Raw genomic sequence first — 85803 nt, 5'->3', positions numbered from 1 at the left:
AGTACATCCACTCCATTGAAGTTTTCAACAATGCTGCTGATACTAGGTTAGTATACCACAAAAATCTCCCTGCGTCTATATTATATAAGGTAATTTATAATACATAAAAAAGACATACCTGCGTCTTGGAAATAGACTTGTGTCCAAGGCGCAAAAAAGACACAAGATATTGTGGCTGAAAAGTTTTCCACGGGGAACGGGTGAAAAAGTTGAAAGTTTCTCCACAAAGATTTTTCAAAAAAGTTTGCAGGAAAGCGAAAAAAATGCTTGACAGAATGCCATAGTGTGCGATATACTGTTGAATTGCAAGCCTGTCCCCATTTTGGGACCAGAATAGACCCCATATGGGGACGAGTTTTTACGGAGGATACGAACCATGAAGAGAACTTTTCAGCCCAAGAAGCGTCAGCGCAAGGAAGTTCATGGCTTCCTGACCCGCATGAGCACCAAGAATGGCCGCAAGGTCATCAACGCACGCCGTGCTAAGGGCCGCAAGAGCCTGACCGTCTGATCCTGAGCCTTATGCATCAGGTCCGGCGCAGAATGGAATATGCGCAAAAAGGCCGCTGATATTGGATTGGCGGTCTTATTTTTTTTACCCGGCTTTCGGAAAAAAGGCCGGAAAAAAGCGGCAGATAGTCGCATTGCCTAAAAAAACGGTCAAAGATTTGGCAGAGAAAACGCCCGGATGAGCTTTTCATGTCGGCGTTTTTTTGCTATACTGAACACTGAGCATTGCCTTTTTCCGGGTGATGCTCCCACATCACCTGAAGGGAGGCGCACAGGATGCGCTATCGTCCCATCCGCCGCAACGGCGAGTTTGGCCGCGTGTATGCCCGCGGCAAGTCCTATGTCAATCAGGCGCTGGTGCTCTATGTCCTCAAGACGCGGAGCAAGCGCACCCGGGTGGGCCTGACGGCCACCAAGAAGATCGGCCATGCCGTCCAGCGCAACCGCGCCCGCCGCGTCATGAAAGCCGCCATCGACGAGCATCTCGACTACAACATCGGCGGCTACGACCTCGTTTTCGTGGCCCGGGGCATGACCCCCCGGCTCAAGAGCTGGCAGCTCAGTGCCATCGTGGCCAAGCTTTTCGCGCAGGCCGGACTGCCGGATAAGGCGAAGCAGCCGGGCGCAAAGCCTCCTGCCACCCTGCCTCCGGCCCGCAGACCCGAGGCGTGAGCATCTTTCAGAAGGCCCTGTGCGGGCTGATCCGGCTCTACCAGCGGTTTATCAGCCCGGGTCTGGGCCGGAACTGCCGCTTTTCCCCCTCGTGCAGCCAGTATGGCATCGAGGCCATCCGCACCCACGGCTGCCTCAAGGGGCTGCTGCTGACCGGATGGCGGATCGCCCGGTGCAATCCGCTGGGCCGCTGGGGCTACGATCCCGTGCCGGAGAAGGGCCGCTGGAAAAATCCGGCCCGGCACTTGTCGGCGTCGGCCCTGTTTTCCACAAGACACGAAAAATAAGTGGAAAACGAACCTCTCCGTCACGCCTGCGGCGTGCCACCTCCCCTAATGAGGGGAGGCTAAGAGGAAAAGCTATTATAATGCTTCTTGTGACGTGCTGAGCTGTGGGCGGTGCGTCCTACGATAAAAATAACCGTCCCGCACCACAGGCGGGGCAGAATGGACAGAGACATGAATATTTTGTACATCCTCGGTGTACCTCTCGGCTATGTGATGGAGTGGATCTACAACCTCATCCCGAACTATGGCTGGGACATCATCATCTTCACCATCGTCATCCGCCTGCTCAGCATCCCGCTGCAGCTCAACCAGCAGAAGAGCATGGCCAAGATGTCGGCATTCCAGCCGATGATCGCGGACATCCAGAAAAAGTACAAGGACAAGCCCGACAAGCAGCAGGAAGAGCTGATGAAGCTCCAGCAGGATTATGGCTATAAGCCCACGGCCGGCTGTATGCCGATGCTGGTCAACTTCCTTGTCATGTTCGGCGTCATCGAGGTCGTGTACCGTCCGCTGCAGCGCATCTTCCACATCGGTGCGGACGCCATCAATGCCGCAGGCAGTGCCATGGAAGCCCTGGGCATCAGCTTCACGCAGGTGACGCGGGACACCAACATCATCGAGCAGGTGCTGGCAGGGGAGAGCAGCGTCACCTCTGTGTTCACCGCCGACCAGCTGAGCACCATCACCGAGTTCGGCAACCACATGGATTTCTTCGGCATCGACCTGACCCGTGTGCCCCAGTATAGTCTGGCAGCGGACAACCTGCCCCTGCTGATCTTCCCCATCCTCGCAGTCGTTACCATGTTCATCTCCACCCACATCAGCATGAAGGCCTCCGGTCAGGAGATGCAGGGCAGCATGAAGCTGACCATGTATATGATGCCTCTGATGTACGTCTTCTTCTGCTTCACCGTGCCCTGCGCATTCTCTCTGTACTACGTCATTTCCAACATCGTCATGACCGTCCAGACCCAGATCATGCGCAAGATCTATGACCCTGAGAAGATGAAGGAGCAGGTCAAGGCCGAGATCGCGTCCCGCAGGAAGGAAGAGAAGCGCGGCGTGAAGAGCACCACCATCAAGGTCAAGGACGAGAAGACCGGTGAGGTCGTGGAAAAGAATATCTCCGCCAGCGAGATGAACAAGCGCCGCCTCGAGTACGCCCGCCAGCAGGATGCGGAGCGCTACAAGGACGAGCGCACCGTCCCGCTGAGTGAGCTGGAACACAAAAAGGAGGATTGACGGTTATGATCCGTACTCAGGAAGCGACCGGCAAGACGGTCGATGAAGCACGCATCAACGCCTGCGCTCTGCTGGGCGTGGAGAAGGACGACATCAACGTCAGCTACGAAGTGCTGGAAATGCCCCAGAAGACTGGTTTTCTGGGCCTGAAGCTCACCCCCGCCAAAGTCCGCGTCAGCGTTGAGCTGCCGGACGAGCCGGTGGCTGCGCCTGCTGCTCCGGTCGCTGCGCCTGCCCCCGTCGTGGAGGAAAAGGCTGCACCGGCTGAGCCTGTCGTGGAGGAGACTGCCCCCGAAGCCCCCGCTGCTGAGGCCCCTGCCGCACCGGCAGAGGAAGCTGCCCCTGCCGAAGAGCAGGCCGCTCCCGCCTCTGAGGGCGAAGAGGTGGAAGTTCCTATCTGCATCGAGGAGAATGCCAAGGTCCAGGCCGCGGTGGACTACCTGAAGGACGTCATCGAGAAGATGGGCGTGCAGGATGTCAGCTTCAGCGCCGTGCAGAAGGGCGAGGCCACCATCATCCGTCTGAACGGTGAGAAGATGGGCGCCCTCATCGGCCGCCGCGGCGAGACGATGGAGAGCCTGTCCTATCTGGCAAGCCTCGTGGCCAACCGCCTCGAGGGCGATTACATCAAGCTGGGCCTCGATGTGGCCGGCTACCGCGACAAGCGCGAGAGCGACCTGACCGCACTGGCACAGCGCATCGGCACCAAGGTGCGCCGCACCGGCCGCAGCTTTGCGATGGAACCGATGAACCCCTACGAGCGCCGCATCATCCACTCTGCCATCGGCAAGATGGAGGGCGTCCGCAGCGAGAGCAAGGGCGAGGGCCGTGACCGCCGTGTAGTCATCTATTCCACCGACCCCAACGCTGTGGCCGAGAGCGCAAATGCACGTCCCCGCGGCCCCCGCGGCGGTCGTGACCGCAACAGCAATGGCCGTGGCGGCAGCTACCATCGCGGCGGCAACGGCGGCCGGAATGGCCGCGGTCCCCGCAGCGGCGGTCCTCGCAGCAGCTACCGCTCCAATGTGCCCGAGCGCACCTATACCCCGCGTGACGCCGAGAGCGCTGCCCCCGTGGCACCCAAGCGCACCGAGCGTGTGGACGATTTCGCCGATCTGAGCTTCGGCAAGATCGAGCTGTAAACGCAAATCGATAAGACCCTCTCCCGCAGCACGGACGCTGTGGGGGGAGGGTCTTTTTGCATAAAAGGAAATACTATAAATTTACCTGTTCTTTTCGTGAAGATGGTTTACGATAAAAAGCATTTGTGAGAGAATTGTTTCGGAAGAAAAGTCGTTCTTATCGGAAAATTGGAGAATATGTCCAATTCTGAGAGAAATTTTTCTCCTACTTGTACATTGTAAAACAGGGCAGGCAAGTTTTATACTAAAGCTACAAGTGCTTCGGAATCTATACCAAGCCGAAAAGAGAGGAATTACTATGGAACAGAATAAGATCTCCCGCCGCAATTTCCTGCGTGTGGCCGGTGCATCGGCTACTGCCGCCGCAATGGGCGGTCTGGCCCCTGCCGCTTCGGCAGCCGGCATCAAGGACCTGTGGAGCATGGACCTGCAGATCCTCGCCACCAGCGACACCCACGGCAAGTTTGACCCGTGGGATTACGCTGCCAACAAGGCAGACGCCTCCGGCAGCGTAGCCCAGCAGGCCACCGCCATCAAGGAGAACCGCACCAAGACCACGCTGGTCGTGGATGCAGGCGACACCATTCAGGCAAACTCTGCCGAGCTGTTCCTGAACGACGATGTCCACCCCATGATCGCCGCCCAGAATGCCATCGGCTATGACATCTACGTCACCGGCAACCATGAGTACAACTATGGCATGGCCACGCTGGAAAAGGTGCTCTCCCAGCAGAAGGCAAAAGTCCTGACCGGCAACGTCTACAGCCCCGAGGGCAAGCCTCTGGCGGATGGCTACACCATCATCAACAAGGGCGGCGTCAAGATCGGCGTCATCGGCATGGTCACGCCCAACATCACCCGCTGGGATGCCAAGAACCTCGAGGGCTGGACCGTCACCAACCCCGTGGACGAGAGCCGCAAGATCATCGACAAGATCAAGGATGAGGTGGACGTCATCCTCGGCGTCATGCACATGGACACCGACAACGAGTACGGCGTCTACGGCTCCGGCGTCACCGATCTGGCCAACGCCTGCCCGGAGTTCGACGTCATCGTCGCCGCCCACGGCCATAGGAGCATCCCCAACATGATGATCAACGGCGTGCTGGTGGTGGAGAACAAGAACGCCGGTGCCACCGTCTCTGACATCCACATCTACCTCCAGCGCGACTGGACCGGCAAGTGGAAGGTGAAGGACCGCACCTCTGAGAACCTGACCATCAAGGACTACGCTCCCGACCCCGAGCTGACCGCTCTGCTGGCTGAGTACGACCAGCGCGCCAAGGACGACGCTGTCACCCCCATCGGCCAGCTGGTCGGCGGCGATCTGGCCCCCGAGAACGAGATCGACTGCCTGCCGCAGGCCATGGTGCAGGATACCGCTCTGCTGGACTTCGTCAACGAGGTACAGATGTACTACACCGGTGCTCAGGTGGCAGCAACGTCCCTGACCTCCATGACCTCCCAGATGCGGGAGGGCACCATCCGCAAGTGCGACATGGCAAGCATCTACACCTACCAGAACACCCTGTACAAGCTGCAGATGAACGGCCTGCAGCTGCGCAAGTTCATGGAGTGGTCGGCTGCCTTCTTCAAGACCTGGGAGCCGGGCGACGTGACCATCGCTTTCGACTCCTCCGTCCGCTACTACCTGTACGATGCCTTTGAGGGTGTCAAGTACGACCTCGACGTTTCTCAGCAGCCGGGCAACCGCATCCACAACCTGACTTGGATGGATGGCCGTCCGGTGGAGGACAGCGACGTCTTCGTGGTGGCCGTCAACAACTACCGTGCCACCACCCAGCTGCTGACCTATGCTGACATCTTCGCACCCGGCGACGAGCTGCCCAAGCTGCTGGAGATCGACGTGCGCGGCGATGTGGGCGGCGTCCGCGAGCTGCTGGGCGAGTACATCCGCACCGTCAAGGGCGGCACCATCGAGCCGCATGTGAACAACAACTGGAAGATCGTGGGCAACAACTGGAACGCTGCCGACCACCAGAAGGCCGTCAAGCTGCTGCGCGAGGGCAAGCTGGCTCTGTCGGAGAACGCCGACAGCCGCACCCTGCCCAGCAAGGCTATCACCACGGCGGATATTGCCGCATTCTGATTTTTTCTTACACGCAGCGGGGCGTGCAGTCTTTCGGGGCTGCACGCCCTTTTTGCGCAGCATATTTCTTTTTTTGGCGGTTCGTGGTAGAATATACTGTATTCATCTGCGAACAAGGAGGGGAGAAGATGCAGCATTCGACCATTGCGGCCATCGCAACGGCCCCGGGCGCAGGCGGCATCGCCGTCGTGCGGCTGTCCGGCCCGGAAAGCTATGAGGTGGCGGAGAGGGTGTTCCGCCCGGCCAACCCGTCGAAGAAGGTGGCGGAGGCCAAGGGCTATACGGCCATGTTCGGCGCATTCGTGGAAGGAGAGGACGCTTTTGATGAGGGGGTGGCGCTGTTTTTCCGCGCGCCCCACAGCTACACCGGCGAGGATGTGGTGGAGCTTTCCTGCCACGGCGGAAGTGCGGTGGCCCGGCGGCTGGTGGAAGCCTGCATCGCGGCGGGCGCGTCGCCTGCCGCCCCCGGCGAGTACACCCGCCGCGCCTTCCTGAACGGCAAGCTCAGCCTGACGCAGGCAGAGGCGGTCATGGACCTCATCTCTGCCGATGGCCGACAGGGGGCAGCACTGGCGAATGCCTCCCTGAACGGTGCGCTGTCCCGGAAGATCACGGCACAAAAGGACGCGCTGACGGCCTTGCAGGCCCATCTGGCGGCTTGGGTGGACTTCCCGGAGGAGGATGTCCCCGAGCTGAGTCAGAGCCATCTCTGCGCCGTTTTGGGCGGGGTAGAGCGGGAACTGGATGCCCTCATCCAGAGCTATGACGCGAGCGCTGTCCTCCGCGAGGGCGTGGACTGCGCCATCGTGGGCCGGCCGAACGCGGGCAAATCCACCCTTCTGAATCTGCTGGCCGGGTTCGACCGGGCCATCGTCACGCCGGTGGCGGGCACGACCCGGGATGTGGTGGAGCAGGCCGTCCAGCTGGGCGATGTCCGGCTGAACCTCTTCGACACCGCCGGTCTGCGCCAGACGGAGGACGCCATCGAGGCCGAGGGTATCCGCCGCAGCTGGAAGAAGCTGGAGGAGGCGGGCTTGATCCTCGCCGTCTTTGACGGCTCAGAGCGCCCGACTCGAGAGGATCTGGAGCTGGCAAAGCGCTGCGCGGGCCGTCCGGCCATCGCGCTGGTCAACAAGGAGGACAAGCCCTCCCAGTTCGATGCCGAGTGGATCGCACCCTATTTTGCGATGGTGCTGCCGGTCTGCTGTCAGGAGGAGGGGGCGCGGAAGGTCATCGCAGCGGCTGTGGCCCGTCTGCTGGGCACGAGCCAGATCGACCCCCATGCCGCCAGCCTCTCGGGGCAGCGGCAGCTCTCCGCTGCCACCCGCGCCCGGGATGCGGTGTCCGGTGCGCTGGACGCCGCACAGGGGCTGGGGCTGGATGCTGTGTCGGTCTGTGTGGACGATGCGCTGGACGCCCTCTGTGAGCTGACCGGGGAGAATGCCTCGGAGGCGGTCATCAATGAGGTGTTTGAAAGATTCTGTGTGGGGAAGTAAAAGGGATGGTCAGAGGGGAGAGCGCGCGGTTGAGTTCTCTTTAAGCAGGTTCGCGCGCTGGTAGCGCGGGGCAGTTTTTTCTTTCGGTCAAGTGGCTTGCGCTCCGCGCGGGCCAGAGGCAGGGAGGGGTGTTTCGACTCCCCCCTCCCTACCTCTGGACTCCACTCTCCCCGCAACGAGTTAAGGGCTGCTCGCCCTTAACAATTCCAATGTGGAAGTCGAAACGGAAAAAAGCTAGCCGCTGCGCTTAACGCTTTTTTCTCGTTTCTCCCATTTGCTGCTTCGCAGCAGACTTTACGCCCTTGCAGGACGTGAAGTCCTGCTGAAACGTAACACCATCGGCGGAGCCGTAAACCGGAGAAGTACAAAAAATGCGTTTAGCGAAGCGGCTAGCATTTTTGTGCTTCGACAACTCCTTTGGGGTCTGAAAGGGGCGAGCAGCCCCTTTCTCGTGCCTCCCGCGCCTCGAAAGTAGCGGGTGCTTTTCTGGTTCTCTTTTGGCACGCAAAAGAGAACTTAACCCCGCGTAACCGCGCTCTACTCCCGCGCCACCAGCGCGAAATCCCACTTAAAGAAAACCTAGCCCTACTGCAACAGCAATCTGCCCCAGCGCGAGAACCATTTCTGGTTCTATTCTGGTATACAAAAAGAACTTCGCTTTACGAAAAATCGATCGAGGAAAAATAGACAGCAATGAACCATTTAGGAGACTACGACGTTATCGTCATCGGTGCCGGTCATGCGGGCATCGAAGCGGCCCACGCCGCCGCGATGCTGGGCGCAAAAACGGCAGTGTTCACCCTGAGTCTGGACGCCATCGGCAATATGCCCTGCAACCCCAGCATCGGCGGAACGGCAAAAGGTACGCTGGTACGCGAATTAGATGCACTGGGCGGCGTGATGGGTCTGGCGGCAGACGCCACCTATTTACAGAGCCGGATGCTCAACAAGGGCAAAGGCCCTGCCGTTCACGCCCTGCGCGTCCAGACCGACCGCAAGCGCTACCACGAATATATGAAGCACGCCCTTGAGCTGACGCCGGGCCTTGCCATCCATCAGGCAGAGGTGGTCTCTGTCGAGGTGGAGGATGGTCGCGTGAAGGGCGTTGTCACCCAGCTGAACGGGGAATATGGTGCAAAATGTGTGGTCATCGCCACCGGCACCAACCTCGGCGGCAAAATTTTTGTGGGCGATGCGTGGTATGCCTCCGGCCCCGACGGGATGCACGCCGCCAACGCCCTGACTGAGAGCCTGAAAGCCGCCGGTCTGCCGCTGCGCCGGTTCAAGACCGGTACGCCTGCCCGGGTGCATCGGCGGAGCATTGACTTCTCCCAGCTGGAATGCCAGCCCGGAGACCCGGACAACGAGCTACAGCCTTTCAGCTTTATGACCGATGCGCCCATGCACAATAAGGTGGAGTGCTGGATCGCCTACACCAACCCCGAGACCCATCGGATCATTCTGGACAACATCCAGCGCAGCCCCCTCTACGGCGGCATGATCGAGGGCGTCGGCCCGCGCTACTGCCCGTCCATCGAGGACAAGGTGGTGCGGTTCGCAGGGAAGGAGCGTCACCCCATCTTTGTGGAACCCTGCGGCGAGAACACCGAGGAGATGTACTTGCAGGGCGCGTCCAGCAGCCTGCCGGAGGACGTGCAGAATGCATTCTACCGGAGCATCAAGGGCTTTGAGCAGATCGAGATCATGCGCCCGGCTTATGCCATCGAATACGACTGCGTAGACCCCACGAGCCTTGAGGCTACGCTGGAAAGCAAGGTGGTGCGAGGCCTCTACGGCGCGGGACAGTTCAATGGCACCTCTGGCTATGAGGAGGCAGCCGCGCAGGGACTTCTGGCCGGTCTGAACGCCGCCCGGAAGGCGCTGGGCGAGAGCCAGCTGATCCTGCCCCGGCAGTCCAGCTATCTCGGCACACTGGTGGACGACCTCGTGACCAAGGGCGTCATGGACCCCTACCGGATGATGACCAGCCGCAGCGAGTACCGGCTGACCCTCCGGCAGGACAATGCCGACACCCGTCTGACGCCCATCGGCAGGGAGTACGGCCTCGTGCAGGACGACCGCTGGACAAAGTACCAGCAGACGCAGGCGGTGCTGGACACCGAGCGCCGCCGCCTGCATGACGCCCATCTGCGGACGGCAGACCTGCAGGAAGCCATGAAGGCGGCGGGCCTTGCCCCGGCCGCAGAGGGCGGCATTGCCGAAGAGCTGCTGCGCCGCCCGGAGATCGATTACCCGCTCGTTGCGGGCATCATCGGCTGGGGCGAGGGCGTGACCCCCATGCTGGCGGAGCGGCTGGAAACGGAGATCAAGTATGCGGGCTACATCGCCCGGCAGGACCGGATGATCTACGAGGTGGCCCGCCACGAAAAGACCCTCATCCCGGAGGATTTTTCCTACGAGGGTCTCACCGGCCTGACGCTGGAAGCCCGCGAGAAGCTGGCCCGCATCCGCCCGAAGAATCTGGGGCAGGCGGGACGCATCCCGGGAGTGTCGCCCTCGGATGTGGCGCAGCTGAGTATTGCGCTGGCGGCAAATAATGCGAAAGCGTAAAGCCTGAGGCAAAACGGAGTGTGCGAAAAAGGGAAACGATATTGCGCGCTGGTGGCGCGGGGTTAGAGCGCGGTTACGCGGGGCTAAGTTCTCTTTTGCGTGCCAAAAGAGAACCAGAAAAGCACCAGCGATTTCGACGCGCTGGATCCACGAGAAAGGGGCTGCTCGCCCCTTTCAGACCCCGAAGGAGTAGTCGAAGCACAAAAATGCTAGCCGCTTCGCTAAACGCATTTTTTGTACTTCTCCGGTTTACGGCTCCGCCGATGGTGTTACGTTTTCGCAGAACTTTACGTTCTGCAAGGGCATAAAGTCTGCTGCGAAGCAGCAAATGGGAGAAACGAGAAAAAAGTGCAACAGCGACGACCGCTGCCTGCGGCGGATGCAGGGAGGAGCTGTTGGGGCCGCGGTCAGCAGGACACGAGTGCCGCTCAAGGCACGAAGTGGACGCTGGGCACCGCAACCTGTCTTAGCGCAGCGGCTAGCTTTTTTCCGTTTCGACTTCTTCTTTGGAATTGTTAAGGGCGAGCAGCCCTTAACTCGTTGCGGGGAGAGTGAAGTCCAGAGGTAGGGAGGGGGGAGTCGAAACACCCTTCCCTGCCTCTGGCCCGCGCGGAGCGCAAGCCGCTTGACCAAAAGAAAAACTCCCTCGCGCTACCAGCGCGCAATCCCACTTAAAGAAAACCAAGCCTTACTGCAACAGCACTCTACCCCTCGCGCCACCAGCGCGAGAGACAGCAATATACCCTTTTGATAGATGCTATTTTTAAAAATTGCGATAAGCTTTTGTGAAATGAGGATAAGTTTATGATCGATAAAAGCCGACTGGAACAGAAATGTTCCACATGGAACATCACGCTCACCGGCACCCAGCTCGACCAGCTGGATGCCTTTGCTCAGATTCTGGTAGAGTACAACCAGAAAGTCAACCTGACCGCCATCACCGACCCGGAGGGCATTGAGGACAAGCATTTCCTCGACAGCCTGCTCTTTGCGTCCCAGCCCGAGGTGGCGGGGAAGATGGTGGACGTCGGCGCGGGCGCAGGCTTCCCGGGCATCGTGACGAAAATTTACAAGCCTGAGCTGGAGCTGACCCTGATGGAGCCGACCGGCAAGCGGGTGGAGTTCCTGAAATATGCCTGCGGCCAGCTGGGCCTTACCGGCGTGGAGTTCGCTAAGGAGCGCGCCGAGGAGGCTGCCCGGAAAGCGTGGCGTGAGCAGTTCGATTTGGCTTCGGCCCGCGCAGTGGCGGCTCTGCCCATGCTGGCAGAATACTGCCTGCCGCTGGTGAAGGTGGGCGGAAATTTCCTCGCCATGAAGGGCGCATCCGGCGAGGAGGAGCTTGCTGCGGCACGGGGAGCCATCAAAAAACTGGGCGGCGAGTACAGAGAGACCCGCACCTTGCATCTGCCGGGGGGCGACACCCGCACCCTCATCCTCTGCAAAAAGATTTCGCAAACTCCGACTGCCTACCCCAGAAACGGCGGAAAAATTGCGAAAAGTCCGCTGAAATAACGAAGCATCGAACAGAAAATGCAAGACCCTGCCGAACGAAACTTCTGGCAGGGCCTTTTGTTTTCTGGTAAACTGGGAACGTAAGCAACCGAGCTTTCCACGTTTTCCCGGGAAAGTGTGGAAAACCAAGACGATTCCAGACGAAAAGGGGCGGTATCATGTTTGAGAGAAAGAAATCTGCCGGAAAAATCTACGCTCTCCCCATCGAGAGCATCCAGCCGTCGCCGTTTCAGGCGCGGACCCATTTTGATGAGCAGGAGCTTGCGGGGCTTGCGGCCAGCATCCGGGAAAATGGCCTGCTGCAGCCCATTGCGGTGCGAAAGCGGGAGGATGGCTACGAGCTGGTAGCGGGGGAGCGGCGGCTCCGGGCCTGCAAGATGGCGAAGATGCAGACCATCCCGGCCATCCTCTGCGACTACGCCGACGAAAAGACAGCGGCGATGGGGCTTCTGGAAAATTTGCAGCGGGAGGACCTGAATCCCTTTGAACAGGCGCAGGGCCTGCGGGATGTGATGGTCCTCTGGGACTGCACGCAGGCCGAGGCGGCCAAGCGGCTGGGAATGGCCCAGCCGACGCTGGCCAACAAGCTGCGCCTCTTACAGCTGACGCAGGACCAGCGGCAGTTCGTGCTGGACAACGGCCTCACGGAGCGTCACGCCCGGGCGGTGCTGCGCCTGCCCGAGAATCGCCGCAGCGAGGCCCTCATCACCATCGCCAAGCGGAAGATGAACGCCCGAGCCACCGACCTGTACATCGAGCAGCTGCTCAACGAAGCGGCCCCGGGGAGGCATCGCATCTCGATGGTGAAGGATGTCCGCATCTTTGTGAATACCATCGACCATGCTATCCGCCTCATGACCGATAATGGTGTTCCGGCCACGGCCCACCGGGAGGAAAGAGATGGGTATATCGAGTATACGGTGCGCATCCCGACGGCAGCGGCACAAAGGTAAGGGGGAGAGAGCCGGTGTTCCATGTGGAACATTGGCTCTTTTTCTTTTGAGTGGGCTGAGTAGGCGTGCGCGCTGGTGCGCGGGTTAAATCGTTGTTGAGGTAGGGCTTGATTTTCTTATGAACGGTTTCGTGCGCTTGTGGCGCGGGGTTAGAGCGCTGTTGCGGTAAGGCTAAGTTCTCTTTTGCGTGCCAAAAGAGAACCAGAAAAGCACCAGCGATTTCGACGCGCTGGATCCACGAGAAAGGGGCTGCTCGCCCCTTTCAGACCCCAAAGGAGTAGTCGAAACGGAAAAAAGCTAGCCGCTGCGCTTAACGCTTTTTTCTCGTTTCTCCCATTTGCTGCTTCGCAGCAGACTTTACGCCCTTGCAGAACGCAAAGTCCTGCTGAAGCGTAACACCATCGGCGGAGCCGTAAACCGGAGAAGTACAAAAAATGCGTTTAGCGAAGCGGCTAGCATTTTTGTGCTTCGACTTCCTCTTCGGAATTGTTAAGGGCGAGCAGCCCTTAACTCGTTGCGGGGAGAGTGGAGTCCAGAGGTAGGGAGGGGGGAATCGAAACACCCCTCCCTGCCTCTGGCCCGCGCGGAGCGCAAGCCGCTTGACCGAAAGAAAAAACTTAATCCGCGCCACCAGCGCGAGAACCTGCTTAAAGAAAAACAAGCTCTACTGCAACAACGCTCTGCCCATACGCCGCAGCTTTATTGCTAAAAATCAATTTTCAACCTCAAAGAATGCAAAAAATAAATGCTGAATCTGCATTTCCTACGGTAAAATTATAAAGAAGCAGTTCAAAAAGCCGCGCTGATGTGCTATACTAGGCTGTATGAGAGGCCCACGGAGGGGAAAACGGCGGGCTTCGTCCTCGAAATGTTCCATGTGGAACAAATCTTTTTCCCGGAAGGAAGCAAGTAGCGTGGCAAAAATCGTTGCTGTTGCAAACCAGAAGGGCGGCGTGGGCAAGACCACCACGGCCGTCAACCTCTCGTCCTGCGTGGCGGCGCTGGGCAAAAAAGTGCTCATCGTGGACCTCGACCCGCAGGGCAACACCACCACCGGCTATGGCATCTCCAAGCGCAGCGTGGACATTGGTACTTATGAGATCCTCATCGGCGAGGCCGACGCGCGGCAGGCTGTCCGCAAGACGGAGTTCCGCACCGATGTCATCGGCTCCAACACCCGCCTCGCGGGCGCAAGCCTTGAGATGATCGACCTGCCGGGCCGCGAAAGCCGCCTGCGGAAGGCGCTGGCCTCCATCCAGCAGGACTACGACTTCATCTTTATCGACTGCCCGCCGAGCCTCGACCTGCTGACGCTGAACGGCCTGTGCGCCTGCGACAGCATCCTCATCCCGGTGCAGTGCGAGTATTACGCGCTGGAGGGCCTGTCGGAGCTGGTCAGCACCCTCAAGACGGTCCGCAAAAAGTACAACGCCTATCTGGACATCGAGGGCGTGGTGTTCACCATGTTCGCAGTCCGCTACAACCTGACCCTTCAGGTGGTGGAGCAGGTCAAGAAGTATTTTGGAAACAAGGTCTATCAGACCACCATTCCCCGCAGCATCCGCGTCTCGGAGGCCCCCAGCTACGGCCAGCCCATCAACTTCTATGAGCCGAAGGGCAAGGGCAGTGAGGCCTATATGGATCTCGCCATCGAGTTCGTGAAGCGAAACCGTCCCGCCGAGGCCGCGCCCAAGCGCCGCCGGAAAGCCGCTGCCCCCGTCGAGACGATGGGGCTGACCGACGGAAAGACGGAAGGCTAAGGGGGAGAGAGGAGACCAATGGCAAAAGGAAGAGGAGGACTGGGCCGGGGGCTGGAAAGTCTGTTTGAAGACGCGGCCCCCAGCTTTGAGTCCGATACCAGGATCGAGACGTTACCCCTGCGGGAGATCGAGCCGGACCCCTGCCAGCCCCGCAAGACCTTCGACGACGAGACGCTGGCAGAGCTTTCGGCCAGCATCGCGGAGCATGGTTTGTTGCAGCCCATCGCGGTGCGGCCCCGGGCCTCCGGCGGCTACCTCATCGTAGCCGGTGAGCGCCGCTGGCGTGCCAGCCGGATGGCGGGACTCACTGAGGTGCCGGTCATCGTCAAGGATGTGACCGACGAGCAGGCAATGGAACTGGCGCTGGTGGAGAACCTCCAGCGCGAAGACCTCGACCCGGTGGAAGAGGCGGCGGGCATCCGCGAGCTGATGGACCGCTGCGGCCTGACGCAGGAGCAGGCCGCCCGCAAGCTGGGCAAGAGCCGCAGTGCGTTGGCCAACATCCTGCGTCTGCTGACTCTGCCGGACTCGGTGCTCGAACTGCTGAAAAGCGGCTTCATCACCATCGGCCACGCAAAGGTGGTCTTGGGCCTGCCGACGCCGGAGCTTCAGGCGGAAGCGGCCCAGATGATCGCAGACAACCAGCTGAATGTCCGTCAGGCTGAGGCCCTCTGCAAAAAGCTGGCCAAGCCCGCGAAAGAGCCTGCGGCCCCGCCGCTGCCCAGCGCCCTGCCGGTGGAAGTGGAAGAAAGCCTCAAGCAGGCACTTGGCAGCGAAGTCCGTGTAGCCTACCACGACGGCAAGGGCAAGCTCACCGTCCATTTCTATTCAGACGACCAGCTGAAGGCCTTCGCCAATCTGCTGGGGCAGTACAGCGTGGAGTAAGCCTCTCAGAGCCTTCGGCGAAGAGAACGAATTTTACGAAATGCCAAGGCCTCTCCTCGGTAGGAGAGGTTGAGCGCAGCAGCCGCTCAAGATAGTGAATTTAGCGTACCAAGGCGGGGAACACCGCCTTTGAACGGCACAGCGGAGAACGCTCCCTGTGCAAGCAATAGAGTATAAGGAGAGTTATCATGCTTGACATCAAATTTGTCCGCGACAACCCGGATGCGGTCAAGGAAAACATCAAGAAGAAATTTCAGGATGCAAAGCTCCCCCTCGTTGACGAGGTCATCGAGAAGGACGCCAAGTACCGTGAGTGCCTGAAGGAAGTGGAAGCCCTCAAGGCCGCCCGCAACAAGCTGAGCAAGGCCAACGGCCCCCTGTTCGGTCAGCTGAAGAAGTGCGACGACGAGGCCAAGAAGGCGGAGCTGCAGGCCCAGATCGACGCCAACAACGCCGCCGTCAAGGCAGACGCCGACAAGATGGCAGAGCTGGAAGCCGAGGAGGCCAAGCTCTCCGCACGCATTCAGGAGATCATGTACACCATCCCCCAGATGATCGACCCCAGCGTGCCCATCGGCCCGGACGACACCTACAACGTCGAGGCACAGCGCTTCGGTGAGCCTGTCGTGCCCGATTTCCCCATCCCGTACCACACCGAGATCATGGAGAGCTTCGACGGCATCGATATGGACGCCGCAGGCCGCGTGGCCGGTAATGGCTTCTACTACCTGCTGGGCAACATCGCCCGCCTGCACGAGGCTGTTCTGGCCTATGCCCGCGACTTCATGATCGACAAGGGCTTCACCTATGTCATCCCTCCCTTCATGATGCACGGCAACGTGGTGCAGGGCGTCATGTCTTTCCCGGAAATGGACGCTATGATGTATAAAATCGAGGGCGAAGACCTCTACCTCATCGGCACCAGCGAGCACACCATGATCGGCCGCTTCATCGATGAGACTCTGGACGAGGCCACTCTGCCCCTGACCCTGACCTCCTACAGCCCCTGCTTCCGCAAGGAGAAGGGCGCACACGGCATTGAGGAGCGCGGCATCTACCGCATCCACCAGTTCGAGAAGCAGGAGATGATCGTCGTCTGCCGCCCCGAGGAGAGCGCCGACTGGTATGAGAAGCTCTGGAAGAACTCCGTCGAGCTGTTCCGCAATATGGAGATCCCCGTCCGTCAGCTGAACTGCTGCTCCGGCGACCTCGCCGACCTGAAGGTCAAGAGCTGCGACATCGAGGCTTGGAGCCCCCGTCAGCAGAAGTATTTCGAGGTCTGCTCCTGCTCCAATCTGGGCGATGCACAGGCACGCCGCCTGCACATCCGCGTCAAGGGCAAGGACGGCAAGACCTATCTGGCCCACACCCTGAACAACACCTGCGTGGCTCCTCCGCGTATGCTCATCGCATTCCTCGAGAATCATCTGCAGGCCGACGGCAGCGTCACCATCCCCAAGGTGCTGCAGCCCTACATGGGCGGCCTCGAGGTCATGGTTCCCGTCCATAAGAAGTAAGCCTGTTTTCCACAGGACTTGCATAAAGCGTTGAAAACTCCCGCCATCCCCGCCGGATGGCGGGAGTTTTTGCGTGCAGGCGGGGAAGAAGAAAAATTTTCGGATTTTTTCGAAAAAGCTGTTGACAAAACGGGGGATGTTGGATATAATAATAAAGCACTGTTCAAGTGCAACAAATAAATATGGCGGTATAGCTCAGTTGGCTAGAGCATTCGGTTCATACCCGAAGTGTCACCGGTTCAAATCCAGTTACCGCTACCACATTACAGAGTTTCGCTAAGATAAGGGGGACGGTCGTCCGCAATAGTGGATGATGGAAGTCGGAGGTTTTAGCGAAGCTCTGTATTTATAAGGCCCGTTGGTCAAGCGGTTAAGACACGGCCCTTTCACGGCTGTAACATGGGTTCGATTCCCGTACGGGTCATAAAAAAGCTCCTCAATCTTAGGATTGAGGAGCTTTTTTATGCAAGCCGAACGAGGAATCGAAGGAACACGGGCCGCCCGCAGGCGGCAAAAAAGAGTCCGGTGGACTCTTTTTTAGTGTTCGGGTCCCACGAGTCAGGAATGTCTACCGTGGTTGCTGCGGTCTGGGCGCAAGGGCGTTTTTTGTTAGACCCGTACGGGAATCGCAACAATGACGACCGCTGCCAGCGGCAGAAACAGGGAGTCATTGTTGGGGCCGTGGCCAGCAAGACGCGAGTGCTGTCCAAGGCACGAAGCGGATGCTGGGAGCCACAACCCGGGACAGGGCGGCGGCGCGTAGCGCCGTAAGCAATCAGCTTTTTCAGTGTTTTTCGCAGCGCAGATAGGCCAGAATATCCTCCGGCTTCGCGGCCAGCGCGTCCGCACCGGCCGCGGTAAGCTCCGCCTCGCCTCGGAAGCCCCAGAGAACGCCCAGAGCGGGCAGACCGGCATTGTGCCCGGTGAGGATGTCCACATCGCTGTCGCCCACAAAGAGGGTGCTCTCCGGCGCTGCGCCGAGGTCTGCCATCAGGGAGTAGACACCGGCCGGGTCGGGCTTGGTGGGCACACCGGGACGGCTGCCCCGCACCAGCGAAAAGCTGCCCGGGCCGAAGTAGTGCTCGATGATCTTTCCACAAAAAGCGTCCGCTTTGTTGGAAAAGACGGCGGTCTGGATGCCCTCGGCCTTCAGCGCGGCTAGAAGCTCGGGGATGCCGGGGTAAGGGGCGGTCTTATCCTCCTTGTGGGCGTCGTACCGGGCCGAGAACTCGGCCAGCGTCGCGGCCAGCCGCTCCGGCGTCCGGGCCTCAGCGGGGGAAAAGCGCTCCACCAGCTTGGGGATGCCGTTGCCGACAAAATGCTTGTAGGTCTCCACCGGAAAGGTGGGCCAGCCGTGCTGGGTGCAAACCCAGTTGGCGGCGTCGGCGAGGTCGTCGATGGTGTTTAAAAGGGTGCCATCGAGGTCGAAAAGAATGGTTTTTATCATGAGAATCAGACTTCCTTTGCTTTATGTTTTCTGCTCCACCGCGGCAAGACAAGGTTCGGCGTCCTGCACGGGGATGCTGCGCACCTTGAGCCGTACCTGCCCGGGCAGAGCCAGCGTCAGGGTAAGCCGCTGGTAACGGGCCGCCCACGGTGATTGGAGGGTGCGCAGGCAGACATCCGGGTGGAGCACACAGATGCAGTGGAGATAAACGCCCTTCTGCCGCCGCAGAGTGAAGCGGCCCTCCCGCAGCCAGATGCCCTCCCGCAGCCAGCCCATCAGCCCGCCGGTCAGAAAGATTGCAGACACTGCCGTCGGGATGAGCAGTGTCACCGTGAGGGCGGGCAGGACGGTGCGGGAGACCAGCACCAGCAGCAGACACAGCCCGAAGGGGATGCCGGCAGGCGCGAAGAAGACGGCGCTGCGGTGAGCGAGACTGGGCCGGATGTCCGGCGGCATCCGGAACTCGGGCAGAAGCTCCCGGAACAGTGCTTCCTGCCCGGAGCGGTAGACGAAAAGAGGCAGCTCCGGGCGGCAGCTGCCCGCCACCACGAACACCGGCCACCGCTTCATCAGCCGGGCGGTGGGGGAGAATCGGACGTCCGCATAGCTCACCTCGCGGCTCCGCACCCGGAACTCGAACCGGGACAGCCAGCCGCCCCGGCTCCCCAGCTGGTCGGCGGTGTGCCAGACCGTGTAATGGATGGTCTGGGCGAAGCTGCGCCCGAGGCTGGCCCCGAAGAGCGTCCCGGCCAGCACCAGCATCCACGCCGCACCGGCGGGCAGCCAGTGAGCCGCGAACCGGACAAGGACGTTCAGCCGGGAGAGGGCCAAAGCTTCCGCCGTGAGGGGAAAGGGGCGGCTCTGCCGGATAGCCAGATAGAGGAGGGCCAGCGTAGACAGGACGTTGGCCCCCAGAAGCACCATCGCCGCCCGCTCGCCGCCTGCGGGCCGGTGACAGACCGGGTCACAGATGGGCATGAGGCGGTCAGCCAGCTCTTGTGCGTCCTCCTTGTACAGGTAAAGGGTGACGGCTCGCTTGGCAGGCTGGCCCACCGGGTAGAGAACCACCCGGCTGGCCCCCATCAGCCGGAACAGCAGGGGCCGCTCGATGGTCAGCGCGGCCAGCGCCTCGCCCCGCAGGATGCGCTCCTGCTTGGCGGCGAAGGCCCACTGCAGCCGAAGCACCCCCGCGTCGTCCAGCGCCCAGCTGCTTGCCTCCAGCAGCACCCAGCTTGCCCCGCAGAGGAAGAGCAGCAGCGCGGCGTCCTGCCGCAGAGCGGTCAGCAGAGCGCTCAGGCTGAATTCCAGCAGGGCGTTTGCCAGTGGCAGCAGACAGAGGAGGAACGTCTTGCGCAGGAAGCGGAGGGCTGCGAGGGGGTGATAATGCCGCTTTTGGGTCATGGTGCCTCCTCCGCCAGAATGTGGGCCAGAAGTCCGGCCTGCTGGGCCGGGATGGCGGGCAGGATGAGCTTTGCGCCCGGGGCCGCCACGATGAGCAGCGACACGCCGCCCAGCCGCATCAGAGGTGTGCGGAGGAGCCGGACGCTGGTAACGGCTCGGCGGGGCAGGACCTGCCGCAGGGGGACCGCTGCGCCGGAATAGACCGTCACCGTCCGCGCCCCCAGCACGGCGGCAAAGCTGCAGGCCCGCGCCCAGAGGCAGTAGAGGAGGGCGGCCCAGAGCAGGCAGAAGCCCGCCCCGGCGGCGAGGCTCTGCCAGAACACGAAGGGCGCAGCAAACAGCCCCGGCACCGCCGCCCAGACGCAGAGGACGGCCCGGCCGGAGGGCGGGATGATGACGGCGGTGCGCCGCAGCTCCTGCTCGGTCACTTGCCGCTGAGGCCCCACGCCTCGGTGAGCTGATGGAGGCTGTCGTCCCGGGTCAGGCAGAGGATGTGGTCCCACGGCAGCAGGACGGTGCTGCCGTGGGGGATGATGAACTCGGTGTCGCGGGTGATGCTGACCAGAATGGTGTCGCCCGGGATGGGGATGTCCATGATGGCCTTGCCCGCGTAGATAAAGCTCTCCGGCAGCAAGATCTCGTTCAGGCTGGCGGTGCCGCCGCCCAGCGAGAGGAGCTGGCGGATGGTGTCCGTCTCGATCTCCCGCTCGAGGATGTGGCTCAGGTTGTCGGTGCCGCAGACCACGGTGTCCACGCCAAGGGTGTGGAGCAGCTCGCGGTTCTTGGGGTTGGAGGCACGGGCCACGGTGCGGTTCACGCCGAACTCCCGCTTGGCGATCTGGCAGGCCACGAGATTGTCCTCGTCGGAGCCGGTCACGGCCACAAAGGCGTCGCAGCTGGCCGTGTCGGCGGTGCGCAGAGTGTCCACGCTGATGGAGTCGCCGCAGATGACCGGGATGTCCAGCATATCGGCCAGCATCCGACACTGGCTCTCCACTGGCTCAATGATGACGACGCTGTGGCGGTTGGACAGCAGGCTTTGGGCCAGATAACGGCCCACACGCCCGCCGCCCGCAATACAAACTTTCATAATATTACCTCGTTGTACGGAAAGTATCGGTTATTTGGACAGAGAACGGAACACAGCCTGCTCGGTGAGGACGGTGGGGCAGATGGTGTCCAGCTCATAGGCCTTGTGGTAGAGCACCTGAAGATGGGGGTCAGAGACGCGGCAGATGACCTTCTCTCGCTGGAAGAGGCTCTTGGCGATCTGCGCGGCCATGAGGTTGAGGGAATCGTCCTCGCTGACAGCGGCCACCGCGTCGCAGTTCTCGATGCCGCCCTGACGCAGCACATCGGGGTCGGTGGGGTCGCCCACAAGGGCGTTGCCGCTGAACGTATAGTCATCGAAGCCGTCCAGCCGCTTGAGCTGCTCGGAGTCCCTTTCGATGATGGAGATGTCATGGCCGATGCGCTCCAAGTCCCGCACCAGTGCTGCGCCCACCTGGTCGCAGCCGATCACTAGAATGTTCATAGGATTACCTCACTCTATAGAATTGCATACGGTAAAAGAGAAAAATGGGGGAAGGCTTCACGCGCCTGTGCGCGGGGCAGAGCGCTCTTACGCTAGGTTAATGTTCTCTTTTGCGTGCCAAAAGAGAACCAGAAAAGCACCAGCGATTTCGACGCGCTGGATCCACGAGAAAGGGGCTACTCGCCCCTTTCAGACCCCGAAGGAGAGGTCGAAACGGAAAAAAGCTAGCCGCTGCGCTAAACGCTTTTTTCTCGTTTCTCCGACTTGCTGCTTCGCAGCTGGTGTTACGTTCTTGCAAGGCGTGAAGTTCAGCGGCGACGTGAAATCTTCGGCGGAGCCGTAAATAGGAGAAGCACAAAAAAATGCGTTTAGCGAAGCGGCTAGCATTTTTGGGCTTCGACTTCCGTCTTGGGTTTGTTAAGGGCGAGCAGCCCTTAACTCGTTGCGGGGAGAGTGGAGTCCAGAGGTAGGGAGGGGGGAGTCGAAACACCCCTCCCTGCCTCTGGCCCGCGCGGAGCGCAAGCCGCTTGACCAAAAGAAAAAACTTAATCCGCGCCATCAGCGCGAGAACCATTTCTGGTTCTCTTTTGGCACGCAAAAGAGAACATTAGCCTTAATGAAAAAGCGATTTGCCCCGCGCCACAAGCGCGAGAACCAACTTAAAAAAAGCCAGCCCTACTGCAAGAGCGCTCTGTCCCGCGCCACCGGCGCGAAAACCATCCCCCTGAAATCTATATCTCAGTATAGCATATTTTCCCCCGCAGATAAATAGAAAAGCGGTAGGGGAACCGAAGGCAAAATTTCAGCTTTCTAATGCAGAGCGGGCCGGAATATGGTATACTGAAGCCGTATGACGAAAAGAATCACAAAAGCCCGTGCGCCCGGCGTGCGGCAGGAGGAGTGCGTATATGTTTCTTGAGATCATCAAAGCGATTTTGATGGGCATCGTGGAGGGCATCACCGAGTGGCTGCCCATCTCGTCCACGGGCCATATGATCCTGCTGGAGCAGGTGGTGAAGTTCAACGCCAGCGAGGAGTTCATGTCCATGTTCCGGGTGGTCATCCAGCTGGGTGCCATCCTTGCGGTGGTGGTGCTGTTCTGGGGCAAGCTGTGGCCCTTCGGCCTGCGGCATGGCCGCGTCATCTCGAAGCCCAGCGTCTGGCAGCTCTGGTTCAAGGTGGTCGTCGCCACCCTGCCGGTGCTGGTCATCAGCCCGCTGGACGACTGGATGGAGACCCGCTTCTACAACTACATTACTGTGGCCGCGATGCTGATCCTCTATGGTGTCCTCTTCCTTCTGGTGGAGAGCCGCTGCATCCAGCCCCGTGTGACCCGTCTGGAGCAGATCACATACCGCGACGCCCTCATCGTCGGCATCTGGCAGATGCTGGCCATCATCCCCGGCACCTCCCGCTCGGGTGCGACCATCGTGGGCGGCCTGCTGCTGGGCCTCTCCCGCGCCTGTGTGGCAGAGTTCACCTTCTACCTCGCCATCCCGGTCATGGCGGGAGCCTCCCTGCTCAAGGTGCTCAAGTTCGCTCTCTCCGGTGTCGCCATCACCGGCACCGAGATCGCCGTTCTGGCGGTGGGCTGCGTGGTGGCCTTCGTGGTCAGCCTTGCGGCCATCCGCTTCCTGATGGGCTATGTCAAGCGCCACAACTTCACCTTCTTCGGCATCTATCGCATCGTTCTCGGCCTCGTGGTGCTGGCCGTGGCTGCGGTGTCTGCTATGATGTAACAGCTTATGATCCTCTCAAAGCCCCTCGCCCCGGCGAGGGGCTTTTCTTGCGCCCACCATCCCGGCGTGCTATAATATTTTCAGAGAGTATAAGCGCGGCGAAGGTGCGCCGTGCACCTGAGAATGTCAAAAGAGAATGGGAGGAAAAACCGATGGAAGCATCGACCGTCTACTATACTGATTTCCGCTGCCCTGTGGGAACCAGCCTCACCGAAAAGCTGCGTCGGCTGTGCATCGCGGCAGGCATCAAGAACATCGACATGGAGGGCAAGTTCGTTGCCATCAAGATGCATTTCGGCGAGCTGGGCAATCTGGCCTATCTGCGCCCCAACTATGCTAAGGTAGTCGCCGACCTGTGCAAGGAGCAGGGCGGTATGCCCTTTTTGACCGACTGCAACACCCTGTATCCGGGCAGCCGCAAGAACGCCCTCGAGCACCTCACCTGCGCCCAGCTCAACGGCTTCTGGCCCATGACCACCGGCTGTCAGGTCCTCATCGCCGATGGCCTGCGGGGCACCGATGAGGTCGAAGTGCCTGTGCCCAACGGCGAATACTGCAAGACCGCAAAGATCGGCCGCGCCATCATGGATGCCGACATCTTCATCAGCCTGAGCCACTTCAAGGGCCACGAGTCCACCGGCTTCGGCGGTGCCATCAAGAACATCGGCATGGGCTGCGGCTCCCGCGCGGGCAAGATGGAGCAGCACGCCTCCGGCCACCCGGCCGTACAGGAAGACCTCTGCCGCGGCTGCCACCGCTGCGCCAAGGAGTGCGGCTCGGACGCCATCCGCTACAACGAGAAGAACAAGGCCGTCATCGATCAGGACAAGTGCAAGGGCTGTGGCCGCTGCATCGGTGCCTGCAACTTCGACGCCATCTACGCTCTGTGCGACAACGCCAACGAGATGCTCGACCGCAAGATGGCCGAGTATGCCGCTGCCGTCTGCGATGGCCGCCCCACCTTCCACATCAGCCTCGTGCAGGACATCAGCCCCAACTGTGACTGCCACGTCGAGAACGACGCTCCCATCCTGCCGGACATCGGGATGTTCGCGTCCTTCGACCCGGTGGCCCTCGATCAGGCCTGTGCCGATGCCTGCCTGAATGCCGCTCCGCTGCCCAACAGCCAGCTGGGCCAGAACCTCGCCACCCCGGGCTGGAACTGCCACCACGACAACTTCAAGGATTCCAACCCCAACATCGAGTGGAAAGCCACCCTCGAGCAGGCTGAGAAAGTCGGCATGGGCACCCGTGCCTACACCCTCAAGAAGGTCTGAGCCTTAAACCAAAGGCCGGACGCCTCCCGCACAAAAGCGGAAAGGCGTCCGGCCTTTTTGTTCGTCTTAATACTCGCCCTTTGCCTCCGGCACGAGGGGGTCTACGACCTCTTCGAGGGCGTTCCAGTCCTTCTCAGAGAAGGTCAGCTTGTCGGCCTCGAGGCCCACATCGTCAAGACGGCCTGCCATGGCGTCCTTATCTTCCAGCAGGGCGGCGGCATCCTCTTTTATCATGGGCCATGCCTCGGCAAAGCCCTCCTGCTCGAGGTCGGAGAGGTTGTCGTACCACTGGGTGTAGGCGTCCTCAATGGCCGCGTCGGTGCGGGCGGAGAGGTTGGCCTCGTCGGCCCAGACCAGCAGGGTGGCTGCGGCCTGCACGCTCTTGAGGGAGCAGCCGGACACGCCCGGCCCCCAGCCGAGGCTCGGCGCAAAGGCGGCTGCGGTGCCGTCCACGCTGAACAGGGAGTTCTCGTCGAAGTCCTTGTTGAACAGCCCGGAGGTGTCGGCCTGCACGGTGCTGCTGGGTGCGCTCTCGCTGCTGGCGCTGGACGACGACGGGCTGGACGCCGAGGAGCTTGCGTGGGAGGCGTCATCGCTGGTGTCGGAGCAGCCGACCAGCAGGCCGCAGAGCAAAGCCGCGCTCACAAGGAGCGAAAGGATACGCTTTTGAGTCATAAGGGAGGACCTCCTTCTATCTGCGCCCGGCGCCGGGCCGGGAAAAATATCTCTCTGAGACTAGTATACTGTTCTGCCGCGCGGTTGTCAATCGGCCTTGGGACGAACAAATTTATTGCCCCGGCGCGGCGGGGCCGGATTGACCTTTCCTGCCCGGAGGGCTATAATAAAGGATACATGAATCGTCAAAATATCAAGGAGAAATAACTATGAAGAATGCAGCTTTTTCGATGGAAGAGCTTTTCCGTTTTCTGGACGCAGGCGTCAGCGCCTTCCACTCCACGGCGGCCGCTGCGGCCATTCTGGAGGCTGAGGGCTATGTGAACTGCCCTGAGAGCGCCGCATGGGAGCTGGCCCCCGGCGGCAAGTATTACACCACCCGCAACGGCTCTGCCGTGCTGGCGTGGCGGATGCCGAAGGGGGAGCTGACCGGCTGGCACGCCGCTGCCAGCCACAGTGACTCGCCTACTTGGCGCATCAAGCAGTTCCATACCGAGGACGGAGTCTTTGCCAAGGCGGAGGTCGAGGGCTACGGCGGCATGATCATGCCTTCCTGGTTTGACCGTCCCCTGACGGTGGCGGGCCGCCTGCTGGTGCGCACCGGGAGCGGCATCGAGAGCCGTCTGGTCTGCCCTGACCGTGCGCTGGCCTGCATCCCCAACCTCTGCATCCACTTCAACCGCGACCTCAACAACGGCATGAAGTACAACCCGCAGGTGGATCTGCAGCCCATCTTCGGCGGCAAGGGCGGCAGCCTGAAGGACGTTCTGGCGGAGGAAGCCGGCGTGAAGGCCGAGGACATCCTCGATGCCGACCTCGTCCTCGCCACCCGCGAAAAAGCCGTCCGCATGGGCCTGGACGGCGAGTATTTCATGTCCGGCCGCATCGATGACCTCGAGTGCGCTTACACCACCCTGTGGGGCTTTTTGCAGGGCCGGGGCGAGGAAGAGGGCCGCGGCGACATCTGGGTGATGTTCGACAACGAGGAGGTCGGCTCGTCCAGCCGTCAGGGCGCTCAGGGCACCCTCATGGCCGATGTGCTGGCCCGCATCGAGGAGAGCATGGGCGTCAGCCGGGAGCAGAGCATCCGTGCCCGCACCAACGCTCTGGTGCTCAGCGCCGACAACGGCCACGCCACCCATCCCAACCACCCTGAAAAGAGCGACCCCGCCAACCCCGTCGTCATGGGCGGCGGCGTCCTGCTGAAGTATAACGCCCGCCAGACCTACACCACCAGCGGCTTCACCGGTGCAGCCTTCACGGCCATCTGCAAGAAGGCTGGGGTTCCGGTGCAGGTGTTCGCCAACCGCGCCGACGTGCCGGGCGGTTCCACGCTGGGCAATCTGCTGGGCCACCAGATCCTGATGCCCATGGTGGACATCGGTCTGGGCCAGCTGGCCATGCACTCCGCCATGGAGACGGCCAGCTGCGCCGACGCCGAGTACATGGCAAAGGCCGTGGCAGAGTATTATAACACCCCCATCTTCCAGCCGAAGGACGGGGAGTGGAAGCTGGGCCTGTGAGCGCAGCAGTAGGGCGGTTCGCTCCCAGCCCCAGCGGGCGGCTGCATCTGGGGAATCTGGCGTGCAGCCTCCTTGCATGGCTGAGCGTGAAGCGTCAGGGCGGGCGCATCGTCCTCCGCATCGAGGACTTGGACGCAGAGCGCTGCCCCCGCAGGTACGCCGACCAGCTGGAAGAGGACCTCGCATGGCTGGGCCTTGTCTGGGACGAGGGCGGCAGCCGGGGCGGGCCGCACCCGCCCTACTACCAGAGCGAGTGCAGCGGCATCTACGCCGAGAGCTACCGGAAGCTCGAGGCCATGGGCCTCGTCTACCCCTGCTTCTGCTCCCGCAGCCAGCTCCACGCAGCCAGCGCGCCCCACACCTCGGACGGCAATGTCATCTACCCCGGCACCTGCCGGGGTCTGACGGCGGCGGAGATCGCTGAGAAGCGGAAAAAGAAAGCTCCTGCTTACCGCCTCATGGTTCCGGACGAGGATGTCACCTTCACCGACGGCTGTATGGGCGTCCACACCGAGAATCTCCTGCACGACTGCGGCGACTTCTACCTCCGCCGTGCCGACGGCGTGTTTGCTTACCAGCTGGCCGTCGTGGTGGACGACGCCCGGATGGGTGTCACCGAGGTGGTGCGGGGAGCCGACCTGCTCTCCTCCACGGCGCGGCAGCTCTATCTTTACCGGCTGCTGGGCCTGCCTGCGCCGCATTTTGCCCATTGTCCGCTGCTGTTGGCTTCGGACGGGCGGCGGCTGTCGAAGCGGGACGGCGACCAGAGCCTTGAGAACCTCCGCGCCCGCTATACAGCCGAGGACATCGTGGGCCGTCTGGCCTATGCCTACGGCTTGCAGGAAGAGCCTGCACCCCGGACGCCGGAAAGCCTCATCAAGGACTTCTCGTGGGAGAAAGTGCCGAAGGCGGACATCTGCCTGCCGGAGGGGCTGTTTGAATAATTGATAGGTACCCCTGATACTGGGACACCCAGCATCAGGGGTATTTTTGTATACGCTAATTCTTTTCAAGTGCGCAGAAAACTTGAGGATACAAAAAAGACCCTCAGGTCTCTCCCAAAGAAACCTGAGGGTCAACAACGGCTCAGAGCCGCTGCGGCACTCTCCGCACATCTCCCGAGCGCTCGAGGGTCGTGGCGGCGGCGTCCAGCGCAAAGGCCAGCGCTGCGCCCAGCGCCACGTCGATGCAGCTGTGCTGCTTGAGCAGCATGGTGGACAGGATGATGGCGACGCCCAGCACATTGGCGGCAGGCCGCATCCAGCGGCGGCGCGGCTCGTCGAAGCAGCGGCTGCGGCGGTAGCCGATCATCAGAGTCACCGAGTTGAAGACGTGGATGGAAGGACAGACATTCTTGGAGCTGTCAACGGCGTAGAGCATCCGCACCAGACGAGCGAAGATGTCGCTGCCATACACCCGGTAGGGCCGCAGGGCAAGCCCCGTGGGCAGCAGGACGTAGCAGCTCAGAGCGATGGTCATGCCGGTGAACAGGCACAGGCAGACCCGCCAGAAGTCGCTGCGGTCGCCCCGCAGCAGCAGATAGAACAGGGTGAAGGGAATCCACGCAAACCAAGCAAAATAAGGGACGATGGCGTATTTGCAGAAGGGGATGACATCGTCCAGCTGACAGTGCACCCAGATGGCGGGGACGGTGACGTTCACCTCGAGCCAGTGGAATGCGGTCAGATAAAATACCGTATAAAGAGCCATGAAAGAGACAGGATGGCGTGCAAACCAGCTGCGCATCGATAACACTTCCTTTTTGGGGCACACGTTTCGGACTTACCCCGGCAGCATAGCATTATACGCCCTGAGCAGGAAGAAAACAAGACAAAAATCTGACAATCTTACTAAAACACGCCGCGAAAAATTGTGCATATGGTCGGCTGTTTCTGGCCCACAAACAAAAACAAGCCGCTGCCAGCTGGCAGCGGCTTGCCGCTTGAAATTCAAGCAGTGCCGTCCGGAATGGGTACACTCAGACGGCGGCGAAACTCAGACGAGTACGCCGGGCTGTTATGCAGCCTTCTTCTGGGTATTCTTCTTGGTCGCGTGCAGGAAGATGGCCAGCATTGCGACGGCGAAGATGACGCCGAAGGGATACGCAACAGCGGTGTTGTAGATGGTAGCGCCCTCAGCGGTCTTGCTGTTGAGGATGCTGCCGAGGCACTCAGGAGCCAGAACGAAGTAAGTAGAGGAGACTGCGCTCATGAAGGTAGCGGGAACAGCGGTGATCCAGTAGTTCTTCTTCTCCTGGAAGAGGTACATGGAAGCAGCCCACAGGACGATCATGGCCAGAGTCTGGTTGGTCCAGCTGAAGTAGCGCCAGATAACGGTGTAGTTGATGAAGCCCAGTGCATTGCCGATGCCGAGGAAAGCGCCGACGCCCAGAACGGGCACGCAGAGCTTCAGGCGGTTTGCGTAGCTGTCCTGATCGATCTTGAACCAGTCGGCCAGAGTCAGACGAGCGGAACGGAATGCAGTATCGCCAGAGGTGACGGGGCAGATGACGACGCCGATCATAGCCAGCGCGATGCCCACGCCGCCCATGGTCTTGGAGCAGACGTCGTAGATGGCGGCGGACTGGCCCTCAGCCAGAGCAGCTGCCAGACCGGTGTTCAGGCCGCCGGTGATCTCGTACAGAGAGCAGCCAGCTGCGGCCCAGATCAGAGCGATGATGCCCTCGCAGACCATTGCGCCGTAGAAGACGAAGTGGCCCTGCTTCTCACTCTTCATGCAGCGAGCCATCAGAGGCGACTGGGTGGAGTGGAAACCGGAGATAGCACCGCAGGCAACGGTAATGAACATGAAGCTCCAGATCGGAGTTCCGGAGGGATGCATGCTGCCGAAGTGCTCCCAGATCTCGGGGATGGTGTAAGCGGGGTTGGTGAAGATGCCGAAGATAACGCCGACAGCCATGATGATCAGGCAGATGCCGAAGACGGGGTAGATCTTACCGATGATGGCGTCGATGGAGATGAAGGTTGCGATGAAGTAGTAGACCAGAATGATGATCAGCCAGAACAGGGTGGTGGTCAGAACGCCGGACATACCACTGTTCTTGCACAGGGTCACGATCAGGCCGGCAGGGCCGACTGCGAACACGGTACCGACCATGATCAGCAGCACGACGGAGAACACACGCATGACGTTCTGCATCACAGGGCCGAGGTACTTGCCGGTGATCTCTGCGATAGAGCCGCCGTCATTACGCTCGCTCATCATGCCGGAGAAGTAGTCGTGCACACCACCGGCAAAGATGGTACCGAAGGTGATCCACAGGAACACCACAGGGCCCCACAGAGCACCCTGCAGTGCGCCAAAGATGGGGCCGAGGCCCGCAATGTTCAGCAGCTGGACCAGAAACAGCTTCCACTGAGGCATCACGACGTAGTCAACGCCGTCGTTGATGCGGACAGCAGGAGTTTCACGGTCATCGGGTCCGAACGTGTTGTCAACGATCTTGCCGTAGACGAAGTAGCCGCCGATCAGGATCGCTAAACAGAGTAAGAAACTAATCATACCAGAAACCTCCTTTTTGATTTTCTGCAAGCTGGCCCCATTCTGCCAGCTGCCAAAATCATCCTTGGCCTTATGTTAACACATTCTTCATAAAATGGATAATATGCTTCTGGTATGGGCTGTATATCAAAAAATATATGGCACATCACCTTGTTTGTGAGGCAATATGCCATATTTTAACGCAGATAAGAGAAAAAATGAAGGGCGTTTCCCTTTGAAACGCTCCCGGGAAGATGAGGGAGACATATCGCCGAAAATTTCGGCTCTTTTTTGTGCAGAGTGCCAGGAAAAACCGCTTTTTTGCCTCTTTTCGTGGCTTTTCTGCCGAAAGCGGCGGGCTTATTTTACCGTGAGGGCGGCTTCCCGGTGGAGCAGGTCGATAAAGGTCTGCTCTTCGGGGCGGAGTGCGCCGTGGTCGGGGCAGACCAGCACGTCCCGCATGACCTGACGCTGGGCGGGGCACTTCCGCAGCACCAGATGGAACTGGTCCAGCGCCCGCTGGGGCATGGGAGAGGCCCACATATAGGCCGAGGGCAGCTGCTGCAGGATGGAGAACTGGCTGCACCGCTCGTAGACATGGATGCGGCGGCTGTCGTTGACGTGCCAGCGCACGCCGTCGCCGCCGTCCTCGCCGGGCAGCTGGAAGTCGTCGTGCATGATCTCCATATAATGGTTCAGCTCGGCGAGGTCTTTCACCTCGTGTCTGGCCAGCGGGCCGTCCCGGTTGGTGAGCAGGCGGTACTCGAACTCCATCACCGGCTCCATCTTGAGGCCTCGGCGGGCACAGTAGTGAGTGTAGTGGTAGTCGTCCTCGGCGGCATACCGCAGCAGCGCCAGATGATAGCCCCGGCGCAGCACGAAGTCCAGCGCCTCCATCGAGCCGCCTTCCCGGATGTGGATGCGGAGCTGGTCGGCCCCGGCAGCCTCCTTCAGGAAATCCACCGCCGCATAGGAGGCGTAGGTGGCGTGGGGGATCATCACCCGCAGCTCGGCGCAGCGCTCCCGGGCGTGGTGGGCGTCCTCGGTAAGGCGGTCTACCTCTTCCAGCACCCGCGCGGCCTGCTCGATGAACCGACGTCCCTGCTCAGTGGGGATCATGCCGGTGGAGGAGCGCTCGAAGATGCGCAGGCCGTACTCCTCTTCCAGATTCTTCAGCGCCTTGCTGACGTTGGGCTGGGCGGCGTAGAGCTGCTTTGCCGCAGCGCTCACCGACCCCCATTTCTTGATCGCAACGAGATAACGCAGTTCCGTGATGTTCAAAGCCCTTCCTCCCCCTGTCAACGCAGATTCCCCTCTATTTTATCAGCCCGGCGGCAGACGTGTCAAGCTGTGGTTGACGGGCCGGACCGCCCGGCTTATAATAAAGGAAAACGCCCCGCGCAGGAGCGGGGCAGGAGGTGGAGCAGATGGAGCGCTGCCGCGTTCTGCGCATCGAAGAACAGATGTATGGCTGCGAAGAGCTGCCCGAAGGGGCCGAGGTCTGCTGTGATGTGACGGTGGAGGCGGCGGACGGCACCCGGAAGACCCTGTCCTGCCCCGACGCCGCGCTGATACGGCAGGGCATCGGCGAGGGAGACCGGGTGCTCTGGGACGGCATGGAACTGAAAAAGGAGAGGAACAGCATGAAAAAGATCGAGACTTCGGCCCTCATCGGTCTGGGTGCACTGGGCATTCTTTTTGGCCGGAAGATGCCCGGCGTGAAGGTCATTGCGGACGCCGGGCGCATCGCCCGCTACTCGGCCCAGCCGGTGGTCTGCAACGGCGAGGAGTGCCATTTTGACTACGTCACCCCCGAGCAGGGCCAGCCGGTGGACCTCCTTCTGGTGGCCGTCAAGGCCACTGTGCTGGAACAGGCCATCCGGGACATGAAAAAGTTCATCGGCCCGGATACCATCATCCTCAGCGTCCTCAACGGCATCACCAGCGAAGAGGACATTGAGGACGTCTACCCGGGACACTGTCTGTGGAGCGTCGCCATCGGTATGGACGCCACCCGTGTGGGCCGCAGCCTGACCTTTGGCGCGCCGGGCCGCATCCAGTTCGGCGAGAAGAACGGCGAGATGACCGACCGCGTCAGGGCCGTGGATGAGTACCTCACCGCCTGCGGCATCGCCAGCGAGCCGTGCAGCGACATCCTTTTCAAACAGTGGAGCAAGCTGATGGTCAACGACGGCCTGAATCAGGCCGCCGCAGCCTTCGACCTGCCCTACGGCGGCCTGACCAAGCCCGGCCCGGCCTACGACAAGATGCTCGAGGCCATGCAGGAGGTCATCGACCTGTCGGTGCTGGAGGGAGTCAACCTGCCCGCCGACAACCACAAGGCCTTCCTCGAGTCTATGGCCCCCACCTTCAAGCCCGACGGGATGCCCAGTATGCGGCAGGATGTCCTCGCTCAGCGTCCCACCGAGGTGGAGGAGTTTGCGGGCGTCGTCCGCCGTCTGGCGAAAAAGCACGGGATGCCCACCCCGGCCAATGATTTCTTCTACGAGAAGATCCGGGAGATCGAGGCCGGATACCACAAGGAATAAGGAGATGCCATGCACAACATTTATTTCGCCCGTCACGGCGAGACGGTCTGGAACGTCGAGAATAAGATCTGCGGCATGACCGACAGTCCCCTCACCGAGAAGGGCCGTCAGCAGGCCCGGGAGCTGGGCCGGAAGGTCCGGGAGAGCGGCGTCCGTATCGACGAGATCCTCTACTCGCCCCTGAGCCGCGCCGCCGACACCGCAAAGGCCGTGGCCGAGGCCACCGGCCTGCCCGCCCGCTGTGAGCCGCGTCTGCGGGAACAGTGCTTCGGCCGCTACGAGGGCACGCCCCGGGACGGCGCGGAGTTCCGCATCTCCAAGACCCACTTCGCCGACCGCTACGGCGACGGCGAGAGCATGATGCAGCTGGCCCAGCGCATCTATAACCTGCTGGACGAGCTGCGGCAGGACGAGGACAAGACCTATCTTCTCGTGGCCCATAACGGCATCGCCCGGGTGGTGGAATCCTATTTCCACGACATGACCAACGAGGATTACGCCGCCGCAGGTATCAAAAACTGCGAGATGGTGGAGTATCGGTTCGAATAACAGCAAAAGGCCGTCGGGGACTTCCCGGCGGCCTTTCTTTTCAACATTATGCCTTGCGGTAGTGGAAAACTTTGTCTTTCCGGACGAACATCCGCACGGTGACGCAGAGCGCACCGGCCTCGGCCACCGTGACAGCCAGCCAGACGCCCTCGATGCCCAGCACGAGGGGCAGGAGGATGAGGGCCAGCAGCTGGAACAGCAGGGTGCGCAGGAAGGAGATGAGCGCACTGGTCACGCCGTCACCCAGCGCCGTGAAGAAGGAGGAGCCATAGACGTTGAAGCCCATGAGGAAGAAGTTCAGGGCGTAGACGCGGAAGGCGTGGCTGGTCAGCGCCAGCAGCTCGGCGTCGTAGCCCACGAAGATGCGGGCCACATAGGGGATGAGGACCATGGAGAGGGCCGTCATGAGGACGGCCACCACGCCGATGAGGCGAAGGCTCTTGGAGTAGAGGTTGTTCAGCTCGGCATGGTTGCGTGCGCCGTAGTGGTAGCTGACGATGGGGGCGCTGCCGACGGCATAGCCCACGAAGACGGCCACGAAGAGGAAGGCCGCGTACATGATGACGCCATAGGCCGCCACACCGTTTTCGCCCGCGAAGCGGAGGAGCTGGTAGTTGTAGAGGATGTTGACCAGAGACATGGACAGGTTGGTCATCAGCTCCGAGGAGCCGTTGATGCAGGCGCTGCGGATGACGCCGCCGTTCCACTGGGTGCGGCCCAGATGGATGGAGGAGGTGGAGCGCCTGCTGAGGAAGTAGAGCAGGGGCAGCACGCCGCCCACGGCCTGACTGATGAAGGTGGCGATGGCTGCGCCCTCCACGCCGCCGTGGAGCATACCCACCAGCAGGACATCCAGAACCATGTTGGTGCCGCCCGCCGCCACCGTGAACGCGAAGCCCAGATGGGGCTTTTCGGCGGTGACGAAGAAGCTCTGGAACAGATTCTGCAAAATAAAGGTGGGCAGGCTGGCCATCAGGAGGCGGCCATACCGGACGGCGTAGTCCAGCATCTCGCCCTCTGCGCCCAGCAGCGCCGCCGCCGGGCGGACGATGAGAACACCGACAGCGGCGAGGACGATGCCCGCGAGGAGGGCCGTCCAGACGAAGAGGCTGAAATAGCGGTCGGCCTTTTCCCGGTCGCCCTCGCCCAGCGTGATGCCCACGATGGCGCTGCCGCCGGTGCCCAGCATGAAGCCCACCGAGCCGACCAGCATCGGCACGGGCATGATGAGGTTGACGGCGGCAAAAGCCGTCTTGCCCACAAAGTTCGAGACGCACAGGCCATCCACGATGCCGTAGATGGAGGTGAACAGCATGGTGCCGACGCAGGGCAGCACGAATCGCAAAAGGCGGCTGTAGTTGAAATGGTCGGACAACTGTATTTTCTGCTTTGACATGGGTGCTCCTTGTTACATTCCGGGCCGCCAGCCGGTGCAGTAGCGGGCATAATCCCGGTCGGCCTGTTTGACGTAGAGCACAAGCTCCTCGCTGCCGTCCTTTCGGGTGCGCTGACGCACCTTGGTGGGCAGGTTCTGGCGGTGGAGCAGCTCCATCTCGTCCCGCAGCTCTTCTTCGTTGTCAAAGGTGTCCAGCTCGGTCCAGTGGGTGGCAAAGAGCCAGAATTTTACAAGATGTTCGTTCAAGGTTCGGCCTCCTGTCGGCTGTCAGATGGATTCAGACGGTAAAAGGGCGCGATGGCGTTCACATCGCCGTGGCGCACGATGGAATAGGTGATGTCGCAGTAGGGCTGGATGGCGGTGCTCTTCTCGACGGTGGAGATGAGCAGGACTTGTAACTGCATCCGGCGGAACAGCTCCATCATGGGGCGGATGCGGTCGCTGGTCATCTTGCTGAAGGCCTCGTCCAGCAGCACCAGACGGATGCTGTTCTCGCTCTTCTGATAGATCTGGAGCAGCGACGCGCAGATGGCCACATAGAAGGGGGCCTGATTCTCGCCGCCGGAGGAATCCCGGCTGACCCGGGAGAGGGAGGCCTGCTGGCCCGAGACGGTGTTGGTCACTTTGATGTCGTAGTCGAGATAGGTGCGGTAGTCCACATAATCGGAGAGGGCCACGCCCTCGGGGCGGCGTCCCTCCTGACGGGCGCGGGTGTTCTCGTCCACATCGGCCATGATCTTTTCCATCAGCTCGTCCACCTGACGCTCATAGACGGGGTCGGCGGTGGCGGCGAGGTTGTCCAGCGAGTCGCCGTCGGTCATCTGCTGGTTGCCCTTGTCCACGATGACCTGATAGAACGCGGCCAGCTGGGGGTCGCGGCTGGGGCCAAGCTCGAAGCGGTAGACCTCTTCGCCGTAGGTCAGCTGTTCCATCACCTTGTTCAGCTCCCGGAACTGCCGCCGCGCGTTGAAGATGTCGTCCTTCATCCGGAAGAGGATGTCCTTGCGGAAGCGGTCCTTGCAGTCCCGCTGAGCCTGCTCGAGGCGGGCGGCGTACCGCTCAAGGTCGATGCGCACGAGGCTCTCATACTGGGCGCGGTACTGCTCGATGCCCGCAAGGCCCAGCGGATAGTCGCAGACATAGCGGGCGTTGTATTCCTTCTGGGCAGGCTCCAGCGTGCCGGTGAGGTAGACGGCCAGCGCATCGTCCAGCCGGGCCTGCGCCTTTTCGGCGGACTGGGCCGCAGCGTGCGCCCCCTTCTCTTTGCTGAGGGCGGCGAAGCGCTCCCGGGCCAGCGGCTCAAGGAGCGGATACTGGCCGAAGAACCGGTCCGCAGCCTCCTTCGCCAGCCGGGCCGTCTCCCCGGCCCTGGCCTGTTCGGCCTCGCAGGAGGCCAGCTGCTTTTCGCAGACCCGGATGTCGCCGCCTGCCGTCTCCACGGCGGCGCGGGCGGCGTCCCATGCAGCCTCCCGGGTCTCGTCCTCCCGGTAGAGCTGCTGCAGCATCGGGTTCTCCCGGCACTCGGCCAGCTTCTGCTCCTGTGCGGCGCAGTCGGCCCGGGCCGCTTCCTGCGCGGCACGGGCGTCCCACAGCCCGGCCAGCTCGTCCATGACGCTGCTGTGCAGCACATCCTGATAGCTGTCCCGGGCGGCTTTGAGGGCGGCGGCGGACTGGGCCGCTTCCTTGCTGCGGGCAGACAGCGCATCCAGCGCCTCGGCCAGCGCCTCGGCCCGGGCGCGGCGTGCGTCGAGGCCGATGTACCGCTGGGGCGTGCGGAGACGCTCGAGGCGGAACGGATGATGGCGCAGCAGGTCGCGGGTGGCGCTGTCGGGATAGTTTTCCAGCGTGTCGGGGGTGTCGCAGCAGACGATGCGCCGCAGGATGGTGTCGGCATACTGCGCAGCCAGCGGGTTTTCGCTCCGGACCTGCGCGGCGAGGCTGTCGGCGGGGGCGGAGTCGGCTTTCCGGTTGGCGGTGCGGATGCTGGGGGTGTCCAGCAGACTGATGGGGCCGACCTTGTCCCGCAGGGCCACGAAGGCGCTCTTGGCGGCGGCATAGTGGGCCGGCGGCACGAGGATGTCGAACCGGCGGTCGCCGAGGCAGGCTTCCACGCAGTCCTGCCAGCTCTCGTCCTCGACACTCAGCAGCTCGCAGAAGATCTTTGCGTCCGGCGTCATGCCCCGGCTCTGCAGCTCGGCGTTCACGGCGTCCCGCACCTTGGTGGCGGCGTCGCCGTGGGGGTAGACCCACCGGCCGCCCGAGACGGAGGCCAGCTCGGCCTGCTTCGCCTGCACCTCGGCGGTGAGGGCGTCGGCAGTCTGCCGCGCGGCGAAATACTGCTCTTCCAGCGGCTTTTCCAGTCCGGCAAGGGCGGCTTGGAGCTGGGGCAGGGTCTCGGCGGTCAGGGAGGCGGGCCAGAGCGTTTTTTCCACGGGGAAGCCGCTCCGGTGGAGGCTCTGCAAGAGGGTCTGCACCTTTCCGGCGGCGGCTTCGCTCTTGGCGGCGGCGCGGCTGGCCTTGTCCAGTGCGGTCTTCTTGCGGGAAAGCTCTTCGCTCAGGGCGTCCAGCGCTCGGCCCTCGCCGCTGGCGGCGGCACTGTGGGCCGTGAGATAGGCCCGGCGGGCTTCGGCTTCGGCGTCCTTGGCGGCGGCATAGCGGGCCGTCAGCTCCTCATGCTGGCGCTTTCCGGCGGCAAGATGCTCCTGCCAGCGGCTCGTCCCGGCGGCAGCTTCTTCGGCCCGGGCCAGCAGGGCGGTGCCCCGGTTGACGAGGGCCTCCGTCTCCTTCTGGGCGGCCTCGCGGCCATAGGCCACGATCTGTTCCAGCGCGGCGGCGCGGGTCTGGGCCTCGGCCAGCACGGCGTGGAGGTTCTCCAGCTCCACGCGGTCGCCCTGCAGGGCCTCTAGGTCCAGTTCGGGCTGGGGCAGGATGTATTGATACAGAAATTCCCGGAAATTCGGGATCTCGTCCATGCTGGTGCCCATCTGGAACACTTCGTTGAACTTCTTGCCCAGCGGGCTTGCGGCCCGGCCGATGCCCAGCGCCCGACAGATGCGGTCCCGGGCCTCGCCGGGGCTGCGGGTGTAGGAGAGCCGCCCTACGGCAGGCTTGAAGTTCTCCTTGGAGCTGGGCGCACCGGTGCGGGGGTCGATGAAGGGCAGCTGCTCGAGGGTGCAGCCGTCCTCAGAGAGATACCATGTCTGATCGCCGGGGTGCAGCTCCTGCATGGGGCCTTCCGACTCCACCCGGACGGCGATGACGAAGGGGGTGCGCTTGGCACTGTCCCAGAACTCCGCGCCGATGTAGGCAACGGTGCGGCCCGGGCGGCGGTAGGCGTTCTCGCCGCGCTGTTTGGCGTGGACCGAGCCTTGGAGGGTGCGTCCGCTCTTTTTATTGCCCAGCGCATTGAAGCTGCGGTTGGTGGTCAGGCAGTAGCGGATGGCGTCGAGGATGGTGGTTTTGCCCACGGCATTGACGCCGATCATATAGGTCAGGCGGGCGCAGTCGAAGGTCACGTTCTCGAAGTTGTGCCAGTTGATGAGCTTCAGGCGCTTTAATTCGATCATTCTTCCACCTCCACGGCAGCTGCGCCGTCCTCCGGCCGCTCATAAAGCGAAAGCTCGCTGCGGGTGCGGCCTGCCTCAGCGGCAGCGTCTGCGAGGTCGGCGTCCGGCAGAGCAAGCAATACAGTGGGAAATACTTCGATGCGGCTGTCCAGACCGGAGAGCCGCCCCACAGGCCGGGCCAGATTGTACCGGCGCAGGGTGCGCAGCAGCCGCTCGAGGGTGGGCTGGTCGAGGCGGCGGGGGAGGTTCATCTTCTGAAGCTCGGCCTGCACCTCCTCGACGGTCACAAGCACCTGATCGGCGCTGGCGGAAAGGCTCTCCCGCTTCTGGAGATAGAGCAGGCGCAGCACCAGCAGCAGGATGCTCTCGTATTTCAGGAGCCGGGCCTGACTGCCCTCGTGCTCGTTGACGAGGGCGGCCGCCTGCAGCGGGGCGGGGTAGAGCACCACGGCATAGCCCAGCGGTGCAAACACGGCCCGCACCTCGCTGAGGTGGTCTTGGACGTAGAGATATTTTGCGCGCTGGTCTTCCACGCCGCCCAGCACAAAGCAGTGGTTGAGCAGATAATTTGCGCATTCTTCCAGCATTTTATTCGTTTCGGTCATCTTCGGCCTCCTCCTTGCGGGGTGTCAGGATAAATTCTTCGAACCGGAAGCCGCCCCGCTGGGTCCACTCGCCGGTGAGCCGGATGTCATAGCAGCGCCGGGGCGACTGGGAGTAGGTGTGCAGCCCGATGATGCGTGCAAAGTCGCCGGGGTACTCGTCGGCGAGGGTGGAGGCTGCGACCCGGGGCCGCGCGGCCAGTGCCTGTCGGGCGAGGATGTCCACATTCTCCTCGGTGACGGCCATCCGGGCGTAGTCGAGAAGAAGCTTCTGCTCCCGGCGCAGCTGCGCTTCGTCCAGCTGCCCGGCCTGCACCGGGGCCAGCGGCGTGTCGGTGCGGGGCGCGGCGGGCGGGTAGAGGGGCTTTTCGCCGAAGACCTGCACCGGCCAGAGATGGAGCCGCCCGGCCAGCGGGCCGTCGTCCGGCTCGAAGAGCTGGTCCGGCGTTTTGATCTCCTCGGCGTACCGACGCAGCAGGGCGGTGACGCTGCCCTGCGCTGAACGGTCGCTTAACAGCAGGAACTGCGCCCGCTGGACGGCCCGCTTGCGGTAGCGGACATGACTGGCGTCGATCTCCCGGATGAGGGTGCTCATCTCTTCCAGTGCATCCCGCTGTTTCTGGATGAGGGCGCGGACGGCGGGGGCTGCCTCGCCGGGGGCGCAGCGCTCTACCCGGGCGTAGTCCAGAGCCAGCTGGGGCAGGTAGTTGGCCTCGCAGTTGTCCAGCCCTTCTTCGAGGAAGGCACGGTAGTTGAAGAGGTTGTCGCTGGTCTTGAAGCGGTGGTAGGCCGCAGCCACCACCTTCTCCTCGTACTGGTCGAACAGCTCCAGCACCTCCTGCGGGGTGCGGTTGCGGGTGAGGCGGTCGATGTAGTGGCCGATGGAGGCGTTGAGGGCGCGGAGAGAGCGATTCAGCGCCTCAAGGTCGCCTGCCACCTCCCGCAGCACGTTTTCGTAGGGGCTTTTCTCTTCGCCCACATTCTGCAGCAACTGCCACGCCTTGTAGAGCTTGCCGGTATAGGTGACGACCCGGGGGTTGAGGATCTCTTCCAGCGCCTCGAGAAGGGGTGTCACCTCGGGCACGAAGGCCAGCGCAGGCTCTTCCTCGTAGCTGCCGGGCTGTTCGGTCAGCCAGCCGGTGCGCCGCAGCCGGAGCAGAAAGCCCAGCGCCAGCGTGTGGGGGTCGCGGGTGGGCTGCTCGGCCTCATCGCCCGCGTCGTCCGCGTCCAGCGCCAGAGGCTTTGCCAGCGCGGCGAAATAGTCCTCGGCCCGGGACACGGCCTCGGCCCGCAGGATGCTGTAATCTGCCGTATGGCGGCACTCCTCCCACAGCAGGAGCAGCAGCTCCGCATAAAATGCCCGGTTCGGCCCCGCCAGCGGGCGGAACAGCCGCGGGCTGACCAGTTCAAACAACTGCATCCGTATGCCCCTTTCAATCGGTAAATATCGACTTCTATTGTACCACAGAGTTTGCGTTTTTGCCATAAAACTGCAAAAAGCCCCGGAAGCGGCGGGGACGCCGCACTTCCGGGGCTGGTCAGGCTTTTATTCAGTTGGAATCGCTCAGAGATATTTTCATTTTGACGCCCAGCGAAACGTAGGTCTTTCCGTTGATGGTCTTTGCCGCGACGCCGATAGCGGTGACTTCGGCGCCTTTATCCGTGAAGCCTTTGAGAGCACTCTTGTATGCGGATGTGACCGAGGAAATGTCCATGTTTCTCAGCATTTCCGAGGTGATTTCCCGCACCTTGTAATGATAGCCACGCATCAAATCCACGTTGGAGTCCTCAGGCAGGGGGAGCGCATACATCATGATGCCCTGCGCTTTATCGACCTTTGACCACTTGTTTGTGAGAACATTGTGGTTTTCGTCTTCCATATTAAGATGGAAATTGCCATCAGCCGGTTTGATACAATCAAAGGAAGTTTCGGCCAGAGCCTTGGCTTCAGGGTCATTGGTCGTCATGCCGACGTCTTTGCTATAAACGGAAAAGAAAGCGTCCTCCACCTGCTGCTCGAAGCTTGCAGGATTGCCGCCGCCACCGCCGCCGTTGCAAGAAGCGAGCAGCAGCATCGTCATTGCACCCGCCAACAGAAGGGCTGTGAGCTTTTTGAACTTTTTCATCGTCAAGTCTCCTTTGTTTTACTGGAAACACTATACAATGCAATTTTACCCCCCCCCGTATGAGTTTGTCAATCAGCAAAATGACAAAATTCACTCCCGCTTTTTGGGAAAAGTATACCATCCTCCGGTGGGGCAAATAAAAACACAGGCCGGCAAAGCGGTATAAAACCCCTTTGCCGGCCCGTGCGGCGCTCCCTTATTCCCAAGCCGAGCGGCAGAGCCGCGGAAAGGCTTGACAATGATTGACTCGATGATAGCACAACCTTGGTGCTCTGTCAACCGGAACGTGAAAAAAAGTAAGATGTGCGGAAGGATTTCTCCAATCTTTTCCTGAAATTACACACATTTTCCACGAATTTGTGATAGCTTTATTTTCAGAAGAACTCCCCGACAATGTACTCGTTCGTAATACAAGGCGGAACTACTCCTGATAGATGCACAACAGCCCCCCGGAATGCAGGACTCCGGGGGGCTTCGTGTTTATAAGAGGCGTTTACCAGCAGCCGCGCACCCGGAAATCCCGCTCCCATGGGTCGGGGGCGAGGTCGCGCTGGCGGAGCGAGGTGATCTGGATATAGTCGCTGCGCTGGATGAGGGCGAACAGCTTGAGGAAGAGGGCCGGGTCGCCCTGCACCTCCAGCGTGACCGAGCCATCGTCCTCGTTCTCCACCCAGCCGGTGAGGCCGAGGCTCTGGGCGGCGTACCGGGCGCGGTAGCGGAAGCCCACGCCCTGCACCTGCCCTTCGATGGAGTACCGCCGTCGGACGGTGCCCTCGGGCAGGGTGGGGGGCTGGCGGTCCTTTTCATTCAGAAAATCGAACATAAGCGGCTTACAGCTCCTGATATGCGCTCATCAGAGCGGGGATGAACTGCTTTTTGCGGCTGACGACGCCGGGCAGCGTCCAGCTGCCGTCCTCTTCCGGCTCCTTCTCGAAGCCGCTGCGCAGCATCTCGTCGGCATGACGGCCGGTGCAGATGACCACGCTCTCCTCCTTGGGCACGTCGGTCAGCAGCATATAGAGGTCTTCCACGTTCTGCTTGCCGCAGGCCTCGGGCAGATAGGGGGTGAGCAGCTGCTGGGCGGCTTTGAGGTTCTTGCGGGTCATATAGCTGCCCTGCGCCACGCCGAAGCGGACGTCGCCGCACATGAACACCTTGAAGTCCTGCAGGAAGACCTCCTCGGCGGTCTTGCCGTCCAGCTTCTCGCCGGCCTCGAACATCTCAGAGGCAAAGGCATCGATCTCGACACCTGCGATCTTGGCGAGGCGGTTGGCGGTGGAGACATCGACGGGAGTGCAGGTGGGGCTGCGGAAGACCAGTGTATCGGAGAGGATGGCCGCCAGCAGCAGACCGGCGATCTGGGGCCGGATCTCGACGCCGTTCTCGTCGTACATCTGGGTGATGATGGTGGCGGTGCAGCCCACAGGCTGATTGCGGAAGTAGACCGGGCCGCTGGTCTCGAGGCTGCCGATGCGGTGATGGTCGATGATTTCGAGGATCTCGGCCTGATCGAAGCCCTCGACGGCCTGCGTGGCCTCGTTGTGGTCCACGAGGATAATGCGGCGCTTGCGCAGCGCGATGATGTTGCGGCGGCTGACCATGCCGCAGTACTTGCCTTCCTCGTCGAGGATGGGGAAGTAGCGGTGGCGCACCTTGGCCATCACGCGGGTGACATCGGCCACCGGAGTGACGAGGGTGAACTTCATGATATCGTCGCGGGTCATATAGTAGGAGATGGGGGCGCACTGGCTCACGAGCTTGCCGGCGGCGTAGGTGTCGCAGGGGGCGGTCATGATGGCCACGCCCGTCTCCTCGGCGATGCGCTGGATGGTGCGGCCCACCTTGGCCCCGTTGCAGATGATGAGAAGGGAGGCCTCCTTCTCGATGGCGCAGAGCTGGCTCTCGTAGCGGTTGGTCAGGATGACGATGTCGCCCTTTTCGACGTTGCTTTCCAGCATCTCGGGGGTGGCGGTGCCGATCTTGATGTGTCCAGTGGTGCAGACGGCGCTCTCGTCGCCCACCACCATGGTTCCGCCAAGGGTGTCGAGGATATTCTTATAGGTGGTCTTGCTCTTGGCGAGGACACCGGTATCGAAGATGTCCATGTTGGCCGTGGCGATGTCTTTCACGGTGATGACGCCCTCCAGCTCGTTGTCGGCGCTGGTGATGGGCAGGGTGTCGATCTGCTGGTCGCGCATGATCTGCCACGCCTTGCGCAGGCTGGTGGAGCCGGGGATGCCGGGCATCTCGCGGTAGTCTACGTCACGGATCTTGGGGTTGACGTCGGTGCACATCCGGGGCGGCTGGACGCCGAACCGCCTGAGCACAAATTCAGTCTCCTGATTCATCCGTCCGGCCCGGCGGGCCTCGCAGACGAGGGAGCTTGTCTTATTTTTCAGCTCTGCGTAAGCGATGGCAGAGCAGATGGAGTCGGTGTCCGGGTTGCGATGCCCGATGACCACGACCTTATGGGCTGTCTTTGGCATGGATTCCTTCCCCCTTTATGGGTCTTGTCCTTCTTATCCGTCATGCCGGAGCGTCGGCCCGATTTTTCTGCGCCCCTGCACGGCGCAGAAAAGGGCGGCACTCTGGCAGCTTTCATTGTAACACAAGATAGAAGGGGGGTAAAGTGGTGCAGAAGAGCGGAAATCTTAAAATTTTGAGAGATTCTTGTATACATCTCCTTGCCTTTTCGGAGAGGACGCTGTATCATAGGAATATGTCTGTCTACTTTTAAGAAAAGCCCCCTCGGGGGGCAGCGCGGAGGAACGAATGACCAGCACAAAATTCGAGTCGAAGCCTTTGTTTACCCGCCAGCAGCTGACGGCGCTGCTGCTGCCGCTCATCGCGGAGCAGGCCCTGAGCGTCACCATCGGTCTGGCCGATACCCTCATGGTGTCGTCGGTAGGCGAGGCGGCGGTGTCGGGCGTGAGCCTTGTGGACACCTTCAACACCCTGATGATCCAGATCATGACGGCGCTGGCCACCGGCGGTGCGGTGGTCGCCAGCCAGTACATCGGCCACCGGGAGGAGAAGAACGCCCGGGCCGCGGCCGCACAGATCCTGTTCATCATGTCCAGCTTCAGTGTTCTGGTGGCGGCGGTGGTCGTGGTGGGCCGCCACGCCATCCTGCGGGGCATCTTCGGCGCCATCGACGCCGACGTTATGCGGTACGCCGAGACGTATTTCCTGCTGTCGGCCCTGAGCTACCCCTTCATCGGTCTGTACAATGCGGGCGCGGCCCTCTTCCGGGCGCAGGGCAACAGCAAGATCAGCATGATGTCCAGCCTCGTGATGAATGTGGTCAACATCGGCGGCAACGCCATCCTCATCTTCGGCTTTGGGATGGGGGTCATGGGCGCGGCGCTGGCCAGCCTCATCTCCCGTGCGGTGGCCTGCTGCGCCGTCCTCTTCCTGCTGCAGAAGCCGGATTGTATGCTCCGCATCACCGGTCTGTCGGCCCTCCGGCCGGACGGCGGGCTGATCCGGCGCATCCTGCGGGTGGGCATCCCGGCGGGCATCGAGAATGGGATGTTCCAGATCGGCAAGCTGTCGGTGGCCAGCCTCACCAGTACCCTCGGCACCGCCGCTATCGCCGCCAACGCCGTGGCCAACACCACCAGCACCTTCCTGAATATCCCGGCCAACGCCGTCAGCATGGCGGTGCTCACGGTGGTGGGCCAGTGCCTCGGCGCGAGCGAGAAGGAGCAGGCGGTCTGGTATGCCCGCCGCCTGCTTCTGGTGGCCTACTGCGGCGCGTGGGTCATGAACCTGTCGGGCTTCTTCTTTGCCGACCGCTGGGCGCTGTCGTGGTTCAACCTTTCGCCGGAAGCTTCGGCCATGGCCCTTGAGGTCATGATGTGGTTCAACATCGTCTCCCTCTTCTTCTGGCCCTCCAGCTTCACCCTGCCCAACATCCTCCGCTCCGCCGGCGACGCCAGCTTCACCATGGCTGTGAGCATCGTGTCCATGTGGGTCTTCCGGGTGGGCTTCTGCTACCTGTGGGTGCTGCGGATGGGCGGTGGGCTGCTCAGCATCTGGATGGGAATGTATCTCGACTGGGTGTTCCGCTCCCTCTGCTTTGCGGTGCGCTTTGTCCGGGGAAGATGGCTTGAAAAAACGGTCATCTGAAACTGCCTCTTGCTTTTTTCTGCTCAGAGTGGCAGAATGAGGGAAAAGAAAGAAGGGGATCTCCTATGCTGTTTCATCCTGCACAACTGGGCCTTGCCCATCTGGACAAGGCAACGCTGGAAGCCGATAAGAAAGCCTGCAAAAAGATCGGCCCCTGCGGCGTGGGCAAAAAAGCCCTCTATCTCAACAGCTTCTACATCGACCGTCGGTATTATCTGCCCTACGGCAGCATCAGCCGGGTGTTCAAGCGGGTCGCCATGAGTGAGGGCGGTTTCTCCGGTAAGGGGATGTTCGCCTCGATGGCTTACCTCGTGGTGGAGTACGACGGCGGCAAGCAGAAGCAGTGCAACTTCAAGGATGAGCGGGACGTGGACGCCCTGCTGGAAGTTCTGGCGAAGGAACAGCCGAACATCCCCCGTCTGAGCACTGCCGGTGAGGCCGAGCTTGCCCGTCAGAAGGCGGAGAAAGCTGCCCGCAGACTGCCCCAGCTCTCGAAAGAGGCCGAGCAGAGCGTGGGCCAGCTCAGGCGTGCGGCGGACTACCTCGCCAAGAAGCCGGAACTGGCCAAGGAACTGAGCGCCGCCGAGCGCCGCAAGCGTGCTCAGCTGCAGAGCAAGCCGGTGTATAAGTATGTAGCCCTCATCATCAGCCTTCTCGGTGTGGTGTCTGCGGCCTATGGCATCCAGAGCATCCTCAACCACACCGGGAACTACGGCATCTACTTTGCCCTGTTCGGCTTTGCGGCCATCTTCCTCTTTTCCAGCTACAACATGATGCCCACGGCCCACAACAACCACAAGTCCATCATGGCCCGGGCCGACAAGGCCGAAGCAGCCATGGCCGAGTACATCCGGGCTTACCCCGGCGGCAGCTTCCCGGTGCCGGACATCTACGCCCACCCTGTGGTGCTCAAGCAGATGACCGACGCCATTCAGGAGGGCCGGGCCGTGACCCTGCCCGAGGCCCTTGCAGCGGTAAAGAACCGCCTCAAGGAGGTCAACGCCGACGTTCAGGTGGAGCAGGAGGAGTACGACGAGATCGTCCAGATCAAGGCCATGTTCCTCAACCACGATTATCAGTAAGATCAGGAAATGAAAAATGCCATCGCCGCGGGGCGATGGCATTTTTGCTGTCTGTTAAAGCTCAGCGGCAGGCTGGGAGAAGATCTTCATGCTCTCCTTGTAGGAGTGGGCGAAGTAGAAGATCTCAGCGATGGCCGTCAGCGCCCAGGAGCAGGGGTAGAGCAGGTAGAGCGAGGGGATGGTGTGGAAGTGGGCGAAGATGGTGTAGACCCAGATGACCCGGAACACGCAGGAGCCGAGGACAACGATGACGGTGGGGACCACCGTCTTGCCAAGGCCGCGGGAGGCGGCGATGGTGCAGTCCATAAAGGCCGAGATGCAATAGGCAAAGCCCATGACGCCCACACGCTTCATACCGGCGTCGATAACGGCGCTCTCGGTGGTGAAGAGGGCAAGGAACTCCCGCCCGAAGAGGAAGAGGGCACTGCCCAGCACGAGGCCGACGCCGAAGGAGTAGACGAGGCTGATGAAGTAGCTCTTCTTCACCCGGTCGGGCTTGCCTGCGCCGTAGTTCTGGCTCATGAAGCTGGCACAGGCCATGTAGAAGGCGGCCATGGCGTCGTAGATCAGGTTATCGGCATTGGCGGCGGCAGAGTTGCCCTTGACCATAAGGGAGTCGAAGGAGTTGACACCGGCCTGAATGAAGAGGTTGGCGATGGCAAAAATGGCGTTCTGAAGTCCGGCCGGGATGCCCAGCGCAAGGATGCGCTGGGTAGTGGCAGGGTCGAGAGCGGCTTTGTGGAAGTCGAGGGCGTAGCAGTCCTTCACGCGGGTCAGCGCCCGCAGGACGAGGAAGGCCGAGACGCACTGGGAGATAGCGCTGGCCAGCGCCACGCCTGCCACGTCCAGACGGCAGACGATGACGAAGAAGAGGTTGAGCAGGATGTTCAGCACGCCCGCGATGCAGAGGTAATAGAGGGGCTTCTTCGTCTCACCGATGGCACTGAAGATGGCGTTGCCGAAATTATAGAGGGCCAGCGCCGGCATACCGAGGAAGTAGACCCGCAGGTAGAGCACTGCACCGGGGTAGAGGTCCTCTTTGGTGTTGAGCAGGTGGAGCAGGGCCGGTGAACCCAGCAGGCCGACGAGCAGGAGCAGAATGCCCGCCGCCAGACTGACCAGCAGGGCCGAGTGGACGGTCTTTTCCACATCGCTGGCATGGCGTGCGCCGTAGAACCGGGCCACCAGCACGTTGATGCCGTTGCTCAGGCCGATGAGAAAGCCGGTGAACAGGGTGACGAAGATGCTGGTGGAACCCACCGAACCGAGGGCGGTAGAGCCTGCGAAGCGGCCCACCACGGCCACGTCCGACATGTTGAAGAGGACCTGCAGCAGGTTGGACAGGACCAGCGGCAGGCTGACCAGAAGGATCTGTTTGGCCAGAGGGCCTTCGGTCAGTGACTTTGTGGATGAACTCATGTTTTTTTCCTTTTTCTTATCCCGAAGCGGTGCCCGCGCACACCGGGGCACAAGCTCTATTATAAAGGAGTTTTACTTTTTTGCAATATGATTCTTGACTTCTGAAAATGAGTTCTCCCGGCAGACGCTCCGACAGGCTGGAAATTGCATCTGCAATAAAGAAAGACCCATACACAATGTGTATGGGCCTTTCTTGGTGCGACCGGGAGGATTCGAACCTCTGGCCTTCCGGGTCGGAGCCGAACGCTCTATCCAGCTGAGCTACGATCGCACGATATGCACTGGTGAACCAGTACAATATAGTATAGCACAGCCTCGCAAAAAATGCAAATAAAACTTCAGCGGCGGTTCCGCAGCCAGATGCGGTACAAGCCGTCGGTGATAAGAGTCTCCCGGTAGAGGATGGGGGTGCGGCAGGCCTCCCGGATGGTCCGGGGCAGATTGCCGGTGGCGTAGAATTTTGTTTCGGGGCCGAGTTCGGCACAGAAACGGCTGGCCAGCCCGTCCAGCATCCCGGCAGTGCCCAGCACAAAGCCATTTTGCAGACAGGCGGCGGTGTTTTTGCCCAGCACAGAGGCGGGCGCGGGGGCAGAGAGGTCGATCTGGGGAAGCTGAGCGGTGTTCTGCACCAGTGCGGCCAGCGAGAGCTGCGGCCCGGGCAGGATGACGCCGCCCACAAGCTCCTGCCTCCCGTTGACGGCCATCAGGGAGATGGCCGTGTCGGCTGAGATGACCACCAGCGGGCCGGAGCCTTCCGCCAGTGCAGCCACTGCGCCGCAGAGCAGCTCTGCACCCAACTGGGCGGGATTGTCCAGCCGGAGGCGGATGCCGCTCTTGAGTCCCGGCCCGACGGTCAGGATGCGCACCGGGCAGAGCATCTGCAATGCTGCCAGCACCCGTCCGGTCAGCGCAGGCACTACGCTGCCCAGAATGCCGCCCTCGATCTGCTCAGGTGCGGCCCTGTGGAGCGAAAGCAGATTGACCAGCCGCAGTGCGTATTCATCGACGGTGGCGGCGGGGTCTGTGTGGAGCCGTCCGCAGAATATCAGGTCATCGTGCTCGTAGCCGCCAATGGTGATGTGGGTGTTGCCGAGATTGACGGTAAGGATCATGGTTGGGGCCTCCCTGCTTGCATATAATGTATATATAATATATAGCACCATAGACTCCCCTTGGCAAGGGGAGACACTGCGGCCGTGGCCGCAGCGGAGGGGTTGGGGGCCTGCCGGGAGATGATTTTTGAAGAGAAAAGAAAAAACTTGAAAAAAGAAGTAAAAAAGTGTTGACATCCGGGCGGTGATGTGGTATTATACTTGAGCGCCAAGCGCTGAGACAAAAGAATGACTTCCGAGTCTCAGCTAGAAGTAAAGCGAAAAGAACCAATAGACGCGAGAAAGTCCGGCAGGAATGCGAGAGACTTTCGATATGCTCCAAGTTCGGTAAGAAACGAAAAACTTCGAAAAAATAAAGCTTGACAAAAAACCACTTCTGTGGTAAAATGATTAAGTCGTCAGCCGCTTGGCTGAGGCGCTACAGGACCTTGAAAATTGAACAATATCGAAAAACTTGTAACGGAACCTATTTTCGTGTTGGAAAAACACGTTAAACAATTCCAAACAAAGTAATTCACACAGGACGCAAGCGATTGCGTGCTGAGCGAAGAGAGATTTAACACTTTTTAAGTGATAAATATCATTTAATAAAGAGTTTGATCCTGGCTCAGGACGAACGCTGGCGGCGCGCCTAACACATGCAAGTCGAACGAGAGAGAAGGAGCTTGCTTCTTCGATCGAGTGGCGAACGGGTGAGTAACGCGTGAGGAACCTGCCTCAAAGAGGGGGACAACAGTTGGAAACGACTGCTAATACCGCATAAGCCCACGGGTCGGCATCGACCTGAGGGAAAAGGAGCAATCCGCTTTGAGATGGCCTCGCGTCCGATTAGCTAGTTGGTGAGGTAACGGCCCACCAAGGCGACGATCGGTAGCCGGACTGAGAGGTTGAACGGCCACATTGGGACTGAGACACGGCCCAGACTCCTACGGGAGGCAGCAGTGGGGAATATTGCACAATGGGGGAAACCCTGATGCAGCGACGCCGCGTGGAGGAAGAAGGTCTTCGGATTGTAAACTCCTGTTGTTGAGGAAGATAATGACGGTACTCAACAAGGAAGTGACGGCTAACTACGTGCCAGCAGCCGCGGTAAAACGTAGGTCACAAGCGTTGTCCGGAATTACTGGGTGTAAAGGGAGCGCAGGCGGGAAGACAAGTTGGAAGTGAAATCTATGGGCTCAACCCATAAACTGCTTTCAAAACTGTTTTTCTTGAGTAGTGCAGAGGTAGGCGGAATTCCCGGTGTAGCGGTGGAATGCGTAGATATCGGGAGGAACACCAGTGGCGAAGGCGGCCTACTGGGCACCAACTGACGCTGAGGCTCGAAAGTGTGGGTAGCAAACAGGATTAGATACCCTGGTAGTCCACACCGTAAACGATGATTACTAGGTGTTGGAGGATTGACCCCTTCAGTGCCGCAGTTAACACAATAAGTAATCCACCTGGGGAGTACGACCGCAAGGTTGAAACTCAAAGGAATTGACGGGGGCCCGCACAAGCAGTGGAGTATGTGGTTTAATTCGACGCAACGCGAAGAACCTTACCAAGTCTTGACATCCCTTGACGAACATAGAAATATGTTTTCTCTTCGGAGCAAGGAGACAGGTGGTGCATGGTTGTCGTCAGCTCGTGTCGTGAGATGTTGGGTTAAGTCCCGCAACGAGCGCAACCCTTATGGTCAGTTACTACGCAAGAGGACTCTGGCCAGACTGCCGTTGACAAAACGGAGGAAGGTGGGGATGACGTCAAATCATCATGCCCTTTATGACTTGGGCTACACACGTACTACAATGGCGTTAAACAAAGAGAAGCAAGACCGCGAGGTGGAGCAAAACTCAGAAACAACGTCCCAGTTCGGACTGCAGGCTGCAACTCGCCTGCACGAAGTCGGAATTGCTAGTAATCGTGGATCAGCATGCCACGGTGAATACGTTCCCGGGCCTTGTACACACCGCCCGTCACACCATGAGAGCCGGGGGGACCCGAAGTCGGTAGTCTAACCGCAAGGAGGACGCCGCCGAAGGTAAAACTGGTGATTGGGGTGAAGTCGTAACAAGGTAGCCGTAGGAGAACCTGCGGCTGGATCACCTCCTTTCTAAGGAGTCAGGCAAGAACGAAACATCGAAGATGGTTTGTTCTTGGAACAGGTGACAGAGACAAGTTGATTAGATATTGTTCGATTTTGAGGGCCCTGAAAAGGGAACTCAAAGACGTACCTTGAAAACTGAATAATAACTGCGAAACAAAGATTATAGTAAGTTCTTTTTAAGAAATATTACAATTTCAAAAGGAAGGGTAACAATAATCTTCGTTGGCAAGAGAGAATCAAGAGGATACAAGCCATTCTCGAGAGAGAATAGTTTGAATGGTCAAGCGAACAAGGGCGCAGGGCGAATGCCTTGGCACTGGGAGCCGATGAAAGACGTGATAAGCTGCGATAAGCTTCGGGGAGCTGCAAATAAGCATTGATCCGGAGATTTCTGAATGAGGAAACTCACTTGAGTTCATACTCAAGTACGCTGCACTGAAATTTAAAATAGGTGCATCGGGGGAACCGCCTGAACTGAAACATCTAAGTAGGGCGAGGAAGAGACATCAAACGAGATTCCGTAAGTAGTGGCGAGCGAACGCGGAAGAGGGCAAACCGGGAGTAGAAATACTTCCGGGGTACGGACTGCTTTTAGGACTCAATCTGTTAACCGAACGGCATGGGAAGGCCGGTCAGAGAGTGTGAGAACCACGTAGGTGAAAACGGAGAGAGCTGCGCAGATTCCAGAGTACGGCCAGACACGTGAAACCTGGTCGGAAGATGGGGGGACCACCCTCCAACCCTAAATACTACCCAGTGACCGATAGCGTATAGTACTGTGAAGGAAAGGTGAAAAGCACCCCGGGAGGGGAGTGAAAAAGAACCTGAAACCCTGTGCCTACAAGCACCTAGAGCGCGTCAATGTGTGATAGGGTACTTTTTGTAGAACGGTCCGGCGAGCGATTGTATGCAGCAAGGTTAAGGACTTAAGGTCTGGAGCCGAAGCGAAAGCGAGTTTGAAAAGGGCGTTAAGTTGCATATAATGGGCCCGAAACCGGGTGACCTACCCATGGTCAGGTTGAAGTGGAAGTAAAATTCCATGGAGGACCGAACCGACCTCCGTTGAAAAGGCGGCGGATGAACTGTGGGTAGCGGAGAAATTCCAATCGAACCCGGAGATAGCTGGTTCTCCCCGAAATAGTTTTAGGACTAGCCTCAAGTTAGATACCTGGAGGTAAAGCACTGAATAGCCTAGCGGCCGAGAGGTTAGCGAAGCTTATCAAACTCAGAATGCCAGAGTATTGATGCTTGGGAGTCAGACAGTGTCAGATAAATGTCATTGTCAAAAGGGAAACAGCCCAGATCTACAGCTAAGGTCCCAAAGTCAGGTTAAGTGGAAAACGATGTGAAGATACGCAGACAACCAGGATGTTGGCTCAGAAGCAGCCACTCATTCAAAGAGTGCGTAATAGCTCACTGGTCGAGCGTCTTTGCGCGGAGAATTTAACGGGGCTAAACCTGACACCGAAGCTTAGGCAATCCAGTAATGGATTGGGTAGGGGAGCGTTGTATACGCGGAGAAACAGTAGCGTAAGCGGCTGTGGAGTGTATAGAAGTGAGAATGCCGGAATGAGTAGCGCGAATGCAGTGAGAATCTGCATGGCCGAAAGCCTCAGGTTTTTGGAGGAAGGTTCGTCCGCTCCAAGTTAGTCGGGAGCTAAGGTGAGGCCGGAAGGCGTAGCCGATGCACAGACGGTAGAGATTCCGTCACCACCAAAAGAGTTAAGCACAGGGACACATTTGAAGTCTCAGAGCCGGGTGTTGGTTCCGGTAGAGATCGAGGGAAGTTAGTACCGAAGTCTGGGATGGAAGATGGCGAGAAAAGCTGTGTGTATTTCTGAGGTGCCCGTACCGCAAACCGACACAGGTAGGTAGGAAGAAGATTCTAAGGCCAACGGGAGAAGGGTTGTTAAGGAACTCGGCAAATTGACCCCGTAACTTCGGGAGAAGGGGTGCTCCAGAGATGGAGCCGCAGAGAATCGGCCCAAGCAACTGTTTACCAAAAACACAGGTTTGTGCTAAATCGAAAGATGACGTATACGAGCTGACGCCTGCCCGGTGCTGGAAGGTTAAGAGGAGATGTGCAAGCATTGAATCGAAGCCCCAGTGAACGGCGGCCGTAACTATAACGGTCCTAAGGTAGCGAAATTCCTTGTCAGGTAAGTTCTGACCCGCATGAAAGGCGTAATGATTTGGGCACTGTCTCAACAGCCCGCCCGGCGAAATTGTAGTACCGGTGAAGATGCCGGTTACCCGCGACAAGACGGAAAGACCCCATGGAGCTTTACTGTAGCCTAATATTGGGTTTCGATGTTGCATGCACAGGATAGATGGGACACAGGGAAACAGGAGCTTTGGCTTCTGCGGAGTGGCCGTTGGGATACCATCCTTGCGATATTGGAATTCTAACCTGCGGCTCTGAATCGAGTCGGGGGACATTGTTAGGTGGGCAGTTTGACTGGGGCGGTCGCCTCCTAAAAAGTAACGGAGGCGTTCAAAGGTTCGCTCAGCTTGAACGGAAATCAAGCAAAAGAGTGCAAACGCAGAAGCGAGCCTAACTGCGAGACTGACGGGTCGAGCAGTAACGAAAGTTGGAGTTAGTGATCCGGTGGTATGTGAGTGGAAATGCCATCGCTCAACGGATAAAAGTTACCCTGGGGATAACAGGCTGATCTCCCCCAAGAGTCCACATCGACGGGGAGGTTTGGCACCTCGATGTCGGCTCATCGCATCCTGGGGCTGTATTCGGTCCCAAGGGTTTGGCTGTTCGCCAATTAAAGCGGTACGCGAGCTGGGTTCAGAACGTCGTGAGACAGTTCGGTCCCTATCTGTCGTGGGCGCAGGATATTTGATGGGAGCTGTCCCTAGTACGAGAGGACCGGGACGGACGTACCTCTGGCGCACCAGTTGTTCCGCCAGGAGCATAGCTGGGCAACTACGTACGGATCGGATAAACGCTGAAAGCATCTAAGCGTGAAGCCGACCCAAAGATAAGATATCCCATTGTTTTAAACAAGTAAGACTCCTTGAAGACTACAAGGTCGATAGGCACGATGTGTAAGTGGAGCGATCCATTCAGCAAGCGTGTACTAATAGGTCGAGGGCTTGACCACAATTCGCTTGAGACTCTTAGAGTCAACGAAAAAATGTAAGCAGTGATTATTCAGTTTTGAAGGCACGTCCTTCTAGAAATACTAGACAAAGTAAGTCAGAAATGATATACTTAGCTAGTCATATGGTCGGTGACGATGACGGTGAGGTTCCACCTGTTCCCATTCCGAACACAGCAGTTAAGCTCACTCGTGCCCAAGATAGTTAGCTGGAAACGGCTTGTGAAAATAGGTAGTCGCCGACTCATAGTTGTCAGGATGAAGAAACCGCATCTTGACAATATGCACCTCTAGCTCAGTTGGTAGAGCAACTGACTCTTAATCAGTGGGCCCAGGGTTCGAGTCCCTGGAGGTGCACCAAATTTTGAACGTCAAATCGTAAGATTTGGCGTTCTTTTTTGTTATGTAACCCCGAAAAATCGGGGTCTGCACGGTCAATGCACGATTTTTGCACGGTCGGCTTTTTCGTAGGAATCCTCTGCATAGGCTGGAATTGCTTTGAAATGCGTGGTAAATTTTGCATCAGGTCAGCAGTGCCAGACGGAGCTGCGCCTTTACTTCGGGGTCTGCATTCTTCAGCAATTCCAAGAGAGCCGTCATGGAGATGGTGGGTTCGCCTGCGGCGGGTACAGCCTGCGGGCTGGGGCTTTCCTGTTTAGCATAGAACCCTTCCTCGAACTTCCTGCCCAGTTCTACACGAGAGGACTGCTGGATATGGGCATAGGTGTTCACCAGCATATCTGCCGTAGCGTGTCCTGTGGTGCCTTGAACGGCCTTCACATCGCCGCCGGAGATCATCAGCTGATAGGTCGCACTGGAATGCCGCAGACCGTGGAACACAATACGAGGGAACTCCGGGTGTGCATCCTGCCATTTGAGGAACTTTTTGCGAATCAGCACAGGCTCCACAGCCAGACCGTTGGGCAGACGGAACAGCATTCCGCTGTCATGGTAGCGTGCCGGATCTTTCATCTCGTCTGCCGCCAGCTGATTCAGCCACTTCTTCAGTTCCTCTTTCAGAGCAGAGGTCATGAAGATGGTACGGCAGGAGGACGCCGTTTTGGTGCTTTTCAGGATGAGAGAAGTGGTGCTGCGTTCCAGCTTGTCCGGGAATACCTTGATGATGCAGCCGTCGTCTACCTGATTCAGGGCTTCTTTACGCACTCGCTGCATGGATTTGTTGATACGGAATGTTCCGATGCCGTCCGCAGCGTCAAAGTCAATATCCTCTGGGGTCAGACCTACGATCTCGCCCTCTCGCAGTGCGCCCACCAGTGTGAGGTGGACTGCCAGATGCAGGATAGGGTCATCCATGCTGTCCAGAGCCGCCCGCATTTCCTCTACCGTCCAGATGGAGCGCTCCTGCGTGGACTTCTTGGGGCTGTCCACGGGAACAGGACTCTTAATCAGGATTCCCCACTCCACGGCATACTGGAACGCTGTTCCCAGCAGCCGGTGCACCTCATGGATAGTCGTGCCGGAAAGAAACCGCTGTTTCTGCTTTTCGGTCAGTTCTTGCTTCTTTCCCTCGATATACGAACCGCAGGGCGTTTTGCTCAGGGTCGTATAGAGGTTTTCCATGTGGTAGGGCTTGAGTTTCTGCATCTCCATGCTGCCGATATAGGGGATAATAAGGTTCTGAATGGTGGAAAGGTTGGATTCGTAGGTTTTGGGTGCCCACTTGTGTTTGCTGCACTGCTTGGGCAGCCAATCCATGAGGAACTCTGCTACCGTCACAGAGGACGGAATCAGGAAAGTACCAGCCGCCAGTTCATGCTCGATTTGCTTTTTTCGGTTTGTTGCCTCCTCTTTTGTGGGAAAACTCTCCCATTTGTCGCAGCTCTTGCCGTGCTCATCTTCATAAGTGTATCGGACGCTGTAAGAGTTGCCGCGCTTCGTAATATATGCCATACTGTTTGCCTCCTTATCAAGCTGCCCGGTAGAGCCACGCATCGAAACTGTCTTTCGGTACACGGATGCTTCCGCCTACCCGCAGGACACGGAATTCGGTGGTGCTGTTGCACAGGTTGTAAGCAGAGCGCAGGCTGATGGCCAGCATTCGTGCGATCTCTTCCACCGTGTACACCAGCTTCGTGGTTGCTGGGCTGTCAGTCGGAGACTTGACGGCATTGGTTTGAGTGACCACCTCCATTGTAGTGAGATTCGAGTCCTTTTGCAAGAACTTATTCGTATAATCGGAAGATTGCACAGGGACGGTCATAGAATTACGGTCAAAATCCATAAGCATTGCTCCTTATATTGTCATATCATCTAAAAATTCAGCTTAAAGTTCTACATCCTGCCCACGCTTGCGGTTTCGCTGTGGCACATTCATGGTGCGCTCCTGCTTGGGAGCAAGAATCTTTTCCAGAAAACCGCGCACCAGTTCAGGAGCACGGTGGAGCGCATCCAGATAGGGCTTTACATCGTACCACAGGTCGTGGTACTTGTTGCTCCAATGAATGGCTTCCTTCTTGGCGGTGGAAAGTTCTTCTTTCAGGCGGCGGTTCTCTACGTCCATCATATAGCCGTGGTCAGCCTGTTTTTTCAGTTTGGAAAATTCTTCTTCGGTCAGCGAGTAGTTGCCGAGGAAGGTGCGCTTGCCGATATAATCCAGATCACGCGCATGAATGAGGGCTTCTTTCGTGAGTGTGGCCTTTTTCTGCACAGCGGCAAGTTCCTTCTCCTTTTTGGAGAGGGTCTGACTGGTTTTAGCAAGCGACTGTGCTTGTTCGTCGGCTTGTGCAGTCAGGCTGTCCAGACGCTCCTGCTCCCGCTGGACTTTGAACTGGGTGACGGTCAGGTGTTCTTCGGTGCTGCCGCGCTCGCCGCGCTCTACATCGGTGTACCCGGCATTGTGCATATAGTTGAAGAAATCGTCTTGCAGGATGCTGTACGACTTCTTCAGGACTGGTTTGCCGTTCTTTTGCAGGACGGGCTCTCCAGCATCGTCCAGCAGGGGCTTGGATGCCCACTTCTTGCTCCGGCTGACCTGCATGACGGTCTCCTTGACGGTGCCGACCAGTGCCTTGTCCTTGCAGCGTTTCGACCACAGGATCTGCTTTTCCACCACAGGTACATAGACCACATGGAGGTGGTAGTGGTAAACTTCGCGGCCTAGTGCTTCGGTCATGGCGCGGTTGATTTCATCGGCGTGCATGACAGCCGAGAGAATATACTGCTCACCGCCCACGATTTGAACGGCTGCTTTGTAGGCATCCTCATAGAACTGCTTGGCGAACTCATAGCCGCCGTGATTGTCAAAGTAGGCAGAGTTGACATCAAAGACAAGTTCACAGTAGTGGATAGCATCCGGCTTCAAGCCGCGCGTGGAGATGGTTCCGGCGGCTTCCAGTTGGGCGAATAGGTCGGTGTAGCTGGCAGTTGGCTTTTTGAAGTGGACGTTCCATGCAGTGCGCTGGGGGATAATGTCGGGGTTCCGATAGCTGTCCTTTTCACGCTCATTGTGCTGCTGGGTGTTGCCAACGGCCTTGTCCGAAACGGCGAGATTCCGGACACTGGTGCGGTCAACGCCATCGTTTCTTGCCAAAGGGCATCCCTCCTTTCAAGGTTCATCGAAAGGTGACGGGGAACGAAGATGCACTTCTTCGGAAGTGTAATAACCCACTATAACACTTTCATCCCTATGGGCTGCAAAGTGTAGTGGGCTCTTCGAGGACTCTCCGAGGGGGAACGCCTCCTGCGGGAGAGCTACAATCAAGTTCGCACAATGCGAACTTGATTGCTCCGTACGCATCTGAAAAAATTGCGTACGGACTTCAAATAACCTGTACGGTTCGTACGACGTACGGAAATGCGAAATATAAACGATAACACGTTTTAAAACGCTTCAACTCGCCGTACAGATGCGTACAAGTACAGACCGTACAGGTTGTACGAACTTCTTCCGTGAAAAAATACACTTTTTACGGGCAGGGGTGGACAAGCGGCTCGATGCCTACAAAACCCCGCACCCTGCGGCCACCGGGCAGGTAGATGTTGTTGGTGGCTTCAAGGTTATAGCGGCGGTCGTTCTGTCGCAGTTCCGCGCTGAAACGGATGGCAGATACGCTGTGGTAGGCGTTGTCCTCGCACCACTGCTTATAAATGTCGTAGAACTCCTTGGAGCTGATGGAGTAGTCCGCCTTGAAGCGGAAATAGCCCTCGGACTCCATGAAGTCGATGACATTGTTGCTGCTGCGCTTGATGGTGTCCACGTTGGCCGCGGCTCGTTTGCTGACCGTGAAGCGGAAATCGTTCTGCACCAGCCGGTGCAGCCCTTCCAGACACCAGAGCAGGATGCCTTCCAACTCGGCGCACATCTTCTCCACAAGGAAGGGGTCATCTGTGCGGTCAGCAGGCTTGTTCTTGGTGGTCAGGATGAGCTGGCGGCGAAAGAAACCGTCCGAATGGTCGTACAGTGAGGTCAGCGCACCGTTGCCGAAGCAGAGGAACCGGGCATAAATGTCCCGCTGGTAGCTCTGGACACCTTTGCGCTCCAAGTCCAGCTTGGCTTCGGCGGTCACGATGGTCTTAATATAATTCGTCTTGGGCAGGGCGTTCATGTCCATATCATCGTCGATCATCAGCAGGCGGCGTTCCAGATCGGCACGGGCAAAGCGGTTGTTCTCCACTTTCTGGACGCTGCCGTTGCTGGCGGCATCCCCCATGAGCCGTTTCAGCACCAGCCCGATGCGGGACTTGCCTTCGCCTCCCTTGCCGACAATGAGCATCATCTTCTGCCCCTTGGTGCTGGGGATCAGGCAGTAGCCCAGATATTCCTGCAAGGTGGGGATGTCGGCATCGTCCAGCAGCTCGTGCAGAAAGGTCAGCCAGCGGTCAGGGGTGGCGGCTTTGGGGTCATACCTCACAGGCAGGCGGTTCTGGCAGAACAGGCGGCTCTCCTGAAAAGAGCCGTCCGGCAGATGGTACACGCCGTTCTGGAGGTGGATGCAGTCCTGCTCGATGGGGAACGGGTCGGAAAAAGCCAGCAGCTTGATGGTCTCCAGAATGTTGGTGACTTTTTTGGACAAGCTGGAGGTGACATATTCCTCGATGTTCTCCAAGATGCGCTGCTTGATCTCGCTTTCGTCCTCTACCGGGCCGTCCAGCGTGTACAGCGTACCGTTGACGCATTTCAGCGGCCATTGTTCCAGAAAGGCACGGCCAAACTGGACTTCATCGATCTTCTTACCGTTGTACCAGTCCGGCCATAAAGGGTTGCGGGAAATGTTTTTCTTCATGTGGTGGTTCTCCTTTAGGAAAGTGAAGTGGTAGGTCTCACCGTGAGACCCACCACTTCAGGTGAATCAATCGTCAGGCGCACTTTGCCAGAGCAAGGCGGTCGGTGCGCTCCTCCAGCATCAGCAGGTACGACCCGGACAGCAGCTGTGCGGCGGCAGCGGCTTTCTGCTGGGGTGTCCCAAATGCAACGCAGTCCGTCAGGTGCTCGACGGTCTCGGTCATGTGGAGAGCTTCCACGAACCGCTCGTCCAGCGGCTCCTCCGGGGTGGTGGGCTTGTAGCGCTCTCGCCAGTCGTGCAGCAGGTCGAGATAATCGGTCAGCACCCGCAGGCAGTAGGCGATGTCTGCCCACTGCTCGTCTGTCAGGCCACGCTTGGGCGGCGGCAGAGCGATGGCATTGGCGGGCGGCTTGTCCGGGTCAAGCCCGAAGTCACTTGCGAGCTTCTCGGCGGCTTGCCGGGGGTTCAGGTCGAACAGTTTGGCGGTGAGGTCGATGGCATCTCCGTTGGCCCCACAGCCAAAACAGTAATAATAGGTGTCGTTCAGCTTCATGCTGGGGTCGCTGTCAGAATGGAACGGACAGCACACCATGCCATGGCGGTCGGGCTTCATGCCGTACATCTCTCCCACCTGCCGAACGGTGATGGCGGACTTGATCTTTTGATATAAACTCAAAATTTCTCCTTTGGTCAAAGGTTTTGGCACGGATCGTTTTGATCCCTGCCACGTTCAAAGTCACCGGGGTCCCCCAAATGGGAACTTCGGTGAAGCCGGTCTCCCTTGCTGCCTCCCGACAGGAAATCTTTTTGGACTCTGTGTCGGCCCTATGCAGGGCGCTCGCTCCCCCGATGGGAGGTCTTGGCGGTCTGGGCAGTTCGGACGGTCATTCTGTTGTCAAGGTTCGGTTATATGATTCGGGAGGGCTTTTACGGGAAGCCCTTAATATGTTCGCTGCTGGGGAGTGATATGTTTTCCTTCTGTCTATAGGATAGCACCTCCATGGCTGCTGTGCCGTATATCCATAATGTCGGAAAACAGGTGCAGAAACTGCAAAATTCCACGCTTATGGACAGGAACCGCCGGAAGTGGTATACTGTGCAAAAAACATCGGAGGTGCGACCATGAACATCAAGCTGACACTGGGAGAACGGCTCAAAGACCTGCGTGTGGAGCGGAGTCTGAAGCTGGAAACGCTGGCAGAGCAGACGGGTCTGTCCAAATCGGCATTGTCGAAATACGAGAGTGACGATGTGACCGACCTCAGCATTTATGCGGTGACAACGCTGGCTGAGTTCTATGGCGTGACCACGGACTACCTGTTGGGCGTGACGGAAAACAAAAAACGCCCAGATGCAGTCCTTTCGGACTTGCATCTGAGCGATGGCGCAGTGGACGTATTAAGGAATGGGAATTTCAATCATCGGCTGCTGTGTGAACTTTTGGAACATCCCGATTTTTCCCGGTGGATGACCGACCTTGAGATCTGTGTGGACGGTCTGGTCAGTGACCGCATCCGGGATATGAATGCCATGGTGGAAGCCACCCGGCAGGAACTGGAAAAGCGATACCATGCCGATGCAGAGGACCTGACCATGCGGACGCTGAAGGCGGCGCAGATCAACGAGGACGAATATTTCGGGCAGATCCTCTATGATGAGCTGGCGGCGATCCTGAAGCAGATCAAAGCGGCACATGGGACCGATAAGACCACGTCGGACGGCGCAGCGGTCGAGCAAGCGAGGAAGCAGCTTGAAAATGCACAGAAGTTTGAAGGTTCTCCGTTGGAAAAGAAGATGAATGTCCTGATGGGACAGATCGGCATCGACTATTCCAAGCTGACAAAAGAAGAACAGATGACCCTGCTGCGGGTGTTCAACAAATCCTCCATGCTGAAGCACCGCACAAAGGCAGGGATGCGGGGCAAGCACAGACGCTGATCATTTGCCCTGCGCCTTATAGGGAAAACGCTGCTGCGGCAGGACGGGAGAACGTACACCATTGGTTCCTCTGCAAGCCTGCGCTGGGTGGGCAGAAACCATTAGCTGCCATCCCCATCCGCGCATCCTTCTGCCGCAGAATAGGTGCTTGCCGGAGCTGCTCGCAGTCCCTTTTCCGCATCAGCCGGAACCAAGGTGTAACACACTAGACTTTGCAAACAAAGTCGTGTGTCACGAAACCCCGGCACGGTTTCTTTGGATTCTTCCGGCTATTGCGTTGCTTCCCGGTTTCAGACAATAGAAGATGCGGGCGTCAACTCGTACACATGATCGAACTGGGCTTTACGTTCGTCGCTCAGGTGATGGCTAATCAGGATCAGGGTCAGGTCAGGGTTGGACAGCAGGCTCTTCTCCACGATGTCGGCGTTCTTCTGGTCCAGGGCGCTGGTGCCCTCATCCACCAGCAGGATGCTGCGGTTATGGATCAGAGCACGGGCGATGGCCACGCGCTGCTTCTGGCCGCCCGAGAGGGCGTTGCCTTCCTCGCCCACCGGCGTATCCAGACCCTTGGGCATATTGGCAAGGTCGCCTGCCAGGGCGCTGTCACGCAGTGCCTTTTCCATCTGCTCGTCGGTAAAGTGCTCACCCAGGGTAATGTTCTCACGGATGGTGGTATTGAACAGGAACACATTCTGTTCGATGTAGCTCATTTTCTGCTGGAGCTGCTCGGGCGTGTAATCCCGCACGTCTCTCTCGTCATAAAGGACCTTGCCCTGGTAGCCGGGCAGCCAGCCCAGAAGAATCTTCAGCAGGGTGCTCTTGCCGCAGCCGGAGGGACCGGTGAGGGCGTATTTGCCGCCTTTCTTGAATTCCGCGTTCATGTGGACCAGGATCGGCTTCTTTTCATCGTAGCCGAAAGAGACATCCTTGACCGTAATGCCTTCCTGCAGGGTAGGCAGACCGAAATCAGGAAGCTGCGCCTCGCCGGCATGGATGGTAATCTTATCGAAATAGGGCTTGCTGGCCGAGAAGGACACTGCAAGTTTGGACACCTGGTTCAGTCCATTATACACGCCGGCGCAGATGGTACCGGTGCCCATAAAGGTGGCCAGAGGAATCATATCATTGAGGATCAGGACACCCAGCAGGATGACAACGGCCACTTGGCAGACGGCGCTGACATAGGCCAGACCACAGCCGATGCCGTCCTTGTTGATGGTCAGTTTGTACTTGGCCTGCTCCATGCTGTCGCTGGCTGCATCGACTCCGCTGGTAAACCGTTCATCCTTGCCAAAGAAGCGAAGCACATCGTAACCTGCCAGCAGATCCTTGATTTTACTGACGCTGTCAGCCTGGCTGGCGGCACAGGCTGTGCCAACGGTTCCCAACCGTTTGCTGAACAGACGAGGAACGAAGATCATAACCAATGCGATGACCAGAGAAATCACCAGAAGCAGCCAATGAATGGATGCCAGTGCAACGATGCCGAACACCACCTGTGCCGCAGAACCCATGATGGTGAAAAACGGAGTCCAGGCCATCTGCTCAATCTGGTTCACGTCGTTGGTAAACTGGGAGAGGTACTCGCCGCTCTCCTGCTTATGATACTCCTGATGGGTCTTGTGCAACAGGCCCGCTGCCATATCCCGGCGCAGAGCGTTGTTCATCCGGCGCACGGCCCGGCCCTGGAAGAAGGTCTCTGCAATCAGGCAAAGGACCACGGCCAGCCAGGTCAGCAGAAGAAGAATGATCCGAATGGTGAAAGCCCGCAGATCACCGTCCAGCAGTCCCTGGGTGATCTGAATCTGTACCAGACTGGTGCAGACCTGCAAACCATAGGCAACAACCATACAGATGGAGGCCGCTGTAACAGTGGGCCAGCACTTTTTGAGATAATACTTCATGATTTCCACCTCTTCTGTGATCGTTCCATCTGTCTCTATGAACAGTGGATTGTGTGCTTTGCTCTTTCTGATTCAAATTGTAGCACACAGGATGAGGAATAAACATATCGTTTTGCGTTAGTTAACTGATTACACACATTCTGATTTTCTATAGAGGCAAACTGTCTTTCCATCAATAATTTCAGACTTTTTGCACTGCATATTCATGCAGCGCAAAACATTCCGGCAGCTACGACACTCGGGCTTCAGATCAGAAAAGCTCCACCGGCAGTTAACCTCCGGGTCGATCACAATACCTTTTTCGGGATCAACCCAACCTAACTGGTTTTGCGGGTGGTCAAGCGCCACAGTGCATTTGCCAATTTTTCCATTGGCCCGGAATACCATGCTATGTGGATAGGAAGCGTAGCACACCTGTGCAAGGGCTCCGTTTCTGTGGTTATGACACGACATCCCGATCTTATCCAGATATGCAACATGTTTTGCTACCAACACATCTTTTGTATCCTGATGAAGGATGGATAGACTGTGGACGCCTTCACCACCCCAGTCACCAACAGCACGAACAAGTACGGCGAAGCGTTTGTCATGCCCAAACAGACGGTACAGATAATCATACCAACTGTAGTCCTCATCGTCGGCCAGAATATTGTGGCGCAGCGTGATATGAAAGGAATACTCTGCCGGCGGCAACTTGGAAAGAGAGGCCAGATTGTTAATGATGGTCTGCAGGGTTCCTTTGCCGGATACATGGGGCCGAGTCTTGTCGTGATTCCAACCATCAATTGTAATTTGATAGCTGGTGATCCCTGCCTGATAGAACTGCCGAAATAGCTTGTCATTCAGCAGATAACCATTGGTGGTCATATTGGCAGCATAGTGAAAGCCATACTGTTTCTGCAGATTTTGCACAATGTTGGACACTTCCAGCACAGTGTCTTTGCAAAGAGTAGGTTCACCTCCAAACCATGCAAGTATGACCTGTTTATAGCGCGGCGCTTGTGCAGTTATATACTCCTCAATTCGGTCCAGTGTGTCACGAGTCATACTGACCGCATGGTGATCTTCATAGCAATATGGGCAGCGGAAATTGCAGCCTTCCGTCGGCATCAATGTTACCATGAAGATATTATCCAGCAAAGATCTCACCTGGTGCAGCGCATGGTCCAGTTCTTCCTCGGTTACCAGAAGCTCTTGCTCATGCAGATAGCGTGTCAACGGCGTATTCAGTTCCGCACAGCCGCCGCAACGGGTGAGATTGATGAACTCCTTCTGCAGGCCATGATCGGTCAGCCGGACGGTATTGCGATACAATTCTGATGTAATATAAATAGCATCTTCTTCCGTGCGATAGGTCACATAGCTGGGTACTGTATACATATTAGCTCCTCTTTATCTATATAAAAATCCTGATTACAGGATAATTGTTCGAAATAAGGGGCCCGGAACAATCCGAACCCCTTATTAAAGTGGTAATTAACCCTGTTAGCAGAAGATATTAATGTCGATATTGCAATCAACCTGTTCTTCAATGGGCTTCTTCTCAGCGAGGACTTCCATGATTTGTTTCTCCTTTCTTTTTGGTTTTATTCAGCTTGGGAGCTTTCGTTTGTTCGTATCCCTTGCTGTGACTGTATTGTAGCACATCCTGCCGACCGGCAACATATCGTGCCGAGTTACTTGAAAATAACACAAAACGATAAGTTTTCAGTAAAAGTTGAACCGTTCACTGGAAATCCGCTGTGCCATCCTTTATAATAATAGAGATATTACTTCTATAGGAGGGTTTAGGGATGAAGAATGTCTTTCTTGGCGAGTACGTCAAGCAGCGGCGGCTGGATCTGGGTTTGACCCAGGAGCAGCTCTGCTATGGAATCTGTGAGCCTATGACTCTTTCCCGACTGGAAAATGGGAAACAGACCCCCAGCCGCAACCGGATCAATGCCCTTTTGCAGCGTCTGGGCCTGCCGGATGACCGCTATTTTGCTCTGCTGAGTAAAAATGAACTGGAGATGGAAGCTCTTCAGAAAGAAATTGTTGCCTGCAATGCGACCGAAAAGGTGCCGGAGGGCTTTGAGAAGCTTGCACAATTTGAAAAGCTGGCAGATCCGGATGATCAAATTGCGCAGCAATTTGCCCTGCGTTCAAGGGTACTTCTGGGACGCTTAGATGGACGCTACACGCCGCTGGAACAAATCGATCTGCTAATGCAGGCAATTCAGCTGACTGTGCCCCGCTTTGACCTAGAGAGTATAGAAAGTTTCCTTTATACAAGAGATGAAATCACAATTATCAATCAGATTGGGCTTGCTTACTCTGATGCTGGCCAAAATAAAAAAGCAGCTGAAATCTACTATCAGCTGCTTAAGTATGTGCGTAAGCATTTTAAGGAAACCATAACATCTATAGGGGTGTTGCCTTTGGTCCTTTATAATTATGCTCGGGTACTGGATTTGTGCGGTCGCTATGAGGAAGGAGCTGCACTCGCTAAAGAAGGACGAGAAGCCTGTATTCAATATGGACATTACCAAGTATTGCCCCGATGTCTGGAAATTGAAGCGGAATGCCGACATTTTATGGGCGATGACGAAATCAGCAAAGAATTGTACTACCAATCGTATTATCTCTGCAAAGTCATTGGATATCAAATCGGGTTAGAGGTTGTCAAAAAAGAAGCGAAAGAATACTTGAACATCGATTTTATGAGTTAACCCATGTCTCCAACGCCCGGCATAGCATCACATGGCTGGATAGAAGGTCTGTCCGGATTCTCAGGCTGATCAGAACCGTCAGGTTGTTCCGTTTCGGTCACACCAGGCTGCGGTGCTGGCAAGTCTTCAGGCTCAGCGGCAAAGCAGGGGACAGCCAGTAGACTGGTGGCCAGAACAATAGAGGTAATCAGGGTAAAGATACGTTTCATCATTTGTTTTTCCTTTCGTTTTATGTTGTTTTCTTGTTGGCAAAAGGATACCACTACAAGGCCATACAGACCATATCGTGCTGTGTTGCTTTTTTCTAACACAAAACGACGGGTTATACTGAGAATGAGGTCAGATGCTTTCCAATCGGCTTGTGATGCAGCAAGTACTAAAAATAAGAGAATGGCCACCCAAACCAATGCCGTCAAGTCGGTGGGGATAGGGTGATTTTTAATTTGTCGGAGAGTAAGTGCACGGTTTCTGCACGGATTTTGCACGGTTTCAAAACGTGCAGAGGGTGCTTTTCGTTGCAAAATCCGACAAAGGGTGCAGAAATTACCGGGTGAAAAATCACGTTGCTTTGATTAAAAATAACGATGACTCGAAACTTCCAGAAATTGAGACGAACCGGCGGCTTGCTCTCTTAATCAGTGGGCCCAGGGTTCGAGTCCCTGGAGGTGCACCACAACAACGAAATCCGAACTTTTTTCCGATAGGAGAAGGGTTCGGATTTTTCGTTTTCTTCGGAAATGACAATTCCGGCTTGTTCCCGACGGCTGTGTGTTCAAAACCTTATCAACAAAGCGGACTTGATTCTGAACGGCGACCCGGAGAAATACTTGAAAACCGTAACCGGGAGCCATGGGTTAGAAGATTAAGAGAAATGCCGTTCCAAAAGCAACTGGAACGGCATATCTTATCTTTCGATATTCGGCATCTTCTGTCCCCGAAGCTCCTGCCGGATGGCACGGAACTGATCAGGTACATCCGCATCGGTCATCGCACCGGGGACATCCACTGTCCCAGCGGCTTTGGCGGCTTCATAGAACCAGCATTTATACTCCACAGTCTCCAGCGTATGCTGTAACTGCTGGATCTGCTGGGTGAGCACCTCCCGCTGATGCCGGAACATCTCCAGCCGGGTGTCAATGGTGTCGTCTCCCTGCATGGAAAGCTCAATATACTGCCGGATATCCTTGATGGACATTCCGGCTTTTTTCATGCAGCGGATGACCTGCAGCCACTCGAAGTCGTTTTCCCGGAACATCCGAATGCCGCCGGAGGAACGCTCCACAAAGGGAAGTAACCCTTCTTTGTCGTAGTAGCGCAGGGTGGAGGCAGGTACGCCCAGCTTTTGTGCCATTTCACCTACGGTATAGATCATCTGAAACCTCCGTTTTTTCAAAAAGCCCTTGACTTAAAGTGCGCTTTAAGTTGTATGATAAAATTAAACTTTATCAACATCATAATGCGGATGCACTCTGCTGTCAAGGAGGTCCCTATGAGCAAGAAGGTATTGATTTTGTCTGGCAGTCCCCGGAAGGGCGGCAACTCTGATATTCTATGCGACGAATTTCTGCGTGGAGCGCAGGATGCCGGGCACAAAGCAGAAAAGATCCGGGTCGCTGAGAAAAAGGTGGCTCCCTGTTCCGGCTGCTACTACTGCAGCACCCACGGTGGAGCCTGCGTCCACAAGGATGATATGGCAGACATCCTGCAAAAGATGATCGATGCCGATGTCATTGTGCTGGCAAGCCCGGTATACTTCTACTCCATCAGTGCCCAGTTGAAGGCAGTGATCGACCGTACCGTGGCACGGTGGCTTGAGGTCAAAGACAAGGAATTTTACTACATCACCACCATGGCAGACGAGGGAAAAGCCTCTGCGGACACTACGCTGACCTGCTTCCGGGGCTATGCAGACTGTGTGAAAGGTGCCGTGGAAAAGGGAGTCCTTGTAGCAGGCGGTGTCTATGAGCCGGGTGCAGTGTGCGGTACGCCTGCCATGGCACAGGCTTACGAGATGGGGAGGAATATGTAAAATGGCAGTAAAACAGACCGCAGGGCGTGATGCTCTGGGCGAATTTGCACCAAAATTTGCAGAACTTAACGATGAGGTACTATTCGGGCAGGTGTGGAGCCGAGAGGATAAACTCTCCCTCCGGGACCGCAGCCTTGTGACGGTGGTAGCACTGATGGCGCAGGGACTGACGGACTCCTCGTTTCGGTATCACCTGACGGCAGCGAAAAACAACGGTATTACCCGGACTGAGATTGCAGAGATCCTGACCCATGCGGCGTTTTATGCAGGCTGGCCCAAGGCATGGGCGGCTTTCCGCATGGCCAAGGAAGTCTGGGCAGAGGACGCTGCAGAGGATGCCAAGGCAAAGCACCAGAGTGAAATGGTGTTCCCTATCGGTGCATCCAACGACGGCTTTGCACAATATTTCAGCGGAAAAAGCTATCTGGCACCCCTGTCCACCGCACAGGTTGGCATTTACAACGTCACCTTTGAGCCGGGCTGCCGGAACAACTGGCACATCCACCATGCCGCAAAGGGCGGTGGGCAGATCCTTGTCTGCGTGGCAGGCCGGGGCTACTATCAGGAATGGGGCAAAGCTCCGCTGGAGCTGCATCCGGGCGATGTGGTGAACATTCCCCCAGAGGTCAAGCACTGGCACGGTGCTGCACCCGATTGCTGGTTCTCTCATCTGGCAGTGGAAGTGCCCGGCGAAGGCACCTCTAACGAGTGGTGCGAACCGGTGGCGGAGAAAACCTATGGGATACTGCGGTAACCTCTACGATATGTACAACAGGGAGTTCCCCGGCGGGAGCTTCCTGTTTTTCATTTCCTGCAAGATGAGCCTGTTCCGCCTGCCATGCGGCTGTCTGTAAGCAGACGTAAAAAAACAGCAAGGCTCCCGCCCGGAGGATCTGCCCCGGGTGGGAGCCTTTATTTCCCGGGATATTCAGGACAGTGGAAAAATTTTCAAAAAAGTTGCAAATCGTGCAGGAAATCTTCCTTGTAGTCCGTTTTATAAGATGGTATCATGACATTGATTTGCGCAGCTGACCCGGAGCAGGAACTCGCAGGTGGGATGATTTTTGCGGGTGCGGCGGGAAGGGCGCAGAGCGATGAACGCAGGAGGAATGCATTCTTCTTTATCACAGGTCTACAGGAAAAAATCACAGGAGGTCAGGCTTTTCATGCTAGGTTTCAACAAAAAGACACAGGACGCCTCTCCGCAGGAGAACACCGGCGGGGAAAATAAGGTGCTCCACTTTATCCGGACCCACAAAAAGCGCTGCATCGCGGCGGTCGTGGCCGTGGCGGTGCTGGCGGTGGTGGTCATCCCCCGCAGGAGCCGCAGTGCATCGGCAGACATGGCGTATGTGCAGGAGGCGCTGGGACGCCGCGACATCGTGAACGTCTACGACGGCAGCGGCACCATCAATGCCGCCGATTCCTACACCGTCAAGTCCCTCGTCACCGGCACGGTGCTCACCGCTGACTTCGAGCTGGGCGACACCATCCAGAAGGGCGATGTCCTCTACGTCATCGACAGCTCGGATGTGGAGGGCGACCTCGAGAGCGCACAGCTTTCGGTGTCTCAGGCCCAGCGCAGCTACGATGACGCCGCCGACGCCCGGAATGTCCGCACGAAGATCAGCGGCGAGGTCAGCTCCTTTGCTGTGGCCGCTGGCGACGCGGTGCAGGCCGGTCAGACCGTCGCCACCGTCCGCGACACCTCTGTGATGCTGCTGGCCGTGGATTTCCCCGCCGCCGAGGCCCAGAGCTTCGCCGTCGGTCAGGCCGCGCAGGTCATGCCGGACACCACCTTTGAGGTGCTGAACGGCACCATCCGCTCGGTATCGGGCGCAGACCCCTCCGGTGACGCCAGCCTCATGACCTGCACCGTCACCATCGCGGTGCCCAACACGGGCAGCCTGACCACCGCGCAGGCCGCAGTGGCGCAGGTGAACGGCGTCAGCTCCCTCAACTCGGCCCATTTTGCCTACCAGCGCGAGGAGACCGTCGTGGCCGCTGCCTCCGGCACCGTGTCCGAGCTTTGCGTCAGGGAGGGCAGCACCGTCCGTCAGGACGACGTGCTCCTCCGCATCACCGGCAAGGATCTGGACAAGCAGGCCCAGAACGCCGCCGACAATCTTCGCTCTGCCGAGCTGCGGATGTCTTCCGCAGAGCGGAACATCAGCCACTACACCATCGATGCGCCCATCAGCGGCACCATCGTGGACAAAAAGGTCAAAGCCGGCGATAAGCTCAGCGCCAACGACGCAGCCATGCAGAACCTCTGCACCATCTACGATATGAGCTATCTGGAACTGAAGCTCAACGTGGATGAGCTGAAAATTCGTTCTCTGAAGGTCGGACAGGAGGTGGAGATCACCGCCGACGCCGTCCCGGGCGAGACCTACAAGGGCACCATCAGCAGCATCCTCGTGGCCGGCACCACTGCCAACGGCTCCACCAGCTACCCCGTCACCGTCCGCATCGACGAGATGGGCGATCTGCTGCCCGGCATGAATGCCTCGGCCAAGATCACCACAGCCAGCGTCAAGGATGTTCTGGCCCTGCCCAACGCCGCCCTCGTCCGGGGCAGCTATGTGCTGGTGACGAAGGATTCGCCCAGCGCTGCCAACGCCGAGGCCTCCATGACCGCCCCCGAGGGCTATGTCTACGTCAAAGTGACCACCGGCATCAGCGACGATGATTACATCGAGGTGAAGAGCGGCCTGCAGGAGGGCGACACCATCGCTTACGACACCTCGACGGTCAGCGCGACCGACTTCTACAGCAACATGATGGTGTCTGCCGAAGGAGGCGACGAATGAGCGCCCTGATCGAGTTTGACGAGGTCTGCAAATACTACCAGATGGGTGACACCCTCGTCAAAGCGGCAGACCACATCTCCATGAAGATAGACCGGGGCGAGTTCGTGGCCATCGTGGGCCAGTCCGGCTCCGGCAAATCCACCTGCATGAACATCATCGGCTGTCTGGATGTGCCTACCCACGGCCGGTATCTGCTGGACGGCAGCGATGTCGGTAAGATGAACCGCCGTGAGCTGGCGGCCATCCGGAACGAGAAGCTGGGCTTCATCTTCCAGCAATACAACCTGCTGCCCAAGCTGACCCTGCTGGAAAACGTGGAAGTCCCCCTCATCTACGCAGGCGTGGGCGGCAGCGAGCGCCGCCGCCGCGCCATCGCAGCGCTGGAACAGGTGGGTCTGGGCAGCAAGCTCCGGAACAAGCCCAACCAGCTCTCCGGCGGCCAGCAGCAGCGTGTGTCCATCGCCCGCGCCCTTGTCCGCAACCCGCCCATCATTCTGGCCGACGAGCCGACGGGTGCGCTGGACTCTCATACCGGCCGGGAGGTGCTGGGGATGCTTCAGGAACTGCACAAACAGGGCCACACCGTGGTCCTCATCACCCACGACAACTCCATCGCCGTGCAGGCAGAGCGCATCATCCGGTTGGAGGACGGTGTCGTCGTCTACGACGGCGACGCCCACGCCCCCGAGGCGGTCGTGCAGCCGAACCTCATGATGTCGGCCCCGAAAGCCGGAGAGGAGGGAGCGCACGCATGATAAAGGAGACCTTCAAGCAGGCCATCCAGAACGTGTGGAGCAACAAAGTCCGCACCTTCCTCACCATGCTGGGCATCATCATCGGCGTTATGGCCGTCATCGTCATCGTCGGCCTCGGCAACGGCATGACCCACATGATGCAGGACTTCTACTCCGATATGGGCAGCGATATTCTGTCGGTCAACGTCATGACCGCCAGCACCCGCACGGTGGAGGTCAGCGATGTGTATAACATCATCAACCAGAAGCCGGAGTATTACAGGGGCCTTTCGCCCATCGCCAGCGCCGGGACGGATCCGCTGCGGGTGGCAGGGGAGAAGTACCGCCGCACCTACATCAGCGGCGTCAATGAGGATTATCTGACCATCAACAACTATAAGGTGGCCAAGGGCCGGGGCATCCAGTACACCGACCTGATGGACAACAAGAACATCTGCGTCATCGGCGACTATGTGGACCGCAAGATCTTCGGCGGCAACGGCCTCGGCAGCACCCTCAAGGTGGGCGCAAACGAGTTTCGCATCGTGGGCGTGCTGGAAGGCCGCTCCAAGCCCGCCGCCCAGTACGAGGGCGGCAACGACGACGTTGTCCTTGTCCCCTACACCACCCTGCTGAGCCTCAGCAGCGGAAGCAGCGTCAGCCAGTATTACGTCGTGCTGCAGGATGCAGACCACTCGGACGAGGCACAGGAGTTTTTGCAGTCGCGGCTCAAGAAGCTGGTCAGTAAGGATGACTACGTCTTCGTCATGAGCCTGAGTGCGGCAATGTCGCAGATGTCCTCTATGATCAATATTATGGTGGGCGTCCTGACGGCCATCGCAGGCATCTCGCTTCTGGTGGGCGGCATCGGCATCATGAACATCATGCTGGTGTCCGTCACCGAGCGCACCCGCGAGATCGGCATCCGGAAGGCGCTGGGCGCACAGGAGAGCACCATCCTGACCCAGTTCGTCGTGGAGGCCGGCGTCACGTCGGCGCTGGGCGGCTGCTTCGGCATCGTGCTGGGCTACATCGTCTCGGCCATCATCAACCAGATCCTTCCGTTCGTCCTGACGGACATCACCCTGAACGTCACCCCCTCGGCGGACGCAGCGGCCATCGCCGTGGGCATCTCCTGCGGCATCGGCGTCCTGTTCGGCTTCCTGCCTGCCCGCCGTGCCGCCCGCCTGAACCCCATCGAGGCGTTGAGGTATGATTAACCTCTCCGTCAGCGCTGACGCGCTGCCACCTCTCCTATCGAGGAGAGGCCTTGGCATTCCGGAAAGCTTCCTCTCTTCGCCAGAGGCTCCCCTCGGTAGGGGAGCTGTCGAGCGAATGCGAGACTGAGAGGTTTATACTTATAAGGAGTTTACCATGAAAAAAAGATTCCTCGCATTCCTGCTGGCCGTCTGCGTGGCGGTTTCCATGCTGGTGCTGCCCGCCTCGGCGGTCGGCTCCAATGCGGCAGTCCAGACGGCGACGGCGCTGGGCGGTCTGACCGCCGAGCAGTCCGCTTCTCTGGGCGCGCCCCTCACCCGTGGGCAGGCGGCCCGTCTCCTGACGGCTTTCTCGGCCTACCGCGACACCGCCGCAGCACAGGGCCGCACCGGCCGTCTGTACAGCGATGTGGACAGCGATTCGCCCTACGCCGTCTACATCCGCACCGCCGTCCAGAACGGCTGGATGACCGGCTACTCCGATGGCAGCTTCCGCCCGGACAATGCCGTTACGCTGGAGGAGGCCTGCACCATGGCCCTCCGCCTGCTGGGCTACGATGTGGCGAGCCTCGGCGGCACCTTCCCCTCGGCCCAGCTCAATAAGGCGAGCGCACTGGGCCTGCGCAATGACATCAGCGCCCGTCAGGGCGAGGTGCTGACCCTCGAGCAGGGCACCGTGCTCTTCTACAATGCCCTCACGGCCATGAACGGCAGCGGTCAGGTCTACGCCTCCACGCTGGGCTTTGCGGTGAGCAACGGTCAGGTGGACATCTCCTCCGTCCTGCTGGACAACGTCAAAGGCCCCTTCGTGGCCGATGCGGCCACGGCCCTGCCCTTTGCCCCGGCGGCCATCTACCGCAACGACGAAGTCACCACCTCTGCGGCCCTCTCGCCCTATGATGTCTACTATTATAATGAGAGCGCCCGCACCCTGTGGATCTACAATAAGCGTGCCGCAGGCCGTGTGACGGCGGTCTCGCCCTCGGCCAGCGCCCCGACCTCTGTGACTGTGGCCGGGGTCAGCTACACCATCGCCTCGCCCTCCGTGGCCTACCAGCTGTCCTCCCTGTCCGGCGGCGGCGTGGGTCAGGTGGTCACGCTGCTGCTGGGCATGAACGACGCCGCAGTCTCCGTCCTCACCGGGGAGGAGGCCGACGCCGTATTTTACGGCGTGGTGCAGTCCTCATCCCGCACCCTCGTGGAGACCAACAGCGCCGAGGTGCAGCAGGCCGTCTCCATCATGTGCACCGACGGCACGGCCCGCACCGTCAACGTAAACAATAAGCTCAATTTCCCGGCGGGCAAGCTGGTGGAGGTCCGCGTGGACGAGGGCGGCGAGAGCGTTAAGTCCATCTCGCCCCGTCCGGTCAGCGGCACCATCCGCGCCGACGGCACCGCACTGGGCGACACCCCGTTTGCAGACAACGTGCAGATCCTTGATACGACGTCGGAGGGTGTGGCTGGGGCAGTTCGCCCCAGCCGCCTATCGGGGGTAACGCTGAGTGAGAACGACGTCCGCTACTACACCACCAACGCCGCCGGTGAGATCGACCGGGTCATCCTCAACGATGTGACCGGCGACCTGTGGGAGTATGCCGCGCTGGATTCCGTCCGCCGCCTGACGGACGAAGCCGCTAAGAAGATCGACAAGAAGATCAGCGAGAAGGCGCAGGACGCCGCAAAGGAGGCCGCAGGCCTCCCCACGACGACAACGACCACCACCACGGTGAAGAAGACCGACGAGGAGACCTTTCAGGACGTGAAGAACATTCTGGTGCCCAGCACCAGCGATGTGCTCTACGGCCTCATCGACGGCAGCATCGTCAGCTCTACCTGGAACACCCTCACCGGCAAGACGGACCAGCTCTTCAGCTATGTGCTCCGCCGCACCGGTGACAGTGTGGGCGGCACGCTGGGCGATTTCCTCAACTATCTGGGCGAGGGTGCCACCTACGTCTGCTACACCGGCGGCAAGCAGGTGGCCTACAGCACCGCCACCAAGTATCCCATCGTGGCGGGCGGCATCGCCATCGGCCGCTCTGCCGACGGCAAGGCCATCAACCGGATGCTCCAGCTCTCGCCGGTGGTCATCGACAGGCTGGGCGCGGCTTCGGTCATGAGCGGGGACAAGCGGTATGAGACCGCCGACGATATGCAGGTCTATCTGTGGTCGAACGGCCAGTATTTCGCCACCTCGCTGCCCAAGGTCAACACCGAGGACTACAAGCTCATCGGCTGGTACGACAACTTCGGCTGCGCAGGCGGAAAGAAGATCCGCATCCTCGTGGCCGTCAAGACGAACTGAGATCTTCCCTGAAAGAACAAAGCAGCAGCCTCACCGAACGCAGAGTGAGGCTGCTGCTTTTGTGTTTAGCTGTTGGACTGGGGGACGCGGCAGAAAAAGGGCCTTCCCATTTGCCACCGGCCCAGTTTCGTGTTACAATAAAAACCAGAGAAATTGCGGAAAAAGGAGGTGCGGCAATGATACGCATCGCTCTGGTGGAGGACGAGGCAGAGGTGCGGGCGCAGCTGCAAGGCTATGTGCAGCGGCACACCCGGCAGTATGGCACCGAGTTTGCTGTGACGGAGTTCGCCGACGGGATGGAGCTGATGGATGATTACCGCCCGGTGTACGATGTCCTGTTTCTGGACGTGGAGATGAAGCATCTGGATGGGATGGAGACGGCCCGGCGGGTGCGGGAGCTGGACAAGGACGTCATCATCGTCTTCATCACGAATATGGCCCAGTACGCCATCGGCGGGTACGCGGTGGGTGCGCTGGACTATGTGCTCAAACCGGTGCCCTACTTTGCCTTTTCGCAGCAGCTCCGGAAGGTGGAGGAGCAGCTGCGCCGCCGGGTGCGGCACTATCTGGCCCTGCCGGTGGAGGGCGGGCTTCGGCGGCTGGACTCCTCCCTCATCTATTATCTGGAAAGCGAGGGCCACCGCGTCCACTTCTACACCGAGGAGGGGGACTTCGCGGCGGCGGGCACCCTGAAAGCCTTCGAGGAGAAGCTGGCTGAGCGGCCCTTTGCCCGCTGCAACAGCGGCTACCTCGTCAATCTGGCGCAGGTGAAGGGGGTGCAGCAGGGGATGGTGCAGGTAGGACCCTATGAATTGCAGCTGAGCCGGCCCCGGCGGAAAGCTTTCCTCGCGGCGCTGGCCGACCACATCGGAGGTGGAGGCGCATGACGGCGCTGCCCAATATCCCGCGCCTCTACACGGCGCTGGCCGAGTGTCTGGCCGTGGGCATCTACGCCCTGCCGCTGGGCCTCCGCTTCGGCCCGAAAGCCACCCTCGCCGTCAGCGCGGCGTGGGCGCTGGTCCTCTGCGCTTTTTTGCAGGCCACGGGCAGCGTCCCGCTGGCGTGGTGGATCCCCTGCATGGCGGCGGCGGTGGCGATGCAGTACCTTTACCTCTGGCTCACCCGCACCATCTCGCTGCTGGAGGCCGGGTATGTCTGCGCCCGGGCCTTTGTTCTGGCCGAGCTGGCTGCCAGCGCCGAGTGGCAGCTGCACTGTTTCCTCTGGCCTCAACGCAGAGGGGCCGATGGCCTGTCGCTGGCGCTGCTGGCGGTGGTCTACAGCGGGGTCTTCGGCTGCATCTGGCTGCTGGAGCACAAGCACGCCAGCCCCAAGGGCCGCATCGTCATCAGCGGAAAAGCGGCCCTCGTGGCCGTCGTCATGGCGGCGATGGTCTTCGCGGTGAGCAACCTGCTCTTCTTGGGCGACCGCGAGGTGGACATGAGCGTCTACTACATCCGCACGCTGGTGGACATCTGCGGTGTCCTCATCCTGACCGTCCAGCACGAGCAGCTGCGGGAAGCGGCCCTCCACAGCGAGCTTGCGGCGATGGACGAGGTGCTCCACCGCCAGTATGAGCAGTACAAGCGGAGCAAAGAGGGCATCCGGCTCATCAACAGCCGCTACCATGAGTTGAAAATTCAGATCGCAGACATCCGTGCCGAGCGCGACCGGGCCAAGCAGGACGCCGCGCTGGCCCGGATGGAAAGCGGCATCCGCCGGTATGAGGCCGAGAACAAGACCGGCAATCCGGTGCTGGACACCCTGCTCACCGCAAAGAGCATGGACTGCCAGCAGCGGGGCATCAACATGACCAGCGTGGCCGATGGCAGCAAGCTGGGGTTCCTGACGACCCGGGAGCTGTGCACCCTCGTGGGCGCGCCGCTGGACAACGCCATCGAGTGTGTCACGGCAGAGCCGGACCCCGAAAAGCGGCTGCTGCGGGTGGCCGTCTATGACCAGAGCGGCTGTGTGATGCTCCGCTTCGAGAATTACTGCGCCCAGCCCGTGGAACTGGGCGCAGACGGCCTGCCCCGCCACAACACCCACGGCGGCTACGACCTGCGGGGCGTGCAGGCGGCAGCGCAGGACCACGACGGCACCATGACCCTTCACTGGGCCGACGGCTGGTTCACGCTGCGGATCCTGCTGCCGATCCCGGAATAAAGAAAAACCTCTCCGTCATTGCTTCGCAATGCCGGAGAGGTTTTTTCTGTTTTGCACAATAAAACCGGGCCTGTATTTGTGGATAAGCACAATAAAATTTGAAACCAAAATGAAACTTCTGCAAAATATGCCTCGGAAATGACAGATTGTGAAAATCTTTGTAAATTTTCATTGAATTCCTTTATAATGGATGCCAATGGTCCGGGAGCTGTGCCCGGGAAATATGAATTCAGAATAAGGAGGAAGAATTATGTTGTCCGTCAATATGGATGATGTAATGCAGGTAGTTTCCAACATCCAAAACTACCTGATCGCCTTCGGCGTCGTGGTCGTGGTCGCACTCGTTGCGATGTTTGCGGCCAAGAAGCTGCCGAAAGCCAAGAAGAAGATGGTCCGTGCGCAGTCTGGTGTCGCCATTCTGCTGGCACTGGTCATCGTTGTCAACCTCATCTGCATCGGCCCCATGTCCACCATGCTGGATCTGGTCTCCGGTGAAGGCTCCATCAGCGAGGAGACCTCCGCAGAGGCGACCGAGCTGGTGAACGAGATCACGCAGGAGGGCATCGTTCTGGCACAGAACGATGACAACATCCTGCCTGTGGCCTCCGGCTCCAAGCTGAACGTCTTTGGCTGGGCCTCCACCAGCCCCTGCTACGGCGGCACCGGCTCCGGCGCACTGAACGACGCCTATCCCGTCACCGACCTGCTCACCGGCCTGCACGATGCGGGCATCGAGACCAACGACGAGCTGAGCAAGTTCTACACCGACTACTGCGCTACCCGTCCCAGCGTCGGCATGGCACAGCAGGACTGGACCCTGCCCGAGCCGAATGTCAGCCTGTACACCGACGAGATGATGGCAAACGCCAAGGAATACTCTGACACCGCCATGGTGGTCATCACCCGCGTCGGCGGCGAGGGCGCAGACCTTCCCACCGATATGGCTGCTGTCGTGGACGGCAGCTGGGTCCGCCGTGTGGCAGACTACCGCGGCTCTCAGCGCGGCGCTGGCTATTACAACGGCTCTTATGACGACAGCCTGAACGAGGGCAACGACTGGGATGCAGGCGACCACTTCCTGCAGCTGTCCAACCGCGAGGAAGAGCTGATCGATCTGGTCACTTCCAACTTCGACAACGTCATCGTCGTCTACAACGGCGCAAACGCATTCGAGATGGGCTGGGTCAAGGATTACCCCCAGATCAAGGGCGTTCTGCTCTGCCCCGGCACCGGCCAGTCCGGCTTTGAGGGCTTTGGCCGCGTGGTCGCCGGTGAGGTCAACCCCTCCGGCCGCACCGCAGATACCTATGTCACCGACCTGACCGCCTCTCCGTGGTGGAACAACTTCGGCGACTTCAAGTACACCAACGCTTCCGAGTTCAACTCCAATGCAAGTATGTTCGATCCCGAGGGCACCACTCCCTCCTTCGTCAACTACGTCGAGGGCATCTACGTCGGCTACAAGTTCTATGAGACGGCTGCCGATGAGGGCCTCATCGACTACGACAAGGAAGTGGTCTATCCCTTCGGCTACGGCCTGAGCTACACCACCTTCACCCAGAAGATGAGCGACATCACCAACGATGGCGCAGACCTGAAGTTCTCCGTCACTGTCACCAACACCGGCTCTGTTGCCGGCAAGGATGTTGTCGAGATCTACAGCGATCCTCCGTATACCAACGGCGGCATCGAGAAGGCCTCCGCAAACCTGCTGGACTTCGCCAAGACCGACGAGCTGGCTCCCGGCGAGAGCGAGACCATCGACTTCACCATCCCGGTGGAGGAGCTGGCTTCCTACGATTACCAGAACAACGGCTGCTATGTGCTGGAGGCTGGCGACTACGTCATCAGCACCAACGCAGACTCCCACACCGCTCTGGATTCCAAGACCTGCACCTTCGCTTCGGACATCGTCTACAACGAGTCCAACAAGCGCGGGAGCGATGAGGTCGTGGCCACCAACCAGTTCGATTTCGCTGAGGGCGAGATCACCTATCTGTCCCGTGCAGACGGCTTCGCAAACTACGATGAAGCCACTGCCGCTCCTGCCACTTACGAGATGAGCGACGAGGTCAAGGCCGGCTTCGAGAACTGCTTCACCTACACCGAGTCCGGCTACGAGAAGGACGAGGACCCCAACGCAGAGGACATTACTACCGGCGCAAAGAACGGCCTCAAGCTGGCTGACCTGCGCGACGTGGATTACAACGACTCCAAGTGGGATGACCTGCTGGACGAGATGAGCATCGACGACCTGCAGCAGACCATCGGCTTCGGCGGCTATCAGACCGCAGCGGTGGACAGCGTCGGCAAGGTGCGCACCAACGACTGCGATGGCCCCGCCTCCATCAACAACAACTTCACCGGCGTCGGCTCGGTCGGCTTCCCGGCTGCTACCCTCATCGGCATGACCTGGAGCAAGGATCTGGCCCATGACTTCGGCGACAGCATCGGCAAGATGGCCAACGAGATGAACACCTCCGGCTGGTACGGCCCGGCCATGAACATCCACCGCACCGCATTCTCCGGCCGCAACTTCGAGTATTACTCGGAGGATGGCGTCCTGTCCGGCGAAATGGCCGCAAGTGCCATCGCAGGCGCACAGGAGCACGGCGTCTACGCTTACATGAAGCACTTTGCCCTGAACGATCAGGAGGGCAACCGCAACTGCATGGCGGCCACCTGGTCCAACGAGCAGGCCATCCGTGAGATCTACCTCAAGCCCTTCGAAATGTCGGTCAAGGATGCAGACTGCCACGCAGTCATGTCCTCCTTCAACTACATCGGCAATCGCTGGGCCGGCGGCTGCTCTGAGCTGCTGCAGAACGTCCTGCGCGGCGAGTGGGGCTTCCTCGGCTTCGTCGAGACCGACTACTTCGGCGTCTACGGCTACATGACCGCCGATCAGGCTGTCCGCAACGGCGGCGACCTGATGCTCTGCACCACGGGCAACGATTACAACACCGTGACCGTCCTGACCAACAGCAGCAAGCAGGCCATGCGCACCGCTGCCAAGAACATCCTCTACACCGTGGTCAACAGCCGCGCTTACGATGAGGAGAACCTGAACCCCGGTATGGCAAAGTGGAAGATCGTCCTGATCGGTGCAGACGTCGTCGCCGCACTGCTCATCGTGGGTCTGGAGTACACCGCCATCAAGAACTACAAAAAGCGCAAGGAAGAGGAAGAAGTCTAAGACGTAAGCACTCTCCGTGCAGCACCTGAACAAAACCGATGGCAAAGGCCCGCTGCAGCGAACAGCGGGCCTTTGCCCCGCTCAGGGATCAATGAGGAAAATGCGATGAAGCACACTGACATCATCCGGAAACTGAACCTAGAACAGAAATGTGCCCTGCTCTCGGGCGAGACGGTCTTCACCACCCGTGCCCTGCCCGGCAAGGGCATCCCGTCCATTACCCTGTCGGACGGCCCCAACGGCGTCCGCAAGCAGGCGGGGGCGGCCGACCATCTGGGCCTGAACCCCAGCGTCCCGGCCACCTGCTTCCCGACCTCCTCCGCCACGGCGTGCAGCTGGGACGAGGCCCTCGGCGAGGCCGTGGGCGAGGCGATGGGCGAGGAGGCCGCCGCACAGGAGGTGGCTGTCCTCCTCGGCCCCGGCCTGAACATCCAGCGCAGCCCCCTCTGCGGCCGTGACTTCGAGTATTTTTCGGAGGACCCCATCCTTGCAGGCAAAATGGCTGCGGCCTATGTGCGGGGCATCCAGAAAAAAGGCATCGCGGCCTGCCCCAAGCACTTCGCGGTCAACAGTCAGGAGCTGCGCCGGATGGCCTCCGACTCGGTGGTGGACGAGCGCACCCTGCGGGAGCTGTACCTGACCGGCTTCGAGATCGTGGTCAAGGAGGCCCGGCCCAAGACCATCATGACCTCCTACAACCTCATCAACGGCACCTACGCCAACGAGAACGCCCATCTCCTGCAGGACATCCTGCGGAAGGATTGGGGCTTCGACGGGGCGGTCGTCACCGACTGGGGCGGCTCCAACGACCACGCCCTCGGCGTGAAGAACGGCTCCACCCTCGAGATGCCCTGCCCCGGCGGCGACTCCATCCGGGAGCTGATGAAGGCCGTGAAGGACGGCAAAGTCGCCGAGGCCGACCTCGACGCCCGCCTCGACGAGCTGCTGGAGCTGGTGCTCTCCACCCACGCGGCAGTGGAGAAAGCCCCCCGCACCTTTGACGCGGCTGCCCACCACGCACTGGCCCGCCGCGCCGCCGCCGAGAGCATCGTCCTGCTCAAGAACGAGGACGGCATCCTGCCCCTGAAGGCGGGCGAAAAGCTGGCCATCATCGGCGACTTTGCCCAGACGCCCCGCTATCAGGGCGCAGGCTCCAGCGCCGTCAATGCGCTCCAAGTAGATGCTCTGCTGGACTGCATCAAAGCCGACGACCGCGGCATCGCCTTTGTGGGTTACGCCTCCGGCTTCGACCGTCAGGGGGCCGCAGACCCCAAAAAGCAGGAGGAGGCCGTCTCCCTCGCAAAGCAGGCCGACACCGTCCTGCTCTGCCTCGGCCTCGACGAGCTGCGGGAGAGCGAGGGCCTTGACCGCGCCGATATGGCGCTGGCCGAGAACCAGCAGCAGCTTCTGGACGCAGTGGCCGCCGTCAACCCGAATGTCGTCGTCCTGCTGAGCGCCGGTGCGCCGGTGGAGACCCCGTGGGTGGGCCGGTGCAAGGCGCTGGTCTACGGCGCGCTGGGCGGACAGGCGGGTGCCGGTGCGGCAGCGGACATCCTCACTGGAAAGCTCTGCCCCTGCGGCAAGCTGTCCCAGACGTGGGCAAAGGCCTACGACGACACCCCCGCCAAGGCAAACTTCGGCGGCGAGGGCCGGAACGTGGAGTACCGCGAGGGCCTGTATGTGGGCTACCGCTACTATCAGACCGCCGGTGTGAAGCCTGCCTTCCCCTTCGGCTACGGCCTGAGCTACACCACCTTTGAATACAGCGGCCTCAAGGCCGACGAAACGGGCGTGACCCTTACCGTCACCAACACCGGCAGCGCCGCCGGTGCCGAGATCGTCCAGCTCTACGTCGCAAAGCCGGATGCGAAGGTCTTCCGCCCCGAGCAGGAGCTGAAGGGCTTTGCAAAGGTCTCTCTCGCCCCCGGCGAGAGCAAGACCGTGGCCATCGCGCTGGACGATAAGGCGTTCCGCTACTGGAACGTCAAGACCAACGCATGGGAGGTCGAGGGCGGCAGCTACCAGCTCCGGGTGGGCGCGTCCAGCGTGGACATCCGCCTGACGGCAGACATCACCGTCAAGGGCACCAATGCCCCCGACCCCTACGCGGGCCTGAGCCTGACCCACTACGTCTCCGGTCAGATCACCTATGTGACCGACACCGAGTTCGAGGCCCTGCTGGGCCATCCCATCCCGGAGGACGTCGTCCGCATTGACCGGAACATGACGCTGGGCGAGATGGATCATGGCCGCAGCCCGCTGGGCTGGCTGGCCCAGAAGGTGCTGCGCAGCCGTCTCGACGCCAGCTTTGCAAAGGGCAAGCCCGACCTGAACACCGTCTTCCAGTACAATATGCCCCTCCGTGCGCTGGCTAAGATGACCAACGGCATGGTCAGCATGGGGATGGTGGACGGCCTCGTCTGGGAGCTGAAGGGATTCTGGCTGGTGGGCATCGTCCGGGTCATCTACGAATTTATCAAGAACGCCATCCTGAACGCCCAGCTGAAAAAGCGGCTGCGTCAGGGCTGAGAAGGAGGAACGACCGTGAATTTCTGGAATATCTTTGCCCAAAAGCATCCGGCTGCGGCCAAATGGGTGCGGGAGGGCGGACTGTTCGTTATCGTGTCCAACCTCATCACCGTGTTCAAGTACCTGCTGCTGCAATTTCTGCCCAAAGCTTTTGCCGGTCTGCCGGTGGTGGACTTCGGCTGGCCGGGCATCGACATCACCCTCTTCGGGGAGACCTTCAAGTGGAACATCCTCGGCTACGATGCGGCCCACGGCGGCCTGCCCTACTTCTGCGCCTACATGGTGGCCATGATCGTCGGCGAGTGCATCAATTTCCCCATCCAGCGCAGCCTCGTCTTCCGCAGCAAGGGCGATCTGGCAAAACAGATCGGCTGGTACCTGCTGGCCTTCTGTCTCATCACCTGCATCGTCAACTCCATCAACTGCATCTGGGTGGCGGTGGCCGGTCTGCTGGTGCCCGACTTCATCTACAACATCGGCACCACCGTGCTCAACGGCGGCATCTCGATGGTGATCTTCTTCTTCGTGAACAAGATCATCTTCCCCGAGGGCGAGGCCGCAAAATAAACTGACATCCTCTCTATTTTCATCATTTTCTTCATCCAAACCGGCGGGCCGTCCCCTGAAAAGGGGGCGGCCTGTTGGCATATTGAGCGATTTTGGACGCTGGAAAGGACGAATTTTCGGTCATAGGAGAAGAATCTGTCGGAGAGGGTTGCACTTTGCTGCTTTAGTGTGGTAAAATCGTGCCATGCTTTTATAGAGAAAGCAGCAAAGGGGGAAATGTATATGAGTGAGATCTGTATCATCGTCACCATCATCGTCTATCTTGCGGCCATGCTGCTGGTGGGCTTCGCCTACAGCAAGACCAACAACGACAGCACCGACTTCTACCTCGGCGGGCGGAAGATGGGCCCGCTGGTCACGGCCATGAGCGCCGAGGCCAGCGATATGTCCAGCTGGCTTCTGATGGGTATGCCGGGTCTGGCCTACCTGAGCGGCATCGCCTCGCCGGGCTGGACGGCCATCGGCCTTGCGCTGGGCACATGGCTCAACTGGCTCATCGTGGCCCGGCGTCTGCGCCGCTACTCGGCCAACCTCGACGCCATCACCGTGCCGCAGTTCTTGTCGCTCCGCTTCCATGACCAGCGCAACCTGCTGAACGCTCTGGGCGCGGTCATCATCATCGTCTTTTTCGTGCCCTACACGGCTTCGGGCTTTGCGGCCTGCGGCAAGCTGTTCCACAGCCTTTTCGGGGTGGACTACATGGCCGCCATGCTGGTGTCGGCCCTCGTCATCGTGGGCTATACCATTCTGGGCGGCTTCCGGGCCGTCACCACCACCGACCTCATCCAGTCGGTGGTCATGTCGCTGGCCCTCGTGGCGGTTCTGGGCTATGGCATCGTCGTGGCCGGAGGCTGGGGCGCTGTGGTGGAGAACGCCCAGAGCCTTTCCGGCTACCTGACCATGACCGCCAGTCACGACGCCGTGACCGGCGGGGCGACGTCCTACAGCCTGCTGGACATCGTCTCCACGATGGCGTGGGGCCTCGGCTACTTTGGAATGCCCCATATCCTGCTCCGCTTCATGGCCATCGAGGACGAGAAGAAACTGGTGCTCAGCCGCCGCATTGCGACCGTCTGGGTGGTCATCGCCATGGCAGCATCCATCCTCATCGGCATGGTGGGCCTCGGCATGACCAAGGCCGGTGCGCTGGAATTCCTCAGCGGCTCCACCAGTGAGACCCTCATCGTCCGCGTCGCCAGCCTCATCAGCCAGCACGGCGTACTGGCGGCCATTCTGGCCGGACTCATTCTTGCAGGCATCCTTGCGGCCACCATGTCCACGGCGGACAGCCAGATGCTGGCCGCTGCGTCCAGCGTATCCCAGAACATCCTGCAGGAGTTCGCCCACCTCAAGCTGAGCGAGAAGCAGAGCCTCTTCGCCGCCCGCCTGACCATCGTCTGCGTCAGCGTGGTGGGCGTGGTGCTGGCCCGCGACCCCAACTCCAGCGTCTTCGGCATCGTCAGCTTCGCGTGGGCCGGCTTCGGCGGCGCCTTCGGCGCGGTCGTCCTCTGTGCTCTGTTCTGGAAGCGCTGCAACTGGCAGGGCGCGCTGGCCGGTATGCTTTCCGGCGGCCTGATGGTCTTCGTCTGGAAGTACCTCGTCAGCCCGCTGGGCGGCGTCTTTGGCATCTATGAGCTGCTGCCCGCCTTCCTCGTCTCGCTGGCTGTCTGCGTGGTGGTCAGCCTTGTGACCCCGGCCCCGGAGGCCGACATCCTCGCCGAGTTCGACGCGGCAAAATAACCAATAAAACAAGAGGAGGGCCTGTGCTGAAACCCGGCACAGGCCCTCCTTTTTATGCTTGTGTGACGCTTCCGTGCTCCACCCGGTATACCTTGTCAAACTGCTTCATGAACGCCCCCGATACGTCGTGGGTGATGGCCACCACCATGCAGGGGAGAGCGAGCAGATTTTCCATGACCTGTCCGCTGGTGTCGGGGTCGAGGCTGGCGGTGATCTCGTCGGCGATGATGAGGTCGTACCGGCGAAGCGCCAGCCGTGCAATGCCGATGCGCTGGCGCTGCCCGCCGGAGAGATTCTTGCCGTTCTCGCTGATGAGGGTGTCGAGGCCGTCGGGCAGGGTGCTCACCCAGTCGGTGAGGCCCGCCGTCCCGATGGCGTGGGAAAGCTGAGCCTCGGGGAAGTCCGCGCCGAGGCAGATGTTGCTGCGGAGGGTGTCATTGAAGAGATAGGTTGTCTGGGCAATGTAGCCTACCCGCTGGTAGAGGCTCTGACGGTCGATGTCCCGCAGCTGCTGGCCGTTGAAGAGGATGCTGCCGGTATAGTCTGGGTAGTACTGGAACAGCAGCTTTGCCAGTGTAGACTTGCCGCAGCCGCTTTCGCCCACGAGGACGGCCTTTTCCTGCCCGGAGACCGTCAGCCGGACGCCGCGCAGCACCGGTGCAGCGGCTCCGGGGTAGGCAAAGCCGGTGTCCTTGCACTCGATGTGCTCGAGTTTACCGATGGCCCGGCCCGCAGAAACTTTTTCCGGGCCGGACATGGCTGCTTCCAGCCGCTGACGAATGCCCTTCGAGGATCTGACCTTGGCCCAGCACTGGGCGATTTGATTACAGGGCGTGATGACGAAGTTCGCCATGCTGGCGGCGGTGGAGACGGTGCCCATCGTCAGCCGCCCGTCGAAAGCGAGAAAAAGGCCCACCAGCATGACGATGGGGAAGATGAGGTTGCTGATGAGAGAGGTGTTGACCACCATGGCGTTGAGGCTCTGCTGGTAGGCCTGCTCGCTGTCGCGGGCCTGCCGGGCAGCATCCCGGTGGCGGGCGGTATAGGCGTCCTCCCGCAGAAAGCCCCGGATGACCTCGAACCCGCCCAGAAGCTCCTTGAGCTGCTGGGTGTAGCCCGCCATCTGGAGCGAAAAAGCGTCTCGGGAGGCTTTGAGCTGTTCATTCATCTTCCGGGGCAGGACCAGCGGCGGCACGGTCACAAGCAGGATGGCCGCCAGCATCAC

Annotated in this window: 64 protein-coding genes, 4 tRNA genes, 3 rRNA genes and 1 pseudogene (1 of these 72 only partly in view); 42 read left to right on the top strand and 30 right to left on the bottom strand. The window is 59.4% G+C overall.

Annotated elements, in window-relative coordinates; all coding sequences use genetic code 11:
- Positions 1 to 376: 376 nt before the first annotated feature.
- From rpmH to MTP38_RS13540, 15 genes are all read left to right on the top strand, one after another.
- A complete protein-coding gene (gene rpmH, locus MTP38_RS13610; protein WP_005924258.1) occupies positions 377 to 511 on the top strand; it encodes a 50S ribosomal protein L34 in 135 nt (44 codons plus the stop codon).
- 275 nt (positions 512 to 786) lie between these two features.
- The gene (rnpA, locus tag MTP38_RS13605; RefSeq protein ID WP_227621359.1) at positions 787 to 1182 is read left to right on the top strand and encodes a ribonuclease P protein component; all 396 of its coding nucleotides are present in this window, start codon (positions 787 to 789) and stop codon (positions 1180 to 1182) included.
- Positions 1179 to 1469, top strand: coding sequence for a membrane protein insertion efficiency factor YidD (gene yidD, locus MTP38_RS13600; RefSeq protein ID WP_330221121.1), 291 nt, complete (start codon positions 1179 to 1181; stop codon positions 1467 to 1469). The genes rnpA and yidD overlap by 4 nt, the downstream gene beginning before the upstream one ends.
- A 159-nt stretch (positions 1470 to 1628) precedes the next feature.
- Positions 1629 to 2714 carry a YidC/Oxa1 family membrane protein insertase gene (locus MTP38_RS13595; protein WP_249233862.1) on the top strand — a complete coding sequence of 362 codons (1086 nt, stop codon included), beginning with the start codon at positions 1629 to 1631 and terminating at the stop codon, positions 2712 to 2714.
- A gap of 5 nt (positions 2715 to 2719) precedes the next feature.
- Positions 2720 to 3856, top strand: coding sequence for an RNA-binding cell elongation regulator Jag/EloR (gene jag, locus MTP38_RS13590; RefSeq protein WP_249233861.1), 1137 nt, complete (start codon positions 2720 to 2722; stop codon positions 3854 to 3856).
- A gap of 298 nt (positions 3857 to 4154) precedes the next feature.
- Positions 4155 to 5966 (top strand): 5'-nucleotidase C-terminal domain-containing protein, encoded by a 1812-nt coding sequence (locus tag MTP38_RS13585; protein ID WP_249233860.1) that lies wholly within the window; start codon positions 4155 to 4157, stop codon positions 5964 to 5966.
- Positions 5967 to 6094: 128 nt separating this feature from the next.
- Positions 6095 to 7462, top strand: a complete 1368-nt coding sequence (gene mnmE / locus MTP38_RS13580) for a tRNA uridine-5-carboxymethylaminomethyl(34) synthesis GTPase MnmE (protein ID WP_249233859.1) — start codon at positions 6095 to 6097, stop codon at positions 7460 to 7462.
- Positions 7463 to 8155: 693 nt separating this feature from the next.
- A complete protein-coding gene (mnmG, locus tag MTP38_RS13575) occupies positions 8156 to 10033 on the top strand; it encodes a tRNA uridine-5-carboxymethylaminomethyl(34) synthesis enzyme MnmG (RefSeq protein WP_249233858.1) in 1878 nt (625 codons plus the stop codon).
- Positions 10034 to 10837: 804 nt separating this feature from the next.
- Positions 10838 to 11545 carry a 16S rRNA (guanine(527)-N(7))-methyltransferase RsmG gene (gene rsmG, locus MTP38_RS13570; protein ID WP_249233857.1) on the top strand — a complete coding sequence of 236 codons (708 nt, stop codon included), beginning with the start codon at positions 10838 to 10840 and terminating at the stop codon, positions 11543 to 11545.
- 158 nt (positions 11546 to 11703) lie between these two features.
- Positions 11704 to 12498 carry a ParB/RepB/Spo0J family partition protein gene (locus MTP38_RS13565; RefSeq protein ID WP_227621949.1) on the top strand — a complete coding sequence of 265 codons (795 nt, stop codon included), beginning with the start codon at positions 11704 to 11706 and terminating at the stop codon, positions 12496 to 12498.
- A 914-nt stretch (positions 12499 to 13412) separates the two neighbouring features.
- Positions 13413 to 14258: a ParA family protein gene (locus MTP38_RS13560; protein WP_227621822.1), complete on the top strand. Its 846-nt coding sequence runs from the start codon at positions 13413 to 13415 to the stop codon at positions 14256 to 14258.
- 18 nt (positions 14259 to 14276) lie between these two features.
- Positions 14277 to 15143, top strand: coding sequence for a ParB/RepB/Spo0J family partition protein (locus MTP38_RS13555; protein WP_249233856.1), 867 nt, complete (start codon positions 14277 to 14279; stop codon positions 15141 to 15143).
- Positions 15144 to 15331: 188 nt separating this feature from the next.
- The gene (serS, locus tag MTP38_RS13550; protein WP_227621824.1) at positions 15332 to 16660 is read left to right on the top strand and encodes a serine--tRNA ligase; all 1329 of its coding nucleotides are present in this window, start codon (positions 15332 to 15334) and stop codon (positions 16658 to 16660) included.
- A 184-nt stretch (positions 16661 to 16844) separates the two neighbouring features.
- Positions 16845 to 16921 (top strand) — tRNA-Met (locus MTP38_RS13545).
- A 91-nt stretch (positions 16922 to 17012) separates the two neighbouring features.
- Positions 17013 to 17084 (top strand) — tRNA-Glu (locus MTP38_RS13540).
- A 360-nt stretch (positions 17085 to 17444) separates the two neighbouring features.
- On the opposite strand, the gene MTP38_RS13535 is transcribed toward MTP38_RS13540, so the two are convergent.
- From MTP38_RS13535 to MTP38_RS13515, 5 genes are read right to left on the bottom strand one after another with little or no spacing between them, the layout of a single operon-like run.
- On the bottom strand, positions 17445 to 18107 hold the full coding sequence (locus MTP38_RS13535; protein ID WP_249233855.1) for an HAD family hydrolase: 663 nt from the start codon (positions 18105 to 18107) through the stop codon (positions 17445 to 17447).
- Positions 18108 to 18128: 21 nt separating this feature from the next.
- Positions 18129 to 19508: a PH domain-containing protein gene (locus MTP38_RS13530; RefSeq protein WP_249233854.1), complete on the bottom strand. Its 1380-nt coding sequence runs from the start codon at positions 19506 to 19508 to the stop codon at positions 18129 to 18131.
- Complete coding sequence (locus tag MTP38_RS13525; protein WP_227621827.1) at positions 19505 to 19936, bottom strand: PH domain-containing protein; 432 nt, start codon at positions 19934 to 19936, stop codon at positions 19505 to 19507. Before MTP38_RS13525 ends, MTP38_RS13530 begins: the two co-directional genes overlap by 4 nt.
- Entirely contained in the window at positions 19933 to 20598 is a 666-nt protein-coding gene (locus MTP38_RS13520; RefSeq protein ID WP_249233853.1) for a potassium channel family protein, read from the bottom strand. The genes MTP38_RS13525 and MTP38_RS13520 overlap by 4 nt, the downstream gene beginning before the upstream one ends.
- 30 nt (positions 20599 to 20628) lie before the next feature.
- Positions 20629 to 21042, bottom strand: coding sequence for a potassium channel family protein (locus MTP38_RS13515; RefSeq protein WP_249233852.1), 414 nt, complete (start codon positions 21040 to 21042; stop codon positions 20629 to 20631).
- A 908-nt stretch (positions 21043 to 21950) separates the two neighbouring features.
- Between MTP38_RS13515 and MTP38_RS13510 the strand changes: the two genes are divergently transcribed.
- Entirely contained in the window at positions 21951 to 22781 is an 831-nt protein-coding gene (locus MTP38_RS13510; protein ID WP_249233851.1) for an undecaprenyl-diphosphate phosphatase, read from the top strand.
- A gap of 152 nt (positions 22782 to 22933) precedes the next feature.
- On the top strand, positions 22934 to 24058 hold the full coding sequence (locus MTP38_RS13505; RefSeq protein ID WP_249233850.1) for a DUF362 domain-containing protein: 1125 nt from the start codon (positions 22934 to 22936) through the stop codon (positions 24056 to 24058).
- 66 nt (positions 24059 to 24124) lie between these two features.
- Here MTP38_RS13505 and MTP38_RS13500 read toward each other — a convergent pair whose 3' ends face one another.
- Positions 24125 to 24733 carry a hypothetical protein gene (locus tag MTP38_RS13500; RefSeq protein ID WP_249233849.1) on the bottom strand — a complete coding sequence of 203 codons (609 nt, stop codon included), beginning with the start codon at positions 24731 to 24733 and terminating at the stop codon, positions 24125 to 24127.
- Positions 24734 to 24942: 209 nt separating this feature from the next.
- On the opposite strand from MTP38_RS13500, the gene MTP38_RS13495 reads away from it, so the two are divergent.
- Positions 24943 to 26256: a M18 family aminopeptidase gene (locus MTP38_RS13495; RefSeq protein ID WP_249233848.1), complete on the top strand. Its 1314-nt coding sequence runs from the start codon at positions 24943 to 24945 to the stop codon at positions 26254 to 26256.
- A complete protein-coding gene (gene gluQRS, locus MTP38_RS13490) occupies positions 26253 to 27200 on the top strand; it encodes a tRNA glutamyl-Q(34) synthetase GluQRS (RefSeq protein WP_249233847.1) in 948 nt (315 codons plus the stop codon). Before MTP38_RS13495 ends, gluQRS begins: the two co-directional genes overlap by 4 nt.
- A gap of 142 nt (positions 27201 to 27342) precedes the next feature.
- On the opposite strand, the gene MTP38_RS13485 is transcribed toward gluQRS, so the two are convergent.
- The 3 genes from MTP38_RS13485 to MTP38_RS13475 form a co-directional block, all read right to left on the bottom strand.
- On the bottom strand, positions 27343 to 28002 hold the full coding sequence (locus tag MTP38_RS13485; RefSeq protein ID WP_249233846.1) for a phosphatase PAP2 family protein: 660 nt from the start codon (positions 28000 to 28002) through the stop codon (positions 27343 to 27345).
- A gap of 270 nt (positions 28003 to 28272) precedes the next feature.
- Entirely contained in the window at positions 28273 to 29778 is a 1506-nt protein-coding gene (locus tag MTP38_RS13480; RefSeq protein ID WP_249233845.1) for a carbon starvation CstA family protein, read from the bottom strand.
- Between the two features lie 339 nt (positions 29779 to 30117).
- On the bottom strand, positions 30118 to 31038 hold the full coding sequence (locus MTP38_RS13475; RefSeq protein ID WP_249233844.1) for a LysR family transcriptional regulator: 921 nt from the start codon (positions 31036 to 31038) through the stop codon (positions 30118 to 30120).
- A 146-nt stretch (positions 31039 to 31184) separates the two neighbouring features.
- Here MTP38_RS13475 and MTP38_RS13470 point away from each other — a divergent pair, with 146 nt between their 5' ends.
- Both MTP38_RS13470 and MTP38_RS13465 read left to right on the top strand, forming a co-directional pair.
- Positions 31185 to 32306 carry a ketopantoate reductase family protein gene (locus MTP38_RS13470; protein WP_249233843.1) on the top strand — a complete coding sequence of 374 codons (1122 nt, stop codon included), beginning with the start codon at positions 31185 to 31187 and terminating at the stop codon, positions 32304 to 32306.
- Positions 32307 to 32315: 9 nt separating this feature from the next.
- Positions 32316 to 32855 (top strand): histidine phosphatase family protein, encoded by a 540-nt coding sequence (locus tag MTP38_RS13465; RefSeq protein WP_227621701.1) that lies wholly within the window; start codon positions 32316 to 32318, stop codon positions 32853 to 32855.
- 46 nt (positions 32856 to 32901) lie between these two features.
- Here MTP38_RS13465 and MTP38_RS13460 read toward each other — a convergent pair whose 3' ends face one another.
- The 8 genes from MTP38_RS13460 to MTP38_RS13425 all read right to left on the bottom strand — a co-directional run bounded on the left by MTP38_RS13460 (position 32902) and on the right by MTP38_RS13425 (position 43031).
- The gene (locus MTP38_RS13460; RefSeq protein ID WP_249233842.1) at positions 32902 to 34251 is read right to left on the bottom strand and encodes an MATE family efflux transporter; all 1350 of its coding nucleotides are present in this window, start codon (positions 34249 to 34251) and stop codon (positions 32902 to 32904) included.
- 12 nt (positions 34252 to 34263) lie between these two features.
- A complete protein-coding gene (locus MTP38_RS13455; protein ID WP_249233841.1) occupies positions 34264 to 34497 on the bottom strand; it encodes a hypothetical protein in 234 nt (77 codons plus the stop codon).
- Positions 34494 to 37817 (bottom strand): ATP-binding protein, encoded by a 3324-nt coding sequence (locus tag MTP38_RS13450; protein ID WP_249233840.1) that lies wholly within the window; start codon positions 37815 to 37817, stop codon positions 34494 to 34496. Before MTP38_RS13450 ends, MTP38_RS13455 begins: the two co-directional genes overlap by 4 nt.
- Positions 37814 to 38422 (bottom strand): DUF4194 domain-containing protein, encoded by a 609-nt coding sequence (locus MTP38_RS13445; RefSeq protein WP_227621698.1) that lies wholly within the window; start codon positions 38420 to 38422, stop codon positions 37814 to 37816. The genes MTP38_RS13450 and MTP38_RS13445 overlap by 4 nt, the downstream gene beginning before the upstream one ends.
- Entirely contained in the window at positions 38406 to 39839 is a 1434-nt protein-coding gene (locus MTP38_RS13440; RefSeq protein ID WP_227621697.1) for a Wadjet anti-phage system protein JetA family protein, read from the bottom strand. Before MTP38_RS13440 ends, MTP38_RS13445 begins: the two co-directional genes overlap by 17 nt.
- Positions 39840 to 39969: 130 nt before the next feature.
- Complete coding sequence (locus tag MTP38_RS13435; RefSeq protein WP_249233839.1) at positions 39970 to 40545, bottom strand: hypothetical protein; 576 nt, start codon at positions 40543 to 40545, stop codon at positions 39970 to 39972.
- Positions 40546 to 41038: 493 nt separating this feature from the next.
- The gene (locus tag MTP38_RS13430) at positions 41039 to 41368 is read right to left on the bottom strand and encodes an acylphosphatase (protein WP_249233838.1); all 330 of its coding nucleotides are present in this window, start codon (positions 41366 to 41368) and stop codon (positions 41039 to 41041) included.
- Between the two features lie 7 nt (positions 41369 to 41375).
- The gene (locus MTP38_RS13425) at positions 41376 to 43031 is read right to left on the bottom strand and encodes a putative manganese-dependent inorganic diphosphatase (RefSeq protein ID WP_249233837.1); all 1656 of its coding nucleotides are present in this window, start codon (positions 43029 to 43031) and stop codon (positions 41376 to 41378) included.
- Between the two features lie 286 nt (positions 43032 to 43317).
- Between MTP38_RS13425 and MTP38_RS13420 the strand changes: the two genes are divergently transcribed.
- On the top strand, positions 43318 to 44676 hold the full coding sequence (locus tag MTP38_RS13420) for an MATE family efflux transporter (RefSeq protein WP_249233836.1): 1359 nt from the start codon (positions 43318 to 43320) through the stop codon (positions 44674 to 44676).
- 65 nt (positions 44677 to 44741) lie between these two features.
- The gene (locus MTP38_RS13415) at positions 44742 to 45758 is read left to right on the top strand and encodes an ATPase P (protein ID WP_249233835.1); all 1017 of its coding nucleotides are present in this window, start codon (positions 44742 to 44744) and stop codon (positions 45756 to 45758) included.
- 54 nt (positions 45759 to 45812) lie between these two features.
- Here the strand turns inward: MTP38_RS13415 and MTP38_RS13410 are convergent, their stop codons facing one another.
- The 3 genes from MTP38_RS13410 to MTP38_RS13400 form a co-directional block, all read right to left on the bottom strand.
- A complete protein-coding gene (locus MTP38_RS13410; RefSeq protein ID WP_249233834.1) occupies positions 45813 to 47177 on the bottom strand; it encodes an MATE family efflux transporter in 1365 nt (454 codons plus the stop codon).
- A gap of 194 nt (positions 47178 to 47371) precedes the next feature.
- Positions 47372 to 47448 (bottom strand) — tRNA-Arg (locus MTP38_RS13405).
- Positions 47449 to 47515: 67 nt separating this feature from the next.
- Positions 47516 to 48289, bottom strand: coding sequence for a type III pantothenate kinase (locus MTP38_RS13400; protein WP_227621849.1), 774 nt, complete (start codon positions 48287 to 48289; stop codon positions 47516 to 47518).
- Between the two features lie 584 nt (positions 48290 to 48873).
- Between MTP38_RS13400 and MTP38_RS13395 the strand changes: the two genes are divergently transcribed.
- The 4 genes from MTP38_RS13395 (at position 48874) to MTP38_RS13380 (ending at position 53848) form a co-directional block, all read left to right on the top strand.
- Positions 48874 to 50384, top strand: a 16S ribosomal RNA gene (locus MTP38_RS13395).
- Between the two features lie 272 nt (positions 50385 to 50656).
- Positions 50657 to 53491: ribosomal RNA gene (locus MTP38_RS13390) — 23S ribosomal RNA — on the top strand.
- Positions 53492 to 53616: 125 nt separating this feature from the next.
- Positions 53617 to 53733: ribosomal RNA gene (gene rrf, locus MTP38_RS13385) — 5S ribosomal RNA — on the top strand.
- Together the 16S, 23S and 5S rRNA genes with 1 tRNA gene alongside form the textbook arrangement of a ribosomal RNA operon.
- Before the next feature lie 39 nt (positions 53734 to 53772).
- Positions 53773 to 53848 (top strand) — tRNA-Lys (locus tag MTP38_RS13380).
- A gap of 162 nt (positions 53849 to 54010) precedes the next feature.
- On the opposite strand, the gene MTP38_RS13375 is transcribed toward MTP38_RS13380, so the two are convergent.
- The 5 genes from MTP38_RS13375 to MTP38_RS13355 all read right to left on the bottom strand — a co-directional run bounded on the left by MTP38_RS13375 (position 54011) and on the right by MTP38_RS13355 (position 59407).
- Positions 54011 to 55399 (bottom strand): site-specific integrase, encoded by a 1389-nt coding sequence (locus MTP38_RS13375; protein ID WP_097839213.1) that lies wholly within the window; start codon positions 55397 to 55399, stop codon positions 54011 to 54013.
- A 16-nt stretch (positions 55400 to 55415) separates the two neighbouring features.
- Positions 55416 to 55730, bottom strand: coding sequence for a helix-turn-helix domain-containing protein (locus tag MTP38_RS13370; protein ID WP_055192342.1), 315 nt, complete (start codon positions 55728 to 55730; stop codon positions 55416 to 55418).
- Between the two features lie 42 nt (positions 55731 to 55772).
- Positions 55773 to 57038 (bottom strand): plasmid recombination protein, encoded by a 1266-nt coding sequence (locus MTP38_RS13365; RefSeq protein ID WP_249233833.1) that lies wholly within the window; start codon positions 57036 to 57038, stop codon positions 55773 to 55775.
- A gap of 376 nt (positions 57039 to 57414) precedes the next feature.
- Positions 57415 to 58731, bottom strand: a complete 1317-nt coding sequence (locus MTP38_RS13360) for a DNA primase family protein (protein ID WP_249233832.1) — start codon at positions 58729 to 58731, stop codon at positions 57415 to 57417.
- A 73-nt stretch (positions 58732 to 58804) separates the two neighbouring features.
- Positions 58805 to 59407 carry a CHC2 zinc finger domain-containing protein gene (locus MTP38_RS13355; RefSeq protein WP_242968041.1) on the bottom strand — a complete coding sequence of 201 codons (603 nt, stop codon included), beginning with the start codon at positions 59405 to 59407 and terminating at the stop codon, positions 58805 to 58807.
- 446 nt (positions 59408 to 59853) lie between these two features.
- Between MTP38_RS13355 and MTP38_RS13350 the strand changes: the two genes are divergently transcribed.
- Positions 59854 to 60669: a helix-turn-helix domain-containing protein gene (locus MTP38_RS13350; protein ID WP_249233831.1), complete on the top strand. Its 816-nt coding sequence runs from the start codon at positions 59854 to 59856 to the stop codon at positions 60667 to 60669.
- Positions 60670 to 60959: 290 nt separating this feature from the next.
- Here the strand turns inward: MTP38_RS13350 and MTP38_RS13345 are convergent, their stop codons facing one another.
- The gene (locus tag MTP38_RS13345; protein WP_015565741.1) at positions 60960 to 62573 is read right to left on the bottom strand and encodes an ABC transporter ATP-binding protein; all 1614 of its coding nucleotides are present in this window, start codon (positions 62571 to 62573) and stop codon (positions 60960 to 60962) included.
- Between the two features lie 129 nt (positions 62574 to 62702).
- Entirely contained in the window at positions 62703 to 63953 is a 1251-nt protein-coding gene (locus MTP38_RS13340) for a radical SAM protein (protein ID WP_055191843.1), read from the bottom strand.
- A gap of 413 nt (positions 63954 to 64366) precedes the next feature.
- Between MTP38_RS13340 and MTP38_RS13335 the strand changes: the two genes are divergently transcribed.
- Positions 64367 to 65284 (top strand): helix-turn-helix domain-containing protein, encoded by a 918-nt coding sequence (locus tag MTP38_RS13335; protein WP_217212459.1) that lies wholly within the window; start codon positions 64367 to 64369, stop codon positions 65282 to 65284.
- On the opposite strand, the gene MTP38_RS13330 is transcribed toward MTP38_RS13335, so the two are convergent.
- Entirely contained in the window at positions 65281 to 65496 is a 216-nt protein-coding gene (locus MTP38_RS13330) for a hypothetical protein (protein WP_249233830.1), read from the bottom strand. The genes MTP38_RS13335 and MTP38_RS13330 overlap by 4 nt on opposite strands.
- 579 nt (positions 65497 to 66075) lie before the next feature.
- Between MTP38_RS13330 and MTP38_RS13685 the strand changes: the two are divergent.
- Positions 66076 to 66150 (top strand): annotated as a pseudogene (locus MTP38_RS13685) (DUF6061 family protein); the annotation flags it as partial.
- A 38-nt stretch (positions 66151 to 66188) separates the two neighbouring features.
- Here the strand turns inward: MTP38_RS13685 and MTP38_RS13320 are convergent.
- Entirely contained in the window at positions 66189 to 66656 is a 468-nt protein-coding gene (locus MTP38_RS13320; protein ID WP_112091234.1) for a MerR family transcriptional regulator, read from the bottom strand.
- Between the two features lie 117 nt (positions 66657 to 66773).
- Here MTP38_RS13320 and MTP38_RS13315 point away from each other — a divergent pair, with 117 nt between their 5' ends.
- The 12 genes from MTP38_RS13315 to MTP38_RS13260 all read left to right on the top strand — a co-directional run bounded on the left by MTP38_RS13315 (position 66774) and on the right by MTP38_RS13260 (position 84578).
- On the top strand, positions 66774 to 67313 hold the full coding sequence (locus tag MTP38_RS13315; protein ID WP_249233828.1) for a flavodoxin family protein: 540 nt from the start codon (positions 66774 to 66776) through the stop codon (positions 67311 to 67313).
- Between the two features lies 1 nt (position 67314).
- Positions 67315 to 68067, top strand: a complete 753-nt coding sequence (locus tag MTP38_RS13310) for a carboxymuconolactone decarboxylase family protein (protein WP_249233827.1) — start codon at positions 67315 to 67317, stop codon at positions 68065 to 68067.
- 412 nt (positions 68068 to 68479) lie between these two features.
- Positions 68480 to 70126 (top strand): efflux RND transporter periplasmic adaptor subunit, encoded by a 1647-nt coding sequence (locus MTP38_RS13305; RefSeq protein WP_249233826.1) that lies wholly within the window; start codon positions 68480 to 68482, stop codon positions 70124 to 70126.
- Positions 70123 to 70881, top strand: a complete 759-nt coding sequence (locus MTP38_RS13300) for an ABC transporter ATP-binding protein (protein WP_249233825.1) — start codon at positions 70123 to 70125, stop codon at positions 70879 to 70881. The genes MTP38_RS13305 and MTP38_RS13300 overlap by 4 nt, the downstream gene beginning before the upstream one ends.
- Entirely contained in the window at positions 70878 to 72080 is a 1203-nt protein-coding gene (locus tag MTP38_RS13295; RefSeq protein WP_249233824.1) for an ABC transporter permease, read from the top strand. Before MTP38_RS13300 ends, MTP38_RS13295 begins: the two co-directional genes overlap by 4 nt.
- 154 nt (positions 72081 to 72234) lie before the next feature.
- Complete coding sequence (locus MTP38_RS13290; RefSeq protein ID WP_249233823.1) at positions 72235 to 74382, top strand: S-layer homology domain-containing protein; 2148 nt, start codon at positions 72235 to 72237, stop codon at positions 74380 to 74382.
- A gap of 176 nt (positions 74383 to 74558) precedes the next feature.
- A complete protein-coding gene (locus MTP38_RS13285; protein ID WP_249233822.1) occupies positions 74559 to 75269 on the top strand; it encodes a LytR/AlgR family response regulator transcription factor in 711 nt (236 codons plus the stop codon).
- Positions 75266 to 76546, top strand: coding sequence for a GHKL domain-containing protein (locus tag MTP38_RS13280; RefSeq protein WP_249233821.1), 1281 nt, complete (start codon positions 75266 to 75268; stop codon positions 76544 to 76546). The genes MTP38_RS13285 and MTP38_RS13280 overlap by 4 nt, the downstream gene beginning before the upstream one ends.
- A gap of 250 nt (positions 76547 to 76796) precedes the next feature.
- On the top strand, positions 76797 to 79742 hold the full coding sequence (locus MTP38_RS13275) for a glycoside hydrolase family 3 N-terminal domain-containing protein (RefSeq protein WP_249233820.1): 2946 nt from the start codon (positions 76797 to 76799) through the stop codon (positions 79740 to 79742).
- Between the two features lie 105 nt (positions 79743 to 79847).
- Positions 79848 to 82271 carry a glycoside hydrolase family 3 C-terminal domain-containing protein gene (locus MTP38_RS13270; protein WP_249233819.1) on the top strand — a complete coding sequence of 808 codons (2424 nt, stop codon included), beginning with the start codon at positions 79848 to 79850 and terminating at the stop codon, positions 82269 to 82271.
- Between the two features lie 15 nt (positions 82272 to 82286).
- Positions 82287 to 82838, top strand: a complete 552-nt coding sequence (locus MTP38_RS13265; protein WP_249233818.1) for a GtrA family protein — start codon at positions 82287 to 82289, stop codon at positions 82836 to 82838.
- Between the two features lie 222 nt (positions 82839 to 83060).
- Positions 83061 to 84578: a sodium/proline symporter gene (locus tag MTP38_RS13260; protein WP_249233817.1), complete on the top strand. Its 1518-nt coding sequence runs from the start codon at positions 83061 to 83063 to the stop codon at positions 84576 to 84578.
- Between the two features lie 52 nt (positions 84579 to 84630).
- Here MTP38_RS13260 and MTP38_RS13255 read toward each other — a convergent pair whose 3' ends face one another.
- Positions 84631 to 85803, bottom strand: partial view of an ABC transporter ATP-binding protein gene (locus MTP38_RS13255; RefSeq protein ID WP_249233816.1) — the 3' portion only. Its footprint extends 453 nt past the window's final position; 1173 of the gene's 1626 nt are visible here — the last part of the coding sequence; the start codon falls outside the window, past its right edge — the gene reads right to left on this strand; it ends in the stop codon at positions 84631 to 84633.

This window comes from Faecalibacterium sp. I3-3-89 (assembly GCF_023347275.1).
GTDB classification, from domain to species: domain Bacteria; phylum Bacillota; class Clostridia; order Oscillospirales; family Ruminococcaceae; genus Faecalibacterium; species Faecalibacterium butyricigenerans.
This window is presented reverse-complemented; position numbering and strand designations above follow the sequence as displayed.

Coding starts and splice junctions, on each gene's coding strand:
- MTP38_RS13285 (WP_249233822.1), top strand. CDS start 74,559: ATGATACGCATCGCTCTGGTGGAGGACGAGGCAGAGGTGCGGGCGCAG.
- MTP38_RS13520 (WP_249233853.1), bottom strand. CDS start 20,598: ATGAAAGTTTGTATTGCGGGCGGCGGGCGTGTGGGCCGTTATCTGGCC.
- MTP38_RS13340 (WP_055191843.1), bottom strand. CDS start 63,953: ATGTATACAGTACCCAGCTATGTGACCTATCGCACGGAAGAAGATGCT.
- MTP38_RS13425 (WP_249233837.1), bottom strand. CDS start 43,031: ATGCCAAAGACAGCCCATAAGGTCGTGGTCATCGGGCATCGCAACCCG.
- MTP38_RS13275 (WP_249233820.1), top strand. CDS start 76,797: ATGTTGTCCGTCAATATGGATGATGTAATGCAGGTAGTTTCCAACATC.
- MTP38_RS13370 (WP_055192342.1), bottom strand. CDS start 55,730: ATGGATTTTGACCGTAATTCTATGACCGTCCCTGTGCAATCTTCCGAT.
- MTP38_RS13300 (WP_249233825.1), top strand. CDS start 70,123: ATGAGCGCCCTGATCGAGTTTGACGAGGTCTGCAAATACTACCAGATG.
- MTP38_RS13410 (WP_249233834.1), bottom strand. CDS start 47,177: ATGAGTTCATCCACAAAGTCACTGACCGAAGGCCCTCTGGCCAAACAG.
- MTP38_RS13485 (WP_249233846.1), bottom strand. CDS start 28,002: ATGCGCAGCTGGTTTGCACGCCATCCTGTCTCTTTCATGGCTCTTTAT.
- jag (WP_249233861.1), top strand. CDS start 2,720: ATGATCCGTACTCAGGAAGCGACCGGCAAGACGGTCGATGAAGCACGC.
- rsmG (WP_249233857.1), top strand. CDS start 10,838: ATGATCGATAAAAGCCGACTGGAACAGAAATGTTCCACATGGAACATC.
- MTP38_RS13585 (WP_249233860.1), top strand. CDS start 4,155: ATGGAACAGAATAAGATCTCCCGCCGCAATTTCCTGCGTGTGGCCGGT.
- mnmG (WP_249233858.1), top strand. CDS start 8,156: ATGAACCATTTAGGAGACTACGACGTTATCGTCATCGGTGCCGGTCAT.
- MTP38_RS13310 (WP_249233827.1), top strand. CDS start 67,315: ATGGCAGTAAAACAGACCGCAGGGCGTGATGCTCTGGGCGAATTTGCA.
- MTP38_RS13435 (WP_249233839.1), bottom strand. CDS start 40,545: ATGAAAAAGTTCAAAAAGCTCACAGCCCTTCTGTTGGCGGGTGCAATG.
- MTP38_RS13430 (WP_249233838.1), bottom strand. CDS start 41,368: ATGTTCGATTTTCTGAATGAAAAGGACCGCCAGCCCCCCACCCTGCCC.
- MTP38_RS13445 (WP_227621698.1), bottom strand. CDS start 38,422: ATGACCGAAACGAATAAAATGCTGGAAGAATGCGCAAATTATCTGCTC.
- MTP38_RS13290 (WP_249233823.1), top strand. CDS start 72,235: ATGAAAAAAAGATTCCTCGCATTCCTGCTGGCCGTCTGCGTGGCGGTT.
- MTP38_RS13270 (WP_249233819.1), top strand. CDS start 79,848: ATGAAGCACACTGACATCATCCGGAAACTGAACCTAGAACAGAAATGT.
- MTP38_RS13495 (WP_249233848.1), top strand. CDS start 24,943: ATGAAGAATGCAGCTTTTTCGATGGAAGAGCTTTTCCGTTTTCTGGAC.
- MTP38_RS13420 (WP_249233836.1), top strand. CDS start 43,318: ATGACCAGCACAAAATTCGAGTCGAAGCCTTTGTTTACCCGCCAGCAG.
- MTP38_RS13565 (WP_227621949.1), top strand. CDS start 11,704: ATGTTTGAGAGAAAGAAATCTGCCGGAAAAATCTACGCTCTCCCCATC.
- MTP38_RS13350 (WP_249233831.1), top strand. CDS start 59,854: ATGAACATCAAGCTGACACTGGGAGAACGGCTCAAAGACCTGCGTGTG.
- MTP38_RS13295 (WP_249233824.1), top strand. CDS start 70,878: ATGATAAAGGAGACCTTCAAGCAGGCCATCCAGAACGTGTGGAGCAAC.
- MTP38_RS13345 (WP_015565741.1), bottom strand. CDS start 62,573: ATGAAGTATTATCTCAAAAAGTGCTGGCCCACTGTTACAGCGGCCTCC.
- MTP38_RS13460 (WP_249233842.1), bottom strand. CDS start 34,251: ATGTCAAAGCAGAAAATACAGTTGTCCGACCATTTCAACTACAGCCGC.
- MTP38_RS13330 (WP_249233830.1), bottom strand. CDS start 65,496: ATGATGAAACGTATCTTTACCCTGATTACCTCTATTGTTCTGGCCACC.
- MTP38_RS13480 (WP_249233845.1), bottom strand. CDS start 29,778: ATGATTAGTTTCTTACTCTGTTTAGCGATCCTGATCGGCGGCTACTTC.
- MTP38_RS13510 (WP_249233851.1), top strand. CDS start 21,951: ATGTTTCTTGAGATCATCAAAGCGATTTTGATGGGCATCGTGGAGGGC.
- mnmE (WP_249233859.1), top strand. CDS start 6,095: ATGCAGCATTCGACCATTGCGGCCATCGCAACGGCCCCGGGCGCAGGC.
- MTP38_RS13505 (WP_249233850.1), top strand. CDS start 22,934: ATGGAAGCATCGACCGTCTACTATACTGATTTCCGCTGCCCTGTGGGA.
- MTP38_RS13280 (WP_249233821.1), top strand. CDS start 75,266: ATGACGGCGCTGCCCAATATCCCGCGCCTCTACACGGCGCTGGCCGAG.
- rpmH (WP_005924258.1), top strand. CDS start 377: ATGAAGAGAACTTTTCAGCCCAAGAAGCGTCAGCGCAAGGAAGTTCAT.
- MTP38_RS13415 (WP_249233835.1), top strand. CDS start 44,742: ATGCTGTTTCATCCTGCACAACTGGGCCTTGCCCATCTGGACAAGGCA.
- MTP38_RS13375 (WP_097839213.1), bottom strand. CDS start 55,399: ATGGCATATATTACGAAGCGCGGCAACTCTTACAGCGTCCGATACACT.
- MTP38_RS13450 (WP_249233840.1), bottom strand. CDS start 37,817: ATGATCGAATTAAAGCGCCTGAAGCTCATCAACTGGCACAACTTCGAG.
- MTP38_RS13440 (WP_227621697.1), bottom strand. CDS start 39,839: ATGCAGTTGTTTGAACTGGTCAGCCCGCGGCTGTTCCGCCCGCTGGCG.
- MTP38_RS13530 (WP_249233854.1), bottom strand. CDS start 19,508: ATGACCCAAAAGCGGCATTATCACCCCCTCGCAGCCCTCCGCTTCCTG.
- MTP38_RS13470 (WP_249233843.1), top strand. CDS start 31,185: ATGGAGCGCTGCCGCGTTCTGCGCATCGAAGAACAGATGTATGGCTGC.
- MTP38_RS13315 (WP_249233828.1), top strand. CDS start 66,774: ATGAGCAAGAAGGTATTGATTTTGTCTGGCAGTCCCCGGAAGGGCGGC.
- MTP38_RS13535 (WP_249233855.1), bottom strand. CDS start 18,107: ATGATAAAAACCATTCTTTTCGACCTCGATGGCACCCTTTTAAACACC.
- MTP38_RS13400 (WP_227621849.1), bottom strand. CDS start 48,289: ATGATCCTTACCGTCAATCTCGGCAACACCCACATCACCATTGGCGGC.
- MTP38_RS13260 (WP_249233817.1), top strand. CDS start 83,061: ATGAGTGAGATCTGTATCATCGTCACCATCATCGTCTATCTTGCGGCC.
- MTP38_RS13500 (WP_249233849.1), bottom strand. CDS start 24,733: ATGACTCAAAAGCGTATCCTTTCGCTCCTTGTGAGCGCGGCTTTGCTC.
- serS (WP_227621824.1), top strand. CDS start 15,332: ATGCTTGACATCAAATTTGTCCGCGACAACCCGGATGCGGTCAAGGAA.
- MTP38_RS13335 (WP_217212459.1), top strand. CDS start 64,367: ATGAAGAATGTCTTTCTTGGCGAGTACGTCAAGCAGCGGCGGCTGGAT.
- rnpA (WP_227621359.1), top strand. CDS start 787: ATGCGCTATCGTCCCATCCGCCGCAACGGCGAGTTTGGCCGCGTGTAT.
- MTP38_RS13305 (WP_249233826.1), top strand. CDS start 68,480: ATGCTAGGTTTCAACAAAAAGACACAGGACGCCTCTCCGCAGGAGAAC.
- MTP38_RS13515 (WP_249233852.1), bottom strand. CDS start 21,042: ATGAACATTCTAGTGATCGGCTGCGACCAGGTGGGCGCAGCACTGGTG.
- MTP38_RS13360 (WP_249233832.1), bottom strand. CDS start 58,731: ATGAAGAAAAACATTTCCCGCAACCCTTTATGGCCGGACTGGTACAAC.
- MTP38_RS13320 (WP_112091234.1), bottom strand. CDS start 66,656: ATGATCTATACCGTAGGTGAAATGGCACAAAAGCTGGGCGTACCTGCC.
- MTP38_RS13595 (WP_249233862.1), top strand. CDS start 1,629: ATGGACAGAGACATGAATATTTTGTACATCCTCGGTGTACCTCTCGGC.
- MTP38_RS13465 (WP_227621701.1), top strand. CDS start 32,316: ATGCACAACATTTATTTCGCCCGTCACGGCGAGACGGTCTGGAACGTC.
- MTP38_RS13555 (WP_249233856.1), top strand. CDS start 14,277: ATGGCAAAAGGAAGAGGAGGACTGGGCCGGGGGCTGGAAAGTCTGTTT.